Source organism: Thermomonospora cellulosilytica (genome assembly GCF_014138835.1).
Classification (GTDB): domain Bacteria; phylum Actinomycetota; class Actinomycetes; order Streptosporangiales; family Streptosporangiaceae; genus Thermomonospora; species Thermomonospora amylolytica.
The window spans coordinates 6,225,654-6,336,484 of record NZ_JACJII010000001.1 but is presented as its reverse complement, the minus strand read 5'-3'; the positions used below and the strand labels follow the sequence as shown (position 1 = coordinate 6,336,484).

General features: G+C 73.1%; 115 protein-coding genes (2 of these 115 cut by a window edge). 69 read left to right on the top strand and 46 right to left on the bottom strand.

Annotated features, from left to right (window positions below; all coding sequences use genetic code 11):
• Together HNR21_RS29865 and HNR21_RS29860 are read right to left on the bottom strand one after the other, a co-directional pair.
• Positions 1-118 carry the 5' portion of a YifB family Mg chelatase-like AAA ATPase gene (locus HNR21_RS29865; RefSeq protein WP_182707781.1) on the bottom strand. The gene continues 1,442 nt to the left of window position 1, outside the view, so the window shows 118 of its 1,560 coding nt (coding positions 1-118); the start codon lies at positions 116-118; its stop codon lies off the left edge, out of view.
• Between the two features lies 1 nt (position 119).
• Positions 120-506 carry a YraN family protein gene (locus tag HNR21_RS29860; RefSeq protein WP_182707780.1) on the bottom strand — a complete coding sequence of 129 codons (387 nt, stop codon included), beginning with the start codon at positions 504-506 and terminating at the stop codon, positions 120-122.
• A gap of 246 nt (positions 507-752) precedes the next feature.
• On the opposite strand from HNR21_RS29860, the gene HNR21_RS29855 reads away from it, so the two are divergent.
• Positions 753-1,469, top strand: coding sequence for a DUF429 domain-containing protein (locus HNR21_RS29855; protein ID WP_220500352.1), 717 nt, complete (start codon positions 753-755; stop codon positions 1,467-1,469).
• 172 nt (positions 1,470-1,641) lie between these two features.
• On the opposite strand, the gene HNR21_RS29850 is transcribed toward HNR21_RS29855, so the two are convergent.
• Complete coding sequence (locus HNR21_RS29850) at positions 1,642-2,166, bottom strand: murein hydrolase activator EnvC family protein (RefSeq protein ID WP_246442369.1); 525 nt, start codon at positions 2,164-2,166, stop codon at positions 1,642-1,644.
• A 304-nt stretch (positions 2,167-2,470) separates the two neighbouring features.
• Between HNR21_RS29850 and rpsB the strand changes: the two genes are divergently transcribed.
• From rpsB to HNR21_RS29825, 5 genes are all read left to right on the top strand, one after another.
• Positions 2,471-3,343 carry a 30S ribosomal protein S2 gene (gene rpsB, locus HNR21_RS29845; protein WP_182707778.1) on the top strand — a complete coding sequence of 291 codons (873 nt, stop codon included), beginning with the start codon at positions 2,471-2,473 and terminating at the stop codon, positions 3,341-3,343.
• An 85-nt stretch (positions 3,344-3,428) separates the two neighbouring features.
• A complete protein-coding gene (gene tsf / locus HNR21_RS29840) occupies positions 3,429-4,265 on the top strand; it encodes a translation elongation factor Ts (protein WP_119729297.1) in 837 nt (278 codons plus the stop codon).
• A 129-nt stretch (positions 4,266-4,394) separates the two neighbouring features.
• Positions 4,395-5,132, top strand: a complete 738-nt coding sequence (gene pyrH / locus HNR21_RS29835; RefSeq protein WP_119729298.1) for a UMP kinase — start codon at positions 4,395-4,397, stop codon at positions 5,130-5,132.
• A gap of 60 nt (positions 5,133-5,192) precedes the next feature.
• Positions 5,193-5,750: a ribosome recycling factor gene (frr, locus tag HNR21_RS29830; protein ID WP_119729299.1), complete on the top strand. Its 558-nt coding sequence runs from the start codon at positions 5,193-5,195 to the stop codon at positions 5,748-5,750.
• A complete protein-coding gene (locus HNR21_RS29825; protein WP_119729300.1) occupies positions 5,750-6,622 on the top strand; it encodes a phosphatidate cytidylyltransferase in 873 nt (290 codons plus the stop codon). The genes frr and HNR21_RS29825 overlap by 1 nt, the downstream gene beginning before the upstream one ends.
• Positions 6,623-6,649: 27 nt before the next feature.
• Here HNR21_RS29825 and HNR21_RS29820 read toward each other — a convergent pair whose 3' ends face one another.
• On the bottom strand, positions 6,650-7,822 hold the full coding sequence (locus HNR21_RS29820) for a suppressor of fused domain protein (RefSeq protein ID WP_182707777.1): 1,173 nt from the start codon (positions 7,820-7,822) through the stop codon (positions 6,650-6,652).
• Between the two features lie 76 nt (positions 7,823-7,898).
• Between HNR21_RS29820 and rlmN the strand changes: the two genes are divergently transcribed.
• The 3 genes from rlmN (at position 7,899) to HNR21_RS29805 (ending at position 10,733) form a co-directional block, all read left to right on the top strand.
• On the top strand, positions 7,899-9,032 hold the full coding sequence (rlmN, locus tag HNR21_RS29815; protein ID WP_182707776.1) for a dual-specificity RNA methyltransferase RlmN: 1,134 nt from the start codon (positions 7,899-7,901) through the stop codon (positions 9,030-9,032).
• Between the two features lie 2 nt (positions 9,033-9,034).
• A complete protein-coding gene (locus tag HNR21_RS29810) occupies positions 9,035-9,559 on the top strand; it encodes a DivIVA domain-containing protein (RefSeq protein WP_182707775.1) in 525 nt (174 codons plus the stop codon).
• Positions 9,560-9,923: 364 nt separating this feature from the next.
• A complete protein-coding gene (locus HNR21_RS29805; RefSeq protein WP_119729303.1) occupies positions 9,924-10,733 on the top strand; it encodes a DUF1963 domain-containing protein in 810 nt (269 codons plus the stop codon).
• Between the two features lie 183 nt (positions 10,734-10,916).
• On the opposite strand, the gene HNR21_RS29800 is transcribed toward HNR21_RS29805, so the two are convergent.
• Complete coding sequence (locus tag HNR21_RS29800) at positions 10,917-11,561, bottom strand: hypothetical protein (RefSeq protein WP_182707774.1); 645 nt, start codon at positions 11,559-11,561, stop codon at positions 10,917-10,919.
• Positions 11,562-11,827: 266 nt separating this feature from the next.
• On the bottom strand, positions 11,828-12,583 hold the full coding sequence (locus HNR21_RS29795) for an ABC transporter ATP-binding protein (protein ID WP_182707773.1): 756 nt from the start codon (positions 12,581-12,583) through the stop codon (positions 11,828-11,830).
• Positions 12,584-12,641: 58 nt separating this feature from the next.
• On the opposite strand from HNR21_RS29795, the gene HNR21_RS29790 reads away from it, so the two are divergent.
• Positions 12,642-13,076 (top strand): HIT family protein, encoded by a 435-nt coding sequence (locus tag HNR21_RS29790; RefSeq protein WP_182707772.1) that lies wholly within the window; start codon positions 12,642-12,644, stop codon positions 13,074-13,076.
• 234 nt (positions 13,077-13,310) lie between these two features.
• On the opposite strand, the gene HNR21_RS29785 is transcribed toward HNR21_RS29790, so the two are convergent.
• A complete protein-coding gene (locus HNR21_RS29785; protein ID WP_119729308.1) occupies positions 13,311-13,808 on the bottom strand; it encodes an Lrp/AsnC family transcriptional regulator in 498 nt (165 codons plus the stop codon).
• 248 nt (positions 13,809-14,056) lie between these two features.
• Between HNR21_RS29785 and HNR21_RS29780 the strand changes: the two genes are divergently transcribed.
• From HNR21_RS29780 to HNR21_RS29755, 6 genes are all read left to right on the top strand, one after another.
• Positions 14,057-15,502 (top strand): gamma-aminobutyraldehyde dehydrogenase, encoded by a 1,446-nt coding sequence (locus HNR21_RS29780; protein WP_182707771.1) that lies wholly within the window; start codon positions 14,057-14,059, stop codon positions 15,500-15,502.
• Positions 15,503-15,692: 190 nt separating this feature from the next.
• Positions 15,693-16,841, top strand: coding sequence for an ABC transporter ATP-binding protein (locus HNR21_RS29775; RefSeq protein ID WP_119729310.1), 1,149 nt, complete (start codon positions 15,693-15,695; stop codon positions 16,839-16,841).
• Positions 16,838-18,076 carry a polyamine ABC transporter substrate-binding protein gene (locus tag HNR21_RS29770; RefSeq protein WP_182707770.1) on the top strand — a complete coding sequence of 413 codons (1,239 nt, stop codon included), beginning with the start codon at positions 16,838-16,840 and terminating at the stop codon, positions 18,074-18,076. Before HNR21_RS29775 ends, HNR21_RS29770 begins: the two co-directional genes overlap by 4 nt.
• A 36-nt stretch (positions 18,077-18,112) precedes the next feature.
• Positions 18,113-18,940 carry an ABC transporter permease gene (locus tag HNR21_RS29765; protein WP_182708900.1) on the top strand — a complete coding sequence of 276 codons (828 nt, stop codon included), beginning with the start codon at positions 18,113-18,115 and terminating at the stop codon, positions 18,938-18,940.
• Positions 18,937-19,770 (top strand): ABC transporter permease, encoded by an 834-nt coding sequence (locus tag HNR21_RS29760; protein ID WP_182707769.1) that lies wholly within the window; start codon positions 18,937-18,939, stop codon positions 19,768-19,770. The genes HNR21_RS29765 and HNR21_RS29760 overlap by 4 nt, the downstream gene beginning before the upstream one ends.
• A 13-nt stretch (positions 19,771-19,783) precedes the next feature.
• A complete protein-coding gene (locus HNR21_RS29755; RefSeq protein ID WP_182707768.1) occupies positions 19,784-21,178 on the top strand; it encodes an NAD(P)/FAD-dependent oxidoreductase in 1,395 nt (464 codons plus the stop codon).
• A gap of 15 nt (positions 21,179-21,193) precedes the next feature.
• Here the strand turns inward: HNR21_RS29755 and HNR21_RS29750 are convergent, their stop codons facing one another.
• The 9 genes from HNR21_RS29750 to HNR21_RS29710 all read right to left on the bottom strand — a co-directional run bounded on the left by HNR21_RS29750 (position 21,194) and on the right by HNR21_RS29710 (position 29,608).
• Positions 21,194-21,568 (bottom strand): DUF6463 family protein, encoded by a 375-nt coding sequence (locus tag HNR21_RS29750; protein WP_182707767.1) that lies wholly within the window; start codon positions 21,566-21,568, stop codon positions 21,194-21,196.
• Positions 21,565-22,077 carry a DUF2867 domain-containing protein gene (locus HNR21_RS29745; protein ID WP_182707766.1) on the bottom strand — a complete coding sequence of 171 codons (513 nt, stop codon included), beginning with the start codon at positions 22,075-22,077 and terminating at the stop codon, positions 21,565-21,567. The genes HNR21_RS29750 and HNR21_RS29745 overlap by 4 nt, the downstream gene beginning before the upstream one ends.
• A complete protein-coding gene (locus HNR21_RS29740) occupies positions 22,061-22,627 on the bottom strand; it encodes a TetR/AcrR family transcriptional regulator (protein ID WP_182707765.1) in 567 nt (188 codons plus the stop codon). Before HNR21_RS29740 ends, HNR21_RS29745 begins: the two co-directional genes overlap by 17 nt.
• A 361-nt stretch (positions 22,628-22,988) precedes the next feature.
• Positions 22,989-23,774, bottom strand: coding sequence for a serine/threonine-protein kinase (locus HNR21_RS29735; RefSeq protein ID WP_119729317.1), 786 nt, complete (start codon positions 23,772-23,774; stop codon positions 22,989-22,991).
• The gene (locus tag HNR21_RS29730; RefSeq protein ID WP_220500351.1) at positions 23,774-25,456 is read right to left on the bottom strand and encodes a cation:proton antiporter; all 1,683 of its coding nucleotides are present in this window, start codon (positions 25,454-25,456) and stop codon (positions 23,774-23,776) included. Before HNR21_RS29730 ends, HNR21_RS29735 begins: the two co-directional genes overlap by 1 nt.
• The gene (locus tag HNR21_RS29725) at positions 25,456-26,802 is read right to left on the bottom strand and encodes an FHA domain-containing protein (protein ID WP_182707764.1); all 1,347 of its coding nucleotides are present in this window, start codon (positions 26,800-26,802) and stop codon (positions 25,456-25,458) included. Before HNR21_RS29725 ends, HNR21_RS29730 begins: the two co-directional genes overlap by 1 nt.
• A 59-nt stretch (positions 26,803-26,861) precedes the next feature.
• Positions 26,862-27,305 (bottom strand): hypothetical protein, encoded by a 444-nt coding sequence (locus HNR21_RS29720; RefSeq protein WP_182707763.1) that lies wholly within the window; start codon positions 27,303-27,305, stop codon positions 26,862-26,864.
• A gap of 101 nt (positions 27,306-27,406) precedes the next feature.
• Positions 27,407-28,840 carry a hypothetical protein gene (locus HNR21_RS29715; RefSeq protein WP_312881409.1) on the bottom strand — a complete coding sequence of 478 codons (1,434 nt, stop codon included), beginning with the start codon at positions 28,838-28,840 and terminating at the stop codon, positions 27,407-27,409.
• Between the two features lie 249 nt (positions 28,841-29,089).
• Positions 29,090-29,608 (bottom strand): PH domain-containing protein, encoded by a 519-nt coding sequence (locus HNR21_RS29710; RefSeq protein WP_119729321.1) that lies wholly within the window; start codon positions 29,606-29,608, stop codon positions 29,090-29,092.
• 110 nt (positions 29,609-29,718) lie between these two features.
• Between HNR21_RS29710 and HNR21_RS29705 the strand changes: the two genes are divergently transcribed.
• A complete protein-coding gene (locus tag HNR21_RS29705; RefSeq protein WP_182707761.1) occupies positions 29,719-30,315 on the top strand; it encodes a hypothetical protein in 597 nt (198 codons plus the stop codon).
• On the opposite strand, the gene HNR21_RS29700 is transcribed toward HNR21_RS29705, so the two are convergent.
• Positions 30,267-31,433, bottom strand: a complete 1,167-nt coding sequence (locus HNR21_RS29700) for a hypothetical protein (RefSeq protein WP_182707760.1) — start codon at positions 31,431-31,433, stop codon at positions 30,267-30,269. The two genes, HNR21_RS29705 and HNR21_RS29700, sit on opposite strands and share 49 nt — an antisense overlap.
• Before the next feature lie 162 nt (positions 31,434-31,595).
• Between HNR21_RS29700 and HNR21_RS29695 the strand changes: the two genes are divergently transcribed.
• Positions 31,596-32,090 (top strand): helix-turn-helix transcriptional regulator, encoded by a 495-nt coding sequence (locus tag HNR21_RS29695; RefSeq protein WP_182707759.1) that lies wholly within the window; start codon positions 31,596-31,598, stop codon positions 32,088-32,090.
• 266 nt (positions 32,091-32,356) lie between these two features.
• On the opposite strand, the gene HNR21_RS29690 is transcribed toward HNR21_RS29695, so the two are convergent.
• From HNR21_RS29690 to HNR21_RS29680, 3 genes are all read right to left on the bottom strand, one after another.
• Positions 32,357-33,103 (bottom strand): SDR family oxidoreductase, encoded by a 747-nt coding sequence (locus tag HNR21_RS29690; protein WP_119731927.1) that lies wholly within the window; start codon positions 33,101-33,103, stop codon positions 32,357-32,359.
• 160 nt (positions 33,104-33,263) lie between these two features.
• Entirely contained in the window at positions 33,264-34,379 is a 1,116-nt protein-coding gene (locus HNR21_RS29685; protein WP_182707758.1) for a carboxylate-amine ligase, read from the bottom strand.
• An 85-nt stretch (positions 34,380-34,464) separates the two neighbouring features.
• Positions 34,465-36,144 carry a PucR family transcriptional regulator gene (locus HNR21_RS29680; RefSeq protein ID WP_182707757.1) on the bottom strand — a complete coding sequence of 560 codons (1,680 nt, stop codon included), beginning with the start codon at positions 36,142-36,144 and terminating at the stop codon, positions 34,465-34,467.
• Between the two features lie 91 nt (positions 36,145-36,235).
• Here HNR21_RS29680 and HNR21_RS29675 point away from each other — a divergent pair, with 91 nt between their 5' ends.
• The 6 genes from HNR21_RS29675 (at position 36,236) to HNR21_RS29650 (ending at position 42,652) form a co-directional block, all read left to right on the top strand.
• Entirely contained in the window at positions 36,236-37,042 is an 807-nt protein-coding gene (locus HNR21_RS29675; RefSeq protein WP_182707756.1) for an SAM-dependent methyltransferase, read from the top strand.
• 55 nt (positions 37,043-37,097) lie between these two features.
• Positions 37,098-37,379: a 4a-hydroxytetrahydrobiopterin dehydratase gene (locus HNR21_RS29670; RefSeq protein ID WP_119729327.1), complete on the top strand. Its 282-nt coding sequence runs from the start codon at positions 37,098-37,100 to the stop codon at positions 37,377-37,379.
• A gap of 78 nt (positions 37,380-37,457) precedes the next feature.
• Positions 37,458-38,753 (top strand): aspartate aminotransferase family protein, encoded by a 1,296-nt coding sequence (locus HNR21_RS29665; protein ID WP_119729328.1) that lies wholly within the window; start codon positions 37,458-37,460, stop codon positions 38,751-38,753.
• Complete coding sequence (locus HNR21_RS29660; protein ID WP_182707755.1) at positions 38,750-40,258, top strand: CoA-acylating methylmalonate-semialdehyde dehydrogenase; 1,509 nt, start codon at positions 38,750-38,752, stop codon at positions 40,256-40,258. Before HNR21_RS29665 ends, HNR21_RS29660 begins: the two co-directional genes overlap by 4 nt.
• 384 nt (positions 40,259-40,642) lie before the next feature.
• The gene (locus HNR21_RS29655; protein WP_182707754.1) at positions 40,643-40,990 is read left to right on the top strand and encodes a hypothetical protein; all 348 of its coding nucleotides are present in this window, start codon (positions 40,643-40,645) and stop codon (positions 40,988-40,990) included.
• A gap of 402 nt (positions 40,991-41,392) precedes the next feature.
• Positions 41,393-42,652, top strand: a complete 1,260-nt coding sequence (locus tag HNR21_RS29650; RefSeq protein ID WP_182707753.1) for an ABC transporter substrate-binding protein — start codon at positions 41,393-41,395, stop codon at positions 42,650-42,652.
• 1,009 nt (positions 42,653-43,661) lie between these two features.
• On the opposite strand, the gene HNR21_RS29645 is transcribed toward HNR21_RS29650, so the two are convergent.
• Both HNR21_RS29645 and HNR21_RS29640 read right to left on the bottom strand, forming a co-directional pair.
• Positions 43,662-44,120 carry a GNAT family N-acetyltransferase gene (locus tag HNR21_RS29645; RefSeq protein ID WP_312881405.1) on the bottom strand — a complete coding sequence of 153 codons (459 nt, stop codon included), beginning with the start codon at positions 44,118-44,120 and terminating at the stop codon, positions 43,662-43,664.
• 147 nt (positions 44,121-44,267) lie between these two features.
• Positions 44,268-45,197, bottom strand: coding sequence for a trypsin-like serine peptidase (locus HNR21_RS29640; protein ID WP_182707752.1), 930 nt, complete (start codon positions 45,195-45,197; stop codon positions 44,268-44,270).
• A 251-nt stretch (positions 45,198-45,448) separates the two neighbouring features.
• Here HNR21_RS29640 and dxr point away from each other — a divergent pair, with 251 nt between their 5' ends.
• From dxr to HNR21_RS29610, 6 genes are all read left to right on the top strand, one after another.
• Positions 45,449-46,690, top strand: a complete 1,242-nt coding sequence (gene dxr, locus HNR21_RS29635) for a 1-deoxy-D-xylulose-5-phosphate reductoisomerase (RefSeq protein WP_198679131.1) — start codon at positions 45,449-45,451, stop codon at positions 46,688-46,690.
• A gap of 108 nt (positions 46,691-46,798) precedes the next feature.
• On the top strand, positions 46,799-47,989 hold the full coding sequence (locus HNR21_RS29630) for a M50 family metallopeptidase (protein WP_182707751.1): 1,191 nt from the start codon (positions 46,799-46,801) through the stop codon (positions 47,987-47,989).
• Positions 47,990-48,113: 124 nt separating this feature from the next.
• Positions 48,114-49,283 (top strand): flavodoxin-dependent (E)-4-hydroxy-3-methylbut-2-enyl-diphosphate synthase, encoded by a 1,170-nt coding sequence (ispG, locus tag HNR21_RS29625; RefSeq protein WP_182707750.1) that lies wholly within the window; start codon positions 48,114-48,116, stop codon positions 49,281-49,283.
• A gap of 202 nt (positions 49,284-49,485) precedes the next feature.
• Positions 49,486-51,057 carry an alpha/beta hydrolase gene (locus HNR21_RS29620; protein WP_312881404.1) on the top strand — a complete coding sequence of 524 codons (1,572 nt, stop codon included), beginning with the start codon at positions 49,486-49,488 and terminating at the stop codon, positions 51,055-51,057.
• 117 nt (positions 51,058-51,174) lie between these two features.
• A complete protein-coding gene (locus HNR21_RS29615; protein WP_312881403.1) occupies positions 51,175-52,788 on the top strand; it encodes an alpha/beta hydrolase in 1,614 nt (537 codons plus the stop codon).
• A 49-nt stretch (positions 52,789-52,837) separates the two neighbouring features.
• Entirely contained in the window at positions 52,838-53,680 is an 843-nt protein-coding gene (locus HNR21_RS29610) for a GNAT family N-acetyltransferase (RefSeq protein ID WP_182708896.1), read from the top strand.
• A gap of 27 nt (positions 53,681-53,707) precedes the next feature.
• On the opposite strand, the gene HNR21_RS29605 is transcribed toward HNR21_RS29610, so the two are convergent.
• Positions 53,708-54,088, bottom strand: coding sequence for a DUF3037 domain-containing protein (locus tag HNR21_RS29605; protein WP_119729336.1), 381 nt, complete (start codon positions 54,086-54,088; stop codon positions 53,708-53,710).
• A complete protein-coding gene (locus HNR21_RS29600; protein ID WP_182707749.1) occupies positions 54,085-54,915 on the bottom strand; it encodes a HipA family kinase in 831 nt (276 codons plus the stop codon). Before HNR21_RS29600 ends, HNR21_RS29605 begins: the two co-directional genes overlap by 4 nt.
• A gap of 20 nt (positions 54,916-54,935) precedes the next feature.
• Between HNR21_RS29600 and HNR21_RS29595 the strand changes: the two genes are divergently transcribed.
• Positions 54,936-55,583 carry a cyclase family protein gene (locus tag HNR21_RS29595; protein WP_182707748.1) on the top strand — a complete coding sequence of 216 codons (648 nt, stop codon included), beginning with the start codon at positions 54,936-54,938 and terminating at the stop codon, positions 55,581-55,583.
• Positions 55,584-55,589: 6 nt separating this feature from the next.
• On the opposite strand, the gene HNR21_RS29590 is transcribed toward HNR21_RS29595, so the two are convergent.
• A complete protein-coding gene (locus HNR21_RS29590) occupies positions 55,590-56,081 on the bottom strand; it encodes a DUF4870 domain-containing protein (protein ID WP_182707747.1) in 492 nt (163 codons plus the stop codon).
• 170 nt (positions 56,082-56,251) lie between these two features.
• Here HNR21_RS29590 and HNR21_RS29585 point away from each other — a divergent pair, with 170 nt between their 5' ends.
• Positions 56,252-56,962, top strand: coding sequence for a response regulator transcription factor (locus HNR21_RS29585; RefSeq protein WP_119729340.1), 711 nt, complete (start codon positions 56,252-56,254; stop codon positions 56,960-56,962).
• A complete protein-coding gene (locus HNR21_RS29580; protein WP_119729341.1) occupies positions 56,959-58,278 on the top strand; it encodes a sensor histidine kinase in 1,320 nt (439 codons plus the stop codon). Before HNR21_RS29585 ends, HNR21_RS29580 begins: the two co-directional genes overlap by 4 nt.
• A gap of 25 nt (positions 58,279-58,303) precedes the next feature.
• On the opposite strand, the gene HNR21_RS29575 is transcribed toward HNR21_RS29580, so the two are convergent.
• Entirely contained in the window at positions 58,304-58,783 is a 480-nt protein-coding gene (locus HNR21_RS29575) for an ATP-binding protein (RefSeq protein WP_182707746.1), read from the bottom strand.
• A gap of 195 nt (positions 58,784-58,978) precedes the next feature.
• Here HNR21_RS29575 and HNR21_RS29570 point away from each other — a divergent pair, with 195 nt between their 5' ends.
• Both HNR21_RS29570 and HNR21_RS29565 read left to right on the top strand, forming a co-directional pair.
• Positions 58,979-60,244 (top strand): helix-turn-helix domain-containing protein, encoded by a 1,266-nt coding sequence (locus HNR21_RS29570; protein WP_220500348.1) that lies wholly within the window; start codon positions 58,979-58,981, stop codon positions 60,242-60,244.
• A 10-nt stretch (positions 60,245-60,254) separates the two neighbouring features.
• Positions 60,255-60,731, top strand: coding sequence for a hypothetical protein (locus tag HNR21_RS29565; protein ID WP_182707745.1), 477 nt, complete (start codon positions 60,255-60,257; stop codon positions 60,729-60,731).
• Between the two features lie 331 nt (positions 60,732-61,062).
• Here HNR21_RS29565 and HNR21_RS29560 read toward each other — a convergent pair whose 3' ends face one another.
• Positions 61,063-61,641, bottom strand: a complete 579-nt coding sequence (locus HNR21_RS29560) for a TetR/AcrR family transcriptional regulator (protein WP_119729345.1) — start codon at positions 61,639-61,641, stop codon at positions 61,063-61,065.
• A gap of 91 nt (positions 61,642-61,732) precedes the next feature.
• Here HNR21_RS29560 and HNR21_RS29555 point away from each other — a divergent pair, with 91 nt between their 5' ends.
• Positions 61,733-63,142 carry an amidase gene (locus HNR21_RS29555; RefSeq protein WP_233358591.1) on the top strand — a complete coding sequence of 470 codons (1,410 nt, stop codon included), beginning with the start codon at positions 61,733-61,735 and terminating at the stop codon, positions 63,140-63,142.
• Positions 63,143-63,169: 27 nt separating this feature from the next.
• A complete protein-coding gene (locus HNR21_RS29550; protein WP_182707743.1) occupies positions 63,170-63,820 on the top strand; it encodes a LysE family translocator in 651 nt (216 codons plus the stop codon).
• Here HNR21_RS29550 and HNR21_RS29545 read toward each other — a convergent pair.
• From HNR21_RS29545 to HNR21_RS29535, 3 genes are all read right to left on the bottom strand, one after another.
• On the bottom strand, positions 63,817-64,578 hold the full coding sequence (locus HNR21_RS29545; RefSeq protein WP_119729348.1) for a glucose 1-dehydrogenase: 762 nt from the start codon (positions 64,576-64,578) through the stop codon (positions 63,817-63,819). The genes HNR21_RS29550 and HNR21_RS29545 overlap by 4 nt on opposite strands.
• 129 nt (positions 64,579-64,707) lie before the next feature.
• Positions 64,708-65,394, bottom strand: a complete 687-nt coding sequence (nfi, locus tag HNR21_RS29540) for a deoxyribonuclease V (RefSeq protein WP_119729349.1) — start codon at positions 65,392-65,394, stop codon at positions 64,708-64,710.
• A 26-nt stretch (positions 65,395-65,420) separates the two neighbouring features.
• Positions 65,421-66,611, bottom strand: a complete 1,191-nt coding sequence (locus HNR21_RS29535) for a serine hydrolase domain-containing protein (protein ID WP_182707742.1) — start codon at positions 66,609-66,611, stop codon at positions 65,421-65,423.
• A 161-nt stretch (positions 66,612-66,772) separates the two neighbouring features.
• Between HNR21_RS29535 and HNR21_RS29530 the strand changes: the two genes are divergently transcribed.
• Both HNR21_RS29530 and HNR21_RS29525 read left to right on the top strand, forming a co-directional pair.
• Positions 66,773-67,225 carry a flavodoxin family protein gene (locus tag HNR21_RS29530; RefSeq protein WP_119729351.1) on the top strand — a complete coding sequence of 151 codons (453 nt, stop codon included), beginning with the start codon at positions 66,773-66,775 and terminating at the stop codon, positions 67,223-67,225.
• A 38-nt stretch (positions 67,226-67,263) separates the two neighbouring features.
• Positions 67,264-67,563 (top strand): Dabb family protein, encoded by a 300-nt coding sequence (locus HNR21_RS29525; protein WP_119731933.1) that lies wholly within the window; start codon positions 67,264-67,266, stop codon positions 67,561-67,563.
• Between the two features lie 138 nt (positions 67,564-67,701).
• On the opposite strand, the gene HNR21_RS29520 is transcribed toward HNR21_RS29525, so the two are convergent.
• From HNR21_RS29520 to HNR21_RS29510, 3 genes are read right to left on the bottom strand one after another with little or no spacing between them, the layout of a single operon-like run.
• Positions 67,702-68,361, bottom strand: a complete 660-nt coding sequence (locus HNR21_RS29520; RefSeq protein WP_182707741.1) for a TetR/AcrR family transcriptional regulator — start codon at positions 68,359-68,361, stop codon at positions 67,702-67,704.
• Between the two features lie 41 nt (positions 68,362-68,402).
• Positions 68,403-68,705 (bottom strand): hypothetical protein, encoded by a 303-nt coding sequence (locus HNR21_RS29515; protein ID WP_182707740.1) that lies wholly within the window; start codon positions 68,703-68,705, stop codon positions 68,403-68,405.
• A 30-nt stretch (positions 68,706-68,735) separates the two neighbouring features.
• Positions 68,736-69,080 (bottom strand): hypothetical protein, encoded by a 345-nt coding sequence (locus tag HNR21_RS29510; RefSeq protein ID WP_182707739.1) that lies wholly within the window; start codon positions 69,078-69,080, stop codon positions 68,736-68,738.
• A gap of 150 nt (positions 69,081-69,230) precedes the next feature.
• Here HNR21_RS29510 and glyA point away from each other — a divergent pair, with 150 nt between their 5' ends.
• Together glyA and HNR21_RS29500 are read left to right on the top strand one after the other, a co-directional pair.
• Positions 69,231-70,568 (top strand): serine hydroxymethyltransferase, encoded by a 1,338-nt coding sequence (gene glyA, locus HNR21_RS29505; protein ID WP_182707738.1) that lies wholly within the window; start codon positions 69,231-69,233, stop codon positions 70,566-70,568.
• Between the two features lie 10 nt (positions 70,569-70,578).
• The gene (locus HNR21_RS29500; RefSeq protein WP_182707737.1) at positions 70,579-71,187 is read left to right on the top strand and encodes an HAD family hydrolase; all 609 of its coding nucleotides are present in this window, start codon (positions 70,579-70,581) and stop codon (positions 71,185-71,187) included.
• A gap of 21 nt (positions 71,188-71,208) precedes the next feature.
• Here HNR21_RS29500 and HNR21_RS29495 read toward each other — a convergent pair whose 3' ends face one another.
• Positions 71,209-72,285, bottom strand: a complete 1,077-nt coding sequence (locus HNR21_RS29495) for an Rv1352/Rv1906c domain-containing protein (RefSeq protein ID WP_182707736.1) — start codon at positions 72,283-72,285, stop codon at positions 71,209-71,211.
• A gap of 184 nt (positions 72,286-72,469) precedes the next feature.
• Here HNR21_RS29495 and HNR21_RS29490 point away from each other — a divergent pair, with 184 nt between their 5' ends.
• The 5 genes from HNR21_RS29490 to HNR21_RS29470 all read left to right on the top strand — a co-directional run bounded on the left by HNR21_RS29490 (position 72,470) and on the right by HNR21_RS29470 (position 76,227).
• Positions 72,470-73,144 (top strand): peptidyl-tRNA hydrolase, encoded by a 675-nt coding sequence (locus tag HNR21_RS29490; RefSeq protein ID WP_312881400.1) that lies wholly within the window; start codon positions 72,470-72,472, stop codon positions 73,142-73,144.
• Positions 73,145-73,250: 106 nt separating this feature from the next.
• Positions 73,251-74,279 carry an aromatic ring-hydroxylating dioxygenase subunit alpha gene (locus tag HNR21_RS29485; protein WP_182707735.1) on the top strand — a complete coding sequence of 343 codons (1,029 nt, stop codon included), beginning with the start codon at positions 73,251-73,253 and terminating at the stop codon, positions 74,277-74,279.
• A complete protein-coding gene (locus HNR21_RS29480; RefSeq protein ID WP_182707734.1) occupies positions 74,276-74,437 on the top strand; it encodes a hypothetical protein in 162 nt (53 codons plus the stop codon). The genes HNR21_RS29485 and HNR21_RS29480 overlap by 4 nt, the downstream gene beginning before the upstream one ends.
• Positions 74,427-75,374, top strand: coding sequence for a PDR/VanB family oxidoreductase (locus HNR21_RS29475; RefSeq protein WP_182707733.1), 948 nt, complete (start codon positions 74,427-74,429; stop codon positions 75,372-75,374). Before HNR21_RS29480 ends, HNR21_RS29475 begins: the two co-directional genes overlap by 11 nt.
• 28 nt (positions 75,375-75,402) lie before the next feature.
• Complete coding sequence (locus HNR21_RS29470) at positions 75,403-76,227, top strand: IclR family transcriptional regulator (RefSeq protein WP_119729358.1); 825 nt, start codon at positions 75,403-75,405, stop codon at positions 76,225-76,227.
• Between the two features lie 30 nt (positions 76,228-76,257).
• Here HNR21_RS29470 and pcaDC read toward each other — a convergent pair whose 3' ends face one another.
• The 3 genes from pcaDC to pcaH are packed head-to-tail and all read right to left on the bottom strand — an operon-like array spanning position 76,258 to position 78,636.
• Positions 76,258-77,412: a bifunctional 3-oxoadipate enol-lactonase/4-carboxymuconolactone decarboxylase PcaDC gene (gene pcaDC, locus HNR21_RS29465; RefSeq protein ID WP_182707732.1), complete on the bottom strand. Its 1,155-nt coding sequence runs from the start codon at positions 77,410-77,412 to the stop codon at positions 76,258-76,260.
• Positions 77,399-77,959, bottom strand: a complete 561-nt coding sequence (gene pcaG, locus HNR21_RS29460; protein ID WP_182707731.1) for a protocatechuate 3,4-dioxygenase subunit alpha — start codon at positions 77,957-77,959, stop codon at positions 77,399-77,401. Before pcaG ends, pcaDC begins: the two co-directional genes overlap by 14 nt.
• A complete protein-coding gene (pcaH, locus tag HNR21_RS29455; RefSeq protein WP_220501165.1) occupies positions 77,959-78,636 on the bottom strand; it encodes a protocatechuate 3,4-dioxygenase subunit beta in 678 nt (225 codons plus the stop codon). Before pcaH ends, pcaG begins: the two co-directional genes overlap by 1 nt.
• A gap of 263 nt (positions 78,637-78,899) precedes the next feature.
• Between pcaH and HNR21_RS36465 the strand changes: the two genes are divergently transcribed.
• Positions 78,900-80,546 carry an IclR family transcriptional regulator domain-containing protein gene (locus HNR21_RS36465; RefSeq protein ID WP_182707729.1) on the top strand — a complete coding sequence of 549 codons (1,647 nt, stop codon included), beginning with the start codon at positions 78,900-78,902 and terminating at the stop codon, positions 80,544-80,546.
• Here HNR21_RS36465 and HNR21_RS29445 read toward each other — a convergent pair.
• The gene (locus tag HNR21_RS29445; protein WP_119731936.1) at positions 80,472-81,428 is read right to left on the bottom strand and encodes a PaaX family transcriptional regulator; all 957 of its coding nucleotides are present in this window, start codon (positions 81,426-81,428) and stop codon (positions 80,472-80,474) included. The genes HNR21_RS36465 and HNR21_RS29445 overlap by 75 nt on opposite strands.
• A 212-nt stretch (positions 81,429-81,640) precedes the next feature.
• Between HNR21_RS29445 and HNR21_RS29440 the strand changes: the two genes are divergently transcribed.
• From HNR21_RS29440 to HNR21_RS29400, 9 genes are all read left to right on the top strand, one after another.
• On the top strand, positions 81,641-82,822 hold the full coding sequence (locus tag HNR21_RS29440; RefSeq protein ID WP_182707728.1) for an ABC transporter substrate-binding protein: 1,182 nt from the start codon (positions 81,641-81,643) through the stop codon (positions 82,820-82,822).
• A 5-nt stretch (positions 82,823-82,827) separates the two neighbouring features.
• Positions 82,828-83,598 carry an ABC transporter ATP-binding protein gene (locus HNR21_RS29435; RefSeq protein ID WP_119729364.1) on the top strand — a complete coding sequence of 257 codons (771 nt, stop codon included), beginning with the start codon at positions 82,828-82,830 and terminating at the stop codon, positions 83,596-83,598.
• Positions 83,595-84,332: an ABC transporter ATP-binding protein gene (locus HNR21_RS29430; protein WP_246442364.1), complete on the top strand. Its 738-nt coding sequence runs from the start codon at positions 83,595-83,597 to the stop codon at positions 84,330-84,332. Before HNR21_RS29435 ends, HNR21_RS29430 begins: the two co-directional genes overlap by 4 nt.
• A complete protein-coding gene (locus HNR21_RS29425; protein WP_119729366.1) occupies positions 84,329-85,192 on the top strand; it encodes a branched-chain amino acid ABC transporter permease in 864 nt (287 codons plus the stop codon). Before HNR21_RS29430 ends, HNR21_RS29425 begins: the two co-directional genes overlap by 4 nt.
• On the top strand, positions 85,189-86,223 hold the full coding sequence (locus HNR21_RS29420) for a branched-chain amino acid ABC transporter permease (RefSeq protein ID WP_182707727.1): 1,035 nt from the start codon (positions 85,189-85,191) through the stop codon (positions 86,221-86,223). The genes HNR21_RS29425 and HNR21_RS29420 overlap by 4 nt, the downstream gene beginning before the upstream one ends.
• A 233-nt stretch (positions 86,224-86,456) precedes the next feature.
• Complete coding sequence (locus tag HNR21_RS29415) at positions 86,457-87,380, top strand: SDR family NAD(P)-dependent oxidoreductase (protein ID WP_182707726.1); 924 nt, start codon at positions 86,457-86,459, stop codon at positions 87,378-87,380.
• Entirely contained in the window at positions 87,377-88,270 is an 894-nt protein-coding gene (locus HNR21_RS29410) for an amidohydrolase family protein (RefSeq protein ID WP_281402068.1), read from the top strand. Before HNR21_RS29415 ends, HNR21_RS29410 begins: the two co-directional genes overlap by 4 nt.
• A 19-nt stretch (positions 88,271-88,289) precedes the next feature.
• Positions 88,290-89,804, top strand: a complete 1,515-nt coding sequence (locus tag HNR21_RS29405; protein WP_182707725.1) for an acyl-CoA synthetase — start codon at positions 88,290-88,292, stop codon at positions 89,802-89,804.
• A gap of 20 nt (positions 89,805-89,824) precedes the next feature.
• Positions 89,825-90,280, top strand: coding sequence for a MaoC family dehydratase (locus tag HNR21_RS29400; protein ID WP_119729372.1), 456 nt, complete (start codon positions 89,825-89,827; stop codon positions 90,278-90,280).
• Here HNR21_RS29400 and HNR21_RS29395 read toward each other — a convergent pair.
• Entirely contained in the window at positions 90,271-91,440 is a 1,170-nt protein-coding gene (locus HNR21_RS29395; protein WP_182707724.1) for a hypothetical protein, read from the bottom strand. The genes HNR21_RS29400 and HNR21_RS29395 overlap by 10 nt on opposite strands.
• A 262-nt stretch (positions 91,441-91,702) precedes the next feature.
• Between HNR21_RS29395 and HNR21_RS29390 the strand changes: the two genes are divergently transcribed.
• The gene (locus HNR21_RS29390; protein ID WP_233358594.1) at positions 91,703-92,008 is read left to right on the top strand and encodes a hypothetical protein; all 306 of its coding nucleotides are present in this window, start codon (positions 91,703-91,705) and stop codon (positions 92,006-92,008) included.
• On the opposite strand, the gene HNR21_RS29385 is transcribed toward HNR21_RS29390, so the two are convergent.
• From HNR21_RS29385 to HNR21_RS29365, 5 genes are all read right to left on the bottom strand, one after another.
• Positions 92,005-93,192, bottom strand: coding sequence for an acyl-CoA dehydrogenase family protein (locus tag HNR21_RS29385; RefSeq protein ID WP_119729374.1), 1,188 nt, complete (start codon positions 93,190-93,192; stop codon positions 92,005-92,007). The two genes, HNR21_RS29390 and HNR21_RS29385, sit on opposite strands and share 4 nt — an antisense overlap.
• Positions 93,193-93,286: 94 nt before the next feature.
• Positions 93,287-93,868, bottom strand: coding sequence for a GTP-binding protein (locus HNR21_RS29380; protein WP_182707723.1), 582 nt, complete (start codon positions 93,866-93,868; stop codon positions 93,287-93,289).
• On the bottom strand, positions 93,849-94,232 hold the full coding sequence (locus HNR21_RS29375) for a DUF742 domain-containing protein (protein ID WP_119731938.1): 384 nt from the start codon (positions 94,230-94,232) through the stop codon (positions 93,849-93,851). Before HNR21_RS29375 ends, HNR21_RS29380 begins: the two co-directional genes overlap by 20 nt.
• A 5-nt stretch (positions 94,233-94,237) precedes the next feature.
• A complete protein-coding gene (locus HNR21_RS29370; RefSeq protein ID WP_119729376.1) occupies positions 94,238-94,636 on the bottom strand; it encodes a roadblock/LC7 domain-containing protein in 399 nt (132 codons plus the stop codon).
• Complete coding sequence (locus HNR21_RS29365) at positions 94,633-97,002, bottom strand: sensor histidine kinase (RefSeq protein ID WP_182707722.1); 2,370 nt, start codon at positions 97,000-97,002, stop codon at positions 94,633-94,635. Before HNR21_RS29365 ends, HNR21_RS29370 begins: the two co-directional genes overlap by 4 nt.
• 255 nt (positions 97,003-97,257) lie before the next feature.
• Here HNR21_RS29365 and HNR21_RS29360 point away from each other — a divergent pair, with 255 nt between their 5' ends.
• Positions 97,258-97,962 carry an HAD family hydrolase gene (locus tag HNR21_RS29360; protein ID WP_182707721.1) on the top strand — a complete coding sequence of 235 codons (705 nt, stop codon included), beginning with the start codon at positions 97,258-97,260 and terminating at the stop codon, positions 97,960-97,962.
• Between the two features lie 13 nt (positions 97,963-97,975).
• On the opposite strand, the gene HNR21_RS29355 is transcribed toward HNR21_RS29360, so the two are convergent.
• Positions 97,976-98,428 (bottom strand): ferritin-like domain-containing protein, encoded by a 453-nt coding sequence (locus HNR21_RS29355; protein ID WP_182707720.1) that lies wholly within the window; start codon positions 98,426-98,428, stop codon positions 97,976-97,978.
• A complete protein-coding gene (locus HNR21_RS29350; protein ID WP_157995959.1) occupies positions 98,425-98,925 on the bottom strand; it encodes a hypothetical protein in 501 nt (166 codons plus the stop codon). The genes HNR21_RS29355 and HNR21_RS29350 overlap by 4 nt, the downstream gene beginning before the upstream one ends.
• Before the next feature lie 183 nt (positions 98,926-99,108).
• Between HNR21_RS29350 and rimP the strand changes: the two genes are divergently transcribed.
• From rimP to HNR21_RS29295, 11 genes are all read left to right on the top strand, one after another.
• Positions 99,109-99,720 carry a ribosome maturation factor RimP gene (gene rimP, locus HNR21_RS29345; RefSeq protein ID WP_182707719.1) on the top strand — a complete coding sequence of 204 codons (612 nt, stop codon included), beginning with the start codon at positions 99,109-99,111 and terminating at the stop codon, positions 99,718-99,720.
• Positions 99,721-99,743: 23 nt separating this feature from the next.
• Complete coding sequence (gene nusA / locus HNR21_RS29340) at positions 99,744-100,784, top strand: transcription termination factor NusA (protein ID WP_119731940.1); 1,041 nt, start codon at positions 99,744-99,746, stop codon at positions 100,782-100,784.
• Positions 100,750-101,091, top strand: coding sequence for a YlxR family protein (locus HNR21_RS29335; protein WP_312881398.1), 342 nt, complete (start codon positions 100,750-100,752; stop codon positions 101,089-101,091). The genes nusA and HNR21_RS29335 overlap by 35 nt, the downstream gene beginning before the upstream one ends.
• A gap of 121 nt (positions 101,092-101,212) precedes the next feature.
• Positions 101,213-104,197, top strand: coding sequence for a translation initiation factor IF-2 (gene infB, locus HNR21_RS29330; protein ID WP_119729382.1), 2,985 nt, complete (start codon positions 101,213-101,215; stop codon positions 104,195-104,197).
• A 211-nt stretch (positions 104,198-104,408) separates the two neighbouring features.
• Positions 104,409-104,714, top strand: coding sequence for a DUF503 domain-containing protein (locus tag HNR21_RS29325; protein WP_182707718.1), 306 nt, complete (start codon positions 104,409-104,411; stop codon positions 104,712-104,714).
• Between the two features lie 64 nt (positions 104,715-104,778).
• Entirely contained in the window at positions 104,779-105,252 is a 474-nt protein-coding gene (gene rbfA, locus HNR21_RS29320; RefSeq protein WP_119729383.1) for a 30S ribosome-binding factor RbfA, read from the top strand.
• Positions 105,253-105,340: 88 nt separating this feature from the next.
• Entirely contained in the window at positions 105,341-106,375 is a 1,035-nt protein-coding gene (locus HNR21_RS29315; RefSeq protein ID WP_119729384.1) for a DHH family phosphoesterase, read from the top strand.
• On the top strand, positions 106,372-107,253 hold the full coding sequence (gene truB / locus HNR21_RS29310) for a tRNA pseudouridine(55) synthase TruB (RefSeq protein ID WP_182707717.1): 882 nt from the start codon (positions 106,372-106,374) through the stop codon (positions 107,251-107,253). The genes HNR21_RS29315 and truB overlap by 4 nt, the downstream gene beginning before the upstream one ends.
• A gap of 89 nt (positions 107,254-107,342) precedes the next feature.
• The gene (locus HNR21_RS29305; protein WP_119731942.1) at positions 107,343-108,293 is read left to right on the top strand and encodes a bifunctional riboflavin kinase/FAD synthetase; all 951 of its coding nucleotides are present in this window, start codon (positions 107,343-107,345) and stop codon (positions 108,291-108,293) included.
• Positions 108,294-108,513: 220 nt separating this feature from the next.
• The gene (gene rpsO / locus HNR21_RS29300; protein WP_119729386.1) at positions 108,514-108,783 is read left to right on the top strand and encodes a 30S ribosomal protein S15; all 270 of its coding nucleotides are present in this window, start codon (positions 108,514-108,516) and stop codon (positions 108,781-108,783) included.
• A gap of 264 nt (positions 108,784-109,047) precedes the next feature.
• Positions 109,048-110,831, top strand: the 5' portion of a protein-coding gene (locus HNR21_RS29295; protein WP_182708891.1) for a polyribonucleotide nucleotidyltransferase. Its footprint extends 535 nt past the window's final position; the window shows 1,784 of its 2,319 coding nt (coding positions 1-1,784); it begins with the start codon at positions 109,048-109,050; its stop codon lies off the right edge, out of view.

Here is a 110,831-nt window from a genome sequence, read left to right as displayed (position 1 = left end):
CGTCCGGCAGGCCCACCAGATGCAGCCCTGGAACACCGCTGGTGATCGCGGCCTCCACATCGACCACGAAGCCGTCCACCCCGACCAGCGCCACGGAGCGCACCTTCGCCAGCGCCATGTCAGCACACCCCCCGCAGGTGGTCGAGCTCGAACCCGGAGCGGTCGCCGCGCGGCGCCAGCACCAGGCCGATCACGTCGATCCGGACGGTGGCCGCGGGCACGCCGTGCTGGGCGGCCCAGCGCCCGGCCAGTCGCCTTAACCGCGCCGCCTTGGCTCGCGTGACCGCCTCCACCGGCGCGCCGAACACCGTGCCGGAACGCGTCTTGACCTCGCACACCACATGCCGGGTCCCGTCGTAGGCGACGATGTCGAGCTCCCCCTCGGGGCATCGCCAGTTGCGCTCCACGATCGTCCAGCCCAGCCGGTCGGCCAGGTACCGCGCCGCGCTCTCCTCTCCACGCCGGCCCAGTGACTGCTTCCTGTTCGTCTTCGTCTCGGCACCCATGCGGGCATCACCTCCGCCTCCGACCGTGCCGGTCGGCCACCTGCGGCGGAAGACGAACGCCGTTCTGTGGATAACCGTGAGTGGGGCGGGACGACTGTTCGCGGTCCCGGGCTCGGCTCGGATGGTCTCGGGCGTGTCCGGCACTTCTTGGGAGGCGCTCGGGGAGCGCCCCACAGGATCCACCGGGCACGGCTTGGGCGGCAGGCTTGGAGCGTTTGGGATTTGAGCGGAGGTCTTGTGCGGGCGGTGGGGATCGATCTGGCTGCTCGGCCGTCGGCCACGGCGGTGACGGTCATCGAGTGGGGCGAAGGCTCCGCGCGGGTGTCGGCGCCGCGGGGCGGGTGGACTGATGACGAGCTCGTCGGCCTTCTCATGGAACTCGGGCCGGATGACTGGGCCGGGGTGGACTGCCCGTTCGGATGGCCGGTGGAGTTCGTGCGGGCGGTGTCGGCGCACGCGGCGGGGGAGCCCTGGCCTGGGCGGGGGCAGGAGCAGGCCGGTTACCGGAACGGGCCGTTGCGGTTCCGGCGTACCGACGTGGTCGCCAGGGAACTGACCGGCGCCTGGCCGCAGCCGCCGGCGCTGGGCTGGCTGAGCGTGGTGGTGGCGCGGTGGGCGTTCATCGCCGACGAGATGAACGCCCGAGGCCGGCCGATCGACAGGACCGGAGCCGATCGGATCGCCGAGGTGTATCCGGCGGGCGCGCGCAGGCTGTGGGGGCTGCGCGGAGAACGGTCGACGGCGGCGCTGGTGCACGCCGCGCCCTGGCTGGAATTCGAACCCGGAGCACGGCGGAGGTTCGATGAGGACACCGACGCGTACGACGCCTTGATAGCGGCACTTGTCGCCCGTGCCGTCGCCCAGGGGTCGACGACCCGCCCGTCACACCCTGATCTCGAAGTGGCGCGCACCGAGGGCTGGCTCCACCTTCCGCACGCGGGCGGCCTCGCCGGACTTTTGTGAGCCCTCCGGAAGGGGCGCCCAGATCGGCTTGCGGCTGCAACAGCGGCGTGAGGACGCGCAGGGCGATCGTGCACGGCAACGACCGCATACGCGGGCGGTCTTGACGACCTGGCGAGGTGTATCGGCTGTGAGATGGCGGTTCGTCACGGCGCCGCCATGGCCGGTGAGGCGTTCAATGCAGGTACGGGGACGGACTTGATGGAGGCCAGATGGGGAGCAGGCGTACCTGGAAGCGGAGCAAGGACAGCGGGTCCAGGTAGAGCAGGCCGTGGCGCAGTCCCCAGTGGAGGCAGTGGCGGAGACCGCAGTGACCGGGGCGGTCCTGGACGGTGCCGATCCGGGTGCCGGCGGCGACCGGACGACCCACCCGGACCGAGGGCTCCACGGGAAGATAGGTCGTCCGGACCCGGCCGTGGGTGATGGCGACGACGCCGTACCCGGCGACATGACCGGCGAACGACACACGCCCCGTGCCCGCCGCGTACACCGGCCGCCCGGGAGCCGCCGCCAGATCGACCCCGCGATGACCGGCGCCCCAGGGCGTGGACGGCGGATCGAAGGTCCTGATCACCGCGGGAACCGGCGACAACGGCCAGCGCCACTGCCCGGACCGCGGCGGCGGAACCGGCGGGACCGAGGGGACTGACGGGACCGACGGGGCCAGCGTCACGGCGACCGCGAGGATGAGAGGGATCATGAGGCGGATCCTCATCGGCCCGGCCGATCCCGCGCCAGACGTGCCGGAGATTGTGGACAACCGTGCCGCCGGCCCCGAGCGCACCGATGCCACGAGGCGAGCGGACATCCCATAGACTTGACCCGACGGTCGCATGGGGGCACCCCCAGGCGACCGAATTCACGCGCCCGTCACCACCGTCCTCTGCGGTGGGGCACAAACTCTCGGTCCGCCGACGTCGTCGGCGGCGGGGCGTGTCCGGGCGCGGGCAGGCAACCGAGACGTGGCCCGGCCGTCCCGACCGGGCCGGACAGGAGTACACGGGATGGCACCCGTCGTCACCATGCGGCAGCTGCTGGAGAGCGGCGTCCACTTCGGCCACCAGACCCGGCGCTGGAACCCGAAGATGAAGCGCTTCATCTTCACCGAGCGCAACGGCATCTACATCATCGACCTGCAGCAGTCGCTGTCCTACATCGACCGCGCCTACGAGTTCATCAAGGAGACCGTCGCGCACGGCGGCACCATCCTGTTCGTGGGCACCAAGAAGCAGGCCCAGGAGGCCATCGCCGAGCAGGCCCAGCGGGTCGGGATGCCGTACGTCAACCAGCGCTGGCTGGGCGGCATGCTCACCAACTTCTCCACCGTGCACAAGCGGCTCACCCGGCTCAAGGAGCTGGAGGAGATCAACTACGACGACGTCGCGGGCTCCGGCATGACCAAGAAGGAGCTGCTGGGCCTCAAGCGCGAGAAGGACAAGCTCGAGCGCACCCTCGGCGGCATCCGCGACATGTCCAAGGTCCCCAGCGCGATCTGGATCGTGGACACCAAGAAGGAGCACATCGCGGTCAACGAGGCCCAGAAGCTGGGCATCCCCGTGGTGGCGATCCTGGACACCAACTGCGACCCCGACGAGGTCGACTACCCGATCCCGGGCAACGACGACGCCATCCGCAGCGTCAGCCTGCTGACCCGCGTGGTCGCCGACGCGGTCGCCGACGGCCTGATCGCCCGGGCCGGCGCCGCCACCGGCGAGTCGGACAAGCCGGCCGAGGCCGCCGCGAGCGCCGAGCCGCTGGCCGAGTGGGAGCGCGAGCTGCTGGAGGGCAAGGAGCAGCCCGCCGCCGAGGCCGCGACCGCCGAGGCCGCCCCGCAGGCCGCCCCGCAGGCCGACGAGCAGAACGACCAGCAGGCCTGATCGCAGCACCCCGGGCGGGCCGCCGCGGCGCGCCCGCCCGGAGCGCCGCCGGATCGTACGAACCGACGAGAGAGACCTTCACACGATGGCGAACTTCACCGCCGCCGACGTCAAGCGGCTCCGCGAGCTGACCGGCTCCGGCATGATGGACTGCAAGAACGCGCTGACCGAGGCCGAGGGCGACTTCGACAAGGCCGTCGAGATCCTGCGCCTGAAGGGCGCCAAGGACGTCGGCAAGCGCGCCGAGCGCACCGCCGCCAACGGTCTGGTCGCCGAGCACTTCAACGGCACCGGCGACGGCGCGATCCTCGAGCTCAACTGCGAGACCGACTTCGTGGCCAAGAACGCCGGCTTCATCGAGCTGGCCGACCGCATCGTCAAGTTCGCCGCCGAGTCCGGCGCGGCCGACGTCCCGGCGCTGCTGGGCCTGGAGATCGAGCCGGGCAAGACCGTGCAGGCGCTGATCGAGGAGAACAGCGCCAAGATCGGCGAGAAGCTGGAACTGCGCCGCTTCGCCCACTTCACCGGCGCGTACGTGACCAGCTACCTGCACAAGTCCGACCCGTCGCTGCCGCCGACCACCGGTGTGCTGGTCGAGCTGGACAGCGAGAACCCCGAGGTCGGCAAGGACATCGCGCAGCAGATCGCGGCGATGGCGCCCAAGTACCTGACCCGCGACGACGTGCCGGCCGAGGCGATCGAGAAGGAGCGGGCGCTGGCCGAGCAGATCACCCGCGAGGAGGGCAAGCCCGAGAAGGCCATCCCGAAGATCGTCGAGGGCCGGGTCAACGCCTACTTCCGGGACTTCGTGCTGGTCGAGCAGGCGTTCGTCAAGGACAACAAGAAGACGATCGGCAAGGTGCTCGAGGAGGCCGGGGTCACCGTCAAGCGGTTTGCCCGCTTCAAGGTGGGACAGGCTTAACAGTCCTGCTCGGAGGTATCCCTGAGCAAGGCACGCACGCACATCCGCTACGACGAGGAGGCCGCCGCCGTGAAGCACGAAACGACCGCTGACACGACGGCGGCCTCGTCGTCATCGCCGCGGACTCCGGTGCAGCCGGGACTGCCCCGGGGCGGCTGGAAGCGGGTGCTGTTGAAACTGTCCGGCGAGGCGTTCGCCGGCAACGAGCCGCTGGGCATCGACCCGCAGGTCGTCCACCACGTGGCCAAGGCGATCGCCGAGGCGGTGGGCGAGGGCGTGCAGGTCGCCGTGGTGTGCGGCGGCGGCAACATGTTCCGCGGCGCCCAGATGGCCGAACGCGGCATGGACCGCGGCCGGTCGGACTACATGGGCATGCTGGGCACCGTGATCAACTGCCTGGCGCTGCAGGACTTCTGCGAGAAGCTCGGTCTGGACACCCGGGTGCAGACCGCGATCACGATGGGCCAGGTCGCCGAGCCGTACATCCCGCGGCGCGCGATCCGGCACCTGGAGAAGGGCCGGGTCGTCATCTTCGGCGCGGGCCTCGGCCAGCCGTTCTTCTCCACCGACACCTGCGCGGCGCAGCGCGCGCTGGAGATCGGCGCCGAGGCGGTGCTCAAGGGCACCCAGGTCGACGGCGTGTACGACGCCGACCCGCGGAAGAATCCGGACGCGGTCAAGTTCGACCATTTGGACTACGGTGAAGTCCTACAGCGCGGGCTGAAGGTCATGGACGCCACGGCCATCAGCCTCTGCATGGACAACAACCTCCCCATCGTGGTCTTCGACCTGATGGGGCAGGGCAATATCATCCGGGCCGTCCGGGGCGAGAAGATCGGCACGCTGGTCAGCCCGGCGGACGGCTGACCGGCCGCGGGCCACGGCCGGGCGGCAGGCAGGCGCAGGACAAGGTGACGGGAGCCCGAAGTGATCGAGGAGATCCTCTTCGAAGCCGAAGAGAAGATGGAGAAGGCGGTGGCGGTCGCCAAGGACGACCTCGCGGGCATTCGCACCGGCCGGGTCACGCCCGCCATGTTCAGTAAGATCACCGCCGAGTACTACGGGACGCCGACGCCGATCAACCAGCTGGCCTCGTTCACGCTGCCCGAACCGCGCATGGTGATCGTGCAGGTCTTCGACAAGTCCTCGATGGCCGCGGTGGAGAAGGCGATCCGGGACAGTGACCTGGGCGTCAACCCCAGCAACGACGGCAACGTCATCCGGGTGGTCTTCCCCGAGCTGTCGGAGGAGCGCCGCCGCGAGTACATCAAGATCGCCGGCGGCAAGGCCGAGGACAGCAAGATCTCCATCCGCAACATCCGGCGGCGGGCCAAGGACGCCCTCGACAAGCTGGCCAAGGACGGCGAGGCCGGCGAGGACGAGGTCCGGCGTGCGGAGAAGGAACTCGACGACACGACGCACAAGTACGTCGCCCAGATCGACGAGCTCCTCGAGCACAAGAAGGCGGAGCTGCTCGAAGTCTGATGGAAGCCGCACACGGCCGGGAGGCGCCCCCGCCCCCGGCCGGTCCCCCCACGTCCACCGGCCGCGCCGGCCGCAACCTGCCCGTCGCCATCGGCGTGGGCCTGGCCCTCGGCGCGCTGGTCCTGGTCTCCCTCTACACCGTCAAGGAGATCTTCCTCGGTGTCATGACGGTGTTCCTGGCCCTGGCGGTGCGGGAACTGACCCAGGCGTTCGGCTCCCGGCAGATCCGGGTGCCGCAGGCGCCCGCCGTCGCGGGCATCGTCGCCGCCCTGCTGGCCGCCTACCTGGCCGGGCCGCTCGGCCTGGCGGCGGCGCTGGCGCTGACCGTGCTGGTGTTGCTGACGTGGCGGATGCGGGCGGGCGCCGAGGGGTACGTGCGGGACGCCACGGCGGCGCTGTTCATCGTCGGGTACGTGATGCTGATGGGCGGCGTCGTCGCGCTGATGCTGGCCCCGGACGACGGCGCCGACCGCATCACGATCTTCATCGCCGTCACCGTCTCCAGCGACATCGGCGGCTACTTCGCCGGGGCCTTCCTGGGCAGGCACAAGATGGCCCCGACCATCAGCCCCAAGAAGACCTGGGAGGGCTTCGCCGGGTCGGCGCTCACCTGCATGGTCGTCGGCGCCTGGCTGGTGCCCTGGCGGCTGGACGACGGGCATCTGTGGCAGGGCGCGCTGCTCGGCGCGGCCGTGGTGTGCACGGCGGTCGTCGGCGACCTGGTGGAGTCGCTGATCAAGCGGGACCTGGGCCTGAAGGACCTGGGCACGCTGCTGCCCGGGCACGGCGGCGTGATGGACCGCCTGGACTCCCTGATCATGACCGCGCCGGTGGTCTGGCTGCTGCTGGAGCTCTTCGTCCGCACCTCCTGACGGCCCCGGCCGCCGGGGCGCGGGCCGTCAGGAGACGACCCAGGTACGGCCCTCGTCGCGCAGGCGGCGCACCAGGGCGTTGGAGCCCTGCGCCTTGGCGTACCGGCGTTCCTCGTCGGTGATCGGGACCAGCCACAGCCAGCGCACGGGGTCGCCGCCGACCGTCAGCCCGGTCAGGTCGGGGGCCTGCGGGCCCGGCAGGCGGCCGGGGTCGTCGAGCAGCAGCACGCCCGACCAGCGCGGGTCCGCGGCGTCGGGGGCGTTCAGCGGGAACGTCCTCGGCTCGTGGTACCACTTCACCATGTCGCCGGGGGCGAACCAGGTCACCGAACGCCACGGGTACTGGGCCAGCCACGGGAAGATGCTGCCCGCCCGCCGGCTCGGCAGCGTGGTCGCCACCGCCAGCTCGATCCGCGCGTAGGCGGACACGTCGTCCTCGTACAGCTCCACCGTCGGCATCCGCTGCCGGCTCATGCCGAGGGTGCTCAGCACGGTGAAGTCCCGCCCGGGGCGGGCGGGCCGTTCCGACACGCTCACCACCGGGGCCGCGCCGGGGGCGGCGCCGGGGCCGCGGAACTGGCGGCCCACGTCATGCCAGTAGTGCCCGCCCGGGCCGAGCCGGTTGAGCAGGTGCCCGAGCGCGGACTGCTGGAACTGCGCCCACGCCCCCTCGGTGCGGCACCACTCCCAGAACGCCCGGGACCGTTCGATCCGCCCGGCGAACTCCTCGATCTCCTCCTCGAGCGGGAAGGCGAACGGGCTCTGGGCGGTCGCGTCGCGGGTGTAGCCGGGGATGCCGCGGTTCATGTCGGACCAGGCCGGGATCACGCACAGCGGTTCGCCGTCCTCCAGCACCGCCGCCCCGTCGCCCTCCTCGAACCAGACGGCCTCCAGCGCACCGGGGTCCAGCGCGGCCCGGCCCTCGGGATGCCGGGTGCGGCCCGCGGGCATCATCGGCGTCAGCCCGGCGTTCAGCCGCGCCAGGTCCATGCCCGCCTGGGCCGGCTGGTGGTTGGCGATCCACGTCGCCCCGATCACCGTGTCCCGGGCGTCCCGCAGGTACGCCGCGGTGGTGACGCCGTCGGTCTCCACGGTGAGACGGCGGCTGCCGTACGGGCTGGTGTCGGCGAGCAGGACCCGCGCCCCCGTGTCCGGGGCGGACGGTCGGGAGGAGCCCGAGGTTCTGCGCAAAACCGCCATGATCGGCACTGTAGTGGGCCGTCGTGGCCGCCGCACGGCGAAGGCATCACCCGGTGTTTGCCACACTGGAGGGACCATGTCTTCCACCACTCAGCCGGTCCCCGCGCCGCCGGAGCCCGGCAAGCTCACGTTCGTGGCCCCGCGCCGCGCCAGGCCGCCGCGCCACCTGGCCGACCTGACCTCCGCCGAACGCCGGCAGGCGGTGGCCGAGCTGGGGGAGAAGCCGTTCCGGGCCGACCAGCTGTCGCGGCACTACTTCGCCCGGCTGGTCGACGACCCGGCGCAGATGACCGACCTGCCCGCCGCGGTCCGCGACCGGCTGGCCGCCGAGCTGATGCCGCCGCTGCTGACCCAGGTGCGGGCGCTGGACTGCGACGGTGGCACGACCCGTAAGACGGTCTGGCGGCTGTTCGACGGCACGCTGGTCGAGTCGGTGCTCATGCGCTACCCGGACCGGATCACCATGTGCGTGTCCTCGCAGGCCGGCTGCGGCATGAACTGCCCGTTCTGCGCCACCGGGCAGGCGGGGCTGACCCGCAACCTGTCCACCGCGGAGATCGTCGAGCAGGTCGTGGCGGGCGCCCGGGCGCTGGCCCGCGGGCAGATCGCCGGAGGGCCCGGCCGGGTGTCCAACATCGTGTTCATGGGCATGGGCGAGCCGCTGGCCAACTACAAGGCGGTGCTCGGCGCGGTCCGCCGGATCACAGACCCGGCCCCGCACGGCCTGGGCATCTCCCAGCGTTCGGTGACCGTCTCCACGGTGGGCCTGGTCCCGGCGATCGAGAAGCTGGCCGCCGAGGACCTGTCGGTCCGGCTGGCGGTGTCGCTGCACGCGCCCGACGACGAGCTGCGCGACGAGCTGGTGCCGATCAACACCCGCTGGAAGGTCCGCGAGGTGCTGGACGCCGCCTGGGCGTACGCCGACCGCACCGGCCGCCGGGTGTCCGTCGAGTACGCGATGATCAAGGACGTCAACGACCAGGCGTGGCGGGCCGACCTGCTCGGCCGGCTGCTGAAGGGGCGGCTGGCGCACGTCAACCTGATCCCGCTGAACCCGACGCCGGGGTCGAGGTGGACCGCCTCGCGGCCGCGCGACGAGCGGGAGTTCGTGGCCCGGCTGGAGGCCCACGGCGTGCCGGTGACCGTGCGCGACACCCGGGGAAGGGAGATCGACGGCGCCTGCGGGCAGCTGGCCGCCGCCACGGAGTGAGGATGCACAAGCGGCGCTTCCCGGTGGTGCTGCGGGGTTACGACTGCGCGCAGGTCGACGCGCTCACCGAACGCATCGAACGGGCCCTGCGCACCGGCTCCTGGGAGATCACCCCCGAGGACGTGATGCGCAGCCGGTTCGCGGTGGTGCTGCGGGGTTACGACCAGCGGGCGGTGGACGAGTTCCTGTACGAGAGCATCGCCGAGCTGCGGGCCCGGATGGCGCCACCGCCGCCCCGGCGCCCGCCCGAACGTCCCCGGGTGGAGCCCGCCCGGGTGATCGGCTGGATCGAGGGCACCCGGTTCTCCTCGCGGTCCGGGGAGCACGCCGGATACGACGCCCGGGACGTGGACGCGTTCCTGGACCGGGTGATCGCGGGGCTGCGCGGTCAGGGCCCACGGGTCGACGCGGCCGAGGTGCGCGCGGCCTCGTTCCGGACCGTGCGCCTCGGCCTGGGGTACGACCGGCGCGAGGTGGACCATTTCCTCAGCCGGCTGGCCGATGCGCTGGAGTCGGCGGCGTACTGAGCCCTTTCCGGGACGGCGTTCCCGGGGTGAGCCGGGGTGCCGCCCGATCACGGCTCGTGATGGGCGGGCTCGGTGGAAACGGATCATCGATCCCGTGTCCCGCCATTTCGGGCTGGGCGGTTCGGGGGCGCTCTGTTTCCGAAAACGGGGACGGGCGGTCCGGGCGCGGGCACAGCGGGTGCCGGGCCGGTCGCCGCCGCGCGTCGTGGCTGGTCCGCCGGGGTGCGACGGAACACGCGGATGATCGCTCCGGCCGGGAGAACGCCGGAGATCGCGGAAGCCGGGAAAGGGATCGCCGTGAAAGGTTATCCACAATCGTAAAGAGCTCTGGCCAATCGGCTCCGCTCGGGGGACGCTACCTGGCATGGACTGGATCGTCACTGAACGTCAGCGGCTGCACTCACTGTTCGGTGTCTTCCTCGCCCCCGAGGTCAGCGCCGCGATCGTGCCGTTGGCCCGCCCCGCGCTCCGGCTCGGCGGCCAGGGCAGGGCCGTCCGGCTGGGCGGCACGCCCCTGCTCCCGCCCGGCGAGTCCTGGCCCCGCTGGGCCGGACGCCCTCTGGACTTCCTGGCCCTCGTCGACTTCGCCGAACTGGCCGCCGTCCTCCCGCAGCCCGACATCCCCGAGAGCGGCCGCGCCGCCTTCTACTACGCCGGCCGCACCCCGCGCCCCTGGGGCAGCCGTGCCGAGGAACGCGACGGCTGGCGGGTCTTCACCGGCGAGCTGGTCGAGGCGTCACCGCCCGAGGGCGTCCACCACACGCCGTCCCGCACCCTGGGCGCCGCCCCCTTCCTGTCCCTGCCGGCCCCGCAGGAGCCCGTCCTGCGGCAGGTCGAGTCCCGCTACAGCGGCATCCTGGCCATCTACGAGCAGTTGTACGCCGCCTGGCTCCAGCACATCTGGCCCGACGACCCGATCCACCAGATCGGCGGCTGGCCCGTCATCGTCCAGCGTCCCGTGACCGCCGAGGCCGGCCACGCCTCCTCCGGCCACGACCCCGACCTCCCCCTCCCACCCCACGACCGGACCGATGCCGACGACTGGTGCCACCTTCTCCAGCTCGACTCCGACGACCGGCTCGGCTGGCACTGGGGAGATCCCGGCCGCGTCTACTTCTGCACCCGCAAGTCCGCCCCCCTGGAGGACTCCTGGCTCATCCTCCAAGCCCGCTGACAGCCCGACCCAAGCCCTCCACCGGCCACCCCGTCACCACCTCTGGGCGAGCCACTCCACCAGCGACAACCCTTACCGCCATCAGCGATGGCAGGGCACCCGGTGGTCGGCGCCACCCCTGGAGCCGTCTCATGGCGGCCTGCGTGTGAGGTGTTCGAGCCGGGCCGGTGTCGGGTGGTGGGGCTATCTGGGGTGACGGGCCAGGAGGAGGTGGACGGCCGTCGCGGCGGCGCACCAGAGGATCAGGTGGACGGCCAGGCCGGGGAAGGCGGTGGTGAACGCCTCGGGGGAGGTGTGGGCGGCTCGGATCCACTCGATCATCGGGATCGAGAGGGGACTGAGGGGGCCGATGCTCAGAAGGAGCGCGGTGGTGGTGGCGGTGAGGAGGGCCAGGAGGGAGTGGGCGGGGGAGGGGATGAAGGCTCGCTGGGCGTAGGCGCCCAGAAGGGTGCCGGCCAGGGCCGTCAGGGCGTTGAGCGCGGTGCCGGCGAGCATGGCGGAGGCGCCCGTGCCGGCGGAGCCGCATTGGATCAGGGGGAGCGCCACGACCAGGACGGTGAGGGTCAGGTTGACGAGGTAGGCGGCGAGGAGGGCGGCCGTGGCGGGGAGGAAGGGGCCGCCCGCCGCGGTCGTCGTGAGGGCGCGCTGCTCGTCGGGCGGGGTGTCGAGCACGGAGCGGGCCGTCCAGGCGGCCAGCAGGAAGGTGAAGACGGCGACGTCGCCCAGCGTGCCACCGGCCAGGGTGGGCGCGTCGGGTCCGCTGGGCCATTGGGAGAGGACCAGCACCAGCGCCAGCAGCACGACGATCACCGGCGGCAGAGCGCGCAACGAGCGCGCGTAGCCGTGGACGTGGAAACGGACCAAGGCACTGAAGGCCCGGGTCCTCGAGGCGGGTCGGTCGGTGGTCAAGGGCTGCACTGCCGTTCCCGGGTCAGGGCTTTCGGCGAGCGGCGGACGGTGGGCGCTCCTCCTGGGCGGCACGTGTCAGGGCGGATGTGCGGGCGAGGCATTGATCTGCGTGCTCCTGCGTGGTGTCGGACTTTCGATGTGCCCTGGTCGCCGTGTCGAGGTGCCCTGTACGCGGGGGCGGGTGGTCATGTCGGTGGGGTGGCCGCCGGGGCGGAGGGAGGGCGGGCGGTGACGGTGTGGCCGCGGGATTCCAGTTCGGCGGCCAGGGCTTCGGCCTCGTCGGAGCGGACGGTCACCTCCAGGACGGTCCAGGTGGGCGGGGCGTTCGGTGGATCGTCGGAGGTGAGGGGGGTGACGGTGGAGTCGGCGACGCGGACGCGGCGGACGCCTGGGAGGTCTGCGATGCAGCGCTGGTGGTCGCTGATCACGAGGGTGGAGCCGCGGCGGGCGAGTTCGGCGGCCAGGGCGGGCAGGGCGTCGCGGGTGGTGGGGTCGAGCCCGGCGAACGGTTCGTCCAGGACGAGGAGGCCGGGATGGGCCAGGAGGGCCTGGGCGATACCGACCTTCTGGGCGCTGCCCTTGGAGAGTTCGGGGAGCCTGGTGTTCAGGAGGGGGCCCAGGGCGAGCCGTTCGATCCACGGGTCGGCGGCCGTGCCGGGCAGGCCGCGGACGGCGGCCATGTGCGTCAGGTAGGCGCGGACGGTGAAAGGCTGGGCGACGGGGAAGCGCTCGGGGGCGTAGCCGACGTTCCGGGGACGGCCGGTGACGGCGCCGCGGGACGGGCGGCGCAGGCCGGCGACGAGACGCAGGAGGGTGGACTTGCCGGCGCCGTTGCGGCCGGTGACCTCGGTGATCGTGCCCGGCTCGAGGGAGAGGACGACGTCCCGCAGGACCCAGGGGGCGGACCGCCGATAACGGAAGGCGACGCGTTCCAGACGCATAGGCTGTGCAAGGTAGCGATCATCGTGTAAGGCCGGTGTCAAGCGCGGGGAGGGCGGAATGCCGAGCGCAGCGGGAGGCTGTGTCTTCTGCGAGATCGTCAAGGGCGAGCACCAGGCCCACGTCGTGCTGGACACCGGGGACGCGATGGCGTTCCTGGACAACCGGCCGCTGTTCAAGGGGCACACGCTGCTGGTGCCGAAACAGCATCACGAGACCCTTCCCGACCTGCCCGCGGAGCTGCTGGCCCCGCTGTTCGGGTACGCCCAGCGGCTGGCCGCCGCCATGGAGGAGGCGCTGGAGGCCGCCGGGTCGTTCGTGGCGATGAACAACCGGATCAGCCAGAGCGTCCCCCACCTGCACATCCACGTGGTGCCCCGCAACCGCAAGGACGGCCTGCGCGGGTTCTTCTGGCCGCGCACCAAGTACGCCTCCGAGGACGAGGCGGCGGCCTACGCGACCCGCCTGCGCGAGGCGCTGAACGAGTTCCGATGAGCATTCCGCAGGAGCCGCCTGCGGATCGGCGTCGGATGCCGCGCAGGCGTCTTCCGCCACCGGCGCGCGCCCGGGGCGCGGGTCGCATGACCTCGACTTCGCGCACCTGGGGCGTGAGGCGCATGGCCTCGACTTCGCGACCCGGGGCGCGAGGCGCATGGCCCCGCTGGCGTCACGCGTTCCCGGGACGTCCGGCTCGATGATGTACGGGTGTGCGGTTGACCGCGCGGGTCGTCAGCGGGTGCCCCAGGTGTAGGTCTGCTTGCGGAGTTTGAGGTAGACGAAGCTCTCGGTGGTCAGGACGCCGGGGACGCCGCGGATGCGGCCGAGCAGCTCCAGGAGCTGCTCGTCGCTCTCGGCGACCAGCTCGACCAGGATGTCGAACGAGCCGGCGGTGATCACCACGTAGTCGATCTCCTCGATGGCGGCCAGCTCGTCGGCCACCTTCTCCAGGTCGCCCTCGCACTTGATCCCGATCATCATCTGCCGGGAGAAGCCCAGCATCAGCGGGTCGGTGACGCCGACGATCTGCATCACCCCGGTGTCCAGCAGCTTCTGCACCCGCTGCCGGACCGCCGCCTCCGACAGGCCCACCGCCTTGCCGATCGCGGCGTACGATCGGCGGCCGTCGGTCTGCAGCTGCTCGATGATCCGCTTGGAGAGCTCGTCCAGGTGCACGCCCCGGGCGGTGCCGGCCGGCGGCCGCGGCCGTTGCTGGGGGACGTCCGTCATCGGGGCACTCCTCGCGTCGGTGCCGGGGTCGCGCGCAATCAGCGTAGGGCGGCCCGTCCCGGGTCCGCCTCCCGTCTCATCATGCTGCGACATCCGGCCAGTTAGGGCGGAAGATCAAGCGAATCAGTCGTGAAACTCGATCGTAACAACGGAATCCCTTGTCAGGTGGGGTTATTGTCTGCGAAGGTGCGACCAGGGCGCGCTCCGGGATCCCAGGGGCGCGCCGCGATGGACTACGGAGGTCAAGGGTGACCGGCAAGCGACTGCGGAACTTCGTGGGCGGAGAATACGTCGACGCCAAGGACGGCCGGACCTCGGAGGTGATCGACCCGAGCACCGGACTGGCCTACGCCGAGGCACCGGTGTCGGGTGCCGAGGACGTGGACGCCGCGGTGCGCGCCGCCGCCGAGGCGTTCCCCGGCTGGCGGGACGCCACCCCCAAGGACCGCGCCCTGGCGCTGCTGAGGATCGCCGACGCGGTGGAGGCCCGGGCCGAGGAGCTGATCGAGGCCGAGTGCCGCAACACCGGCAAGCCGGTCGGCCTGACGGCGGAGGAGGAGATCCCGCCGATGGTCGACAACATCCGGTTCTTCGCCGGCGCCGCCCGGATCCTGGAGGGCCGCTCCTCCGGCGAGTACATGACCGACCACACCTCCACCATCCGGCGCGAGCCGATCGGGGTGTGCGCCCAGGTCACGCCGTGGAACTACCCGATGATGATGGCGGTGTGGAAGTTCGCCCCGGCGCTGGCGGCGGGCAACACCGTGGTGCTCAAGCCCTCCGACACCACCCCGGTGTCCACGCTGCTGCTGGCGGAGATCGCCGCCGAGTTCCTGCCGCCGGGCGTGTTCAACGTGGTGTGCGGCGACCGCGACACCGGCCGGACGCTGGTGGAGCACCCCGTTCCGCAGATGGTGTCGATCACCGGCAGCGTCCGGGCCGGCATGGAGGTGGCCGCCTCCGCCGCCCGGGACCTCAAGAAGGTGCACCTGGAACTGGGCGGCAAGGCCCCGGTGGTGGTGTTCGACGACGCCGACGTCGCCAAGGCCGCCGAGGGGATCGCCGGCGCCGGGTACTTCAACGCCGGGCAGGACTGCACCGCCGCCACCCGGGTCCTGGTGCACGAGCGGATCGCCGAGGAGTTCACCGCCGCCCTCACCGAGCAGGCCAAGGGCACCAAGGTCGGCCCGCCCAGCATGACGGACGCCTACTTCGGCCCGGTCAACAACGCCAATCAGCTGGAACGCGTCCAGGGCTTCCTGGACCGCGCCCCCGAGCACGCCGAGGTCACCACCGGCGGGCACCGGCTGACCGGCGAGGGCTACGACGGCGGCTACTTCTTCGCCCCCACGGTGGTCACCGGCCTGCGCCAGGACGACGAGATGACCCAGAACGAGATCTTCGGCCCCGTCATCACCGTGCAGACCTTCGGCACCGAGGACCAGGCGGTCGAACGGGCCAACGGCGTCAAGTACGGTCTGTCCGCCAGCGTGTGGACCAGGGACCACGCCCGCGCCATGCGGATGACCCGCCGCCTGGACTTCGGCGCCGTCTGGGTCAACACCCACATCCCGTTCGTGTCGGAGATGCCGCACGGCGGCTTCAAGCACTCCGGCTACGGCAAGGACCTGTCGATGTACGGCTTCGAGGACTACACGCGGATCAAGCACGTCATGCACTACATCGGCGACTGATCCCCCGACGCCCGTGAACCCCAGCCCCCCGCCCGGCCACCGGCAGCCGCACCGGCTTCCGCCGTACAGGCACGCCCGCACGTGCCGGTGGCCCGGCGGCCGTGGCGGCGGCCCGGCGGGCACCGGGCGCGGGGGACGGCCGGCGGGGGCGTCGTCGGGGGTTCGAGCAGATGAGAGGGAATGCCCGTAGATGACCGAGACACAGGACGCCCCCGTGCGCGACGGGCAGGGGACGCTGCCGGCGATCGAGCTGGCCGGGGTGGTGAAGGAGTACCGGTCGCACGGTGAGGTCGTGCGGGCGGTCAAGGGGATCGACCTGGCGATCGGGGAGGGGGAGTTCTTCTCCCTGCTGGGGCCGTCCGGGTGCGGCAAGACCACCACCATGCGGATGATCGCCGGGTTCGAGGAGCCCACCGAGGGCGAGGTGTTCCTGCACGGCGAGCGGGTCACCGGGGTGCCCGCGCACCGGCGCGACGTGAACATGGTGTTCCAGTCGTACGCGCTGTTCCCGCACATGAGCGTGTTCGAGAACGTGGCGTTCGGGCTGCGCCGCAAGGGCGTGGAGCGTTCCGAGATCGCCCGGCGGGTCGGCGAGATGCTGGAGATCGTCGACCTGGCCGGGCGGGAGAAGCGCCGTCCGGCCCGGCTGTCGGGCGGCCAGCAGCAGCGGGTCGCGCTGGCCCGCGCGCTGGTCAACCGGCCGCGGGCGCTGCTGCTGGACGAGCCGCTGGGCGCTCTGGACCTCAAGCTGCGCCAGCAGATGCAGGTGGAGCTCAAGCGGATCCAGCGCGAGGTCGGCGTGACGTTCGTGTACGTCACCCACGACCAGAGCGAGGCGCTGACCATGTCGGACCGCATCGCGGTCATGAACGACGGCCGGATCGAGCAGCTCGGCTCGCCCCGTGAGGTCTACGAGCATCCCGCCGGCCGGTTCGTGGCCGGGTTCATCGGCACCTCCAACCTGCTGTCCGGCGAGGTCACCGAGGTCGCCGCGGGCCGGGCGGTGATCGCCGCGGGGGAGGGCCAGCGGATCGTGGTGCCGCTGCGCGACGGCATCCCGGTGGCGGCCGGGCAGCGGATCGAGCTGACCGTGCGCCCGGAGAAGATCGAGATCGCCACCCGGCCCCCGGCCGACCGGGACTCCGCGCTGCGCGGGACGGTCACCGAGGTGGTCTACCTCGGCACCTCCACCAACTACAACGTGACCACCTCGACGGGCGCCGAGGTGGTCGTCTTCACCCAGAACGCGACCGGTGCCGAGGACATCGCCGTACGGGGCGACGGCGTGTGGCTGTCGTGGGACCCCCGGTACTCGTACCTGATTGGAGCAGCATCATGAGCCGGTACCCGCACGGCGGCGACCCCGCCTTCCGCCGCGGCCTCACCAGCCCCCGCCACGTCGGCAGGCGCGACGTCCTGCGGCTGTTCGGGGCGGCCGGCGCCGGGCTGGCACTGGCCGCCTGCGGGGTCGAGGGGCAGGGCGGCAAGGACAAGGTCACCGCCTCCGACGTGGAGAAGTTCTGGGCGGGCAAGGCCAGGAACGGCCGGCTCGACTGGGCCAACTGGCCCGGCTACATGGAGGAGGACCGCGCCACCCTCAAGGCGTTCACCAAGGCCACCGGCATCCAGGTGAACTACCAGGAGGTCATCCAGGAGAACGCCGAGTGGTTCGGCAAGATCGAGGCGCCGCTGCGGGCCGGGCAGTCCATCGACTTCGACCTGATGGTCATGTCGAACGGCATCCAGCTCGAGAAGTGCCGCCAGCTCGGCTTCCTGGCCCCGCTCGACCACTCCAGGCTCCAGGCGTTCGCCAAGAACGCCGGGCAGGGCTTCAAGAACCCCTCCTACGACCCGAACAACGCGTTCACGGTCCCGTTCATGTCGGGGATCACCGGGATCGCCTACAACACCAAGTACGTCGACGAGGAGATCACCAGCATCGCCTCCCTGTGGGACGCCAAGTACAAGGGCAAGATCGGCATGATGGCCGACTCCCAGGAGCTGGGGAACTTCGGGATGTTCGCGGTCGGCGTCGACCCGGAGAAGTCCACCCCCGCCGACTGGGAGAAGGCCGCCGCCAAGCTGCGCGAGCAGCGCGGGCTGGTGCGCAAGTACTACACCCAGGACTACGCCGACGCGCTGTCCAAGGGCGACGTGTGGATCACCCAGGCATGGTCGGGCGACGTCTACAGCCTCGGGCTGGAGGACGTGAAGTTCGTCGTCCCGCAGGAGGGCGGCACGCTGTGGACCGACAACATGTGCATCCCCAGGACCGCCGCCAACCCGGTCGACGCCATCACCCTGATGGACTGGCTGTACGACCCGCGCGCCAACGCCACGCTGACCGAGTACATCAACTACATCACCCCGGTCCCGGCCACCCAGGAGATCATCAGGCAGGACGCCGCCAAGGCCACCGGTGAGGACAGGACGGCGCTGGAGCAGCTGGCGACCAGCCCGCTGGTGTTCCCCACCGAGCAGGACATGGCCAGGCTGCGCCGCTACCGGACCCTCACCCAGGCGGAGGAGACCCAGTACCAGAAGATCTTCACCCCGATCCCGCAGGGGTCGTAGGTGCGGCGGTCCCGGGGCGCGCTGGCGCCGTACCTGATGATCCTGCCGGCCGGGCTGTGGCTGGCGATCTTCTTCGCGGTCCCGCTGATCACGATGCTCTCGCTGTCGTTGCAGGAGGGCAACCTGATCGACGGGTTCCGGCAGACGCTGCACTGGCAGAACTACACCGAGGGGCTGGCGACCTACGGCGACAAGTTCGTCCGGTCGCTGTGGTACGGGCTGCTGGCCACCGGATTGTGCATCGCCGTCGCCTACCCGGTGGCGTACTGGATCGCCTTCCACGCCGGCGACCGCAAGGGGCTGTACCTGTTCCTGCTGCTGGTGCCGTTCTTCGTGTCGTTCGTGCTGCGCACGGTGTCGTGGAAGTTCGTGCTGGCCGACAACGGGATCGTGCTGGGGACGCTGAAGGGCTGGGGGCTGCTGCCGGACGGCTTCCACGTGCTGCAGACCTGGTACGCGGTGGTCTTCGGGCTGGCCTACAACTTCCTGCCGTTCATGGTGCTGCCGATCTACGTGGCGCTGGAACGGGTCGACCACCGGCTGGTGGAGGCGGCCCAGGACCTGTACGCCGGGCGGGTGCAGGCGTTCTTCCGGGTGGTGCTGCCGCTGTCGCTGCCCGGGGTGTTCGCCGGGGTGATCATGACGTTCGTGCCGATCTCGGCCGACTACGTCAACGCCGCGATCCTCGGCGGGCCGGACAACACCATGATCGGCAACGTGATCCAGACCGAGTACTTCAACAACAGCAACTACCCGACCGCCTCGGCGCTGTCGTTCACGCTGATGGCGATCCTGCTGGTGGGGATCTTCCTGTACGCGCGGGTGCTCGGGACCAGGGACGTGCTGGAGGCGGCGGGCCGATGACCATCACCGCGACGAAGGACGCCCCGGCCGCCCGGCGGCGCCGCGGCCTCCCCAAGGGGCTCGGCCTGCGGATCTACACCTGGCTGGTGATCGGCTGGCTGGTGCTGCCGATCGCGGTGATGATCGCGTTCGGGTTCAACGACACCTCCAGCAAGTTCAACTTCACCTGGGAGGGCTTCACCCTCGAGTGGTACGCCCGGCTGTTCGAGCGGGAGGACCTCACCACGGCGCTGGTCAACTCGGTGGTGATCGCGCTGGCCAGCACGGTCATCACCACGGTGCTGGGGACGCTGGCCGGGCTGGCGCTGGGCCGGTACGCCTTCCGCGGCAAGGGCGTGTCGAACCTGGTGCTGTTCGCCGCGATCTCCAGCCCCGAACTGGTGATGGGCGCCTCGCTGCTGTCGATGTTCGTCACGCTGAACACCCCGCGCGGCTTCGGCACGATCCTGGTCTCGCACGTGATGTTCTCGATCGCGTTCGTGGCGATGACGGTGCGGGCCCGCGCGGTCGGGCTGGACCCCTCGATCGAGGAGGCGGCGCGTGATCTGGGGGCCGGGCCGTGGACCACGTTCCGGCTGGTCACCCTGCCGTTGATCATGCCCGGGGTGGTGTCGGGGGCGCTGCTGGCGTTCGCGCTGTCCATCGACGACTTCGTGATCACCAACTTCACCAGCGGCTCGACGGTGACGTTCCCGCTGTGGGTGTGGGGGTCCACCCGGACGGGCACCCCACCGCAGGTCAACGTGATGGGGACGCTGCTGTTCGCGGCCGGTGTGCTGCTGGCGGTGGTCAACGTGATCATGACCCGCCGGCGGGCCCGCCGGGTCTGAGGAGGCTCTCGTCGTGGACGTGCTGAAGTCGCTGGCCGAGGCCGAGCCGGTGCCCTACTGGCTGACCGACCCGGCCCGGCCGGAGCCCGAGCCCGCCCTGGTCGGCCCGGTCACCTGCGACCTGGCGGTGGTGGGCGGCGGCTACTCGGGGCTGTGGACCGCGCTGATGGCCAAGGAACGCGACCCGTCACTGGACGTGGTGGTGCTGGAGGCCGACCGGATCGGCGGCGCGGCCTCCGGGCGCAACGGGGGCTTCTGCTCGGCGAGCCTCACCCACGGGCTCGGCAACGGCCTGGAACGCTGGCCCGGCGAGATCGCCGCCCTGGAACGCCTCGGCCGCGACAACCTCGACGGCATCGAACGGACCCTCGCCCGGTACGGGATCGACGCCGAGTTCGAGCGCACCGGCGAGCTGGACGTGGCCACCGCGCCGTGGCAGCTGGACGATCTCGCCGAGCTGGCCGAGGCCGCCCGCGGGCTGGGCCAGGACATGACGCTGCTGGACGCCGAGCAGGTCCGCGCCGAGGTCGACTCGCCCACCTATGTCGGCGGGCTGTGGGACAAGGACGGCACCGCGATGCTGCACCCGGCCAAGCTGGCGTGGGGGCTGGCGGAGGCGTGCCGCTCACTGGGGGTGCGCATCCATGAGCGGACCCCCGTGCGTTCGCTCACCGACCGTTCGGGCAGGTTCGGGCTCGTCACCCCGTACGGGAGGGTGTCGGCGGCGAAGGTCGCGCTGGGGACGGGGGTCTTCCCGCCCTTGCTCAAGCGGCTGCGGCACTACCTGGTCCCGGTGTACGACTACGCCCTCATGACCGAGCCCCTCAGTGCGGAACAGCTCGCCTCCATAGGCTGGCGTCACCGCCAGGGGCTGGCCGACAGCGCCAACCAGTTCCACTACTACCGGCTGACCGCCGACAACCGGATCCTGTGGGGCGGGTACGACGCCGTCTACCACTACGGCAACGGGATCCGCGCCGAGCTGGAACGCCGCCCCGCCACCTTCGCCACCCTCGCCCGGCACTTCTTCCAGACGTTCCCCCAGCTCGAAGGGCTCCGCTTCACCCACGCGTGGGGCGGCGTCATCGACACGTGCAGCCGGTTCTGCGCGTTCTTCGGCACCGCCCACCGGGGACGCCTGGCCTATGCGGCCGGCTACACCGGCCTCGGGGTGGGCGCGACCCGCTTCGGCGCGGCCGTGATGCTCGACCTGCTGTCCGGCGAGGACACCGAGCGCACCCGCCTGCAGATGGTGCGCAACAAGCCGATCCCGTTCCCGCCGGAACCCCTCCGCTACGCCGGGATCCAGCTGACCCGCCGTTCCATCGCCCGGGCCGACCGCGACCGAGGCCGCCGCGACCTGTGGCTGCGCACCCTCGACCGCCTCGGCCTCGGCTTCGACTCCTGACCCCCGTCCGGACGTTCAGGCGACGCGCCCGGTCCGCCGCGCGGCGACCAGGGCCAGGACGCCGACGGCGATGAGCGCCCAGCCTCCGGAAACGGGCTCGATGATCGACATCGGGACGCCCAGCAGAAGCAGGTAGCCGCCGACCTGCCGGGGGACGCGGCCGGTCGTGCGCAGGGCCCACCGGGTCAGGGTGCCGACGGCGAAGAAGCCGATGCCCGCGAAGAAGAACCACAGCACGGCCTCCCGCTCGGCGTCGCCCTCGACACCGTTGAACACCCCGGCGCGGAGGATGTCGCCCCATGCTCCGGGCATCACCGCGAAGGCGTAGACGGTGTGGACGACCGCCAGGCCGATGATCAGGCGGGGCAGCCAGCGGACCCATGTGTTCACGAGCGACCTCCCCGGGCGGCCCGCGCCCCGGCGCGGGCCATGCCAGCCACCACCAGGTGATGGAACGGACGGATCAGGTTGAAGTAGAGGGACCCGAGCCTGCGGTGGTACTTCACCACCGTCACCACCTCGAACCGGTTGAGGTCCCCGTCGGGACGGGCCATGATCGCCAGGTACGCCGTCAGGTGGCTGTCGGCGGCCTCCAGCACCAGATACCGGTCCTCGGCGGCCTCGGTCACCGTGAAGAAATGCACCGGGGCGCCCGGGGTGAAGGGCACGTCCTCCGGTCGCAGCCGTCGCCCCATCCGGCCGGCGGTCGTTTCGAGCCCCGCGCCCCGCGCGAACACGTCGCGCACCCGGAACAGCGCGGTCAGCCACGCCGGCTGCCAGCTCAGCGTGGCGGCGGCGTACTCCCGCAGGGTCAGCGCCGCCTCGGCGACCTTGACGTCGACGTGGTCGGCGTCCTCGGTCAGCGAGCGCAGCTCGGGGATGTCAGGCGTGGTCCGCATCGTCCTCTCCTCGCCTCGTCGCGAGCCGGATGGTGAGCTCGTAGACCTCCCGCAGCTCGGCGGGGGCCAGCGTGGGGACGATCTGCTCGGCCCCGATGGTGATCAGGTAGAGCAGCCGGGCGATCCGGTCGGCCTCCCGCGCGTCGCCGCCGTACTGCCGCCACAGCGAACGCAGGTACGCCATCCGGGTCGCGTCGATCCGCTCCTGGACCCGCCGCACCTCCGGGTCCTGCAGCGCCCAGGCCCGCACGGCGATCTCCAGCTCCGGCCCCGTCTCGTCGCCGACCACCAGGTCCAGCAGCCGCCGCAGCCGCACCAGCGGCGGCGCCGCCGGATCGCGCTCGGCCTCCTCGATGAACCGCGTGGTGCCCTTGTCCTCGAAGTGCCGCAGCAGCGCCGTCCGGAAGCCGCCCATGCCCCCGAAGTGGTGGTAGAACGACCCCTTGCTGAGCCCGAGCCGCCCGGTCAGCCGCTCGATCGTCAGCGCCGGGGCGCCTTCGGCCGCCAGGATCTCCAGCCCCGCGTCCAGCCAGTCCGTCTTGCTCGCCATCCCTCACCATTCCATACCGTTTGGTATGGAGATGAGCATACCAAACCGTATGGTCTGCTCTCCGGGCGGGGGAGCGCCCGCCTCGGGCGGCCGGGGGACAGCCGGTCCGGCCGCCGACGAGTTCGCGCATATGCCCAGGTGACCGGCGTGCCGTGCGGTCTCCTCGATCCTGTGCGGCACGCTCCGGTGTGCGGTCGGACGGCCTTTCGGGGAGTCGTCGTGCCGATGTCCATCGGATCATGAGGCGTGCGTCAGCCCCGGTGAGAACGGATATGAAGACGGCGCCACCGGATTTCCGGTGGCGCCGTTCCGATGGATCGCGGCGGCTCGTCCTCGGACCGGGCAGCCGCCCGCCGGGGGCCTAGACCAGGGTCTCCAGGCGTTCGGCGAACTGGGCGGCGGTGGGGCGGGTGCTCGGGTCGCCGAGGCAGGAACGGACCAGGTCGGCGACCTTCGGGGGAAGGTCCTCGGAGACCGTGGGCGCGTTGCTGAGGACCTTGCGCAGCGTCAGCAGCGGGTCGTGCACCGGCAGGCCGCCGTAGATGCCCGTTCCGGCGGCGAACCAGTGCAGGACCGCGCCCAGTGACCACACGTCCACCGCGGTGGTGGCCGGCTCGCCGCGCAGCACCGCCGGGTCGGTGAACTCCACCGACGGCAGCGCCCCCATCCCGGTGATCGTGACGCCCGGGGCCAGCACCTGCGCCAGCCCCAGGTCGGCGAGCTTGCCGCCGTCCTCGGTGAGCAGCACGTTCGAGGGGTTGATGTCGCGGTGCACGATCCCCGCGTCGTGCAGGGCTTGGGCCGCGCGGGCGGCGCAGGCCAGCGCCCGGTGGTAGTCGGCGCGGTCGCGCGGCCCCGCCGGGGACGCCAGCGACCCGCCCGGCAGGTACTCCATCGAGTAGTAGAAGATCCCGGCCTGCTGCCCGGCGTCGTACAGCGTCACCAGGTGCGGGGAGCGGACGGCGGCGAACGCCTTCAGCTCCCGGGTGGCGCGGCGGAAGGCGTCCTCGCCCGTCCCGCCGACCACCTTGACGGCCACGTACTCGTCCTCGACCGGCAGCCGCTCGGGCCGGTACGCCAAGAAGAACTCGCCGTGGTTGCCCTTGCCGAGCGAGCGGATGAAGTCGTAGTCGGCGATGCCCTGCATCAGGTGTCCTTTCCAGCCGGCTGAACGGCGCGGCGCTCGGCCGGGTCGACCAGGGTGACCCGCCGCCCGGCGGCGCGCCGCACGGCGGCCTGCCCGGGGGCGGTCGGGGCGATGACGATCACGTGGGGTTCGGCGCCGGCGACCAGTCCGGGCAGCTCGGCGGCCACGTCGGCGGAGAACCGGCTGACCACCCGGACCGGCAGCTCCTCGGTGCGGATCGCGGCGGCCAGCCGTTCCAGCCCGGCCATGGTGCCGGCCATCTCGGCCAGCTCCGCCGACAGGCCCAGCCCGACCTCCAGCCGCTCGGCCGGGTAGGGCCGCAGATGGACCAGCACCACCTCACGGGAGCCGTCGCCGGCCGCCTGCTCGCGGGCGATCTCGGCCAGCCCCTCGACCTCGTCGGGATCCTCCACGACCACCAGCACCCGGCGGTCGACCCGCGGTCCCGCGGCCGCCCGCTGCGCCTCGGCCAGATCCCGCTCCACCTGCCGGGCCGGGTAGACCCGGCTCAGCAGCGGACCGGTCATCGCGGTGGTGACCAGCGCCATCACCACCATCAGCGAGTACAGCTCGGTGTCCAGGACGCCCTTCTCCAGGCCCACGCTCAAGATCACGATCTCGGTGAGCCCGCGGGTGTTGATCAGCGCGGCCAGCGCCGCGGCCTGCCGGCCCGGGACCCGCTGCAGCCGGGCGGCCACGTAGGCGCCGCCCAGCTTGCCGCCGATCGCCACGGCCAGGATCACCGCCAGCACGCCGACGCCGCCCAGGTCGAGGGTGGTCAGGTCCACCGACATGCCGGCCACCACGAAGAACATCGGCAGCAGCAACAGCACCGCGAGCTGCTCCAGCCGCTCCAGGATCTCGTGGTTGAGCTTCTCGGCGCCCTCGCGCGGCATCACCGCGCCGAACAGGAACGCCCCGAAGATGAAGTGGACGTGCATCCACTCGGTGGCCCACGCCGACGCGAACAGCCCGATCAGCACCAGCGCCAGCAGGTTGGGCGTCAGCCGCCCGGCCTTCTCGTAGGCCGGCACCATCCGCCGCAGCAGGGGCCGCACGCCCAGGAACATCACCAGCGCGAACGGCACCGCCAGCGCCACCTGCCACTGGCCGGACCCCCCGGTCCCGGCGATGGCGACCACCACCGCCAGCACCGTCCACGCCAGCACGTCGATGATCGCCGCGCAGGCCAGCGCCAGCCCGCCCAGCCGGGTGCGGTGCATCTGCCGGTCGGTCAGGATGCGGGCCAGCACCGGGAACGCCGTCGCCGACATGGCCGCGCCGAAGAACAGCACGAACGGCAGCGTCCGCCCCTGGTCGTGGTCGGCGGCCAGCCACAGCGCCACCAGGCAGCCCAGCCCGAACGGCAGCAGCGTCGAGCTCAGCGACACGCTCGCGGCGACCCGGCCCCTGCCGCGCACCAGCTTCTGGTCCAGCTCCATGCCGACCACGAACATGAACAGCACCAGGCCCACGTCGGCCAGGCCCTTGAGCACCGGCCGCAGGTCGGCGGGGAACAACTGCTGGCCGATCACGTCGCCCAGCAGCGTCGGCCCCAGCACGATCCCGGCCACGATCTCGCCGATCACCGGGGGCTGGCCGATCAGCCGGGCGCCCATGCCCAGCAGCCGGGCCAGCGCGAGGACGACGACGATGTCCAGCAGCAGAATGTCGACCCGCATCAGCGCTTCCTATGCGACTCGTAGCGGAAACTGCGCGACGCGCCGAGCCGCACCATGGTCCCCGGCCAGATCTGGAACGGGGTGCCGGCCGGGATCTGCTGGTACTCCGACTCGCCCGGCGGGATCACGTAGGTGCCGTTCACCGAGCCGAGGTCGACCAGCATCACGTCCCAGTCCTGCAGCATCACGTGCAGGTGCCGGCGCGACACCGAGCCGCCCTGGTCGTCGACCCGGGCCGGGCGCGCCTTGCCCGCGGTGACCAGGTCGGCCCGCTCCGGGTCGCGACCCATCACGTAGTCGGTGTCCAGCCGCAACGCCATCCCGTCGTCCAGCAGCAGCACGCCCAGCGGGGGGCGCGGGCCGCGGCGCGGGATCACCGTGAGCTGGCCCATGGCGATGCCGCACACCCCGCAGTAGTGGGCGCGGGGATCGTTGAAGTGGCCGTTCTTGCAGTCGCCGCCCCACACCTCGGGCCGGGAGTCCGGCTCGGGGTCGATCCGGGTGCGCGGCGGCGGCGCCGGCGCGGCGGGCGCGTCCGGCGGCTGGACCAGCAGCACCGACTCGAACGGCTGCGACCGGATGTCCTCGGGCGGGATGTCGCCGGGCGCCGCGGCCCGTGCCCCCGCGACGGGCTCGTCGGGCACCGGCGGCATGCCGCGCGAGGTCGGCGCGTCGGCCTGCTGCGGGGCGGGCGGCGCGGCGGGCGCGCCCGCACGGGCCGCTTCGCGGCGCGGATCGGTCGGGGCCTCCGGCAGCCGGAGCGCCTGCGCCTGCCACTGCTCGTGCGGCTGCGCCGGCTGTGCGGGTTGCACGGGCTGTGCGGGCTGCGCGGGCTGTGCCGGGTGCGCGGCCTGCGCGGGCCGGGCGGGCGGCGCGGCGGCCCCGGCCGGGTCGGCCAGCCACTGCAGGCCGCCGCCGGGCACGACCCCGGCATCGAGCCGCGCCCGCGGATGCGCCTGCCCGGCGGTCGGCAGCCGCAGCTCGATCCGGCCCACCGGTCCGCTCACGAACCGGTCGGTCCAGGTCAGCGCGGTCTGCCCGCCCAGCGTCAGCTCGCCCTCGGCACCGGACACGGTCGCCGTGGCGTTCCCGGAGACCAGCACCGCCGCCCCCCCGTCGGCGGGACCGGCCACCGCGCAGGCGGCCATGGACGTGGCCATCGCACCGGCCAGCACCTGTGCCACGTTCCGGATCAGGGCACGGCCGGCGTCGGGGTCGCGGCCGTCGCCGGCGGCCGCCCACAGCGCCTGCAGGAGCCGGTCGGCCACGTCGTCGGCGGCGTCACAGGCCAGCAGCAGCCCGCCGGCGTGGGCGACCAGCCCGCCGCCGGACAGCGGCCGCACCATCGGGCCGGACGGGAGGGCGGAGGGTTGCGCGACGGGTTGCGCGCCGTGGTCGAGGCGGTTCATACCAGCCGCCCCCCACGGAACCGCCAGCGGATGAACGGCACCCGCATCGGGCCGTTCGCCACCAGCCACACCACCAGCCACACCACCAGGAAGTGCGTCCAGAACGCCGCGGCGGGCGGGCTCACCGCGATCCCCGGGACCGCGTCCAGCTCCAGCAGCGCCCACAGCAGCAGGCCCTCGTTGATCAGGGTGAGCAGGCCGAACATCGTCGGCCAGTCCTTCTCCCAGCGGAACTGCATCAGGAAGTGGTAGACGAACTCCCAGACCACCCCGAGGACCGCGACGGACGCGAGCACCACCAGGCCGGTCTGGTACAGGTCGGCGAGCCCGGCGCCGCCGGTGCCGGGCAGCACCGGCACGATCAGCGCGGTGACCACCAGGCCGACCGTCGCGAGCAGGAAGAGCCGGGTCTGAATCCGGCCGAACAGCGTGGGTACCACGATGGACCTTTCGTCGTCGTGCGGTTCGGGCGATCCTCGCTACGCCGCGGTCGCCCGGCCCGCCTTCGGGGGTCTGGGGGCCGCCCCCCAGACGAGGCAGGTCAGATGGCCTTGTTGCGCGCCCACTTGAGCCACTGCGAGGTGGACCGCAGCGGGCCCAGCTTCTTGCAGAAGCCCCGGCGGGCCAGGTCGTCGGCGATCTCCTGGGCGGCGATCTGCAGTCCCAGGAAGGTGTCCACCCCGGGGAAGTAGCCGCCGAGGGTGGCCGTGCCCGAGGCGTACAGCGCGCCGTTGCCGCTGGCGGTGCCCTTCACCTCGAAGTGCCGCTCCACCTCCAGCCGGCCCAGCGGGTTGCGCCCCGCGCCGCTGTGCTGCAACAGGTCGGCCAGCACCCGGTGCTCGGTGATGTCGGCCTCCAGCCCGGTGCAGTCGATGATGAAGTCCGACACGTACTGCTGGACCCGGCCGTCGTTGCTGCGCACATGGCTGACCAGCCGGTTGTCGGGGCTGGGCTCGACCTTGTCCACCACGCCCTGGAACGCGTGGTACCAGTTCTCCCGGCGGCCCTTGGCCATCTGCTGCTGCCAGCGCCGCCGCTTGGGCGTGTTGGTGCCGCCCATGTCCTTGTAGAGCTTCTTGCGGTCCTCGCCGTCCAGCTTGCGCATCTGCGCCTTGAGCTGGCCGCCCCACACCGACTTGGGGTAGTTGAAGCCCTGGTACGCCCAGCCGTCGCCGCCGCGCCGCCGCATGAAGATGTTCGGCCCGTGCGAGCCGGCGATGAACGTGCGGAAGATGTGCACGATCTGCGTCTGCAGCCCGAACTTCTCCCGGTCGTCCATCAGCCGCTGCAGCACCCGGGAGGCGACGATGCCGCCGCCGCGCACCACCACGACGCCCGGCCGGTTCTTGAGGGTCTCGTAGACGTGCTCGTGCCGCTCGTAGGCGTTCACCACGCGGGTGTAGTCCTGGTAGCGCTCACGGAAGTCCTGCAGGTCGGGCAGGAACTTCAGGCCCGGGTAGCCGATCGCCAGGTGCACGTACTGGGAGCGGAACGCCACCCGCCGGGTCTCGCTGAGCCCCTCCGGCGGCGTCAGCACGGTGAAGTAGCCCCCGCCGACGCGCTTGCGCACCATCCGGACCTGGCCCTTGACCAGCATGTCCCAGTAGGAGATGCGCTTGGCCTCGCGTTCGAGGTTCCTGAAGACCGTGCCGGCGCGGGGGGTCCAGTAGTCGTTGACGATCGGCTCGGTGCCGACCTGCCACAGGTAGCTGAGCTTCTTCTCCCGCCACGCCTCCTCCAGCGCGTAGGACGGGAAGCCCCACAGGTTGTCCGGGCGGGAGGAGGAGTCGGACCGGATGCGCTCGGGACGGGGGATCTGGGACACCCGGGTCAGGTACTCGTAGGTCTCCCAGGGCGTGTCGATGTTGGACAGCACCCGCAGGCTGGTCGTCGGCACGCCGTACACCCGCAGGTAGTCCAGCGTGACGAAGGAGCCGATCCCGCCTCCCACGGTGACGAACGGAATGTCGTGCACCGGGATTCCTGCGGCGTGCAACTGTTCGTCGGTCCACTGGGAGGTATGCAGCAACTCAGGTGTCAGGTCGCCGCGGGTCGGTGGGCTGGAGCGCATGTCGATCCCCTGGTCCGAGATGTACTGTCTAACCGCGTTGGACGCACAAACCCTAGAGCCGGTTGGGATCATTGAGCGATAGGGCGAACGTCCCCGAACAGGCAGGACACTGTCCTGACCCGGCTAGGCGAAAAGCTCGGCGGGGAAAGGTTTTCAGTCCGGGGACTCGTCCTCGGCGCCGAAGATCATGGACGAGATCTCCAGATAGAGCTGCTCGGGATACGGCATGTAGGCGACGTTTCGCAGCGCCTGTTTGTCACCGGCGGACTCGATCTCGAACTCGCCGTATCCCAGCATCCGGCCCACCACCGACCGGTCCAGCTTGATGTCCTCCACCTTGGCCAGCGGCATCATCGCGACCTTGCGGTTGAGCACGCCGGTCACCATCATCACCCGGTGCTCGGTCACGATGAAGAACTCGATCGACCAGGTGATCACCTTCCACACCAGCCGTCCCACCAAAAACAGCCAGGGCAGCCACAGCAACGGGATCCCGGTGTAGGTGTGCACCAGCGCCGACACCAGCAGCCCGCCCAGCGTCTCGGCCGCCGACTGCAGCAGCACCGCCGGATGCCGCCGGACCGCGATGACATGGCGTTCGTAGGACATCAGGTACTTGTCGACCGTCCGCGAACCGGCGTCGCGGAACACCATCATGTCCTGCATGTTCATCGGCGGTGCCCTCGTCGGGGTCGGGATTCCCCACCGTAGCGGAGCGGCGGGCGCGCCGCAGTGATCCGGTGGGCCTTGTCACCGGACCGGCCGCACCGCAGGATGGCGGCATGGACGCCGCCGGGGATCCGCACGATCCGCACGAGGTGACGGCACGGCCGGTCTGGCGGCTGCTGGTCCGCGGGATCGGCCTGTTCCTGCCGGAGTGGGGCGCGCCGCCGCAGGCGCCCGTGCCGGTGGACCGGTCCGCCGTGGCCCCTCCGGTCTACCTGGACCCGCGCACCGGATTCGGCCTGCAGTTGCGGCTGCGCGGGCGGCTGCGCGGGCTGCAGCCGGACCGGGAGGTGTACGTGCGCGGCCGGCAGTCCCCGGGCTACGGCATCGTGATCGCCGGGCCCGCGGCGGCGGTCGGCAGCCGGGTGGTGGACGCCGCCGCGCTGGTCCGCTACGCCCGCCGGCTGGTCTTCGCCGAGCTGTACGACCCGGCCGACGCCGCCGGCATGCCCGCGGCGGTCCGGGCGGTGCGCTCGGTCGAGGCCGCCGTGCTGCTCGACCGGGCCGGCGGGGTGGGGCTGTGCGCCGAGGTGGACCGTGCCACCGGGGAGCTCCGCTGCCCGCTGGCGGTCCGGCTCGACGGGACCGGGGGAGGGGTGCGCGCCTACGCGGTGGGCGGCCGGCTCGCCCACTCGGTCAACTCCCACAGTTGATGGGCGGCCGCCCGGCGCAGCCGCAGCGCCACGGCGGCCGGGTCCCAGATCGTCTCGTCGGCGTCCGGCTCCATCGTCTGGGACGGCGTGAGCACCGCGCACAGCAGCTCCTCCCGGGTGCGGACGGCCAGCAGCGGGCCGATCTGCGCGACGGCGCCGTCGCTGTCGTGCAGCGCCCGCAGCAGCCCCTTGAACGCCGTCTCGTCCTCGGGGACCGGGCGTTCGGCCGGATGCGGGGCACCCGCCACCCGCACGTCGGTCGGCAGCAACCCGGCCCGGTCCAGGTCGGCGCCGGTGGAGATCAGCAGCCCGGTGAACGCGCCCGCCAGCTCGTCCATGGTCCGCCCGGCCAGGAAGTAGCGCAGCCGCCGCGGCCCGTCGGGATCGCCGTCCCCGGAACGGAACCGCACCCGCAGCCCGGCCGTCCGCGCGCACCGCTCGTACACCTCGGCCAGCACGTCGTGCAGCCGCGGGTCGCGCGCCCACAGCCGGCCGGGCAGCAGCGCCGCCCGGCCGGGCCGCTCGCCGAGCAGGGACTCGCGGACCGCCTCGTCCAGCTCCCCGCCGGCGTACCGCAGCAGGTCGCCGACGACGTCCTCGACGTCCTCCAGCGTGCGGGTCAGGTCGCGCTGCAGCTCCCAGATCTCGGTGCCGCTGCGTTCCAGCTCGGCCAGCCGGTCCAGCGCCGTCTCCAGCCCGGGCCCGCCCGGCCCGGCCCCGTTCCGCTCGGCGAGCGGCCGCAGCCGGGTCTCCAGGTCGGTCAGCTTGCGGCGCACCGCCGACAGGGTGATCCGCTGCTGCTCCAGCTCGTGCAGCCGGGCCTCCTGCGCCTTGAGGTAGTCGTCGGCGTGCCGGACCAGCTCGCCCAGCTCCTCGATCTGGAACGTGTTGCGGCGCAGCCGGTCGTCGAGGGCGGGCAGCACGTCGCGCTTGACCCGCGACAGCTCGGCGGTGAGCTGCTCGCCGACCGTGACCAGCACCCCGTTCTGCTTGCCGACCTGCTCGCGCAGCTCGTCGATGCGCCGTTCGAACGCTCTGGCCTGGTCCTTGCTCTGTTTGCCGGCCCACAGCTCCAGCGCCCCCACGACCATGCACAACACCAGCAGGACGACGGTCATCGGGCTCCTCGCAGGCGACCGGGTCGGGCGGGCAAACGGTAATGATCGCGACGATAACCTACGTAACCGTCGTCCGCAGAGCAGGTTGCTGACCTGATAGAAACCCCTAACGCCGCGCCGCGGGGCCTGCCGGATGTCGGTGTTCGAACATATAATCGAATCATGGACGACACGCGCACGCCGGCCCGGCCCGGCGATCTCCCGCCGGCCGAGATCGCCGCGCTGGCCCTCTCGCTCGCCCACCTCGGCAGCGGCCCCCAGGCCGTGGCCGCCCGCCGCGCCCTGCGGCACCTGACCGCCGACCTGTCCGACGACCCCGTCACCAGCAGCACCCTGAGCACCCTGACCACGCCGCTGGCCGAGGCCATCGCCGACCGCGCCCGGGTCATCGCCGAGGCGATCACCGAGCGCCGCGTCGTCCGCCTCTGCTACGGCGACGCCGGCGCCAACGTCACCATCCGCGAGGTCGAGCCCGTCACCTGCCTGGTCCACCGCGACCACTGGCACTTCGTCGGCTGGTGCCGCCTGCGCCGCGGCGTCCGCGCCTTCCGCTTCGACCGCATCCTCGCCGTCGAGCCCACCGGCACCCCCGCCCCCCAGCGCCCCGTCTCCGGCTTCCTGCCCTGGCACCGCGCCACCCCGGCCCCCACCCCCTGACCGGCGGGCGCGGCGGGAACCCCCTGCTCGCCGCGCCCGCCTTCCCTCTCGACCGACCGGGACATCGCCGCCCGACGCCTCGCGGACCACTGGCCGTGCCGCGGCGAGCGACGGCCCCGCCGCGCTCATCGGCGTTTCGCGTGGACGCTGGGTGAGCCGTCCGGTCCGCCACTGGAGGGGCGTTGAACGTCCGGGGCCCTGCGGGGCGGTGCGCAGGGCCCGGACGTGCGACGGCGGGATGCCGGGGTGGACGGGGTGCGGAACGGTCAGAGGAGGGCCAGGTAGGCGCCGCCGTCGACGGGGACGGCGGTGCCGGTGATGAAGCGGGCCTGCTCGGAGCACAGGAAGGCGGCGTAGGCGCCGAAGTCGTCGGGGTCGCCCACCCGGCCCATGGGGACGGCCTCGGCGGCCTTGGACAGGTCGCCGCCGTGGAGCCGGCGGAGGCGGTCGGTGGCGTGGGAGCCGGGGAGCAGGGAGTTGACGGTGACGCCGTCGCGGGCGACCTCCAGGGCCAGGGTCTTCAGGAACCCGGTGGCGCCGGCGCGGGCGGTGTTGGACAGGATGAGGCCGGAGATCGGCTGGCGCACGGAGATGGACGTGATCGCCAGGACGCGGCCCCAGCGCCGCTCGCGCATGGGCGGGACGGCGGCCTTGCACATGGCGACGACGGACATCAGGTTGAGGTCCAGGGCGGCCCGGTAGGCGTCCAGGTCGATGTCGTCGAAGCCGCCGGGCGGGGGACCGCCGGCGTTGGTCACCAGGATGTCGACCCCGCCCAGGAGGCGCTGCGCCTCGTGGACGAAGGCGGTGGCGCCCTCGGGCGTTCCGACGTCGGCGACGATCGGGTGGGCGTTCTCGCCGATGGCGGCGGCCGCCTTCTCGAGGCGTTCCCGGTCACGGCCGCAGATGGCCACCTGCACGCCCTCGGCGGCCAGCGCCCGGGCGGTGGCGAGTCCGAGTCCGCTGCTGGCCGCTGCGACGGCGGCGCGGCGGCCGGTCAGTCCAAGGTCCATGCCGAGCACGCTACTCCCGCCGCCGATCTCGGGACGGCCCCTGTACCCCAAGGGCCGCCGGTGGCCGTGTCGTTCCGCCACCGCTTTCGAGGCCGCACCTGCGTTCGTGCGATGAGCCGTCCCCATGGACGCTGCGGCGGTCGGGCCGAACGGGGGCGCGTCAGGGGAAGCAGAGGGTGCGGGTGATGGCGTCGCGGACGACCTCGGCGGGGCGGCCGCCGTCGGCGTAGGCGGTGCGTTGCAGATGGGCGCCGGTGCCGCGGGTGCGGAGCGACTGAAGGGACCGCTGCACCCGCTTCAGGTCGCCGGCGGTCTCCAGAGCGGTGCGCACGTGCTCGACCAGCGCCTCGATCACCGTCTCGGCCGGGGCCAGCCGCCAGGTCACCGGGTGGACCAGCGGGCCGCGCAGTCCGGAGCGGGCGGCCCGCCACATCGCCGGGCGCAGCACCTCGGTGCGCACCGGGTCGGGCGGCTCACCGGCGCGCCAGGCGCGGGCGGCGGTCTCCACCAGCCCCCGGATCAGCGCCGCCACCAGCACGGTGTCCTCGGCGACCAGGCACACGTCGGCCACCCGGATCTCCACCGTGGGGTAGTGGCGGGACAGCCGCGCGTCGAAGTAGACCATGCCCTCGTCCAGCAGCACGCCGGTCGCGATCATCGCCTGCACGGTGTCCCGGTAGGCCCGGACGCTGCCGAACAGGGCGGTCGGCCCGCTGGAGGGCCATCCCCACCACACCTGCTGCCGCCAGCTCTCGTACCCGGTGTCGCGGCCCTGCCAGAACGGCGAGTTGCCGCTGAGGGCCAGCAGCGGCGCCAGCCACGGCCGGATGCGGTCCAGCACGCCCACCCCCTCCTCCGGGGAGGAGATCTCGACGTGCACGTGGCAGCCGCAGATGAGCTGCTCGTCGGCCGTTCGGGCGTACTGCTCGGCCATCCGGTGGTAGCGCGCCTTCGGGGTCAGCGAGGGCCGCACCGCCACCGGGGAGGTCGCCAGCGCGGCGATCTCCACGCCCGCCCGGCGGGCCGCCCGCGCCGCCGCCAGCCGTCCCTGCCGGATCTGGTCGGCCAGGTCGTCGAGCGACGTGCACGGCCGGGTGCAGAACTCCACCTGCTCGCGCTGCAGCTCCTTGTCCAGCGACCAGGGCGCTCCGGCGTGCCGCAGCCCCTCGGGCCCCTGTCGTTCCGCGCACCGCAGCACGGCCCCGGACATGGCGCGGGGAACCCCGTCGTCCGGATCGACGATCAGCAGTTCCTCTTCGACGCCGAAGCTGCGCACCCTCTGGATATGCCCGAAAACCGGCAAATAAGGACAGAAGCCAATATTTTACACTCGTAAAGCTCGGGGCGGCCCGGCCGCGGGGTCAGGGGGAGGGACGGCGGACGGAGTCCAGGGCCATCAGGGCGACGTGGAGGGAGACGCAGGAGTCGACGTCGTCCAGATCGGCGTCCAGGATGCGGGAGATGCGGCGCAGGCGCTCGTAGAGGGCGGGCCGGGACAGGTGCGCCTGCTGGGCGGCCAGGGCCTTGTTGCGGCCGGCGGCCAGGTAGACCGACAGGACGCGGGTCAGGTCGGTGCCGCGCTGGGCGTCGTACTCCAGCAGGGGGCCGAGTTCCCGTTCGACGAACGTCTGCAGCCGGGCGTCGTCGCGGAGCAGATGCAGCAGCCCGCGCAGGCGCAGGTCGGGCAGGCGGTACAGGAAACGGTCGCCCGAGCCGCGGCAGGCCGCGTCGGCGACCTGGTCGGCCTCCAGGAACGAACGGCGCACGTCGCGGATGGACTCCACCACCGACCCGGCCGCCATCACCGCACCGGTGCCGCAGGTCTTGCGGACTTGGTCGGCGATCTGGCGCAGGGCCCGTTCGGCGTCGGCCCGGGCGGGCAGGGAGATCAGCACGCCGACCCGCACCCCCTGCGGGCCGGCCTCGTCCAGCAGGCCGACCAGGGCGGGCAGCCGGGCGTCGCGGCAGGCGGCGGTGGCGGCCTCGGCCAGCGCGGCCAGCGCCTCGTGCTCGGCCGGACCTCCGGCCGGTCCGCCGGCGGGACCGTCCGCGGGACCGTCGAGGGAGCCGCCGGCGGGCACGGCGCCGGTACGGGGCCGCAGCACGGCCGCCAGCAGCCGGCGTCCGGCCAGCGGAACGCCGAGGGCGCGGGCGCGGGCGGCGGCCTCGGCCGGATCGGCGTAGGCGCGGGCCAGGATCCCGGCGATGATCGTGCCGTGCGCCTGCCGTTCCAGGCTCTCGGCCTGCCGGTCCAGCAGCCGGGCCAGCGCCAGCGTGGTCGCCGCCCGTTCGATCAGCACCACGTCGCGGGGGGTGGGCGGCCCACCGCCGACGACGATCAGCCGGCCCCAGTCCTCGTCCCGCGCGCCGACCGTGGTGACCAGCCAGCCGGAGGCCGGGTCGTAGGCGGTGCGCCGGTCCGGCCGCACCGCCCGGGACCGGGTCTCCCACACCGCCAGCAGCTCCGCCGGGTCGGCCCCGGCGGTCTCGACGGCCAGCACCTGGTGGGCCAGGTTCTCCAGCACCACCGGCCGCCGCGCCAGCGCCGCCACCTGGCGGATCACCTCGGCGGGCGAGGCGCCCTCCACCGACAGCCGGGTGAAGATCTCGTGCAGCTGCTCGGAGGCGCGCAGCTCGTCCAGCTGGGCGTCCAGGATCCGGGCGTGCACCGCCTCGGTGATGTCGATGAACACCGTCTCCCGGGCCAGCGCGATCACCGGAAGGCCGTGCTCCTCGGCGGCGGCGCGCAGCGCGACCGGCAGCTCCCCGACGTAGCGGCGGCCCAGCTCCACCATCAGCCCGCTGGCGCCCGCCTCGGCCAGCTCCGCCACGTACCCGCGCAGCCGGTCCGGCTCGTCGGGCAGCGCGATCCCGGTGGTCAGCACCAGCTCGCCGCCGTGCAGCAGGTGGCCGATGTCGGCGACCTCGGCGACGTGCACCCAGCGCACCCGGGCGTCCAGCCGGTCCGCGCCCGCCACCACACGGGGCTGCCCGCGCCGGACGGCGTCCAGTTCCAGCACGTCGGCCAGGCTGGGATGCATTCCAGCGAGGATATCCCCCCGATCGCGGGACGGTTCATGACGGATCGGTCGACAGGGTGAAATCCGGCGCGTGGTGGGTTAGGTTCCGATCATGGCCGACCAGCCCGAGCCGGTGCGGATCGACACGAGCAGGCCGCACCCCGCGCGCATGTACGACTACTACCTCGGCGGCAAGGACAACTTCCAGGCCGATCGCGAAGCCGCCGAGCAGGCCATCCGGGGATGGCCCGCGCTGCGCACCGCCGCCCGGGCCAACCGGGCCTTCCTCGGCCGGGCGGTGCGCTTCCTGGCGGGCGAGGCGGGGATCCGGCAGTTCCTCGACATCGGCACCGGGCTGCCCAACAAGGACAACGTCCACGAGGTCGCCCAGCGGATCGACCCGGCCTGCCGGGTGGTGTACGTCGACAACGACCCGATCGTGCTGGCGCACGCCCGTTCGCTGCTCACCAGCACACCGGAGGGGAGGACCGCCTACGTCGACGCCGACCTGCGCGACCCCGAGAAGATCCTGGCCGAGGCGCGCGCCACGCTGGACTTCGACCGGCCGATCGCGTTGATGCTGGTGGCGGTCCTGCACTTCATGCCGGACGAGTACGGGCCCCGCCGCATCGTCCAGACCCTGGTGGACGAGCTGCCCTCCGGCAGCTACGTCGCGGCCACGCACGTCACCTCCGAGTTCAGTCCGGAGGTGGTGGCGAACGCGGGCGAGGCCTACCGCAGGGGCGGGATACCGGGCCAGGACCGCGGCCGCGCGGAGATCCATGATCTGGTCTTCGCCGGGCTGGAACTGGTCGAGCCGGGGCTGGTGGTCTGCTCCGAGTGGCGTCCCGACCCCGGCGGTGAGCGGCCCGCCCCCGCCGAGGTGGCCTGTTACGGCGGTGTCGCCCGCAAGCCCTGAACGGTGTCCCGGCCACGGCTCCGGGCATGATGGCGCGCAGGGAGGAGAGAGCACCATGAGCCTGCTGGACGAACGGTCGATCACCACCGAGCTGGAAACGACGCCCGGGTGGGAACGGGACGGGGACGCCATCGTCACCACGGTGCGCCTGGCCGACTTCAAGGAGGCCATGGCGTTCGTCAACCGGGTCGCCGACCTCGCCGAGGAGGCCGACCACCACCCGGACATCACGATCAGCTGGAACACGGTGACGCTCAGCCTGTCCACGCACTCGGCGGGCGGCCTGACCGGCAAGGACTTCGACCTGGCGCGGCGGATCAACGGGCTGCGGGACTAGACACACCGTCAAGGAACGCCCCGCAGATCCGACACAGTGTCCCTGGTGCGCCCCGGTGGGCGGCACCAGACTTGACCCATGTCGGACTTGCTCGCACGCCACCGCGCCGTCATGCCGGACTGGGTGGCCCTGTACTACGACCGGCCCATCGAGATCGTCAGCGGCCGGGGGAACCGGGTCACCGACGCCGACGGCCGCACCTACCTGGACTTCTTCGCCGGCATCCTGACCAACATGATCGGCTACGACGTGGCCGAGGTGCGCCAGGCGGTGGAGCGGCAGCTCGCCACGGGCGTGGTGCACACCTCGACCGCGTACCTGCTGCGCGGCCAGGTGGAGCTGGCCGAGAAGATCGTCCGGCTGTCCGGCATCGAGAACGCCAAGGTGTTCTTCACCAACTCCGGCACCGAGGCGAACGAGACGGCCCTGCTGCTGGCCACCTACGCCCGTAAGAGCGACCAGGTGCTGGCGATGCGGCAGAGCTACCACGGCCGCTCGTTCGGCGCGCTCGGCGTGACCGGCAACCGGTCCTGGAAGAACAACTCCTACTCGCCGCTGAACGTGCACTTCCTGCACGGCACCGACCGGCACCTGCCGCAGTTCGCCGGCCTGTCGGACGCCGACTACGTCAGGGTGTGCACCGAGGACCTGCGGCACGTGCTGGCCACCGCCACCGGCGGGGACGTGGCGGCGCTGATCGCCGAGCCGGTGCAGGGGGTGGGCGGCTTCACCATGGCCCCCGACGGCCTGTTCGCCGCCTACAAGGAGGTCCTGGACGAGTACGGCGCGCTGTTCATCTCCGACGAGGTGCAGACCGGCTGGGGACGGACCGGGGAGACGTTCTTCGGCATCCAGGCCCACGGGGTGACGCCGGACATGATGACGTTCGCCAAGGGCCTGGGCAACGGCTTCGCGGTCGGCGGCGTGGTGGCCCGCGGGGAGCTGATGGACGCGCTGCACGCCACGGGGCTGTCCACGTTCGGCGGCAACCCGATCGCGATGGCCGCCGCCAACGCCACCCTGGACTACGTGCTGGACCACGGCCTGCAGGCCAACGCCGCCAAGCTCGGCACGCTGATCATCGACGGGCTGCGGGAGGCCGCCGGGCGGCTGCCGGTGGCGGGCGAGGTGCGCGGCAAGGGCCTGATGTTCGCCGTCGAGCTGGTCGACCCGGCCACCCGCCGGCCGGCCCCCGCGCTGGCCGCCGCCATGATGGAGGAGACCAGGAAGCGCGGCCTGCTGGTCGGCAAGGGCGGCCTGTACGGCAACGTCATCCGGATGGCGCCGCCGCTCACCCTGACCGAGGCCGAGGCCCACGAGGGCCTGGGCATCCTGATCGACTCCCTGGAAGCGACGAACGAGGCCGCCAAGTGAACGCAGGCAAGCACGTCCGGCACTGGATCAACGGCAAGCCGTACGACGGCCCGGCCGAACGGCAGGGCGACATCCATGATCCGGCCACCGGCCGCACGACCGGGAAGGTCGACTTCGCCTCCGCCGAGGAGGTGAACGCCGCCGTGGCCGCCGCCAGGGCCGCGTTCCCCGGCTGGCGGGACGCCTCGCTGGCCCGGCGCACCGCCGTGCTGTTCCGCTTCCGGGAGCTGCTGGCCGCGCACCGCGACGAGTTGGCCGCGCTGATCAGCTCCGAGCACGGCAAGGTCGTCTCCGACGCCGCCGGGGAGGTGGCCCGCGGCCTGGAGGTGGTGGAGTTCGCCTGCGGGATCCCGCACCTGCTCAAGGGCGGGTTCTCCGAGAACGTCTCCGGCCGGGTGGACGCCTACTCGATCCTGCAGCCGCTGGGCGTGGTCGCGGGGATCACCCCGTTCAACTTCCCGGCGATGGTGCCGATGTGGATGTTCCCGGTGGCGATCGCCTGCGGCAACACGTTCGTGCTCAAGCCGTCGGAGAAGGACCCCTCGGCCTCGGTGCGGCTGGCCGAGCTGTGGGCCGACGCCGGGCTGCCCGACGGGGTGTTCAACGTGGTGCACGGCGACAAGGCCGCGGTGGACGGGCTGCTGGAGCACCCGGACGTCAAGGCGGTCAGCTTCGTCGGCTCCACCCCCATCGCCCGGTACGTGTACGAGACCGCGGCCCGGCACGGCAAGCGGGTGCAGGCGCTCGGCGGCGCCAAGAACCACATGGTGGTGCTGCCCGACGCCGACCTGGACCTGGCCGCCGACGCGGCGGTGTCGGCCGGGTTCGGCTCGGCCGGCGAACGGTGCATGGCGATCTCGGTGGTCGTCGCGGTCGACCCGGTGGGCGACCGGCTGCTGGACAGGATCAGGGAACGGGTCGCGGACCTGCGGGTCGGCCCGGGCGACGATCCGCGTTCGCAGATGGGGCCGCTGGTCACCCGGGAGCACCGCGACAAGGTCGCCTCCTACATCGACGGGGCCCGCGAGCAGGGCGCCACCGTGGCCGTCGACGGCCGCGAGGTCGAGGTGGAGGGGGCCGAGCACGCCGGCGGGTTCTGGCTCGGCCCGACCGTGCTGGACCACGTGACACCGCAGATGGACGCCTACCGGGACGAGATCTTCGGCCCGGTGCTGTCGGTGGTGCGGGTCGGCTCCTACGACGAGGCGATGGCGCTGATCGCGGCCAACCCATACGGGAACGGGACGGCGATCTTCACCAACGACGGCGGGGCGGCCCGGCGGTTCCAGAACGAGGTGGAGGTCGGCATGGTCGGCATCAACGTGCCGATCCCGGTGCCGATGGCCTACTACTCGTTCGGCGGCTGGAAGGACTCGCTGTTCGGCGACAGCCACGCCCACGGCATGGAGGGCGTGCACTTCTACACCCGGACCAAGGCGGTGACCGCCCGCTGGCTCGACCCCAGCCACGGGGGAGTGAACCTGGGCTTCCCCACCAACTGCTGAGCGGCCCCGGACACGCCCCGGACGCGCCGATCCCGCCGGACCTGACTCCGGCGGGATCTTCTTGTCACCCGAGAAGTCGGAGCGCCGGGAGCGAATCTCAACAAACCGCGCAAATCACCCGTGGGGGCTCGTCGCGGGGAAGTGTCCGCGGTGTCGCGCAGCGTCACCCCGCGCAGGTGCCGGGACCGGCGGTTTCTCCCGCCGGTAGGTTTCCGACGAAGGAATGTGACAGTGCGGTGCGGGCGAACAATAGCCGCCCCCATTGACCCGCTCTATGGCATGCGACACACTCGGACCGTCGCAATTAAATGAGCGGGTGAAAAAGCCGGGACCTGACACGGTCAAGGCCGCGTTCGGATTCCGGAATCCTTCAGGGAGCGTCCGGTGCAGACCGAAAACAGCGTACCCACGGACGACCACGCGGCCGAGGTCGAGGCGCTCAACCGCCGCTATCCGGGATGGTCCATCTGGTTCGGCCTGTTCACCCGGCACTGGTGGGCGCTGCCGCCCCGGGCCCAGGACATCGGCGATTTCATCGAGGCCGAGACCCCGCAACGCCTCATCGCCCGCATCGAGACCCATCCCGTCCCGCCGCCCGCCGTCCCGCGCCCCGCCGCCCCGTCCCGCCCGGCTCCGCCGAGCCCCTCGCACCTGCTGCGTCTGGAGGGCCCGCCCCCGTCCGCGGGCCACCGCCCCCCGATGACCGCCCGGCCCGGCCGTCCCTTCCGCTGATCCCGTGCCGATCGGCCTTTCCGTCAGATGGGTTGTGGAAGCCGGACGAGAGGACGATGAATTGTCGGCCCAGGGGTCGTTCCGGCAATTGATCCGGCGGAAGTGCCGGGCGCGGCCGCCGGGGCCTGCGGACGGGGCGCGTCGATGGCCGGTTCCGGAGGTCGGTACGCTGCGACGATGACAGGGGCCCGCGGTCGCGGCGCGACGATCTCCGCGCCGTCATGGACGCGCCGCGACTACGCTGCGCCGTGAACCTTTTTCGACAGGCTCACCGGGCCCGGCCCAGCGGCCGGTCTGCGTCCCGGCCCGCCGTCACGGCCCCGGCCGGGCGGGCGGCGACGTTGCGGAAGGTTCGGTGTCCAGCGGTGGCCGGGCTCGTCCGGCGGAGGTTGTGGGAGAGGTATGAGCCAGTCTGATCCCGTGGGCCGGGCGTCCCGCGCGGTGCGCGGGGCGGCGGAGGCGTTGCGCGGGTTGGGCGTCCGTCACCGGGCCGCGGCGATTCTGGCGGTGCTGCTGGTGGTGGCGGTGATCGTGGTGGCGGCCGGGCGCGACGGGGAGGACCCCCCGGTGAGCACGGTGCGGCCGCTGCAGACGCTCGGCCCCGGCGAGGGAGCCCTCAACCTGGTCACCATGCCCGGGCTGGTGGAGAACGGCGGCAGCGACGAGCGCGTCAACTGGGTCGCCCCGTTCGAGGAGCGCACCAGCTGCAAGGTCAACCTCCGGTCGGTCGCCTCCGCCAAGGAGATGGTCGACCTGATGTCCAACCCGGAGCGGCGCTACGACGGGGTGCTGGCGCCCCCCGAGGTCGCCGACCAGCTCATCGACACCGGCCACGCGGCGCCGGTGAACGCCGACCTCGTCGACGGCTACAAGCAGCTGGAGTCCCGGCTGCGCGACCTGTACGAGCGCGACGACACCGTTTACGGCGTCCCCTACGTGTGGGGCTCCAACCTGATCATGTACGACCGGCGGGCCGTGCGCCCCGTCCCGTCCGGATGGGCCGACCTGTTCGACCCCGACCGCGCCAGGCGGTACGGCGGCCGGCTCGTCATGCGCGACACCCCCCTCGTTCTCGCCGAGGCCGCCCTCTACCTGCGGTCCACCAAGAAGTCCCTGGACATCACCGACCCGTACGCGCTCAACCGCGAGCAGCTCGACGCCGCCGCCGAGGTCGTCCGCGAGCAGCGCCCCCACGTCAGGGAGTACTGGACGGAGCCCGCCGAGGCGGTCGGCGCGTTCGCCGGGGGAGAGGCCGTCATGGGCCAGGTCTCCTCGTACCAGCTCGACGTGCTCACCCGGGCGGGCCGCCAGGTCGCCGGCATCGTGCCCGAGGAGGGCGTGACCGGCTGGGTCAACACCTGGCTGATCGGCGCCCGCAGCGAGCACCCCAACTGCATGTACGAGTGGCTCAAGTGGACCTCGTCCCCCGACGTGCAGCAGCAGGTCGCCGAGTGGGCCGGGGTCGCCCCCGCCAACCCCGAGGCCTGTGAGGGCGACCGCCTCAAGAGTTCGTTCTGCGCCGCCTACCGGGTCGGCGACGACGCCTACATCAAGAAGGTCGTCTTCGCCCGCGCCCCCAGCAGGGACTGCGGGAACGGCCGGCACGAGTGCACCGACTACAACGACTGGATCCAGGCCTGGGAACGCGCCCGCACCGAATAGCCCGCCGAACGCCCCCCGCAAGCGCGCAACACACGGCCGAACGGGCAAAGAGAGAGAGGGCGCGTCCGGCCGCCCCCTGCCGAACACGCCCTCTCGTGGAGCCGGGTGTTCTGGGTAACCCCCCGAAAACCCAGAACACCCTCCTGGTGGAGCAATCAGCGGTAGGACACCGCCTCTCCCGGGGCCGGACCGTTGACCGGCCGGCCGGCCCCGCTCCCCGGTTCCGCCGGGCGGGGCCTCGGCAGGGCGGGTGCGCAATCCTCGCACGCGAACACCCCTGAGCCGCTCGGCAGGCATCCCACCCGCACGCGCGGACGCGGCCACCTCTTGTGGCAGGCGACGCACGCGTCGCCGTCGCGCTGCGCGGCGCTGAGTGCGCCGGGGTCGAACACGAGTTCGTCCGTACGGCCCATTGCTCACCCCCGCGATGCGGGACCGGTTAACGTGATTCCTTTATAGGTGACCGCCCGTGTACCCGCCGTTATACCGCCCTCAAGATGAGGCAAACTCTGGCTTATTGCGCTCGCTCCGCTCGCGTGGCGAGCGGGCCTGGGGGCGCGTGGTCGTTCGTCGTCGCGGTTCACGATCGCTCGTTCCTCGCGATCTTGAACCGCTCCTCCTCACGACCACGCGGGCCCGCTCGCGGTGGCCTCCAGCACCTCCGTGTGCAGGGCATCCCGCGAGCAGGGGCCAGGGGGCGTGGGCGGCGGCGTGACGGGTCGGGGAGATGTGATCGGTCGGCGGGCAGGTGAAGCGAAATGCCCGGCGCTTTACCGATATTGATCGGCTTTCCTCGTTCCTCGTTTTTGCCGACCGTCGGGCGCGGTATTGCCCTCGTTCGTTTCTCGGGGCCTTGCACGGGGCGGGGTTGAAGGCCACCGCGAGCGCGCCCGCGTGGCCGTGAGGGAGGAGGTTTCAAGATCGCGAGGAACGAGCGATCTTGAAACCGACGACCGAACGGCCGCGCGTCCCCAGGCGCGCGAGCCGCGCGAGCGAAGCGAGCGCAAAACTACACGTGCTTCTCGAAGCAGAGGCTGAGGATGTTGCCGATGTAGGGGCCGAAGGCGGGGATGCGGCGGTAGCCGCTGGACTGGTAGAGGCCGATGGACTCGGGCTGGAGGTCGCCGGTCTCCAGGCGGAGGGTGCGGACGCCCCGGGTCCGGGCGAGTTCCTCCAGGGACTGCAGGAGGCGGCGGGAGATGCCCTGGCCGCGGTGGGCGGGGCGGACGTACATGCGGGTGACCTCGGCGACGCGGGGTTCGAGGGGGCGCAGGCCGCCGCAGCCGACGGCCTCGTCGCCGATGCGGGCCACCAGGAAGTCGATCTGGGGGTCGATGCCCTTGGGGGCCTCGCCGGCGCCGGGGTAGCGGGCCTCGATCTCGGCCTGCTGTTCGGCGCACAGTTCGATGACGGCCCGGTCGTAGGGGGTGGCGGGGGCGATGTCGATGAGCACGCTGATTCGCTTCACGGTCTCGAACGTACGTCCGTCTTGTTAGGTCGGTGTTACAAGGGAGTGACCCCGGAGTCAGGGTGAACGTTCTCCCGACATGCAACGGTCCCTCCTGTGAGGGCCTCCAGGGCCGTCACAGGAGGGACCGTGCGGACGCCGTGCGGCTCAGGCGCGTTGTGCGCGGTAGTAGAGCGCGCGTTCGGAACCGCCGAAGTAGGTGCCGAACAGGTAGCCGGGCAGGGACTCGTACCGGAAGCTGGTGACCGAGTTGATGACGCCCGTGCCGGAGGACTCGCTGAAGTTGGTCAGCCAGGGACCGCCGCTGGCGCCGCCGATCATGTTGCAGCGCATGCCGATCGAGCGGGTGCGCAGGAAGTCGTCGAACGTGCCGCCGCTGCAGTGGATCAGCCGCCCGCCGGTGTAGGGATCCTGCGCCGGGTAGCCGAAGGCGTACATGTTCCGGCGGCGCGGCTGGTTGAACGCGATGCCCTGGCCGCCGACCACGTCGACCAGCCGGCGCCCGTTCAGCGGGTTGACCACGGCGGCGCCGACGTCGTGGTTGAGGTCCTCGGTGGCGGCCCACTCCCCGGTGGCCAGGGTCTGGCGCGCGGTCCAGGTCCCGTACGGGCGGTTGCCGTTGTTGTAGCCGGGGACGAAGACCCAGTTGGTGTGCCAGGCCCCGCCGAGCTTGACGCAGTGCCCGGCGGTGACGACGGTGCTGCGGTTGGCGCCGGCGACCGCGCTGGCCGAGCAGGACGCGTCACGGCCCTGGTAGGTGAAGAACACCCGCCCGGTGGTACGGGCGACCACCCCGCCTGCGGTCCACGGGCTGCCCGTGGTGGGGAACGCCCGCCGCTGGCGGGGGACGGCGCTCTTGGCCGGCTGCAGCATGTGGTCCATCGGCGTGGCCTGCTGCATCCGCTCGCGGGTCCAGTACTGCAGCACCTTCTGCTGCGCGTCGGCCGTGGTCGCCTGGGTCCTGATCGCCGGGTTCGGATCGGCGGGCGCCTGCGCCCATGCCGGAGCCGCCGCCGGTGCCGCCGTCAGGACCGCGCCCGCGACCACCCCCAGCGTCCGGGACGTTCTTCGCTTCATCTGGGTTGTCCACCTTCCCTGCCGGACCGTTTCGCCCGGTCGTGATGCCGGATCGGGTGCCGTCCGCATCGCCGCGGACGGCACCCGATCAACACGTTACGAGATCATTCGATTACTCCCCGCATCTGCCGGCCCCTCAATCCGAAGGAATGCGGGAAGTCACCTCCCGGACCGGTCGGCGTTCGGCGTGAACCTGACTGAATCCGGCATCCGGTGCCGGGGGACGGCCCGGCGGACGCGACAATGGCGGCATGATGGCTGCCTCAGTGACCCAGGCCTCCGGCGCGACCGGCCGCCGCGACGTCGTGCTGCTGGGCTCGACCGGATCGATCGGCACCCAGGCCCTGGACGTGATCCGCCGCAATCCGGACCGCTTCCGGGTGGTCGGACTGGCCGCCGGGGGAGGGCGGGTGGACCTGCTGGCCGCCCAGGCCCTGGAGTTCCGCCCCGAGGTGGTCGCGGTGGCGAAGGCGTCGGCCGCCCAGGACCTGCAACTGGCCTTCTACGCCGAGGCGAGCAAGCACGGCTACAGCTCCGGCGACTACCCGATCCCCAAGATCGTGGCCGGGCCGGACGCGGTGGCCGAGGTCGCGGCCTGGCCGTGCGACCTGGTGCTGAACGGGGTGACCGGCGCGCTCGGCCTGTCCTCCACGCTGGCCGCCCTGGACGCCGGCCGGACGCTGGCGCTGGCCAACAAGGAGTCCCTGATCGTCGGCGGCCCGCTGGTCAAGGAGCGCGCCGTCCCCGGGCAGATCGTCCCGGTCGACTCCGAGCACTCCGCCCTCGCCCAGTGCCTGCCCGGCTGGACGTACGGGGACCGCGCCGCCACCGGGCGGGTGCGCCGGCTGGTGCTGACCGCCAGCGGCGGGCCGTTCCGCGGCCGGACCCGCGCCGAGCTGGCCGACGTCACCCCCGAGCAGGCGCTGGCCCACCCCACCTGGGACATGGGCCCGGTCATCACCATCAACTCCGCCACCCTGGTCAACAAGGGGCTGGAGGTCATCGAGGCGCACCTGCTGTTCGACGTGCCGTTCGACCGGATCGAGGTGATGGTGCACCCGCAGTCGGTGATCCACTCGATGGTGGAGTTCACCGACGGCTCCACCATCGCCCAGGCCAGCCCGCCGGACATGCGGCTGCCGATCGCGCTGTCGCTGACCTGGCCGGACCGGCTGCCGGACGCCGCGCCCGCGGTCGACTGGACCAGGGCGCACACCTGGGAGCTGCTGCCGCTGGACGACGAGGCGTTCCCGGCGGTGTCGCTGGCCCGGCACGTCGGCGAGCTGGGCGGCACCGCCCCGGCGGTCTACAACGCCGCCAATGAGGAGTGCGTGGAGGCGTTCCGCGCGGGACGGCTGCCGTTCCTCGGGATAGTCGACACGGTCGCGCGGGTAGTAGGCGAGCACGACGTGGTGGCCGGTGCCGGCGTCACCCTCGACGACGTGCTCGCGGCCGACGCCTGGGCCCGGGCGCGCGCCCGAGAGCTGGCCTGACGCCTGCCGGTCCGGGGGCGCCCCCGGACCCTCGCCGGGCGGCCCTCGCCGCGGTGCGGCCGCCCGGCCCGGCGCCGGACCGGCCGGTGGAACGGCGAGAGGAGGCCGATGGGGTATCTCCTCGGCGTCGTCGCGTTCGTGGCCGGTCTGGTGCTGTCGGTGATGCTGCACGAGGCGGGCCACCTGCTCACCGCCAAGCGGTTCGGCATGAAGGCCACCCAGTTCTTCGTCGGGTTCGGCCCGACCCTGTGGTCGACGCGGCGCGGCGAGACCGAGTACGGCGTCAAGGCGGTCCTGCTCGGCGGCTTCGTCCGGATCATCGGCTACACCACCCTGGAGAAGGTGGACGAGGCGGACCGGCCGCGCGCCTTCTACCGGCAGCCCGCCGGGCGGCGCGCGGTGGTGATCGGCTCCGGGGTCGTGATCAACTTCGTGTTCGCGTTCCTGCTGCTGACGGTGCTGGCGATGGCGGTCGGGGTGCGCGACCCGGGCACCGCCACCACCACCGTGCAGGAGGTCAGCGCCTGCGTGCCGGAGGTCCTCGGCGAGGAGTGCGGCGAGGACGCCCGGCCGTCGCCCGCCCGGCGGGCCGGGATGCGGACCGGTGACCGGGTGGTGGCGTTCGCGGGCGCGCCGGTGGCCGACTGGGCGGCGCTGCGGGACCGGATCCGCGCGGCGCGGCCCGGCCAGGCGGTGCCGGTGGTGGTCGACCGCGACGGCCGCCGGCTCACCCTGCGGGTCACCCTCGCCGAGGTCGGCGGGGAGCCGTTCCTCGGCATGACGGCGCAGGTCGTCGGGGCCGGGTACGACCGGCTCGGCCCGCTGGACGCGGCCGGCTTCGCGGCGCAGGGGATCGGGCGGACCGTCGTGGAGATGGTCCGCGCCCTGGCCGCGCTGCCCGCCGCCGTGCCGGAACTGTTCTCGGCCGAACGCGCCCAGACCCCCGGCGGCCAGGTCGGCAGCGTGGTCGGCGCGGGCCAGGTCTCCGGCGAGATCTTCTCCGCCGAGGCCTCCTGGCGGGACAAGGTCGGCACCTATCTGGCCCTGGTCGCGTCGATCAACATCTTCCTCGGCGCGCTGAACGTGCTGCCGCTGCTGCCGCTGGACGGCGGGCACCTGGCGGTGGTCGGCTACGAGCGCCTGCGGGCGCGGGCGGCCCGGGCGCGCGGCCGTCCCGACCCCGGCCCGGTGGACATCACCCGCCTGCTCCCGATCACCTACCTCGTCGTCCTGCTGCTGGTGGGGCTGTCGGTGCTGTTGATCCTGGCGGACCTGATCAATCCACTCAGTGTGTCCTGACGGGCACGTTCCGTATGTCCGTCCGGCACAATCCACGCTCCCGACCCCGGACATTCACGGCAGGCGCATAGGCTTGGGGGCCGACGGAACCGATCCCGCGACCCTGCAGCTTGAGAAGAGAGCGATGAGCGTTCAACTCGGAATGCCCGCAGTCCGTGCCCAGACCCCCCCGGTGGCCACCCGCCGCAAGTCGCGGCGGTTGATGGTGGGGTCGGTGCCGGTGGGCGGGGACGCACCGGTGTCGGTGCAGTCGATGACGACCACGCCCACGGCCGATGTCAACGCCACTCTCCAGCAGATCGCGCAGTTGACGGCGGCGGGGTGTCAGATCGTGCGGGTGGCGGTGCCGTCCCAGGACGACGCCGACGCGTTGCCGCAGATCGCGCGCAAGTCGCAGATCCCGGTGATCGCCGACATCCATTTCCAGCCCAAGTACGTGTTCGCGGCGATCGATGCCGGGTGCGCGGCGGTGCGGGTCAACCCGGGCAACATCAAGAAGTTCGACGACAAGGTCGGCGAGATCGCCCGCGCCGCACGGGATGCGGGGGTGCCGATCCGGATCGGGGTCAACGCCGGGTCGCTGGACAAGCGGTTGCTGGCCAAGTACGGGCGGCCGACCGCCGAGGCGCTGGTGGAGTCGGCGTTGTGGGAGTGCTCGCTGTTCGAGGAGCACGACTTTCGGGACATCAAGATCTCGGTCAAGCACCACGATCCGGTGGTGATGATCCAGGCGTACCGGATGCTGGCCGAGCGGTGTGACTATCCGCTGCACCTGGGGGTGACGGAGGCGGGGCCGGCGTTTCAGGGGACGATCAAGTCGGCGGTGGCGTTCGGTGCGCTGTTGGCCGAGGGGATCGGGGACACCATCCGGGTGTCGTTGTCGGCGCCTCCGGTGGAGGAGGTCAAGGTCGGCATCGCCATCCTGGAGGCCCTCGGGCTGCGCGAACGCGGCCTGGAGATCGTCTCCTGCCCCTCCTGCGGGCGGGCCCAGGTGGACGTCTACACCCTGGCCGAGGAGGTCTCCGCCGGACTCAAGGGCTTCCCGGTGCCGCTGCGGGTCGCGGTGATGGGCTGTGTGGTCAACGGGCCCGGCGAGGCCCGCGAGGCCGACCTGGGGGTGGCGTCCGGCAACGGCAAGGGCCAGATCTTCGTCAAGGGCCAGGTCATCAAGACCGTCCCCGAGTCGCAGATCGTCGAGACCCTCATCGAGGAGGCCATGCGCATCGCCGAGGAGATGGGCGTCGAGATCGACCCCGACGCCGGCGACGGCGCCGCCCAGGTCGTCGTGTCCTGACACCGACCGGCGAACTCCGCCAGGCCCCGGCCCGACCGGCCGGGGCCTCGCCGTGTCCGGGATGTGAATGAATTCCCGGGGTCCATCACGATTTGACAACCGTCTATTGAGCCCCTTCTGCCCCTTCCGCCCCTGAGCGCACAATCTCCACCTGTTGCCCGAGTGAGGCCCATCCCGGGCCTTGCGCGACAGAGGGAGTCAAGTGAAAAGGCTCGGACTCGTCACGGCCGTGGCCTCCCTGGGAGCCGGTCTGCTGGCCGGCGTCCCCGCGAGCGCGGCGGTGACCGCGGCCCCCTCCATCAAGTGGGGCAAGTGCGAGGTCAGCGGCCCCGACGACCCCATGAACCAGGCCGAGTGCGCCCAGGTTCCGGTGCCGCTGGACCACGGCAAGCCGAACGGCCGCAAGATCTCCATCGCGATCTCCCGCATCAAGGCCACCGACAGGGCCAACTACCAGGGCGTCCTGCTGATCAACCCGGGCGGGCCGGGCGGCAGCGGGCTGGCCTACTCGGCCGGTCTGGCACGCTGGCTGGCAGGCGTGGGCCACGCCGGGACCGCCGCCCGCTACGACATCATCGGATTCGACCCGCGCGGCGTCGGCGCCAGCCGGCCCGCCATCTCCTGCGACCCCGGCTACTTCACCCCGGTGCGGCCCGACTACAACGTCACCACCGCCGCCCAGGAGAAGGTCTGGCTGGACAAGTCCAAGTCCTACGCCGACGCGTGCGCCAGGAAGTACGGCTGGATGCTGCCGCACATGCGCACCACCGACGCGGCCCGCGACATGGACGTCATCCGCAGGGCGCTCGGCAAGGACAAGATCAGCTTCTACGGCTTCTCGTACGGCACCTACCTCGGCGCCACCTACGGCACGCTGTTCCCCAAGCGCGTCAAGCGGATGGTGCTCGACGGGAACGTCAACCCCAAGGAGGTCTGGTACGAGGCACAGCTCTCCCAGGACGTGGCGTTCGAGCGCAACATGAAGCTGTGGTGGCGGTGGATCGCCAAGTACGACTCGCTCTACCACCTCGGCACCACGCAGGACGCGGTGGAGAAGAAGTACTACGCCATCCGCGCCGCCGCCAAGAAGAAGCCCATCGGCGGCCAGGTCGGCCCGTCCGAGCTGGACGACATCATGCTGACCGCCGGATACAGCACCGGCTGGTACGAACTGCTGGCCACCGCCCTGTCGAACTGGGCGACCGAGCAGGACCCCGAGCTGCTGCTGGCGCTGGTCAACCCCGGCGGTGAGGACAACGACTTCGCCGTCTACAACGCCGTGCAGGCCGCCGACGCCAAGTGGCCGGCCAAGTGGTCCACCTGGCACAACGACGCGGTGCGCACCTACCAGAAGGCCAGGTTCGTCACCTGGGGCAACGTCTGGTTCAACGCCCCCATCCACTTCTGGAAGGTCAAGGGCGGCCCCGCGCTCAAGCTGAACGGCAAGGGCATGCCCGGGGTGCTGCTGGTGCAGTCCGAGCTGGACGGCGCCACCCCGTACCAGGGCGGCCTGGAGATGCACAAGGTGCTGCCGTCGTCCCGGCTGGTGGTGGAACTGGGCGGCAAGACCCACTCCAACACCCTGAACGGCAACGCCTGCCTGGACGACAAGGTCGCCGCGTACCTGAACAACGGTGCGCTGCCCGCCTCCAAGAACGGCCCCGACGCCTACTGCAAGGCCGTTCCGGAGCTGAACGACCCCGACCCGACCGCCGCGCGCACCATGGCCGCCACCCCGGTGCCCGGCAAGGACCTGCCGGTCGGCATCCGGTAAGCCCGTTCCCTCGGAGGGCCTCCGGCATCGCCCGGGGGCCCTTCGCGGTGTTTTCGGGGTGAACCGCCCGTCCCCCGGTTCCCCCAGCGGCGCGGCCGGGGCGGTTACAACGGCGGGGTGCTGAGCAACACGCCATCGAGGAAGATCGCGGGCCTGGCCGCCGGGTTGGTATTGGGCGGCCCCCTGGTCGCGCAGCCCGGTCTCGCCCACGCCGCCGCCCCCGTCATCAAGTGGAAGCCCTGCCCCGCCGACGACCCCCTCGAGGGAAAGGTCCTCAAGGGCCTGGAGTGCGGGACGCTGTCGGTGCCGCTGGACCACACCCGTCCCGCCGGGCGGCGGATCACCCTGGCGCTCACACGGGCCAAGCACACCGGTAGGCGGTACCGGGGTGCGGTGCTGCTCAACCGGGGCGGCCCCGGCGCGCACGGGCGCGACCTCCCCGCCCTGTTCAGGAGGGCGATGCCGAAGAAGCTCGGCGCCTCCTACGACTGGATCGGGTTCGACCCTCGCGGCGTGGGGGCCAGCAAGCCCTCGCTGGTGTGCGACGAGTCGTACCTGAACCCCGGCGGGGCGCGGGCCGACACCCTGCCGCGCACTCCGGCGGAGGAGGACGCCTGGAAGGCCCGGGCCAAGAAGTACGCCGACGACTGCGCCAAGAAGTACCGGGACGTGCTCCCGTACCTGGGCACCCGGCACTGGGTCGGGGACATGGAGGCCATCCGCAGGGCCCTGCGCCGCGACCGGATCAACTTCTTCGGCTTCTCCTACGGCTCCTACCTGGGCGCCGCCTACGCGACGAGCCATCCGCACCGGGTGCGGCGCATGGTGCTGGACAGCGTGGTCCGCCCCAGCGGGACCTGGTACGCCAACAACCTCGACCAGAACGTGGCCTTCGAGAAGCGGATCCAGGCGTTCTTCCGCTGGATCGCCGAACACCACGACACCTACGGTCTCGGCACCACCGCGGCGCGGGTCGAACGGACCTACTACAAGGTCCGCGCCGAGCTGGCGCGCAAGCCCCTCGACGGCAAGGTCGGCCCGTCGGAACTGGACGACGTCTTCCTCACCGACGGCTACTCGAACCTGCAGTGGAGCACGCACGCCTGGGCCCTGTCGGACTACGTCGTCCGTGACGATCCCAAGGCGCTCGCCGGGTTGTGGCATCCGCCCGGCAGGCTGGGCCAGAACAACTACGCGATGTACCTGGCGACCGAATGCCGGGACGCCCCCTGGCCCCGCGACTGGTCCATCTGGAGCAGGGACGCCCGCCGCCTGTACTCCGCGGGCAACCGCTTCGAGACCTGGAGCAACACCTGGTACAACGCCCCGTGCGCGTACTGGCCGGTGGAGGGCGGCCCGCGGCCCGCGATCGGGTCCCCCCGGCCGCGGATACTGCTGGTGCAGGCCTCGGAGGACGCCGCCACCCCGTATCCGGGGGCGCTGGAGACGCACCGGCTGTTCCCCGCGTCCCGGCTCGTGGTCCAGCGGGGCGGCGGCAACCACGGCATCTCGCTGAGCGGCGACGTCTGCGTGGACAAGGCCGTGCTGGCGTACCTGCGCGACGGCACGCTCCCGGCCGACCGCGAGGGCCCCGACCGCACCTGCCGTGCCCCCGCGTCGCCGCGGCCCAAGCCGAAGCCGGCCCCCAAGAAGGACGCCAAGCCGTCCCGGGGTGTACCGGCGGCGTCCACGGGCATCCCCGCAGAGGCGGTGATCCCGCCGACGGCATAGGCTTGGGAACGTGGTGCCGAGGCAGGTTCGGGGCGTGTGAGCCATGCGGATGCTGGGAGCGACGCCGGTCCGGGTCCTGGACGATCGGCACAGGGACAAGGTCCTGGAGATCCTGGACGCCGACCCGGTGTCGAACGTGTTCGTGAGCTCCCGCGTGCACGCGGTGGGCCTGGACCCCGGCAGGCTCGGCGCCCAGATGTGGGGCTACGTCCGGGACGGCCGGCTGACCGCGCTGTGCTACTCGGGCGCCAACCTGATCCCGATCAACGCCGACGCCGAGGCGATCCGGGCGTTCGCCGAGCGGGCCCGCCGCCAGGGCCGGCGGTGTTCGTCGATCGTGGGGCAGATCGACGCGGTGAACCTGCTGTGGGAACTGCTCGGCCCGTACTGGGGGCGGCCCCGGGCGATCCGGGCGGTGCAGCCGGTGATGGCCACCTCCAGGCCCGCGCCGGTCCCGCCCGACCCCAAGGTGCGCCGGGTGCGCGTGGACGAGTTCGACATCGTCTACCCGGCCTGCGTGGACATGTTCACCGAGGAGGTCGGCGTCTCCCCGAACACCGGGGACGGCGGGGTGCTGTACCGGGCGCGGGTGGCCGAGCTGATCCGGGCGGGGCGCGCGTTCGCCCGGATCGAGGACGGCCGGGTGGTGTTCAAGGCCGAGATCGGCGCCGCCACCCCGTACGCCTGCCAGGTGCAGGGCGTGTGGGTGCATCCGGAGCTGCGCGGCCGGGGCCTGTCGGTGAGCGGCATGGCGGCGCTGGTGGACGAGGCGCTGCGGTCGATCGCCCCGACGGTCTCGCTGTACGTCAACGACTACAACGCGCCCGCCCGCGCCGCCTACCGCCGGGTCGGCTTCGAAGAGGTCGACACGTTCATGTCGATCCTGTTCTAGCGGCCCTTCCTTGCGGGGCGCCCCGGCTCAGCGCACCAGCAGGTGCAGCAGCCGTTCCAGTTCGGCGGCGGGGTCGTCGGTGAGGCCGGCGTGCACCGGGCCCGGCTGCACGACCGTGCTGCGCGGGGCGGTCAGCCAGCGGAACCGGCTGCCGGGCGGTTCGGCGGCGGCCTGCCCGGCCACCTCGCCGCCCCGGCACACGCACTCCACGGCGTGCAGGGCCGACCGCACCCCGGCCAGGTCCAGGCTCGGGTCCAGCGCCCGCAGGCGGTCCTCGTCCACATGGGTGCGGCAGCCGAGGAAGTCCTTGTTGCGGCAGTAGACGACCACGCCCACGTTCATCGCCTCGCCCCGTTCGGGCCGGGGGATCACCCGGATCACCGCGTACTCGAACACCGTGTGGCTCATCGGACCGGCCCTCCCAGCCAGCCGGGACGGTTCGCGCCGGGCTTGGGACCGGGGGAGGGGCGGCGGCCGCCCGCCGACAGGTCGGGCAGCCAGGCGCGGGGCTCCGCGGCACGGGCCAGCAGCAGGTCGCGGTAGGCGGCGCGGACCTCCCCGGGGTCCGCGAAGCCCGGCTCGTCCGCCAGCCAGGCGTCCGGCACCAGCGCGGTGACCTCGTCCAGCAGGTCCCCGGTGATCCGCGGCAGCAGCTCCTCCTCGGCGTCCTTGAGCCTGGTCGCGTACGGCACCATCACGTGGTCGTCCACGTCGTAGGGCCGCAGCACCAGCTTGGCGGCGTTGGCCCAGGCGTGGTGGAAGTACAGGCTGGCGCCGTGGTCGATCAGCCACACCCGGCCGTGCCAGACCAGCAGGTTCGGATTGCGCCAGCTGCGGTCCACGTTCCCGATGAACGCGTCCAGCCACAGCAGCCGGGACGCCAGGTCGGGGTCGGCGGTCCAGCCCAGCGGGTCGTAGCCGAGCGAGCCGGGCAGGAAGTCCACCCCCAGGTTCCAGCCGACGCTGGCCTTGAGCAGGTCCTGCACGTCCGGGTCGGGCTCGTGCCGGGCGATCACCGGGTCCAGGTCGATGACCACCAGGTCGGGCACCCGGAAGCCGAGCCGGCGGGCCAGCTCCCCGGCGATGATCTCGGCGACCAGCGCCTTGCGGCCCTGGCCCGCGCCGGTGAACTTCATGACGTAGGTGCCGAGGTCGTCGGCCTCCACGAGCCCGGGCAGCGACCCGCCCTCGCGCAGCGGCGCCACGTATCGGGTCGCGGTGACTAGAGGCAGCACGCGACTTACCCTATGGCCCCATGGCGTGGGTCGATCTCTCGGTTCCGGTGGTGACGGGGATGCCGGTGTATCCGGGCGATCCGCAGGTCGCGGTGACGCCCGCGCTGACCGTGGCGGAGGCGGGCGTGAACGTGGCGCGCGTGCACCTGGGCTCGCACGCCGGAACGCACGTGGACGCCCCGTTCCACGTGGACGACTCCTGGCCGCGGCTGGAGGACGTGCCGCTCGACCGGTTCGCGGGCGAGGCGGTGGTGATGGACGTGCGGGGCCTGCCGCCGCGCGCCCCGATCGGCCCGGACCTGCTGCCGCGCGGGCTGCGGCCGGGCCGGGTGCTGCTGGTCGTCACGGGCTGGTCGCGGCACTGGGGGACGCCGGACTACCTCGCGCACCCCTACCTGACCGCCGAGACCTGCGAACGGATCGTCGCGGCCGGGGTCCGCACGGTCGGCGTCGACGCGCTCAGCGTGGACCGCACCCCGGAGCCCGGGGACGACGGCTTCTCCCTGGCCGCCCACCGGGCGCTGCTGGGCGCGGGCGCGGTGATCGTGGAGAACCTGACCGGGCTGGACCGGCTGGCCGGGGCGGGCCGGGCCGAGGTGTTCGCGTTCCCGGTACGGCTCACCGGCGACGGCGCGCCGGCCCGCGCCGTGGCCCGGCTGCACCGCTGACCGGCCTCAGCGGATCATCGGGAAGCACAGCCACACGGGGATCCGCCAGTACTCGCCCTTCCCGGCCTTGACCGCGCCCATGATCAGCACGACCCACTGGGCGAACACGTGGAACACCACCATCGGGGCGAGCAGGATCAGCCACGCCGGGCTGTCCGTCAGGATCGCCAGCGGGATCGCGACCACCGCCGGCGCCAGCGTCTGGATGAGGGAGGTGATCAGGTAGTTCAGCGTCTGCGCCGCGTGGAACCGGGTGAACGCCGAGGTGTTCCGCTTGGCGAAGTAGACGATCAGCGGGGCGATGATCCCGACGGCCAGCGTCCCGACGTAGCACATCACGGCCCAGCTGGTGTCGTCACCGGCCGCCCCGCCCGGCGGCACCCCCGGAGGCCCGTAGGCGGGCTGCTTGTCGTACGGCCCGGGCCCGTACAGATGGTCGTACGGGCCGTGCCCGTACTGGTACTGGTAACCGGGCGGGGGCGTCGGAGGGTGGGTCATGGGCCTTCCCGCGAAGCTCGGCGGCACATCGTTCCTGAAATCTACTGCCGTATCACGGTCCGCGCCGGTCCATGACCGATGACGGCCGCCTTCCCCCGCGGGTCCCCTGTTCGTGTGATGAACCGGGAAGTGCGCCGCAGAAGGCCACATAGTGGTCTACGGTGCGGGGCATGGCGACTGTGCTGGTTGTGGAGGACGACCCGAACCTCCGCGCGGCCCTGATCCGGGAGCTCGGCGCCCGGTCACACACCGTGCGCAGTGCGGGCACCGCGATGGGCATGCTGCGGGACGTCGCGCAGAACCCGCCCGACCTGGTCATCCTGGACCTGGGGCTGCCCGACCTGGACGGGGCGGAGGCGCTGAAGATGCTGCGCGGGGTCTCCGACGTCCCGGTGATCATCGCCACCGCCCGGGACGGCGAGGCCGAGATCGTCCGGCTGCTGCACGCCGGCGCCGACGACTACCTGGTCAAGCCGTTCACCGCCGAGGTGCTCGGCGCCCGGATGGCGGCGCTGCTGCGGCGCACCGGCCGGGCCGGGCCGGTGGTGCGGCTGGCGGTGGGCGGCCTGCACATCGACGTGGACCGCCGGGAGGCCTCCCTGGACGGCAAGCCGCTGGAGCTGACCCGCCGCGAGTTCGACCTGCTGGCCTATCTGGCCGCCCGGCCCGGCCGGGTGGTGTCCCGCCGCGAGCTGCTGGCCGAGGTGTGGCACCAGGCGTACGGCGACGACCAGACCATCGACGTGCACCTGTCCTGGCTGCGCCGCAAGCTGGGGGAGACCGCGGCGTCCCCCCGCTATCTGCACACCGTCCGCGGGGTCGGGGTCCGGCTGGCCGCCCCGGCCGAGCACCGGCCGGAGAGCGCCGCGGACCCGTCATGAGACGGGCCCTGGGCCTGGTCGCCCTGGCGGTGACCTCCATGGTGGCGCTGGCCTTCCTGATCCCGCTGGCGTTCACGGTGCGGGAGGTCACCCGGGACCGGGCGCTGGACGGTGCCGAGCGCGAGGCCGCCGCGATGGGCCCGGCGCTGTCGCTGTCGCTGCGGCCCGCCGACGTGGAACGGGCGCTGGCCTCCACCGCCGCGGGCTCGTCCGGCCGGATGGCGGTGCACCTGCCGGACGGCACCGTCGTCGGCGAGCGCCGGGCCGCGTCCGGCGAGGTGGCCGAGGCCGCCCGGCGGGGCCGGCTGCGCACCGTGGAGGTGCCCGACGGGCTGGCGGTGCTGCAGCCGGTCGCGCTCGCCGAGGGCGTGGTGGCGGTGGTGGAGGTGTTCCTGCCCGGCGCCGACCTGGACCGCGGCGTGCTGCCGGCCTGGCTGGCGATGGTCGCGGTGGGCGCCGTGCTGGTGGCCGGGTCGGTGGTCGCCGCCGACCGGATGGGCGCCCGGGTGGTGCGCGCCACCCAGCGGCTGGCCGAGGCGGCGGCCGCGCTCGGCGAGGGGGACCTCAGCGTCCGCATCGAGCCCGAGGGCCCGCCGGAGCTGATCGAGGCCGGGCTGGCGTTCAACGCGATGGCCGACCGGGTCACCCAGCTGCTGGCCGCCGAGCGGGAGATGGCCGCCGACCTGTCGCACCGGCTGCGCACCCCGCTGGCCGCGCTGCGGCTGAACGTGGAGGCGCTCGATCCCGGGCCGGTGGCCGACCAGACCCGCTCGGCCGTCGACCAGCTGGAACGCGAGGTCGACATGATCATCCGGGCGGTCCGCCGGCCGGCCGGGCGGGGCAGCTGCGACGCCGCCCGGGTGCTGCGCGAACGGGTGGCGTTCTGGTCGGCGCTGGCCGAGGACGAGGGCCGCACCTGCGAGCTGATCGGCGCGGAGGGCAGCGCGCCGGTCCCGCTGCCGGCCGCCGAGCTGGAGGCGGCGGTGGACGCGCTGCTGGGCAACGTGTTCCGGCACACCGAGGAGGGCACCGACTTCGCGGTGACCCTGCACGTCGGCGAGGGCATCACCGGCATCCTGGTGGCCGACGCCGGCCCCGGCATCGCCGACCCCGAGGCCGCCCTGGAACGCGGCCGCAGCGGCCGGGGGTCCACCGGGCTGGGGTTGGACATCGCCCGCCGCGCCGCCGAGTCCACCGGCGGCTACCTGCGGATCCACCGTTCCGTGCTGGGCGGCGCGCAGGTGCAGATCTGGCTGCGCACCGGCGAGCGCCCCACCCCCCGCCGCGCCCGCCGGTCCCGGCGCCGGAGGGGCTAGGCGTTCCGGGGCTCCCGGCGGGCCGTCAGTCCTCCTCGGGCCAGGCGACCAGCTCGAACCAGACGGCCTTGCCGTGCGGGGTGATGTGGGCGCCGTGCTCGTCGGCGGTCGCGGCCAGCAGGAACAGCCCGCGTCCGGCCTCGTCCAGGGCGTCGGCGTCGCGGGGGCGGGGCATCCGGGGGTCGCCGTCGTGGACCTCGCAGCGCAGCCGGTCTCCGCGGCGGAGGACGACCAGTTCGAACGGGGCCTGTTCGGCCTGTTCGGCGGACGCCGCCGGGGCGGCGTGGCGGTGGGCGTTGGTGGCCAGTTCGGAGACGCACAGCTCGGCGGCCTCGGTGACATGGGCGGCCCGCCAGGCGGCGGCGACCAGCCGGACGAAGGCGCGGGCGTGGCCCGCGGCCTGCGGGGCGTCCGGGAGCACCAGCCTGCCCAGCACGCCGTCGGGGCGGGCGGGGGATGCGGGGGACGGGTTCGGTTGCTCGGTCTCGCGGAGATCGACCGGCACGGGGCACCTCCTTCGGATACGGGATCCCGGATGCCGTCAGGGAGGGGGCCACGCTGCGAACCGGGGCTCTAGTTCGGCTGTACGCATGAGCGTGCTGGTACGGACGGGCACGGGGGGCGGGAAATTCCTGAGGCGACTGAGGCGATTACTTGTCGAACTCGAGCGCGCACGCAAAGTGATCCCTACCCTAGGGTCATGGACCGGACCACATGCAGCCTCCCGCCGGAGTTCTGGTCCAGCCCCCCTGTGTCGGCCGCCCTGGCGTGCTGTGACATGCCGGCGTTACTGGACCGCGTCCGGCGGGCGCACGGCTGGACGCAGTCCGACCTGGCCGCCGCCGTCGGCTACTCCCAGAGCTGGGTGTCCAAGGTGCTGCGCGGCGTCCAGCCGCTCACCGTCGACCAGGTGCGGGAGCTGTCCCGCCGCCTGGGCATCCCGGCCGGGCTGCTGCGGCTCGGCGACGCAGGAGGTGACGATCCCACGAACCGCCGTGACTTCGGCAAGGCCGTGGCGCTGGCCCTGCTGCCCGTGCCGGGCCGCACGCCGGTGGACGAGACCACCGCCGCCACGCTGACCGCCATCACCGGCGGCCAGCGCCGGCTGGACGCCACCACGCCGGCCCGTGACCTGGTGCGCGGCGTGGTCGCCCACGTCGAGCTGGCCGGCCGGCTGTACGCCCTGGCCGGGGACGGGCCGCCGGCCGCGGGCATCGCGGCGGCGCTCAGCGAGGCCGCCGGGCTCGCCGCCTGGCTGCACGCCGACATGCTCGACATCGGCAGTGCCCGGACGTACTACCGGCTGGCGGTGGACCGGGCCCGCCGCGCCGGGCACGACCTGCTGGCCGCCTACATGCTGGGCAGCCTGGCCGCGTTCGAGATCGACGTCGACGACCCGGCGCTCGGGCTCGCGCACGCCGCCGAGGCGCGCCGCTGGCTCGGCCCGCACCCGCACCCGGCCCCGCAGGCGTGGCTGCGCGCGATCGAGGCGCTCGGCCACGCCACCGCCCGCCGCGACGAGCGGAGCGCGACCCGGGCGCTGCTGGCCGCCGAGCGGGCGGTGGAGGCCGCGCCGCCGGCCGCGCCGCCCTGGCCGTGGGTGTTCCCGTTCGGCGCGGCCAAGCTCGCCGGATACCGGGCACTGGTCGCGGTCCGGCTGGACCGGCCCGACCAGGCGCTGGCGGCGTTCGCCGAGTCGGCCGCCGGCGGGGCGGCGGCGCCCAAGCAGCGCGCCGCGGTCATGCTGGAGGTCGCCACCGCGGTGCGCCAGGACGGCGTCCGCCGCCGCGACCCCGACCGGGTCGACGAGGCGTTCCGGATGGCGGGGGAGGCCCTGACGGCCGGGCTGACCTATGCTTCGGAACGGATCGTCCAGCGGGCCCGCCGGTTCCGCCGCGAGCACGCCGGTCCGGTGACCGAATCGGTTCGCGAGTTCGACGACCGGCTGGGCGTGACCTTCGGATGAGGCGACAGTCATGCCCCGTATCGCGATTTCCGGACATCGCGGCCTTCCCCCTGCCACCGAACGGCTGATCGACCAGGCCCTGCGCGCCGTCCTGGCGGAGACCGGCCCCGGCATCACCGGGCTGTCCTGCCTGGCGGACGGCGCCGACCAGATCTTCGCCCGCGCCGTGCTGGACCACGGCGGCGCGCTGGAGGCGATCGTCCCCGCCGAGCGCTACCGGGAGGGTCTGCCGCCCGAGGCGCACGCCGAGTACGACCGGCTGCTGGCCGCCGCGGTGCGGGTGCACCGGCTGCCGCACGTCGACTCCGAGCCCCGGGCGCACATGGCCGCGAGCGAGCACATGCTCGGCCTGGCCGACGAGCTGTGGGCGGTCTGGGACGGCAAGCCCGCCCGCGGCTTCGGCGGGACCGCCGACGTGGTCGCCCGCGCCCGCGGGCTCGGCGTTCCGGTCCGGGTGTTCTGGCCGTCGGGCGCACGGCGCGGATGAGCGGCGGCGGGGACGCCGTAAGCGTCGCTCAGGGACCGCTTAACCGACGGTTAAGAGCCTTCTGCCGGCCGGGCGGGCGGCCTAGCGTCGTGGGTGTCGGAAAGGCGAGACCACGGAGGTACACCGGCTGGAGTAGTGCGAACGTCGACTGAGGTTCCCGACTCAGGTTCCTGACTGAGGCAAGGCGACCGGCTCGGACGGCCCGAATCCCGCTCTCGGACCGCACGAGCCGGTCGTCGCTTTTCGCCGTGGGATCGGCCGGAAGTCAGGCGACCGCGGCGGAGCGAGGATCCTTTTCGGGGATCTGGGGGCGTCCCCAGAGGCGGCGGGCTCAGTCGTCGTCGCGGGGCAGGGCTCCGTACAGCAGCAGCCGGAGGGCGTCGGCGGTGCCGGAGGCGCTGTCGTCCCCCGTGGCCAGGCGGCGGACCGCCAGCCCGTACAGCAGCGCCACGACGGTGGGGGCGTGCCGTTCGGCGTCCGGGATGCCCAGCGCGGTCAGCACGCCGGCGGCCAGCCGGTCGTAGGCGGCCACCGAGCGGGCCGAGGCGTCGCCCATGCCGGGATCGCGGGCCGAGTGCAGGTGCAGTTCCAGGTTGGCGATCTGCTCGGGGCCGTAGGCGAAGTCCACGATCGCCTTCTCGACCTCCTCGGCGGCCTCCTCGGGGCCGATCCCGGCGTCGCGGAGCCGGTCGAGGTGCCCGGTGATGCGGGCGATCTCGTTGTCGACGAACGTGCGCAGGCTCTCTCTCAGCAGGTCGGTCTGGCTGGGGAAGTGGTAGGTCAGCGAGCCCAGCGAGACGCCGGCGGCCCTGGCGACCGCCCGGTTGGTGACCGCGCCGATGCCCTGCTCTCCGATCAGCCGCAGGGTGGCGTGCAGGATCCGGTCACGCGCGGTAACGGGTGTGCTCATCACCGTCCAGTGTCCCCCACCCCGACGGCCCTTCCGGCCGCGGCGGTCGCTACCGTATCGTTCGTTCGAACGAACGATAGCGGGAGGCGATGTGGAACCAGACGCGCTCGGCCTGGCGGCCCAGGCCGAACTGCTGGCGCTGGGCGAGGTGTCCGCCAAGGAACTGGTCGAGCACTCGCTGGAGCGGATCGCCCGGCTGGAAGGGCTGGGCGCCTTCCGGACGGTGCGGGCCGAGGCGGCCCGGGCGGAGGCGGCCGAGGCCGACCGGCGGCTGGCCGCCGGGGAGCGGCTGCCGCTGCTGGGCGTGCCGATCGCGGTCAAGGACGACACCGACCTGGCGGGGGAGACCACGCCGTTCGGGGTCCCCGGCGACCACCGGCCCAAGGAGCACGACACCGAGCACGTCCGTCGGCTGCGCGCCGCCGGGGCGGTGATCGTCGGCAAGACCACCACCTGCGAGCTGGGGCTGTGGCCGTTCAGCGAGTCGCCCGGGTTCGGCTGCGCCCGCAACCCGTGGCACCCCGACCACACCCCGGGCGGATCCAGCGGCGGCTCGGCGGCGGCGGTGGCCGCGGGCATGGTCCCGGCGGCGGTCGGGTCCGACGGGGCGGGCTCGATCCGCATCCCGGCCGCCTGGACCGGCCTGGTCGGGATCAAGCCGCAGCGCGGCAGGGTGTCGGCCCATCCGCTGCGGGACCCGTTCCACGGGCTGACGGTGTGGGGGCCGCTGGCGCGGTCGGTGGGGGACGCGGCGCTGCTGCTGGACGTGCTGACCGGCAGCCATCCCGAGGACGTCCACCGGCTGGACCCGCCGGTCATCTCGTTCGCCCAGGCGGCCCGGCGCGACCCGGGCAGGCTGCGGATCGCGGTGTCGTTCCGCACCGCGTTCGGCGCCCCCGGCAAGGTGGACCCGGAGATCGTGCGCGCGGTGGAGCGGATCGCCCGGCGGCTGGCCGCGCTCGGGCACAAGGTGTTCCCCGCCGACCCCGACTACGGGCCGATCGGCCTCGGGCTGGTCTCGCGCGGGACGGCGGGGGTGGCCGACTGGCTGGACACCATCCCCGGGGCCAGGCCCGAGCCCCGCACCGAGACGGAGGCCATGATCGGCCGGGTGGCCGGACGGCGGCTGCTGCCCCTGGCCCGCCGTCTGGACCCGATGCTGCGCCGCCGGGTGGGCCGCATCTTCCAGATCGCCGACGTGGTGCTCACCCCGACCACCGCCCAGCTCCCGCCCCGGGTCAACGCCTACCAGGGGGCCGGCTGGCACCGCACCCAGTCCGCCGCCGCCGCGGCCTGCCCGTACGCCTGGCCGTGGAACGTGCTGGGCTGGCCCGGCGTCAACGTGCCCGCCGGGCTCAGCTCCTCCGGCCTGCCGATCGGCGCCCAGCTGCTCGGCCACGACTCCGACGAGGCCCTGCTGATCTCGCTGGCCGCCCAGCTGGAGGCGGTCGAGGGGTGGCACGAACGCCGCCCGCCCGCTTCAATGATCCAGGCGGCGTAAGGAGCCAACCGGCGGAAGAGGGATGTCGTGGTCAGTACCGCATCGGTGATCGGGATCGCCCTGGTCGCCCTCGGCATGGTGCTCACTCCAGGGCCGAACATGATCTACCTGGTCTCGCGGTCGATCACCCAGGGGGTGCGCGCCGGGCTGGTCTCGCTGCTGGGGGTGGCCACCGGGTTCGCGTGCTACCTGGCGGCCGCCGTGGTGGGGCTGACCGCGGTGTTCACGCTGGTGCCCGCGCTCTACACGGTGCTGAAGCTGGCCGGGGCGGCGTACCTGCTCTACCTGGCCTGGCAGGCGATCCGGCCGGGCGGGCGGTCGCCGTTCGAGCCCGAGCCGCTGCCCCCGGACGGGCCGTGGCGGCTCTACACGATGGGGCTGGTCACCAACCTGCTCAACCCGAAGATCGCGGTGCTGTACGTGTCGCTGCTGCCGCAGTTCGTGGACCCGGAACGGGGCCACATCGCGCTGCAGAACCTGATCCTCGGCGGCACCCAGATCACCGTCGCCATGATCGGCAACACCCTGATCACGCTGACCGCCGGGAGCCTGGCCGTCTTCCTGGCCCGGCGGCCGGCGTGGATGCGGGTGCAGCGGGCGTTCATGGCGACGGTGCTGGGCGGGCTCGCGGTCAAGATGGCCGCCGACCGCTCCCGCGCCGCCGCCGTGACCCCCTAGTAGCCGGCGCCGGTGAGCATCCCGCCGTCGACCAGCACCTCGCTGCCGGTGCAGTAGCCGGAGTCGTCGGAGGCCAGGAACACCACCAGCCCGGACACCTCGCGGGTGCGGCCCATCCGCCCGAGCGGCAGCGCCCTCATGAACGCCTCGGCGCTGTCGGCCGTCGCGGCGACCACGTCCGGGTCGGTGACCATCGGGGTGAGGATGCCGCCCGGGTGGATCGAGTTCACCCGGATGCCGTACTCGCCCAGCTCCCGCGCCGCCGCCTTGGTCAGCCCGCGCACCCCGAACTTGCTGGCGCTGTAGGCGGCCAGCCCGGCGGCCCCGATGAAGCCCTCGGTCGAGGAGACGTTGACGATCGAGCCGCCGCCGGCCGCCTTCATCGGCCCGATCACCGCCTTGACGCCCAGCCACTGGCCGACCAGGTTGACCTCGAGGACCTGCCGGAACTCCGCCGGCGTCATGTCCTCGATGCGCCGGTGCCGGATGATCCCGGCGTTGTTGACCAGCACGTCCAGCTTTCCGAACGCCTCGACCGCGGTCCGCACGGCGTTCTGCCAGTCCTCGGGCGAGGTGACGTCCATCCGCACGAAGCGGGCCGCGTCGCCGAGGTCGGCGGCGAGCTTGGCGCCCTCCTCCTCCAGGACGTCGCCGAACACCACCGAGGCGCCCTCGGCCACGAACCGCCGCACGTGCGACCTGCCCATGCCCCGGGCCCCGCCGGTGATGATCGCGACCTTGCCGTCAAGCTGCCCCATCAGGCGTTCCTCCCGCTCCGTGCGATTGCCGGTCAAGCTAGCCGCGCGCCGGCGGGGCGGACAACGGCCGGTCCCACTGAGTGAGGGAACCCGTTCCGGCGATCTGCACGGTCCGGCGGCCGACGGCGGCTATGCCGGAAGAGGCCCGGCGAGGGCCTGCCGGCTCAGCCGGTCGGCGCGGCGGGTGGTCTCCGGCAGCCGGTAGTCGGGGGCCAGGGCCAGCACGTGCCGGCAGGCGGTGTCCAGGTCGATCCGGTGCCCCGCCGACACGAACACCGGGCGCACCCCGTCCTGCGTGCGCAGCACCCGCCCGACGACCTCGCCCGCGTCGACCAGGTCGGACATCGAGCCGCGCGGCTCGCCCGGCGGGTCGTACGAGCCCACCAGGCGGGTCTTGCCGACCCCCAGCGACGGCAGCCCGGTCAGCACCCCGAGGTGGCAGGCCAGCCCGAACCGCCGCGGATGCGCCAGCCCGTGGCCGTCGCACACCAGCAGGTCCGGGACGGTGGTCAGCCGCTCCAGCGCCTCGACCAGCGTCGGCAGCTCGCGGAACGCGAACAGCCCCGGCACGTACGGGAACGCCGCCGTCCCGATCACCACCGACTCCTCGACCGGCCGCAGCGTCGCCGCGTCCAGCACCACCACGGCGGCGGCCAGCCGGTCCGTGCCCTCCTCGTACGACACGTCCAGCCCGGCCACCGTCCCGACCTCGGCCGGGCCGGACCCGGTCAGGTCCAGCAACGGGCGCAGCCGGTCCTGGACGGCCTCGGCCTCATCCGCCGTCGCGGGCCAGGAATGCAGCGTTCGCACCTTCACGGCCGCGTACGCTACCGGTCCGGCCGTCAGCCCAGCGACGAATAAACCGCCTCCACCAGCCGGTAGGCGCGCAGATCGACGGAGAGCTGGCCGGCCAGCAGGTTGGGGACGTAGGCCACCGCGATGCCCGCCTCGACGTCGCCCATCCCGATCGAGCCGCCCGCGCCGCTGTGCCCGAACGCCGTCTCCCGGCCCGCCTCCGGCATGAAGAACGCCATCGCCGGACGCATGTAGCCCAGCCCGAACGAGGTGTCGACGACCATGACCTTGTCGGGGCCGTTCACCCGGCGGCGCAGCGCGTCCCGCAGCGTGCCGGGCGCCAGGATCCGCCCGCCGACCAGGTCGCGGTAGAACGCGGCCAGCGCGGACGCGGTCGTCACCATCCCCGCGCCCGGCCAGCCGCCCGCCAGCACCACCGGGTTGTTGTAGCCGCCCTTGCCGGGCGGCGGGCTGTTGAGCGCGCGGGCCATCAGGCCGTCCGGGTCGGCGGCGGCCTCGGCGATGCGCACCGACGCGGCGCCGCGCCCGGCGGGCCGCGGAGCGGACGTCCCGGCCTGCGGGCCCGGCGGACGCCGGTCGGCCGACAGCCGCGCGGCCCGTTCGATCACCTCCGGCGGGGCGCCGATCCACAGGTCCAGGTCCCCGGCGAACTCACGGCGGACGAACTCCCCGACGGTGCAGCCCGCGTGCCGCCGCACGATCTCCCCGGCCAGCCAGCCGAACGTCACCGCGTGGTAGCCGTGCCCCTCGCCCGGCGTCCACAGCGGCGCCTGCGCGGCCAGCAGCGCCGCCATCGCGGCGGGGTCGGCGGCGTCCTCGGCGGTCACCGGCTCGGTGAACGCCGCAAGCCCGGCCTGGTGGGTCAGCAGGTGCTCGGCGGTCGTGCGCTCCTTGCCGTGCGTCCCGAACTCCGGCCACCAGTCCGTCACCGGCCCGGTCAGGTCGTAGGCCCCGCGTTCGGCCAGCAGCAGCGCCGCCGTCGCGGTCACCGCCTTGGTGCACGAGAACGCCACGCACGGGGTGTCGCGCAGCCAGGGCCGCCCGGTCCGGCGGTCGGCCACGCCGCCCCACAGCTCGGCGACCAGGCGGCCGTCCGCGTACACCGCCACGCCCGCGCCCAGCTCCCGGCCGCGCGCGAAGGACTCCTCGAACGTCTCCCGCACCGCCTTGAACGCCGGATCGCAGTGTCCCTGAACCGTGCTCTGCTCGCTCGTCACTCGGAGGTCCTTCCGGGGGAGTCCGGGGGTGTCTCACCGAATCATGCTCTAGTCGCCGTCCGGGGTCGATGTGCGCGGCGCCCCGACCTGCCCCCGCGGTTTCGGTCCCCGGTCACAACCCCCGGCCGCGGGCGGGGCGCGCGCCGCTAGGCTCGACGGTGATGAGGACCCTGCTGATCGTGCACCACACCGCCTCCCCGAACCTGCAGGCGATGTTCGAGGCGGTACGGGACGGGGCGAGCACCGACGAGATCGAGGGCGTCGAGGTGGTGGCGCGCCCGGCGCTGACCGCGAGCGCCGTGGACGTGCTGGAGGCCGACGGGCTGATCCTCGGCACGCCGGTCAACATCGGCTACATCTCCGGCGCGCTCAAGCACTTCTTCGACCAGATCTACTACCCGTGCCTGGAGGCCACCGTCCGCCGCCCGTACGCCGCGTACCTGCACGGCGCGAGCGACGCGAGCGGCGCGCTGCGGGCCATCGAGACGATCACCACCGGGCTGTCCTGGCGGCCCGTGCGCCCCCCGCTGGTGGTGACCGGCGAGCCCACCAGGGCGGATCTGGAGGCCTGCTGGGAGCTGGGCGCGATCACCGCCGCGGAACTGGCCGGGTGACGCCGCCCGGGGCGGGCGGGACCCACTACGGTGACGGGATGAGTGGATTCCGTCATGTGGTGCTGTTCCGCTGGGCGGAGGGCACGACCACCCTCCAGCAGGAGGAGGTCGCCGCCCGGCTCTCGGAGCTGCCCGCCAAGATCCCGCAGATCCGGTCCTACAGCCTGGGCGTCAACGCCAAGGTCAACCCCGGCGGCTACGACTTCGCCGTGGTCGCCGACTTCGACGACCGCGAGGGCTATCTGGCCTACCGCGACCATCCCGACCACCGGGCCGTCGTGGAGGAGGTCATCACCCCGCTCGTGGCCGACCGCGCGGCCGTCCAGTACGAGCTGTGAGCCGGCGGGACGCGGCGGACCGCCCGCGGAGGCGGGGCGCGAACCACCCCCGCGGGCGACGTCCGCCGGGCGGTCCGTGATCACGGACCGCGACCCGAACCTAACTCCGATCCGGCGGGGCAGGCAAGCGCTTGCTTGTCAGGAGTGCGTGACGATCCCGTCGAACATGACCTTGAGGTAGTGGTCGGCCAGCGCCTGTGGCCGCAGCGAGCCGCCCGGACGGTACCAGCGGACGGCGACCCAGATGGTGTCGCGGATCATCCGGTAGGTGAGCCTGGCGTCGATGTCGGCGCGGAAGACGCCGGACCGCTGGCCGCGCTCGAGGGTGTCCACCCACATCTTCTCGACGTCCTGCTCCACCCTGGTCAGGTAGGCGAAGCGGGGCATCCCCTTGAGGTAGGCCCAGTCGTTCTGCAGGACGGTGATGGCCGCGCGGTGCGGCTCGAGGGTGCCGAAGGCGATGCGCACCAGTTCGGCGATGGTCTCGCGCGGGTCGCCGCCCCTGTCCACGGCCGCCCGGTAGGCCGCCAGGACCTCGTCGAAGAAGCCGGACAGCACCTCGTCGACGATCGACTCCTTGGAGTCGAAGTGGTGGTACAGGCTCCCGGACAGGATCCCCGCCTCGCGGGCGATGTCGCGCACCGTGGTCGCCTGGAAGCCCTTCTCGGCGAACAGGTCGGCGGCCAGCCGGACCAGGTGCTCGCGCCGTTCGGACGGCAGCGCCGCGGACCTGCCGCCGCGCCGCCGTCCGCGCCCTTCGCCGTCGGCGCGGGCGGACTCGGTGCCTGTGGTCGTCACCTCCCCAGTATGCGCCACCGGCCGGCCGCCCGGCCGGGCCGTCAGCGGGGCACCGCGAGCGCCCAGGACTTCACCGAGCCGTGGCCCCGCCAGGGCAGGTGGTCGGCGATGTGCCCGAAGCTCTCCCCGGCGTCGCCGTTGAGCAGGGTGACCTCGGTCATGGGGCCGCTGGGCGTCCGCGCGCAGAACGTGTACAGCCAGATCGGCCGGTCGGGCAGCGCGTACCCGGTGAACAGCTCCTCGACCACCGCCATCGTCGGCGGCCGGTCGGCCACCGCCCGGTGGAACTCCTCGTCCAGGCCGCCGAAGTTCCGCACCGACAGCGGCCCGTAGTGGACGTCCATGACGCGGGTCCCGTCGGAGACCTGCGTCGTTCACGCGCGTTCGGCCAGGTCGCCGCCGGGCAGGGCCATCGCGGCGAACACCGGCAGCACGTTGTGCATCCACCCGTCCAGCGCGTCGGCGACCGGGTGGCGGTCCTGCCCGCCGATGCCCACCGCCTGGTCCCAGGCGAAGACCTCGCCCCAGCGGGGGTGCCCGACGCCGATGGGCACCTGGGCGACCAGCCCGTTCTCCTGGAGGTCGGGGGCGTCCACCGCGATCCGCAGGCCCGAGCCGCCCAGGTCGACCACCGTGCCGTCGCGGCGGGCGGGCAGGCCGTGCCCCTCGGCGCACAGCCGCGCCAGGAGGTCGGCGGCGGTCTCGGCGGTGATGTCCATGGCTGCCTTCCTTCGAAGAGCGCTCGGTGTGCCACCGTAACGACGCCCTCCGCGGCGGTCGACCGAAATACCGGACGCGGGGGCGGCGGCCCGGAATTGGCAACAATGTCCCTGGCGTCCGGTGCATGGCGTTCCCTACCGTTCGGCGGTATGGAACAGCAGGATGGAACGGTCCCACACATCGCCCCGTGGGCCTCGCCGGACGCCCGCGCCCGCATCACGGAGGTGGCCGCCGGCCTCGCCGGGCTCTGGCGCGACCCCTCGCCCGGCCGCGTCGCGCAGGCCGTCCGGGAGGCGCTGGACGAGCACGCCCGGCAGTTCGACGACCAGGGCATCGTCCTGTACGCCGGGACCAACGTGATGAGCGAGGCCGCCCGGCGGGCGGCCGGGGCCACGGTGAGCGGGCGGCCCAGCATGGGCTGGCCGGGGGACAAGTACCAGTCGGGGCTCGACCACCTCGACCGGCTGGAGGTGCTCACGCCCGCCCTGGTCGCCCGGCTGGTCGGGGCGCGTTTCGCCGAGGTCCGCAGCCACAGCGCCACCATGGCCAACCTGGCGGTCTACACGGCGCTGACCAGTCCCGGAGACACCATCGCGGTGCTCCCGGAACGCGCCGGCGGCCACACCAGCCACCACGCCGTGGGCGTGCCGGGCGTGCGCGGCCTGCGCGTGGTGGACCTGCCGTACGACGTGGACGCCTACGACGTGGATCTGGCGGCGCTGCCGGGGTTCCTGGAGCGCGAACGGCCCCGGCTGGTGGTGATCGGCGCGAGCCTGCTGCTGTTCCCGCACCGGGTCGCGGCGATCCGGGAGGCGACCTCGGCGGCGGGGGCGCATCTGCTGTACGACGCCTCGCACATGGCGGGGCTGGTCGCCGCCGGGAGGTTTCAGCGCCCGCTGGCCGAGGGCGCCGACCTGCTCACGTTCTCCACCTACAAGTCGTTCGGCGGGCCGCCCGGAGGGGTGATCGCCACCGACGATCCCGAGCTGGCGGAACGGACCTCGACGGCGGTGTTCCCCGGCCTGACCGCCAACTACGACGCCGGGCGGCTGGCCCCGCTCGCCGTCACCGCCGCCGAGATCATGGGCGACGGCGGCGCGTACGCCGACAGGTGCATCGCCGCCGCCCGGACGCTGGCCGCCGCGCTGCACGAGGAGGGCTTCGCCGTCGCGGGCGCGGACCGGGGCTTCACCGACTCGCACCATGTGGCGGTCGACGCGGCGGCCCTCGGCGGCGGTCGCGCGGCGATGGCCCGGCTCGCCGAGGCCGGCGTCTACCTCAGCGCCATCGGGCTGCCCTGGCAGGCCCCCGGCGAACCCGACCGCGGCCTGCGGATCGGCACCCAGGAGGTGGTCCGCCGCGGCCTGGGCGACGCCGAACTCCGCCAGGTCGCGGCGCTGATGGCGGACCTGCTGCTGCGCGACGCCGACCCGCGGACCGTGCGCAAGGCCGTCCGGCGGATCAGGGAGGAGGCCCGGTCCGCATAGGGTGAACGGCATGCCCGAGGCGATCGTTTTCGACCTGTACGGAGTGCTGGCCCGCGACCAGTCCGAGGAGTCCAAGCGCGCCATCGAACGGCTGGCGGGCGTCGCGGACGGGCGCGCCCGGGAGTTCTGGGAGGCCTACTGGGCGCTGCGCCCCGCCTACGACGCCGGCCAGCCGACCACCGAGTACTGGCAGGCCGTCTCCGCCAGGCTGGACACCGTCTTCGAGGACGTGGCCGCGCTCGCCGACGCCGACCTGGAGAGCTGGACCAGGGCCGACGACGAGATGGTCGCCCTGGTCGGCGAGCTGGCCGACCGGGGCCACCGCCTCGGCCTGCTGTCCAACATCATCAGCGACCTGGTCCCGCTGATGGAGAAGCGCCACGGCCGCTGGCTGGGCCGCTTCGACGCCCTCACCTACTCCTGCCGCATCGGCGTGGCCAAGCCCGACCCCCGCGCCTACGAGATCTGCGCCGCCCAGCTCGGCGTGCCCACCTCGCAGGTGCTGTTCTTCGACGACCGCGAGGAGAACGTCCTGGCCGCCCGCCGCACCGGCATGACCGCCGAGCTCTTCACCTCCCCGTCCCAGACCCGCCAGGCCATCGCCGCGCACTTCTCCTGACCCCGGCCCGCCCCACCGGGGTCAGCCGGGGTCGCGGTCGTCCGCGGGCGTGTCATCGTGGGGATCCGCCGCCTCGGACAGGTGGGCGCGGAGGCGGTGGAGGAGGGACTCGCTCTGGTCGGTGAGGCGTTCGATGGCGGGGAGGGCCAGGTCGTCGCGGACGGTGGCGGCGAGCAGGTCGTCGTACTCGTGCGCGGCCGAGGTCAGGGTGCGCAGCCGGCGGTGGGCGTGCAGGGCCCGGTCGGCGGCGCGGACGCGGTCGGCGTAGTGTTCCAGGGCCTCGATGCGGCGGGTCACGGCCCGCACCGAGGCGGCCAGCTTCCTGTGCTGGCCGCCGAGGACGGCGGCGACCTCGGGGACGGTGACGTCGGAGGACTCGGCGAACCGGCGTTCCCGGCGGCGCAGGCTCGACTGGCGGGCCAGCACCTGGGCGATCTCCCACTCCTGCTGGGGGAGGGTGAGGGCGTTGTCGGCGCTGTCGAGCAGGCCCTCGCGGTGGACCGCCGAGCCCAGCACCGCGCGGACCGCCTCCTGCGCCCGCACCAGCAGCGCCCGGGCCTCCTCGTCGAAGTCCTCCGGCAGCAGGTAGCGGTCGCGGCGGCGGCCCAGCGCACGGGCGCGCCGCAGGTCGTCGGACAGTTGCGCGCCGAACGCGGCGGTCAGCCCGACCGGGGCGGTGAACATCAGCCAGGCCGGGCCGAACGCCGGCACCCCCAGCACGCACACCAGCACCGCCAGCGCCGGGGTCAGCCGCACCGGGAGCCGGTGGCGGGCCACGATCCGGTCGAGCTCGGCGCGCAGCGTGGGGTCGGCGACCGGGCTGGGCTCGGCGCGCCGCCGCCCCGGCGCGGCGGCGGGCTCCACCATCCGCCAGCTCGTGCGGGTCCGGGTCTCGAACGCGAAGTCGGTGGGCTCGATCTCCACCTCGGTCGGCCCGTCGGGCAGCGGCCAGGACCCCACCGGCTCGCCGCCGCCGGGACCGGTGAACCGGACCCACCAGCCGCCCCTGCCGTCCTCGCAGCGGTAGCGGCCCGGCTCGATGTCGATGCCCACGAAGAACGTGCCGGCACTGGGGATGGTGTTGCCCGGACTGGTCACCGGCGACCTCCGACCAGTTCTCGCGCGGTGTCACCCCGGGCGCCATGGAGACCGCCGGCACCGCGTGTCCCGCTATGAACCCTCTTAGACCCCGACGTCCCAAGGGGGTCGATAGTTGCCGTACCCATTTCCAGGCCGGAGAAGTCGGGTCAGATCCACAGTGTGCGGTGGAATACTCGTGATCGTGGGGAGCGACACCGATCCGTTCGACGATCCGCCGTGGGCGATGCAGCTCGCCGTGCGGGTGGAGAAGGCGTCACCGCCCGCGCACGCCGCGGTCTGCGAGGCCGCCGCGACGGCGGTCGTCCGCCTGCTCACCGACCCCCGGACCACGGACCCGGAGGGGGAGTGGCACGCCCGGGTGCACCGCTGGGAGTCCGGGCGGATCCGGAAGGTGACCAGGCGGGGGCGCGGCGTCCGCTGGCGTGAGGCGGCCGGGCTGGCGGGCGTGACCGTCGACCACGCCGGCGCGCAGGTCCGCGCGTTCGTTCCCGGGCCGGTCGACCAGGTGCCGCCGCCGCTGGCGAAGATGCAGGTCGCCGGGCTGGACCTGGCGCGGGAGGAGCCCAAGCCGCCGCCCCCGGCCCCGTACGCGGCGCTGGTCCTCAACCCGGACGTGACGATGAGCACCGGCAAGTCGGCGGCGCAGGCCGGGCACGCCGCCCAGTTGCTGCTGCGCAACGGCCGCGCCCCGGACGTCGCCGCGTGGGTGGCGGCGGGGGCGCCCGCCCACCTGGTCGCGGACACGCCGTGGAAGGAGTGCCTGCGGTACGCCACGGCGGTGGTCCGCGACGGCGGCTTCACCGAGGTCCCGCCGGGGACGATGACGGCGCTGGCCTGGCTGGTCAACGCCCGGTAGACCGGCGGTCCTTCCGTCAGACGGAACCGCTGTGGCGGGCGTCACGGCCGGTGGGCGACAGTCGGCTCACATCCCCCGTTCCCCTGCGAGGCAGGAGCTGTGAGCCATGCCCTTCGTGCGCAACCAGTGGTACGTCGCCGCCCACTCCGAGGAGGTCGGTGACGAGCTGCTCGCCCGGACGATCTGCGGGGAGCCGATCGTCTTCTACCGGACCTCCGCCGGACGGCCCGTCGCGCTGGCCGACCGCTGCGTGCACCGGCGCTTCCCGCTGTCGGCCAGCAACCGGGACGGCGACCGGATCGTCTGCGGCTACCACGGCTTCACCTACGACCCTGACGGGACGTGCGTCGCCGTTCCCGGCCAGAGGCGCATCCCCCGGACCGCCCGCGTCCCCGCCTACCCGGTGGTGGAGCAGGACACGCTGGTGTGGGTGTGGATCGGGGACGCCGGCAAGGCCGACCCGGCGAGGATCCCGCGTGCCCCGTGGCTGGGGTCGCCGGACTACGTGACGGTGCGCGGGATGGAACCGCTGGCCGCCCGGTACGAGCTGCTGGTCGACAACCTGCTCGACCTGTCCCACGAGACCTACCTGCACGCCGGCTACATCGGCACGCCCGAGGTCGCCGAGACGCCCATCACCACCGAGGTCGACGAGGACGCCGGGATCGTCTACGTCAGCCGGCGGATGAAGGACGCCGAGTGCCCGCCGTTCTACGCCCGCTCCACCGGCATCACCGGCCGCATCGACCGCTGGCAGGACATCGAGTACCACCCGCCGTGCCTGTACCTGCTGCACTCCCGGATCGCCCCGGCCGGGGTGGAGCCGGGGCCGGACGGCGACGACTCCGCGGCCTGCCACGCCGAGATCGTGTACGCGATCACCCCGGAGACCGAGACGACCACCCACGACTTCTGGATGGTCTCCCGGGACTTCGCGCTGGAGGACGAGGAGGTCTCCCGGTTCCTGGCCGAGAGCAACCGGACCGTGATCCTGCAGGACGTGGCGGCGCTCAACCTGCTGGAGCAGGTGATCGCCGGTGAGCCGGAGGGCTACCAGGAGCTGAGCATCAACATCGACACCGGCGGACTGGCGGCCCGCCGCCTGCTCGCGCGGATGGCCGAGGCGTCGTCGTGAGCAGGCGGTTCCAGGTGGTGTGGGAGCCGGGCTCGGACCTGCTGGTCGGCGTCTGCCACTGCGGCGCCGAGGGGCGGGCCACCGATCCCGCCGAGATCTGGCGCTGGCTGCTGTCCCACCCCGACCATCCCGGGCACCGGGCGGGCCATGAGCACTGAACCGCCGATCGAGGTCGTGGTCGACCATCGGGAGCGGGTCGCCGAGGGCGTCGTCGCGCTGACGCTGCGCGCCGCCGACGGCGGGCCGCTCCCGGCCTGGTCGCCCGGCGCGCACATCGACCTGCTGCTCGGCGAGGACCTGGTGCGCCAGTACTCGCTGTGCGGCGATCCGGCCGACACGTCCGCCTGGCGGGTGGCGGTGCTGCGCGAGCCGGACGGGCGGGGCGGCTCCGCCCACGTCCACGACCACCTCGTGCCCGGCACCAAGCTGGAAGTCCGCGGCCCGCGCAACAACTTCCCGCTGGTGCCGTCCCCGCGCTACCTGTTCGTCGCGGGCGGCATCGGCATCACCCCGATCCTGCCGATGGTGCGGGCCGCGCAGGCCGCCGGGGCGGACTGGCGGCTGGTCTACGGCGGACGCCGCCGGGCGACCATGGCGTTCCTGGACGAACTGGCCGCGCTGGCCGCGCCGGCCGGCGAGCGGGTCGACGTCCGGCCCCAGGACGAGACCGGGCTGCTCGACCTGGACGGTCTGCTGCGCGACCTGCCGGACGGCACGCCGGTCTACTGCTGCGGCCCCGAGCCCCTGCTGGCCGCGGTGGAGGAACGCTGCGCCCCGGACGTGCTGCACGTCGAACGGTTCGTCCCCCGCGCCGTCGAGGGGCCGGACGAGGAGTTCGAGGTGGAGCTGGCCGTCACCGGCACGACCCTCACCGTGCCCGCCGGGAGGTCGATCCTGGAGACCGTCGAGGCCGCCGGGGTACAGGTCCTGTCGTCCTGCCGGGAGGGCACCTGCGGCACCTGCGAGACCGGGGTGCTGGACGGCGTTCCCGACCACCGGGACTCGATCCTGTCCGAGGAGGAACGCCGGACCTGCGAGTTCATGATGATCTGCGTGTCGCGCGCCCGGTCGCCCCGGTTGGTGCTGGACCTGTGAACCGGGGTTGGATGGAACGGTGGCCGCGATGACACAGCCGGGCCGGCGGACGGGGACCCGGCCTCCGGTGACCCGCCGGGTGCTGGGCATCCTCGAGGCGTTCACGCCCGAGCGCCCGGCGCTCACCCTGACCGAGATCTGCCGCCGGACCGGGCTGCCCCTGGCGACCGCGCACCGGCTGGTGGGCGAGCTGGTCGCCTGGGGCGCGCTGGAACGCGGGGACGGCGGCGCGTACCGGATCGGGCTGCGGCTGTGGGAGGTCGCCTCGCTGGCCCCGCGCGGGCCGGGCCTGCGGGAGGCGGCGCTGCCGTTCATGGAGGACCTCTACGAGGCCACCCACCAGAACGTGCAGCTCGCCGTGCTGGACGGGCTGGAGGTCATCTATCTGGAACGGCTGTCGGGCCGGGACGCGGTGCACGTGTTCACCCGGGTCGGCGGCCGGTTCCCCGCGCACGCCACCGGGGTCGGCCTGGCGCTGCTCGCGCACGCCGACCCCGAGCTGCAGGAACGCGCCATCGCCGGGCCGCTGCGCCGGTTCACGCCCAAGACGATCTGCTCGGGGCACCAGTTGCGCCGGATCCTGGCCGAGGTGCGCCGCACCGGGGTGGCGATCAGCGACGGGCAGGTGGAGCTGTTCGCGCTGTCGGTGGCCGCGCCGGTGCACGGGCCGGACGACTCGGTGGTGGCGGCGCTGTCCATCGTCGTGCCCGCCGACGCCTACGACCCGCGCACCCTCGTGCCGGTCGTGCGCGCCGGGGCCCGGGGCATCTCCCGTGCCCTGGGCGCTCCGAGCGCGCGGCGGCCCCCGGCGTCGGCGGCCCGGGAGAGCAGCCCCGCTCCCACGGGCCGCTGACCCGTCCCGAGGAGACGGCCGGGGAACAGGTCAGTCTCCGAGTTCCTCCCGCAGGACCCGGTCGGCGACGGCGAACGCGGAGTTGGCCGCCGGGACGCCGCAGTAGATCGCGGACTGCAGCAGCACCTCGCCGATCTCCTCGGGGGACAGGCCGTTGCGCAGCGCCGCCCGCACGTGCATGGCCAGCTCCTCCAGGTGCCCGCGGGCGACGAGCGCGGTGAGCGTGACGCAGCTCCGGGTCCTGCGGTCCAGGCCGGGCCGGGTCCAGATCTCGCCCCACGCGTACCGGGTGATCAGGTCCTGGAACGGCGCGGTGAACTCGCTGGTCCTGGCGACGGCGCGGTCCACGTGCGCGTCGCCGAGCACCGCCCGCCGCACCGCCATGCCGGCGGCGTGCCGCGACCCGTCGTCGGTCCCCGCCGACAGGTGGTCGACCAGCGCGGCGGTGACCGGCCCCGGCTTCTCCACCCCGGCCAGGTGCGCGGCCCCGGCGACCTCCACCAGGCCCGCGCCGGGGATCGCGTCGGCCATCGCCCGCGCCAGCGCGGGCGGGGTGGCCGGGTCGTCGCGCCCGGCGATCACCAGGGTCGGGGCGGTGATCCGCGGCAGCGCGTCCCGCAGGTCGTAGCCCGCCAGCGCCTCGCAGCAGGCCGCGTAGCCCTCCGGGGCGGCGTTCCGCAGATCCTCCAGCAGCCCGGCGGCCGCGGGGGAGGCGGCGAAGCCGGGGGTGAACCAGCGGCCCGCCGCACCCTCGACCAGCGGTTCGGTGCCCTTGGCGCGCACCAGCGCGGCCCGCTCGTGCCAGCCCTCCGGCTCGCCGAACCTCGCCGCCGAGCACACGATCGCCAGCGAGGCGATCCGGTCCGGGTGGTGCACCGCCAGCCAGGCCCCGACGGCCCCGCCGATGGAGATCCCGGCGTAGGCGAACCGGTCGGCGCCCAGCGCGTCGGCCAGTTCCAGCACCAGCCGCCCCAGGTCCGCGATCGTGGGCTCGTCCGGCAGCAGCGAGGCCGGGGAGCCGCCGTGCCCGGGCAGGTCCCAGCGGATCACCCGGTGGGTGCGGGCCAGGGCGGGCACCTGCGGCGCCCACACCTGGAGCGACGTGCCCAGCGAGGGCCCGAGCAGCAGGGGCGCGCCCGCCCCGTCGACGCGGTGGTGGAGCACGCCGGTGTCAGTCGAAGGCAAGGAAGACCGTCTCCTCGTTGTTCTCGTCGCCCTGCAGGCGGATGTCGAACCGGTACACGCCGTCCCGTTCGGGGATGGCGATCAGGGTGTCGCGGTCGCGCGGCTCCAGGGAGTCCAGCAGCGGATCGGCGTCCGGCTCGGCCAGGTACGCCCGGGTGAACAGGTGGTGCAGCAGGCCGCGGGCGAACACGCACACCGAGATGTACGGCGAGCCGCCCGGCGGCAGGGTCCGCAGCGCGTAGTGCCCGTCCGCGTCGGTCGGCACCCGCCCGAACCCGGTGAAGGCGACCCCGTCCCGGCCGATGACCGCGCCGGTCGTGGGGTCGCGGCGCAGCGAGCCGGGCGCGCCGGTCCGCGAGCCGTCCGGGGCGGCCTGCCAGAACTCCAGCAGCGCGTCGGGGATCGGCTGCCCGGCCCCGTCGAGCACGTATCCGTGCAGCGTGATGGTGCGCGGGTCGCCGGGCGGGGCGAGCTCGCCGCCCTTGGCGAACGGCAGCGCGTACCCGTAGAACGGCCCGACGGTCTGCGACGGCGTGGGCGCGAGCATCAGCGGCCCTCCTCGAACCAGGTGGCGGCGGGCCCGTCCAGCACGATGTCCCACCGGTAGCCCAGTGCCCACTCCGGCGTGGACAGGTCGTGGTCGTAGGCGGCGACCATCCGCTGCCGGGCGGCGTCGTCGGTCACCGACTGCATGATCGGGTCGTAGCGGAACAGCGGGTCGCCCGGGAAGTACATCTGGGTGACCAGCCGCTGGGTGAAGGCGGTCCCGAACAGCGAGAAGTGGATGTGCGCGGGCCGCCAGGCGTTGTCGTGGTTGCGCCACGGGTAGGGGCCCGGCTTGATCGTGGTGAACGTGTAGCGGCCGTCGTCGTCGGTCAGGCAGCGGCCCACCCCGGTGAAGTTGGGGTCCAGCGGGGCGGGGTGCTGGTCGCGCTGGTGGACGTACCGGCCGGCGGCGTTGGCCTGCCAGATCTCCACCAGCTGCCCGCGCACCGGGCGGCCGTCGCGGTCCAGCACCCGGCCGGTGACCACGATCCGCTCGCCCAGCGGCTCCCCGGTGTGCTGGCGGGTCAGGTCGCGGTCCAGCTCGGTCACGTCGGTGACGCCGAACACCGGCCCGGTCAGCTCCACCGCCTCCGGGTCGTGCACCGTCACCAGCGGCCGCTTGGGATGGCGCAGCACGCTGCTGCGGTACGGCGGGTAGTCGCGGTGGGGGTGGTCCATGCGCGGGGCGCCGTCCGCGACCGCCTTGGCGTAGGCGTCCCGGAGCTCGGCGATCTCCGCGCTGATCTCCTTCTGGGTGGGCGGGGTCAACGGGGGGCTCCCTTCATGCGGCCCGGAGCGCTCGGCTGCGTCACCCGGTCCCGTGATTTCGGCCTACTATGTTCGCCTGGTGAACTAGAGTTCATTATCGTGGTCACGAGTGTCATCACCCGTCCGCCCGCTGTCAATGCGGGCTTGCACGCAATGGAAGACCTGGAGCGGACATGCCGGTGAGCGATCCCGCGGCGGAGGCGGTGGGCCCGCTGGTGCGCGGGCTGGCGGTGCTGCGCGCGGTGACCGCGGCCGGCGGCCGGCGCAGCGCGGGCGACCTGGTGCGCGACACCGGTCTGGCCCGCTCCACCGTCGACCGGGTGCTCAGCACCCTGGAACGGCTGGAGTACGTGCGGATCGACGGCCGGGACGCGGTGCTCGCGCCGCCGGTGATGGAGCTCGGCAACGCCTACCTGGCCGCGTCCCGGCTGCCCGCGCTGCTCGGCCCGGCGGCCGACCGGCTGGCCGACGCGCTGGACGAGTCGGTGTCGATCGCGGTGCCCGACGGCGACGGCGCCCGCTTCGTCCACCAGGCCCCCCGGCGGCGGGCGATGTCGGTGGCCTTCGGCGTCGGCGACCTGCTGCCCGCCGAGTGCGGGGCGATGGGCGCGCTGCTGGCCGTCGACTGGACCGAGGCCGACTGGGCCCGCTGGCGGGAGCGCCGGGCCGCCGACCCGGACCTGCGCGGCTTCCCGGTGGCGCCGCCGGGTGCGGCCGGCGCCGCCGCGTCGTTCACCGAACGGGTCGCCGCCGCCCGCCGGACCGGGTGGGCGCTGGACGACCAGCTGATCGAGCCGGGGCTGGTGGCGCTCGCGCTGCCGGTCCGCGGCCCGGCCGGGCGGGCGTGCGCGGTCAGCGTGGTCAGCCACACCAGCCGGCACACCGCCGGGTCGCTGCGGGACGCCATGCTGCCCAGGCTGCGCGAGACGGTCGCCGAGATGGAACGGATCTGGGCCGAGGACGAGGCCCGGTCCGGCGGCGCGGAACGGGAGCCGACCGGGACCGCCGAGCGGGCGCGGGAGTCCAAGCTGGCGCTGGGGCCGGAGTTCCTGCAGTCCCTGGCCCGGGGGCTCGGCGTGCTGGCCGCGTTCGACGGGCACCGGCCCGAGCCGACGCTGGCCGTCCTGGCACAGGCCACCGGGCTGCCCCGGGCCACCGTGCGGCGCTGTCTGCTCACCCTGGCGCACCTGGGCTACGTGACCGTGCGGGACGGCCGGTTCCGGCCCGCCCCGCGGGTGCTGGACCTGGGGTTCGCCCCGCTGAACGGGCTCACCCTGCCCCGGATCGCCCGGCCGCACCTGGCCCGGCTGGTCGACCGGGTGCGCGACTCGGCGTCGATGGCGGTGCTGGACGGCGACGACATCCGGTACGTCGCCCGCGTGCCCACCGTGCGGATCATGAGCGTGGAGATCACGGTGGGCACCCGGTTCCCCGCGTACGCGACCTCGATGGGACGGGCGCTGCTGGCCGGGCTGCCGGAGCCCGAACGCGCCGGGCGCCTGGCGCGGGCCGAGCTGCGGCCGCTGACCCGGCGCACCGTCACCTCGCCGGAACGCCTCGCCGCCCTGCTGGACCGGATCGCCCATGACGGTTACGCCCTGGTGGAGGAGGAGCTGGAGGAGGGCCTGCGGTCCATCGCGGTGCCGGTGCGGGACCGGGACGGGCGGGTCGTCGCCGCCGTCAACGTCTCCTCCCACGCCGGCCGCCGCTCCGCCGAGGAGGCCCTGGCGGCGGTGCTGCCGCCGCTACGGGAGGCCGCGGTCGCCATTGAGCGCGACCTCCATGTCGCGGGCCGGTTCGTCCGCGTCCCCGTCGGCTGAGATCCGCACCGGGGGCACCGGGATGCACTCGATCGCCTCGTCGGCCAGCCGCCGCGCCGGCTCCTCGTAGCGTTCCCGCAGCTCGTGCACCCGCTGCTGGGCGCGCACCCCCGGCCAGTCCGCGGGCAGGTGCTCCACCGGCAGCCCGGGGTCCACCCGGACCAGTTGCAGCCACTCGGTGGTCATCCACAGGTAGCGGGCCAGGTCGTCGGGGGCGTCGGGGATCGGGTCGGGCCGGTCCCAGCGCTCCAGGAACGCCCGGTATCCGGAGGCCAGCGCGTCCAGGTCGAACGCGTCGCGGATCATCGCCGCCACGTCGGTCGGCTCCTCGGCCCGCCCGGTGAACACCTTGACGTGGTCGCGCAGCCCCAGTCCCTCGATCACCGGGCCGACCGCCACCCGGCGCGGGGCGATCCACAGCCCGTTCCCGATCGACCCGAACCCGGCCCAGGTCAGCGCGGACCGCAGGTCGTGCCGGCGGCTCTGCCAGGACTCCGGCATGGAGAACGCCAGCACCGTCCAGCGGCCGTCCCAGCCGGCGTTGATCACGCTGCGCCGCCACACCCGCCGTTCGCCGTCGGTGAGGATGCGCGCCGACCGGGCGGTCAGCCCGAAGTGCATCCGGCGGCCCTGCCGGTGCCGGGACAGCAGGTCGCGGGCCACCATCCGGCTGAGCGTGGAGCGGATGGCGTGCTCGCCCACCCCGAGCCGGGCGAAGATCTCGATGAAGCTGCCCGAGGAGACCGCGATGTCCCGGCGCAGCACGTAGTTGCCCAGGAACGTGAGCATCAGTGATTGTGGCCGTAGCCGCGGCGACGGGCCGTCGGCTGCGGCGGCGCCCTCGGGCGCGGGCGGCCGGCTGTCGGTGGCGAAAGCGTCCATCACCCGTTCGGCTCCCATCTGTCGGCTCGGCGGACGGCGGGTCCCTCGAGAGTCCCGGAGTGGTCACGGTCAATATTCGGCAGACTATTGACCGTCGTGATGTATCTGCCTAAGTTCAGCTTACCCCCCAACCGGCCCCGGGGCGGTGCACCACCCCACGCCCGGGCCCGGTCGGCCCGGGCAGGAGCACGCACACCCCCAGGAGGTCTCCTGTGCGCAGACTCGTCCCGTTCCTCACCGCCGCCGTGCTGGCGCTGGCCGGCTGCGGCGGCTCCGGCGGATCCGCAGGCGACACCATCAAGATCGGTTTCATCGAGTCGCTGACCGGCAACTACGCCCCGCTCGGCGGCGAGGCCAAGAAGACCGTCGACCTGGCCGTCGAGCAGATCAACGCCAAGGGCGGCATCAAGGGCCGCAAGATCGAGCTGATCACCCTCGACGACAGGACCGCCCCCGACCAGGGGGTGCTGCACTTCAACAAGCTCAAGGCCGAGAAGGTCACCGCGATCATCGGCTCCACGTTCTCCAACGTGGGCCTGGCCGTGGAGCCGCTGGCCGAGCGCGAGCGCATCCCCTACATCTCGCTGGCCCCCGCCGACGCGCAGGTGAACCCGATCCGCAAGTACACCTTCGTCGTCCCGGCGCTGTCGTCCACCTACGCCGAGGCGATGCTGCAGTACTGGCAGGCCAACAAGATCACCAAGGTGGCCGTCGCCTACGACACCAAGAGCGCCTACTCGGTGGCCGGGTTCAACGGCATGAAGAAGCTGGCCCCCAAATACGGCGTGCAGATCGTCCGCGAGGAGCCGTACGAGACCACCGCCTCGGACTTCAGCCCGATCTTCACCCACGTCCGCAACAGCGACGCGCAGGCCCTCATGGCCTGGGCCAGCGGCGCCCCCGGCGTCACCCTGGCCAAGCAGTACCCCACCTCCGGACTGAAGCTGCCGCTCTACATGACCGGCTCGCAGGCCAGCAAGCTGTGGCTGGACCCGGTCGGCCCGGCCGCCGAGGGCGTCTACGTGCAGAGCGCGATCGGCGTGGTCGGCGAGTACCTGCCGGACGGCGCGCTCAAGAACGCCATCAAGGAGATGGCCGACCCGTTCCGGCAAAAGTACGGCTACGAGCCGCCGCAGTTCGCCCAGGACGGCTACTCCGGCGTCAAGCTGCTGGCCGCCGCGATCGAGAAGGCCGGCACCGACCGGGAGAAGATCCGCGACGCGCTGGAGAACATGACGCTGGTCACCCCGGCCGGCAAGTACGCCTACAGCCCCACCGACCACTCCGGCCTGCGCCCCACCGACATCTCCATGAACCGGGTGCGCAGCGGCAAGCTGGTGCCCACCGACTGGTCCAGGCAGCGGCTCGCCGAGACCGCCCGGGCGGCCGGGTGAGCCCGATGCTCCAGATCGACTCGGTCAGCCGGGCGTTCGGCGGCGTGTACGCCGTCCGCGACGTCAGCCTGACCGTCGCCGAGGGCGAGACCCGCGCCGTGATCGGCCCCAACGGCGCGGGCAAGTCCACCCTGTTCAACCTGATCAGCGGGCATCTGCTCCCCGACTCGGGCACGGTGTCCTACGGCCCGGCCGGGGAGCGGCGGCGCATCGACCGGCTCACCCCGCACGCCCGGGCCCGCCTGGGCATCGCGATCGTCTTCCAGGGCGCCCGGCTGTTCGGCGGGATGACCGCGCTGGAGAACGTGATGGTCGGCGCGCACGCCCGCACCCGGCACGGCTTCCTGTCCGCCGCCCTGAGGCTGCCCCGCCACCGCGGCGAGGAGGCCCGGATCAGGGCCGACGCGCTGGCCGCCCTCGACCGGGTCGGGCTGCGCGACTGGGCGCACCGGGCCGCCGACGTGCTCCCGCTCGGCCAGCAGCGCTCCCTGCAGGTGGCCCGCGCGCTGTGCGCCAGGCCCCGGCTGCTGCTGCTGGACGAGCCCGCCTCCGGGCTGCGCGCCGCCGAACGCGAGGCGCTCGCCCAGCTCGTCGAGAGCCTCCGCGAGGAGGGCCTGACCACCATGCTCATCGAGCACGACGTGGCGTTCGTCGCCCGGCTCGCCGACCGGGTCAGCGTGCTGGACCTCGGCCGGCACATCGCCGAGGGCACCCCCGACGAGATCCGCCGCGACGACGCAGTGCTGACCGCCTACCTCGGGGGGACGGTGTCATGAGCGAGCCGGAGGCGCGTGTCATGAGCGGCCCCGTCATCGAGGTGAGCGACCTCGTCGTCCGGTACGGCACCGCCACCGCCCTGGACCACGTCGACCTCACCGTCGGCGCCGGGGAGCTGGTCGCCCTCATCGGCCCCAACGGCGCGGGCAAGTCCTCGCTGGTCAACGCGGTGATGGGGATCGTCCGCCCGGCGTCGGGGCGGGTGCGGGTGTCCGGGCGGGCGGCGCTGGTGCCCGAGGGCCGGCAGATGTTCGCGGACCTGACCGTCGACGACAACCTCAGGCTGGGCGCGTGGCGGCGGCGCCGCGTCCCCGGCGCCCGCGACACCTCCCGGGTGTACGAGGTGCTGCCCGAGCTGACCCGCGTCCGCGACCAGCGGGCCGGCACCCTGTCCGGCGGCCAGCAGCAGATGGTGGCGTTCGGCCGCGCCCTGATGGCCGACCCCGACGTGATCGTCGTGGACGAGCTGTCGCTGGGCCTGGCCCCCAGGATCACCGCCGGGCTGGCCGAGCACCTGCGCGCCCTCAACGCCGAACGCGGCCTGGCGGTGCTGCTCATCGAGCAGAACGCCCGGCTCGCCCTGGACCTGTGCGGCCGCGGCTACGTCCTGGAGGCGGGACGGATCCGCGCCCACGGCACCGCCGCCGAACTGGCCGCCAGCGAGGAGGTCGCCGCCGCCTACCTCGGCGGACCCGCCGGCGGCGCCACGGCGACGAAGGAGGCACGCCCATGAGCGACTTCCTGCAGTACCTGATCTCCGGGCTGGCCGTCGGCTGCGGCTTCGCGCTGCTGGCCAGCGGGCTGGTCACCATCCACCGGGTGACCCACGTGGTCAACTTCGCCCAGGGCATGTTCGCCGTGGTCGCCGGGCTGACCGCGGGCTCGTTGCTGTCCGCCGGGCTGCCGCACGGGGCGGCCGAGGTCGCCGCCGTGGCGGTGGCCGGGGCGACCGGGCTGCTGGTCGGGCTGATCGCCACCGGCAAGCCCGGCACCAGCGCCCAGTCCGCGCTGATCGCCACCCTCGGCCTGGGCTTCGTGGCCTACGCGGTGGAGATCATGATCTGGGGCGACAACCCCCGCTCCCACCCGGGGCTGCGCGGCAACGTGGAGATCGCCGGGGCGTTCGTGCAGAAGCAGTCGTTCCTGGTGATCGGCGTGACCGCGGCGGTGTTCGCCGCGCTGCTGGCCTTCTTCACCCGCACCTACCTGGGCAAGGCGCTGTCGGCGTGCGCCGCCAACCCGTACGCGGCCCGCGCGGTCGGCATCGACGTCACCCGGATGGGTCTGGTCGCCTTCGCGCTCGGCGGGATGCTGGGCGGCGCGGCCGGCGTGCTGCTCACCCCGATGATGCCGATCTCCTACAACAGCGACGTGCTGCTGATCACCAACGGGTTCGCCGCGGCGGTGCTCGGCTCCCTCAACCGGCCCGGCCTGGCGCTGATCGGCGCGCTCACCCTGGGCGTCGCCGAGACCATGGTGGCCGGCTACCACGAGGCGAGCTACCAGACCGTGGTGGCGCTGGCGCTGATGCTGGTGATCATGATCTGGCAGTCCTCGCGCCGCACCGCACTGCAGGAGGAGACCGCCCGATGAAGTCGTTGTCCCGGCCGGCGGTCGCCGTCGCGGTGTGCGCGGCGGCGCTGCTGGCCCCGCTGCTGCTGTCGCAGACCCAGCTGCCGGTCTACATCGTGCTGGTGCTGGCGGCCTGCGTGGTGACCGGGCTGTCGATGCTGATGGGCTACGCCGGGCAGGTGTCGCTCGGCCAGGCCGCGTTCTTCATGATCGGCGGTTACACCGCCGCGCTGATCTCCCTGGAGGAGCTGCCGACCTGGCTGGGGCTGGCGGCCTCGCCGCTGGTCGCCGCCGCGGTCGCCGCGGTGATCGGCGTGCCGCTGCTGCGGCTGCGCGGCCACCAGCTCGCCTTCGCCACCCTGGCGATCCAGCTCATCCTGCTCAACCTGGTCGGCCAGCAGGAGTGGACCGGCGGCGACATCGGCCTGCAGGGCGTGCCGCGGCTGCGGATCGCCGGGTACGAGTTCGCCGACGACAGGGCGTACGCCTATCTGGCGCTGGCGGCGCTGGGCCTGATCGTGCTGATCACCCGCAACATCGTGGCGTCCCGGCCCGGACGGGGCCTGCGCGCCCTGGCCACCAGCGAGGTCGCCGCCGAGTCCTCGGGCGTGCCGGTCGCCGCCTACAAGCTGGCGGTGTTCAGCCTGTCGGCCGGGTTCGCCGGGCTGGCGGGCGGCGTCTACGCCTTCTACTTCGGCTATGTCGCGCCCAGCTCGTTCCCGGTGCTGCTGTCGTTCGAGTACATCGTGATGGTCGTGGTCGGCGGCGCGGGCACCATCTACGGCGCGCTGGCCGGAGCCACCGTGATCACGCTGCTGCTCCAGTTGCTCAACAACATCGGGACCATGGAGGGCATGCCGGCCGCCGCCCCGACCGTGCTGTCGTACGCGGTGTACGGGCTGCTGCTGGTGCTCGTCGTGCTGTTCATGCCGCGCGGCCTGGTCCCCACCGTCACCGGCTGGTGGGAACGGCGCGGACCCGCCCGTCCCTCCGGTGACGGCCCCGTATCCGACGGAGCCAAGAAACCCGACCTGACACCCACCTCGGCCTGATCCGCCCCGGCCGCTGCACGTTCAACGCCGCCGAGACCGTCACCGCGCTGCGCACTCTCGAGCACCGCATCACCACCGGACGCCGGGGCAGTACCACCTCCCGGCGGCGATGAATCCCCGGGCCGCCGGGACCGGTCTCGGCGACGGCCGCTTCGTGACCTACCGGCCGGGTCCCTTCTCCGCGACCGGCCCGGCCCGGCGCAACCGACCCCGCACGAAAGGGAACAGCATCCATGACCTCCACTGCCGTCGACCTCACCGGCAAGGTCGCCGTCGTGACCGGTGCCGGGCGAGGGCTCGGCCTGGCCTACGCCGCCGCCCTCGCCCGCTGCGGAGCCCGTGTCGTCGTCAACGACGTGGACGCCGACGCCGCCGACGCGGCCGTCAAGACGATCACCGAGGCGGGCGGAACGGCCGTCGCCGAGGTCGCGCCGGTCGGGTCCGCCGAGGTCGCCGACCGGCTGGTGGACCGGGCGGTCGCCGAGTACGGGCGACTGGACGCCATGGTCACCAACGCCGGCATCCTGCGCGACCGGGTGCTGTGGAAGATGACCGACGAGGACTTCGACGCGGTCGTCGGCGTCCACCTGCGCGGCACGTTCACCTGCGCCCGCGCCGCCGCCCGCCGGATGCGCGAGCAGGGCGACGGCGGCTCGCTGGTCATGGTCGGCTCGCCGGCCGGGCAGCGCGGCAACTTCGGCCAGACCAACTACGCCGCCGCCAAGGCCGGCATCGCCGCCATGGTCCGCACCTGGTCGATGGAGCTGGCCAAGGCGGGCGTCACCGTCAACGCGGTCATCCCGGTCGCCGCCACCGCGATGACCGAGACCATCCCCGCGTTCGCCCCGTTCGTGGAGGCCGCCCGGCGCGGCGAGCCGTTCCCGGACTTCCTGCGCAAGGGGGAGGGGTTCGGCACGCCCGAGGACTGCGCGGCGCTGGTGCCGTTCCTGGTGTCGGACGCCGCCCGCGACGTCACCGGCCAGTGCATCGGGATCGGCGGCGACCGGCTCTCCCTGTGGTCGCACCCCGAGGAGGTGGCGGTCGCCTACGCCGACGGCGGCTGGACCCCCGAGTCCATCGCGGCCGTGTGGGCCACGTCGGTGGGCCGGACCCCGCAGACCGTCGGCATCCCCGCACCCGTCATCCCGGAGGCATGACCGCGATGAGCACCGCCATGAACGTGGACGAGCTGACCGCGATCGACGTGCACACCCACGCCGAGATCAGCAAGGACGGGCACGGGTCGCTGAGCCCGGAGCTGTTCGGCGCGTCGGAGGAGTACTTCAAGGCGCACGGGCACCGGCAGCCCACCATCGCCGAGATGGCCGCCTACTACCGCGAGCGGAAGATGGCGGCGGTGGTGTTCACCGTGGACGCCGAGCACGCCACCGGATGGCCGCGGATCTCCAACGAGGAGGTCGCCGAGAGCTGCGCCGAGCACGCCGACGTGCTGATCCCGTTCGCCAGCGTCGACCCCTGGAAGGGCAAGGCGGGCGTGCGGGAGGCCCGGCGGCTGGTCGAGCGGTACGGGGTGAAGGGGTTCAAGTTCCACCCCAGCATCCAGGGCTTCGCGCCCGACGACCCGATGGCCTACCCGCTGTACGAGGCGATCGAGGAGCTGGGCGCGATCGCGCTGTTCCACACCGGGCAGACCGGCATCGGCGCGGGCGTGCCCGGCGGCGGGGGCATCCGGCTGAAGTACTCCAACCCGATGCTGGTCGACGACGTGGCCGTCGACTTCCCCGAGCTGCGGATCATCCTGGCGCACCCGTCGTTCCCCTGGCAGGACGAGGCGCTGGCCGTCGCCACCCACAAGCCGTACGTCCACATCGACCTGTCGGGCTGGTCGCCCAAGTACTTCCCGCCGCAGCTCGTCCGGTACGCCAACAGCCTGCTCAAGGACAAGGTGCTGTTCGGCTCGGACTACCCGGTCATCACCCCGGACCGCTGGCTGGCCGACTTCGAACGGCTCGAGATCAGGCCGGAGGTCCGGCCCAAGATCCTCAAGGACAACGCCGCCCGGCTGCTCGGCCTGACCAAGGACTGACACCGCGAAGGAGCGTTCCGTGCGCAACCAGGGACTGGGGTCGTGGCCCGCACGCCGGGCGCGCAAGACCCCGCGCCGCACCGCCCTCGTCCACGACGACCGCCGGTTGACCTACGCCGGGCTGCACGAACGCGTCACCCGGCTCGCGCACGCGCTGCGCGGGCTGGGGGTGCGCCGCGGGGACCGGGTCGCCTACCTGGGCCCCAACCATCCGTCCTTCCTGGAGACCCTGTTCGCCGCCGGGGCGCTGGGAGCGGTGTTCGTGCCGCTGAACGTCCGGCTGGCCGGACCGGAGATCTCCTTCCAGCTCGCCGACTCGGGAACGTCCGTGCTGGTGTACGCGCCGTCGCACGCCGGGCTGGTGGACGGGCTGGGGGAGACCCCGTCGGTGCGGGAGCGGATCGCGCTGGCCGGGGAGCGGCCCGGCGCGCACGGCTACGAGGACCTGCTGGCGCGGGCGGCGGCCGACCCGATCGACGAGCCGGTCTCGCCGGACGAGAACTGCATGATCATGTACACCTCGGGCACCACCGGCCGGCCCAAGGGCGCGGTGCTCACCCACGGCAACATCACCTGGAACGCGGTCAACGTGCTGGTCGACCACGACCTGATCGCCGACGAGGTGGCGCTGGTGTCCGCCCCGCTGTTCCACACCGCCGGGCTGAACATGCTCACCCTGCCGGTGCTGCTCAAGGGCGGCTGCTGCGTGCTGGTCACCGCGTTCGACCCGGACGCCACCTTCGACCTGATCGAACGGCACCGGATCACCTTCATGTTCGGGGTGCCGACGATGTTCCAGCAGGTGGCCCGCTCGCCCCGGTGGGCGGACGCCGACCTGTCCTCGGTGCGGCTGCTGACCTGCGGCGGTTCCCCCGTCCCGCCGTCGCTGATCGAGACCTACGCCGCGCGGGGCCTGACGTTCCTGCAGGGCTACGGGATGACCGAGGCCTCGCCGGGGGCGCTGTTCCTGGACGCCGAGCACGCCACGGCCAAGGCCGGGTCGGCGGGCGTGCCGCACTTCTTCAGCGACGTGCGGGTGGTCGGCCCCGACATGGCCGACGTGGCGCCGGGGCAGACCGGCGAGGTCGTGGTCAGCGGCCCGCACGTGATGTCCGGCTACTGGGGCCTGCCGGAGGAGACCGCGCGGGCGTTCACCGACGGCTGGTTCCACACCGGCGACGCCGCCCGGATCGACGAGGACGGCTACGCCTACATCGTCGACCGGATCAAGGACATGATCATCTCGGGCGGGGAGAACATCTACCCGGCCGAGGTGGAGAAGGCGATCCTGGCCGACCCCGACGTGCTGGACTGCGCCGTGATCGGCGTGCCCGACCCGACCTGGGGCGAGGTCGGCCGGGCCGTGGTGGTGCCCCGGCCCGGCTCCGGCCTGACCGCGGAGCGGGTGCTGGACGCCCTGACCGGACGGCTGGCCAAGTACAAGATCCCCAAGTCCGTGGTGTTCGCGGACGAACTGCCGCGCAACGCCGCCGGAAAGATCCTCAAGTCCGTGGTGCGCGGCACCTACGGCTGAACCCCCCGCGGAGGAACCCCGTGACCACCCGTGTGCACATCGACGACCTCGCCGGCCTGGCCGGGAAGGACCTGGGCGCGAGCTCCTGGCTGGAGGTCCCGCAGAGCCGCATCGACACCTTCGCCGACGCCACCGACGACCACCAGTGGATCCATGTGGACCCCGAACGGGCCAAGGAGGGGCCGTTCGGCGGCGCCATCGCCCACGGCTTCCTGACGCTGTCGCTGTTCATCCCGATGTTCACCGAGCTGCTGGACGTGGACGGCGTCACCACCAAGGTCAACTACGGGCTGAACAAGGTCCGCTTCCCGGCCCCGGTGCCCGCCGGCTCCCGCATCCGCCTAGCCGCCCGGGTCGCCGACGCCCGTGAGGTCGCCGGGAACGGCGTGCAGATCACCGTCGACGGCACCGTGGAGATCGAGGGCGGGAGCAAGCCCGCCTGCGTGCTGCAGAGCGTGTCCCGCTTCTACCGCTGACCGGGCGGGGCCTGCTGGTACGCGCCGTGCGGCTGCGGCGGCCCGGGCTGCGGCGGAACCGGCCCGGGCTGCTGGAACTGCCGCTGCCACCGCTCGAGCGCGGCCAGCGCGATCTCCTGGGTGCGGCTGAGCTGCCCGGGGCCGCCGTCGCCCGGCCCGTCGGCGTCCTCGCCGGAGGCCGCCCGCCGCGCGGCCACCCGCGCCTTGACGCCCAGCGCGTACGACAGGCACAGCAGGAACGCGAAGGCCACCAGGTAGGCGCCGTGCTCGACGAGATCGGCCATCCTGCCCTTGACCCCGTCCAGCACGCAGAACACCGCGAACCCGGCCGCCCACCCGCACAGCGCGGGCAGGAACCACACGTCCCGGCGGCGCAGCAGGCCCGCCAGCGTCACCAGCACCAGCAGCACCTGCACGACCTTGACCGCGATCAGCGCGGGCGCGGCGACGCCCTCGCCGAGGTAGTCCGACATCTCCCGCAGGTGCGCGTCCCAGCCCAGGAAGGAGAAGACCAGGGCGGTGACGCCGTAGGCCACCAGGAAGATCCCGATCGGGAAGTGGAAGCGGTGGAACCCGGCCGGCCGCCGCGCCCCGGGCGCCCCCGGGAACGGGAACGGCACGGCCGCCGGAGCGTGCTGCGCGGGCTGGCCGGACTGCGCGGGCTGGCCGGACTGCGCGGACTGGCCGGACTGCACGGGTTGGCCGGACTGCACGGGTTGGCCCGACTGCGCGGACTGGCCGGACTGCACGGGTTGGCCGGACTGCATGGGCTGGTCGGACTGCATGGGCTGGTCGGACGGCGGCCGGGGGGCGGGCGGCTCGGGCGGCACCGCCTGCGGCGCGGTGACCTTGGCCGGTCCCGGCGGCGGGGACTGCCGCGCCTCCTGCGGTCGTTCGGGGATCCGCTGCGGCGCGGTGGCCTTGGCGGATTCCGGCGACGACGGTCCGGAGTCCGGGGCAGAGTCCGATCCGGAGTCCGACCCGGAGGGAAGCGGCTGCTGCGCGGTCGCCTTGGCGGACTCCGGCGGGGGCGGCCCGGAGTCCGGTCCGGAGGGGAGCGGCTGCGGCGCGGTGGCCGCCTCCGCGGGGCGTTCCCCGCCGGAGCGTTCCGGGAGCGCCATCTCCCGGGTCCTGTCGTCGTCGTGTGGTCCGTCCGTCACTACCGCCGTCCTCCCTGGGAGCCCCCGTTCGCTATGCGCAAGATATCCGGTTTCGGGGCAGGTGGGGGGCGGTGCGGGCGGCCCGCGCGCAGCTATTCGCGCATCTTGCACCGCTAAGTGCAGATATTGCGTCGGCACCGGCCATTCTATATTCCGCTTGTTTGTCGGGTAAATTTCGCAATGCGGCTTGCGGAGCGCCTGGGGCGGCGGCAATGCTTTCCGCTATATCGGGCCACAGATCATCGAACGGGGAGGGTCCGAAGTGACATCCGAAGGCAGCGCCGCGCCCGTCGCGGCCACCGACGCCGACCTGCGGCTGGCCCATCTGGAACGGCTCGCCGACGCGCTGGCCGGCCGGGGCCTGCAGGTGCGGCTCAGCGCGCCCACCGAACGCCCGGCCAGCCTGCACGTGATCAATCCGCGGGCCACCGCGCTCACCGAGAACATCCTGGCCGAGAACGGCACCGACGGCTGGTGGTTCTGGTGGTCGTGGGCCGAGCGGATCGCCGCGGTCGACGACCTGCAGGACGCCGCCGACCGCATCGCCCGGGTGCTGGCCGCCGGCTAGCCGCGCGGCTCGCGGGGCAGCCCCAGCGTCCGCTCGCCGATGATGGTGCGCTGGATCTCGCTCGACCCGGCGTAGATCGTGTCGGCACGGCTGAACAGGAACAACCGCTGCGCGTCGGTCGGCTCGTAGCGGTCCGGCGGGGCGGGCTCGGTCAGCAGCCCCGCCGCGCCCTGCACGTCCACCGCCAGCTCGCCCAGCCTGCGGTGCCACTCCGACCAGTACAGCTTGGCGATGGAGACCTCCGGCCCCGGCTCCCCGTCCGCCAGTGAACGCATCGTGCGCAGCGCGTTGAACCGCATGATCTCCAGTTCGATCCACGCCCGCGCCAGCCGGTCCCGCAGCAGCGGGTCACGGGCCGCCCCGGTCCGGCGGGCGGTGGCGACGACCGCCTCCAGCTCACGGCGGAACAGCAACTGCTGACCCAGCGTCGAGGCGCCCCGCTCGTACCCGAGCGTCGCCATCGCCACCCGCCAGCCGTCGCCCGGCGCCCCCAGGACGTCGCCCGCGGCGGTCCGCGCCCCGTCGAAGAACACCTCGTTGAACTCGCCGGTCCCGGTCGCCTGCACGATCGGCCGGACCTCGATCCCCGGCTGCCGCATCGGCACCAGCAGGTACGACAGCCCGCGGTGCCGGGTGCTGCCCGGCTCGGTGCGGCACAGCACGAAGCACCAGTCGGCCACGTGCGCCAGCGACGTCCACACCTTCTGCCCGTGGATCACCCACTCGCCGCCGACCAGTTCGGCCCGGGTCTGCACGTTCGCCAGGTCCGACCCGGCGCCGGGCTCGGAGTAGCCCTGGCACCACAGCTCCTCGCCGCGCCGGATCGGCGGCAGGAACCGCCGCTTGTGCTCCTCGGTGCCGAAGTCGATGATCGTCGGCCCGATCAGCCCCTCGCCGATGTGCCCCACCCGGTGCGGCGCGCCCGCCCGCGCGTACTCCTCGAAGAAGACGACCTGCTCCTCCAGCGTGGCGTTCCGCCCGCCGTACTCGGCCGGCCAGCCCAGGCACGTCCAGCCGGCCCGGCCCAGATGCCGCTCCCAGGCGTGCCGGATCTCGTGGCCCTCGTGCTCGCGTCCCGGCCCGCCCAGCCCCCGCGCGGCGGCGAACTCCCCGGACAGGCTGGCCTCCAGCCAGGACCGCACCTCGTGCCGGAACCGCTCCAGCCCCTCGTCGCCGTCGGCCATCGCACCCTCCCGCGCCCGCGTCCCTGCCGTGGCGTCCCATTACAGGACTTCGGGCCGGGCCGCGTTCCGCGCGGTCCCACTGGGCGGGCGCGGCTCAGGACGAGGCGGCGGCGGACAGGCTCGCCGCGTGCTCGATGAGGGTGATCAGGACCTCCTTGGCCGACTCCCGCCGCCGGGCGTCGCAGGTCAGCACCGGAACGTGCGGGTCCACGTCCAGCGCGTCGCGGATCTCGGCCAGGCTGTACTGGTAGGCGCCGTCGAAGCAGTTGACCGCCACGATGAACGGGATCCGGCGCTGCTCGAAGTAGTCGATCGCCCCGAAGCTGGCGGTCAGCCTGCGGGTGTCGGCCAGCACCACCGCCCCGATCGCGCCGCGCGACAGCTCGTTCCACATGAACCAGAACCGGTCCTGGCCCGGCGTGCCGAACAGGTAGATGACCACGCCGTCGCGCAGCGTGATCCGGCCGAAGTCCATCGCCACGGTGGTGGTGGTCTTGGCCTCCACCCCGGAGGTGTCGTCCACGCCGACGCCCGCGTCGGTCAGGTACTCCTCGGTGCGCAGCGGCCGGATCTCGCTGACACTGGCGACCAGGGTGGTCTTGCCGACCCCGAAGCCCCCGGCCACCAGGATCTTCAGCGCCAGCCGGGGGCCGCCGTCAGAGCGTCCGGAGCTCATCGATCACCCTCCTCAGCAGGCCGGGATCGGGCCGGGCCGCCGCCATCGGACGGGTCACCTCGATCAGCCGGTGCTCCAGCAACTCCTCGACCAGCACCCCGACCACCCCCAGCGGCAGGTTCAGCTCCGAGGCCAGGTCGGCGACGGTGTAGGGCCGCCGGCACAGCGACAGCAGCCGCTGCTGCTCGCGGGTCAGCCGGACCCGGGCGGGCACCGGCAGACCGGTGGCGATCAGGATCGTCACGATGTCCAGCGGCTCGCCGCGCGGCCGGGCCCGCCCACCGGTCAGCGCGTACGGGCGCACCAGCGGCCCCGCCGCCTCGTCGAGCCAGCGCTCGGGCGGGTGATCCGACGGTGGCTGCATCGCGGTCACCCGGTGGTCGGCCGGGGCGCCGTGGACAGCTGCTTGCGCACCCGCTTGACCAGCATCGTCATCTCGTAGGCCACCAGTCCGGCATTGGCGTCGGAGTCGCTGAGCAGCGCCAGGCAGCTCCCGCTGCCCGCCGGCACCACGAAGAACAGCCCGCCCTCCATCTCCACGATGGTCTGCCGCACCTCGCCGCAGGCCAGATGCGGTCCGGCGCCCACCGCCAGGCTGTGGAACCCGGCGGCCAGCGCCGCCAGGTACTCGCCCTCCTCCCGGGAGACCCCCCGGGAGGAGCCCATCACCAGCCCGTCCCGCGACAGCACGATCGCCTTGCGGATCTGGCCGACCCGGTCCACCAGATCGTCCAGCAGCCAGCCCAGCTCTGCGGTGACTCCGGTCAAGACGCACCTCCATCAGCGGCCCCCTCGGGGCCGTCCTCGTCGTCGGCGCGACCGCGCAGCCAGCCGTTCTGCAGCGAGGCCAGCAGGTCGCGGCTCTGCTCCGCGGACCGGTCCGGGACCGGGTCCGCCGGGTCTGCCTGGTCGGCGGGCTCGGCGGGGCCGGCGCCGCGCAGCTCGGGCACCAGGTTGGCCTGCCGGATCCGGCGGGGGAGCGGGGCGGGCCCGGCTCCGGCCGGAGGGGGCCGGTCCGCGCCGCCGGTCCCGTTCGCCGCGTTCGGGTCGGCGAGCTGCGGCGGCCTGTCGAACCACGACCGGGGCGCGGGGACCTCGATCGAGCCGGGCGCGGGGGGCAGGTCCAGCGGGTCGGACGGCTGCGGCACGTGCGGCACGTGCGGCATGGCCGGGCCGGTGAGCTCCCCGGCCGGCTCGACGTCGTCGGCCCCGGGCAGCCCCTCGGTGACCAGGTCCGGCGGCAGCAGCACCACCGCGCAGGTCCCGCCGTACACCGACTCCTGCAGCGCCACCTTCACCCCGTGCCGGGCGGCCAGCCGCGCCACCACGAACAGCCCCAGCCGGTCGGTGTCGGCCAGGTCGAACTCCGGGGGATCGGCCAGCCGCTGGTTCAGCGCCGCCCGCTCGTGCGGGTCGATGCCGATGCCCCGGTCGATCACCTCGATCGCGTAGCCGTTGGCGACCATCGCGCCGCGCACCAGCACCTCGGTGGCCGGCGGCGAGAACACCGTGGCGTTCTCCACCAGCTCGGCCAGCAGGTGCACGATGTCGGCGACCGCCGCGCCGGTCAGCGACGCCGACGTGCCGGCGACCACCTCCACCCGGGTGAAGTCCTCCACCTCGGCGGCGGCCGAGCGCAGCACGTCCTCCAGCGGCACCGGCCGGCTCCAGCCGCGGCCCGGGGCGGCGCCGGACAGGATGATCAGGCCCTCGGCGTGCCGCCGCATCCGGGTGGTCAGGTGGTCGATGCGGAACAGGTCCTCCAGCACGTCCGGGTCGGTGACCCGGCGTTCCATCTCGTCCAGCATCCGCAGCTGCCGGTGCAGCAGCGACTGGCTGCGCCAGGCCAGGTTGAGGAACACCCGGGCGACACCCTTGCGCAGGTGCGCCTCGCTGACCGCGGTCTCCACGGCGGTGCGCTGCACCTTGGCGAACGCCGCCGCCACCCGGGCCACCTCGGTGGTCCGGCCGGTCTCCAGCGGGGTCGTCTCGGCCGGGTCCACGTCCTCGCCGCGGCGCAGCCGGCCGACCACGTCCGGCAGCCGCTCGTCGGCCAGCTCGTCGGCGGCCTCCCGCAGCTCCCGCAGCTCCTGCACGTGCCGCCGGGCGAACAGCAGGGACATCACGATGGAGCCGACGACCACCAGCAGCCCCACGCCGCCGGCCGCCGCCAGTTGCAGCACGATCCGGTCGCCGTGCTCGGAGGTCCGGCGCTCCAGGTCCAGACCGGCCTTGGTGAACGTGTCGTTCAGGGTGGCCATGACCGCGGGCACCGTCTGCGCCCAGGCGTCCGCCTCGTGCGGCAGCTGCAGGCCGCGTCCCTGGACCAGCGCCGTCTCCATCTCCAGGTACCGGCGGTAGTCCGGCGACTGCAGGTAGGCGCGCATGGCCTCCAGCGGCGGGCCGGTCAGGTCGGCCATGCCCCGTTCCAGGTGCTGCTGCCGTGCCGTGGCCCAGCGCACCAGGGCGGTGCGCTCGGCGGCGGTGAGCCGTCCGCCGCTGGCCTGCACCGCGGTGATCAGCGCGTCCTGCCGCACCATGTACTCGCGCGACCAGGCGATGGTGATCAGGCCGCGGCCCTGCTGGAAGATCTCCACGTCGTCGACCCGCTGGCCGTGGTACATCCGGAACGCGCCCTCGATGAGCTCCCCGTAGCCCTCGATGAGCTGGATGTTGTCCAGCCGGCGGGCGTCGGCCTGGGCGCGCAGCACGCCGAGCTCGTTCAGGCTGTTCAGCAGCGCGTCGAGCTGCTCCTGCGCGCGCGGGCCCACCGCCTCGTCGATGCCGCCCCGGGCCGCCGCGCGCAGGGCGGCCACCGCGGCGTCGGTCCGGTTCCGCTGGGCGTCCAGGTCGGCCCGTCCGCGGATCCCCTGGGTGCTGAGGAAGACCGAGGTCAGCGCGCGTTCCCGCTGCAGGTGCGCGCTCATCGCCGTGGCGGGCGCGCTGATCTGGTCGTAGACGTTGGCGATGGCGTACCGGTTGAGCGCCGCGTCCACGGCGCCGACGGCCGCGTACGCCCACAGGGCGATCAGCGAGACCAGCGGTACGGCCAGCAGCGTGGTGATGCGGCGGCGGATCGAGCGGCGCCGTGGGGGACGCCTCGGCCCCGCGGGTTCGGTTTCGGCGACAGCCATCCTGGTCGCCCCTCCTCATGCGGAACAGGCGCGCGTGAGCCTCACGACCGTTCCTGGCGACGATCGGAAGGCGCGACGCGCCCGAAATCCAGTGCTTCGTTCTGGTCCCCCGGGCGACTTATGGTTCCCGCCGATCCCCCGGGGCGCAAGAGTCGGCAGGTGGTCTTATGGGCGACCAGCACTGGTATGTATCACAAAACCCGACACCCGGTGATAAACACGGCGTTTTCCCAGGTCGTGGGCTACCATCCGGGCATGGCGGTGGACGCGGTGATCTTCGACTGGGGCGGCACGCTCACCCCCTGGCACGACATCGAGCTCGGCGAGATCTGGCGGCGGATCTGCGCCGCCCACCTCGACCCGCACGAGGTCGAGGAGACCGCCGGCCGGCTGCTGGCCGCCGAGGAGGAGCTGTGGCGCCGCTCCCGCGAGGAGCACCGCAGCGCCACCCTCGACGAGCTGTTCGAGATCGCCGGCGTCCGGCCGACCGAGGCGATGCTGGCCGCCAAGTTCCAGGCCTGGGAGCCGCACACCTTCATCGACCCCGACGCCCCGGCCCTGCTGGAGCACCTGCGGTCGCGCGGCATCAGGGTCGGGGTGCTGTCCAACACCGTCTGGTCCCGCGAGTGGCACGAACGGATCTTCGACCGCGACGGCGTGCTCCCGCTCATCGACGGCGCCGTATACAGCAGCGAGATCCCCTGGACCAAGCCGCACGCCGAGGCGTTCCGCGCCGCCATGGACGCGGTCGGCGCGGACGACCCCGCCCGCTGCGTGTTCGTCGGCGACCGCCCCTTCGAGGACGTCCACGGCGCCAAGACCGCGGGCATGCGCGCGGTCCAGGTCTGGCACGGCACCGCCGACCGCCTCCCCGGCACCCGCCCCGACCTGACCCCGCCCGACGTGGTCGTTCACCGCCTGGCCGACCTCAAGACCCACATCGACGCCTGGCACGGCTGACGCCGCCCGCCGGCTACCGGCGGGGGTACAGGGCGTCCGGCGGGAGACCGGGGAAGGCGCCGACCGTGGAGGAACCGCCGGCGGCCCGCCGCCAGGCGACCGCGCGACCGGCGGCCTCCTGCATCGCCAGGGCCGCGTAACGCCGCAGCTCCGGCTCGTCGACGCCGGCCAGGCCCAGGTAGGCGCCCAGGACGCGGTCCTCCAGAACGGCCGCGAGCTGGGCGGCCGTCTGCGGTGAGGCGACCCGCACCGGGAGCCGGTACGCCGCGGCCGCCGCGACCGGACGGGCGCCGCGCGCGGATATATAGGCGGCGAGCTCGTCGCGGCGGGCTCGGTGGGCGTTCATGACGATCCGGGCGGTCTCCCGGTCGCCGCCGTCCAGCCGCGCGCCCACCGTGCCGTAGCCGTAGACGGCGGCGTGCTCGGCGGCCAGCGCGCCCTGCAGCGCGTCGACCGTGCGGCTCATCGCCCGTCCTCGGCCAGCAGGGCGGCGTGCCCGGCCTCGCAGGCGCCGATGCTGGCCAGCAACTGGGCCATCGCGGGGGCCACCCGCCGCACGTCCTCGGCGCGGGCCGCCGCGGCCTCCCGTTCCGTCCGCGCCAGCAGCTCCAGCGCCTCCTCGGCCGACGGCGGAACGGCGGGCGGCGTCACCACCGGAGGGGTCGCGGCGGCGGACGAGGCGACGGTGCCGGGAACGCGGTGCCGCCGCAGCACCGTCAGATGCTCGCGATGCCGGGCCAGCACCGGGGCCAGCCGCCCGGCCAGGTCCGCATGGGCCCGCAGCGCCGCCTCGTACAGCCCGACCAGGCCCTCCTCCCCGGCGATGGCCGAGGCGAGGACGGCGACGTCCGGCGACGGGGAGGGCGCGGCCCGGGGCTCGTCCCGCGTGCACCCGCCGAGCGCGACGCCCCCGAGACCTCCCAGCACGGCCCGCCGGGAAACGGCCGACCTGGCTGCCGACAAGCCGATCTCCTCCCCCGTGCGCCGATCTCCTTCGTGGATCGGCCTGACGCGGTCAGGAAGTATCCCACAGGACGGCCCGCCCGCCCCGGCGGCGGGCGCGCGCGCCGAAAGAACGCTGGCCGGTCCGCGTGTCGATAGGCTGGAACACGCAACCTGCGGCGCCCGTATCAGGAGGAGGTCCCCATGAGCGTCGAATCCGGCCGTGGCCGCGCTCGGCGGGCCTCGTCCCGCCCGGAGCGGCGGGCCCCCGGCGGCGGCGCCTCGCGCGCCGAACTGGTGGCCGAGCTGACCCGGCTGGTGGCGCCGCTGGCCGCCGCGGAGGGCATGGACCTGGAGGAGGTCGACGTCCGTCCGGCCGGACGGCGCCGGCTGGTGCGGATCGTGGTGGACGCCGACGGCGGGGTCAGCCTGGACGACGTGGCGACCCTGAACCAGGCGGTGTCGGCCAGGCTGGACGAGACCGACCTGATGGGCACCGCCCCGTACGTGCTGGAGGTCACCTCGCCCGGGGTGGACCGTCCGCTGACCGAGCCGCGGCACTGGCGCCGCGCGGTCGGCCGGCTGGTGCGCACCGCGCTGGCCGACGGCGGCCAGGTCGAGGGGCGGGTGGTCGCCGCCGACGACGACGCGGTGGTGCTGGAGGTCGCCGGGCGGCGGCGCCGCTTCGGCCATGGCGAGCTGGGCCGGGGCAGGGTGCAGGTGGAGTTCCGCCGCGCGGAGGGGACCGCCCCGGCGGACGGCGAGGCGTCCGACGATGAGCTCGCCGACCTGGGAGCCGACGAGGCCGGGAACTGAGGGGGGCTTACGTGGACATCGACATGGCCGCACTGCGCAGCCTGGAGAGCGAGAAGGACATCTCGCTCGATCTGGTCGTCAAGGCCATCGAGGACGCCATGCTCATCGCCTACCACCGCACGGAGGGGGCGGCGCCCAAGGCGCGGGTGGAGCTGGACCGCAAGACCGGGCACGTCACGGTGTGGGCGGCCGAGACCGACGACGAGGGCAACGTCCTGCGGGAATACGACGACACCCCGGAGGGTTTCTCCCGTATCGCGGCGACCACGGCCAAGCAGGTCATCCTGCAGAAGCTGCGGGACGCCGAGGACGAGGTGACGTTCGGCGAGTACTCGGGCCGGGAGGGGGACATCGTCTCCGGAGTGATCCAGCAGGGCAAGGACCCGCGCAACGTGCTGGTCGACCTGGGCCGCATCGAGGCGATCCTGCCGCCCGCCGAGCAGGTGCCCGGCGAGTCCTACGAGCACGGCGACCGGCTGCGGGCGTACGTGGTGCAGGTCCGCAAGGGCCACCGGGGTCCGTCGGTGCAGCTGTCGCGCACCCACCCCAACCTGGTCCGCAAGCTGTTCGCGCTGGAGGTGCCCGAGATCGCCGACGGCACCGTGGAGATCGCGGCGATCGCCCGGGAGGCCGGGCACCGCACCAAGATCGCGGTGCGCTCCCGCAAGCCCGGGGTGAACGCCAAGGGCGCCTGCATCGGCCCGATGGGCAGCCGGGTGCGCAACGTGATGCACGAGCTGCGCGGCGAGAAGATCGACATCGTCGACTGGTCGGAGGACCCGGCCGAGTTCGTCGGCAACGCGCTGTCGCCCGCCCGGGTGACCAGCGTGCAGGTGGTCGACGAGGCGGCCCGGGTGGCCCGGGTGATCGTGCCCGACTACCAGCTGTCGCTGGCGATCGGCAAGGAGGGCCAGAACGCCCGGCTGGCCGCCCGGCTGACCGGCTGGCGGATCGACATCCGGCCGGACACCGAGCAGCCGGCGGCCACCGATCGGAGCGGGTCCGATACGTCCGGATCAAGTACGGAGCATGCGACAGGTCCCGCCGACGCGTCGGCGCGGTAGACTCATGACACGTGGCCCGGCCGCTCAGGGTGCTGTTCCATGCCGTACCTGCGTGGGCTGCCGGGTTCGCACGGCCAAGTCCGACCTGCTGCGCCTGGTGGTGGTCGAGGGCGAGATCGTCCCCGACCCCCGCGGACGGCTGCCGGGACGGGGTGCGTCCATACACCCCGATCCGGGATGCCTCGAGCTCGCAGAGCGTCGTCGGGCGTTCCCCAGGGCCTTCCGGGTCCCGGGGCCGCTCGACGTCCGCCCGCTGCGGGAATACCTTGAGGCACGGGCCGGGCGGCATGCGGATGGCCAACGGTAAGCGACGTCTAGTCGGAAGCAGGTCGAGATTGCTATGAGCGCTCGATGAGCACGCCGCGATGAGTACGGCAAGTTAGCGACGGCCCGGAGGCCGCTACCTCCCGGGCCGAGTAGGGAGTGCAGTGGCGAAGGTCCGGGTTTACGAACTCGCCAAGGAGTTCGGAGTCGAGAGCAAGGTCGTCATGGCCAAGCTCCAGGAAATGGGCGAGTTCGTACGGTCGGCGTCCTCCACGATCGAGGCGCCGGTCGTTCGAAGGCTCACCGAAGCTTTCTCGAATTCTTCTACGGGCGCGGACAAGAAGGTCGGCGGGCGCAAGCCGCAGCAGGCCCCCGGCCGCCGGCCGGAGACGGCCCCCAGGCCGCCCGCGGGCGCCGAGCCGGGCGCCCGTCCCGCGGCGCCCAGGCCGGGCCCCGCGCCCAAGCCGGGTCCCCGGCCCGGCCCCCAGCAGGGCCCCCGGCCCGGCGGCGGCCGCCCCGCGGCCCCCAAGCCGGGTCCCGTTCCGCAGGCCCCGGTGCAGCAGGTGCCGGGCGCCGGCGCCCCGCCCGCCGCGGGCGGCGCGCGTCCCCGGCCGCAGGCCCCCGCCGCACAGGCGGGCCAGGCCGGTCCCAAGGCCCCGTCCGCTCCGTCCGCCCCGGGCGGCCAGAGCGGTCCCGCGGCGCCCAAGCCGGGTCCCCGCGCGCCCAAGCCGGGCCCGCGTCCCGGCCCGCGGCCGGGCGCCCGTCCGGGCGCTCCGCGTCCCGGCAACAACCCGTTCAGCTCGACCAACACCGGCATGGGCACCACGCCCAAGCCCGGCCCGCGTCCCGGCCCGCCGCCGGGTGAGCGGTCGGGCGGCGCGCGCGGCGGCGACCGGCCCGGCGGGCCGCGTCCGGCCGCTCCGCGTCCCGGTCCCGGCGGTCCGCGTCCCGGCGGGGGCGGCGGCATGCCGCCGCGTCCGGGCGGTCCGCGGCCGAGCCCGATGAACATGCCCTCGCGGCCCAGCACCATGGGTCCGGGCGCCGGGCGCGGTCCCGGCGGCCGTCCCGGCGGCGGCCCGCGTCCGGCCGGCGGCCGGCCGGGCGGCGGCGGTGCGCGCACCGGCGGCGGTTTCGGCGGCCCGCGTCCCGGCGGCGGTGGCGGTGGCGGCGGTCGTCCGGGCGGCGGTTTCGGTGGTCCCCGTCCCGGTGGCGGCGGTCGTGGCCGCGGCGGCACGGCGGGCGCGTTCGGGCGTCCCGGCGGTCCGCCCCGGCGTGGCCGCAAGTCCAAGAAGCAGCGGCGCCAAGAGTTCGACAACATGCAGGCGCCGGCCGTCGGCGGCGTCCAGGCCCCGCGCGGCAACGGCCAGGCCATCCGGCTGCCCCAGGGCGCCTCGCTGACCGACTTCGCCGAGAAGATCGGCGCCAACCCGGCGTCGCTGGTGCAGATCATGCTGCACCTCGGCAAGATGGTCACCGCGACCCAGTCGGTCGCCGAGGACGACTTGGTGCTGCTCGGCGCCGAGCTGGACTTCGACGTCCAGGTGGTCTCGCCCGAGGACGAGGACCGCGAGCTGCTGGAGTCGTTCGACATCGAGTTCGGCGAGGACACCGGAGGCGAGGAGCAGCTGGTCGTCCGGCCGCCGGTGGTGACCGTCATGGGTCACGTCGACCACGGTAAGACCAAGCTGCTGGACGCGATCCGCAACGCCAACGTGGTGGCCGGCGAGGCCGGCGGGATCACCCAGCACATCGGCGCCTACCAGGTGCAGACCGAGGTCGACGGCGAGGACCGCAAGATCACCTTCATCGACACCCCGGGTCACGAGGCGTTCACCGCCATGCGTGCCCGCGGTGCCGACACCACCGACCTGGTGGTGCTGGTGGTCGCCGCCGACGACGGGGTCAAGCCGCAGACCACCGAGGCGATCGACCACGCCACGGCGGCCGGGGTGCCGATCGTGGTGGCGGTCAACAAGATCGACAAGGAGGGGGCGGACCCGCAGCGGGTGCGCGCCCAGCTCACCGAGTACGGCCTGATCGCCGAGGAGTACGGCGGGCAGACCCTGTTCGTGGACGTGTCCGCCAAGCAGGGCACCAACATCGACGGGCTGCTCGAGGCGATCATCCTGACCGCCGACGCCGAGCTGGACCTCAAGGCCAACCCGGACATGCCCGCCCAGGGCGTCGCCATCGAGGCGCACCTGGACCGGGGCCGGGGCGCGGTGGCGACCGTGCTGGTGCAGCGCGGCACCCTGAAGGTCGGCGACTCGATCGTCTGCGGCGTGGCGCACGGCCGCGTCCGGGCGATGCTGGACGAGAACGGCAACAACGTCACCGAGGCGGAGCCGTCGCGTCCGGTGCTGGTGCTCGGCCTGACCGCGGTGCCCAGCGCGGGCGACAACTTCCTGGTCGTCGAGGACGACCGGGTGGCCCGCCAGATCGCCGACAAGCGCACCGCCCGCAAGCGCAACGCCGAACTGCTGCGCACCCGTCGCAGCCTCTCGCTGGAGGAGTGGATGCAGCGGGGCGAGCGGCAGGAGCTGCTGCTCATCCTCAAGGGCGACGTGTCCGGTTCGGTGGAGGCGCTCGAGGAGTCGCTGCTCAAGATCGACGTCGGCGACGAGGTCGCCCTGCGGGTGATCCGCCGCGGCGTCGGCGCGATCACGCAGGACGACGTCAACCTGGCGGTGGCCTCCGACGGCGCGGTGATCATCGGCTTCAACGTCCGGCCGGAGCGCAACGCGCAGGAGGCGGCCGACCGCGAGGGCGTGGACATCCGCTACTACTCGGTCATCTACCAGGCGATCGAGGAGGTCGAGGCGGCCCTCAAGGGCATGCTGAAGCCGGAGTACGAGGAGGTCCAGCTCGGCACCGCGGAGATCCGCGCGATCTTCAAGGTGCCGCGGATCGGCAACGTGGCCGGTTGCATGGTGCAGAGCGGCACCATCAACCGGGGCGCCAAGGCCCGCCTGATCCGGCAGGGGACCGTGGTGGCCGACAACCTGTCCGTCACGTCGCTGCGCCGCGAGAAGGACGACGTCAACGAGGTCCGCGAGGGCTTCGAGTGCGGTATCGGTCTCGGGTACCAGGACATCAAGATCGACGATGTCATCGAGTGCTTCGAGATGCGGGAGAAGCCGCGCGTGTAGCGGAGCGGGGCGGGGTCACCGTGCTCGTCGGCCTGGCGGCCGACTTCGCCGGTGCCCCGCCCGCTGTGCTGGCCCGGGGGGCGACCCCCGGAACCCCCCGTGTGGGGGAGCTCCGCCCCCCACGCCCCCTGGCGTCGATCTCCGGCTCGTGGCTCGTGGGGGCCTTGAGGCCTTGAACCCGCCGTTCGGTGGGGACTCGACATCCGAGGTGATGGATCAGGTGTACGTGGGTGCGTTGACGCTCGACCTGCTGCTCGGCGACGTGCGGTCGCTCAAGCAGAAGCGGTCGGTGGTGCGGCCGATCGTGGCCGAGGTCCGCAAGCGGTTCCCGGCCGTGGCGGTCGCCGAGACCGGGGCGGGCGATCTGCACCGGCGCGCCGAGATCGGCGTCGCGGTGGTGTCCGGCACCGCCGGCAACTGCATGGAGGTGCTGGACGCCTGTGAACGGCTGGTGGCCGGCCGTCCCGAGATCGAGATGATCTCGGCGCGGCGCAGGCTGTACGGCGAGGACGACTGACCGCAGCTCAGGCGGGAAGTCCGGGGTGGTCCCCCACCAACGGCGAAGACGAGGACTGACGAAGATGGTTGACGCGGCTCGGGCGCGCAGGCTCGCCGACCGGATCCAGCAGATCGTGGCCGAGATGCTGGAGCGCCGTATCAAGGACCCCCGGCTCGGGTTCGTCACGGTGACCGACGCCAAGGTCACCGGCGACCTGCGGGACGCCACCGTGTACTACACGGTGTACGGCTCCGACGCCGAGCGCGCCGACACCGCGGCGGCGCTGGAGAGCGCCAAGGGCATCATCCGCGCGGAGGTCGGCCGGCGCACCGGGGTCCGGCACACCCCCACGCTCACCTTCGAGTTCGACGCGGTGATGGACAACGCCCGGCAGATCGACGACCTGCTGGCGCGGGCCCGCGCGCACGACGAGCAGGTGGCCCGGGCCGCCGAGAAGGCCAGGCCCGCCGGGGACGCCAACCCCTATCGCCTGGGTGAGGAGGACGCCGAAAGCGGCTCCGGCGCCGAGGGCGACGAGGGACACTCGACAGCGTGAACGACCCGATGGCGCGCTCGGCGCCGTCGGCCGCACCGGGCGGTGCACGCGGCCGGGCGCCGGGCCGGTCGCAGGGAGCGTGAGAGACATGGTGATGCCCGCCGTGAACGAGCGGACCCGTGCCGCGGCGCCCGACGAGGCCCTGTGGAAGCGCGCGGTGCAGCTGGTCGGGGAGGCCGAGGAGATCTGGCTGGCCTGCCACGTGTCGCCAGACGGGGACGCCCTCGGCTCCATGCTCGCGTTCGGGCAGGCGCTGCGGGCGCTGGGCAAGCGCTGCGGCGCCTCGTTCGGCGAGCCGTTCACCGTCCCCTACACGCTGCGCTTCCTGCCCGGCCAGGAGCTGCTGGCCGAGCCCGGCCGGGTGCCGGACGCCCCGGAGCTGATGATCACGTTCGACGCCGCGTCGCTGGACCGGCTGGGCTCGCTGGCCGGGCCGGCCGGGCGGGCGGCGGAGCTGATCGTGGTGGACCACCATGCCTCCAACGCGGGGTTCGGCACGGTCCCGCTGGTCGACCCGTCCGCCGCCGCCACCGCGGTGCTGGCCGAGGAGCTGATCGACCGGCTCGGCGTCCCGCTGACCCGGGACATCGCGCTCGGCCTGTACGCCGGGCTGGCCAGCGACACCGGCTCGTTCAAGTACGGCTCCACCACCCCGGAGGTGCACGACATGGCCGGCCGGCTGCTGGCGGCCGGGGTGCGGCCGGACGCGGTGGGCCGCGAGCTGTGGGACCGGGCGCCGTTCGGCTATCTGCGGGTGCTGGGCGGGGCGTTGGACCGCGCCAGGTTCGAGCCGGACGCGGTCGGTGGGCTGGGCATGGTGTGGACCACCATCAGCCGGGCCGACCGGGCCGCCGAGGACGTCCGCTTCGACCAGCTCGAGGGCGTGATCGACCAGCTGCGCCGCACCGACGAGGCGGAGGTCGCGGTGGTCTGCAAGGAGACCGACGACGGCCGCTGGTACGTGTCGACCCGTTCCAAGGGCCGGGTGGACGTGGGCCGGGCCTGCGTCGAGCTCGGCGGCGGCGGGCACCGTCTGGCCGCCGCCTACACCTGCGACTGCGCGCCGGCCACCGCGATCGAGCGGCTGCGCGCCCTGCTCACCGCCAGAAGGGACGCCAAGTGACCTCGGGCCTGGTCATCGTGGACAAGCCGGCCGAGTGGACCTCGCACGACGTGGTCGCCCGGATGCGCCGGCTGGCCGGCACCCGCAAGGTCGGGCACGCCGGCACGCTGGACCCGATGGCCACCGGGGTGCTGGTGGTCGGGGTCGGCAAGGCCACCCGGCTGCTGGGGCATCTGGCGCTGACCGAGAAGACCTACCGCGCCACGATCCGGCTGGGGCAGTCCACCAACACCGACGACGCCGAGGGCGAGATCACCGCCACCGCGTCGGCGGCGGCGGTGACCGACGACGCCCTGGACGCCGCGGTCAAGGCGCTGACCGGCGAGATCATGCAGGTTCCGCCGCAGGTCAGCGCGATCAAGGTGAACGGACGGCGGGCCTACAAGATGGCCCGCAAGGGCGAGGACGTGGAGCTGGCGGCCCGCCCGGTCACCGTCTCGGAGTTCACGGTCACCGACGTCCGCCGCGACGGCGAGCTGGGCGAGCTGGTCGACGTCGACGCCGTGATCACCTGCTCGTCGGGCACCTACATCCGGGCGCTGGCCCGCGACCTGGGCGCCGCGCTCGGCACCGGCGGCCACCTGACGGCGCTGCGGCGCACCCGGGTCGGCCCGTACGGGCTGGAGCTGGCCCGCACCCTGGACCAGCTCGCCGAGCACTGCGAGATCCTGCCGATCGGCGACGCCGTCGCCGCCGCGTTCCCGCGCCGGGAGGTGACCGCCGAGCAGGCCCGGCTGGTCGCCCACGGCGGGCGGCTGCCGGCGGCCGGGCTGGGGCCGGGGCCGGTCGGCGTGTTCGCCCCCGACGGCACGCTGCTGGCCCTGGTGGAGGAGCGCGGCGGCGCGGCCCGTCCACTGGCGGTCTTCACCGGCGAGTGAACTTGAACACGCCCCCGCGGTCGGAGCCGACCGCGCGGGCGTGGCAGTCTTGTGACGACGGCTCACGGGTCCTACTCAGGGAGAGCATGGTGCGTCGCTGGCACGGCCTCGACGAGGTTCCCGCCGACTGGGGCAGGTCGGTGGTCACCATCGGCGTCTTCGACGGTGTGCATCGCGGGCACCAGCGGATCGTCGGCACGGCCGCCGAACTGGCCCGCGAGCGCGGGCTGCGGTCGGTGGTGATCACCTTCGACCCGCATCCCGACGAGGTGGTGCGGCCGGGCACCCATCCGCCGCTGCTGACCTCCACCGCCCGGCGCGCCGAGCTGCTCGGCGAGCTGGGCACCGACGTGGTGATCCTGCTGCCGTTCACGGTGGAGCTGTCGCGGATGACCCCCGACGAGTTCGTGCAGTCGGTGCTGGTGGACCGGCTGCACGCGGCGCACGTGATCGTCGGCGAGGACTTCCGGTTCGGGCACAGGGCCAAGGGCGACGTGGCGCTGCTGCGGGAGCTGGGCGACAAGTACGACTTCACCGCCCAGGGCATGCCGCTGGTGGCCAACGGCGACACCATCTCCTCCACCTACATCCGCGGCAAGCTGGCGGCCGGCGACGTGGCCGCCGCCGCCGAGGCGCTGGGCCGCCCGCACCGGGTGGAGGGCGTCGTGGTGCGCGGTCACCAGCGGGGCCGCGCGCTGGGCTTCCCCACCGCCAACCTGGAGACCCGGCCGCAGGTGGCGATTCCCGCCGACGGGGTGTACGCCGGGTACCTGGTGTGCGACTCCGACCGTTACCCGGCCTGCCGCTGGCCCGCGGCCATCTCCATCGGCACCAACCCCACCTTCGAGGAGGGGACGGGGCAGCGCACCGTCGAGGCGTACGCGCTGGACCGCGACGACCTGGACCTGTACGGCGAGCACGTCGCGGTGGACTTCACCGAACGCATCCGCGACACGTTGAAGTTCGACTCGGTCGACGCGCTGATCGAGGAGATGCACCGCGACGTGGCCCGCGCCCGCGAGCTGACCCGCGAGGACTGAGCCCGGACGACCCCGGGCCGCGGGGTTCCGGAACGATCCGCCGCCACGGAGCGTTGATCACGGTGACGGTACGAGCGCCTCGGCGTGGTACCGTGAAGGGCGCCGGTTCACCCGGCATGCCCCGCTGCACCCTCAAGCGGCGGGCCGCCTTTCCGAACGCGCCATGCGGACCCGTGTCCTGCCCGGGATCTGCGGGTGACGACCACCATGAAGGAGCCTCGTGTCGCTCGACACCGCAACCAAGAACAAGATCATCGCCGAGTACGCGACCAGTGAGGGTGACACCGGATCGCCGGAGGTCCAGGTCGCGCTGCTGACCCGCCGGATCAACGACCTCACCGAGCACCTGAAGGTGCACAAGCACGACCACCACAGCCGGCGCGGCCTGCTGCTGCTGGTCGGCCGTCGGCGCCGGCTGCTGAAGTACCTCGCCGACAAGGACATCAACCGTTACCGGCAGCTGATCGAGCGTCTCGGTCTGCGCCGCTAGGACGGTGAGGGAGTGGCCCGCCCGAGGGCCACTCCCTCTCACATATGGCGCGTACATCGGGTACATATCGCCATAGGACAACTGGACAACGGACGACCCGCGACCAGAACGCAGCCGGCATGTGGCGCGGCCGGTCCTCGGTAGTGGCCCCCGGATGACACCCGATCCGTGGGCTTCGATCGAAGACCGGCACCAGCGAAACCACAGGGCTCGTTCGCGGGACGAACACTGCAACGAAGGAGCACACCTGTGGAACCCGTGCGTATCGACGGAGCGCAGACCGCCGAGGCCGTCATCGACAACGGCTCGTTCGGCACCCGCACCGTCCGCTTCGAGACCGGCCGGCTGGCCCGGCAGGCCACCGGCTCGGCCGTGGTCTACCTCGACGACGAGACCATGGTGCTGTCGGCCACCACGGCGTCCAAGAAGCCCAAGGAGGGCCTGGACTTCTTCCCGCTGACGGTGGACGTGGAGGAGCGGATGTACGCGGCCGGGCGCATCCCCGGCTCGTTCTTCCGCCGCGAGGGGCGTCCCAGCGAGGACGCCATCCTGACCTGCCGGCTCATCGACCGGCCGCTGCGCCCGTCCTTCGCCAAGGGCCTGCGCAACGAGATCCAGATCGTCGAGACGGTGCTGGCGCTGCACCCCGACCACCTGTACGACGTGGTCGCCATCAACGCCGCCTCGATGTCCACCCAGCTGTCCGGGGTGCCGTTCTCCGGTCCGATCGGCGGGGTGCGGGTGGCCCTGATCGACGGGCAGTGGGTGGGCTTCCCGACGCACAGCGAGCTGGAGCGGGCCACCTTCGACATGGTGGTGGCCGGCCGGACGCTGGAGGACGGCGACGTCGCGATCATGATGGTGGAGGCCGAGTCCACCCGCGACACCCTGCGGCTGGTGGCCGAGGGCGCGCCCGCGCCGACCGAGGAGCGGGTGGCCGAGGGCCTGGAGGCGGCCAAGCCGTTCATCCGGGCGCTGTGCGACGCCCAGCGGGAGCTGGCCGCGGTGGCCGCCAAGCCCACCATGGAGTTCCCGATCTTCCTGGACTACACCGACGACGTGCTGCAGGCCGTCTCCGACGCCGTCTCCGAGGAGCTGGCGCAGGCGCTGACCATCGTCGGCAAGCAGGAGCGCGAGGCCAAGCTCGAGGAGCTGCGCGCGATCACGATCGAGAAGCTGCTGCCGGAGTTCGAGGGCCGCGACAAGGAGCTGTCGGCGGCGTTCCGGGCGGTCACCAAGAAGCTGATCCGCGAGCGGATCATCCGCGACGGGGTGCGCATCGACGGCCGGGGCGTCAAGGACATCCGGCAGCTGACCGCCGAGGCGCACGTGGTGCCGCGGGTGCACGGGTCGGCGCTGTTCGAGCGGGGCGAGACCCAGATCCTGGGCGTGACCACGCTGAACATGCTCCGGATGGAGCAGATGATCGACACCCTCAACCCCGAGCGCACCAAGCGCTACATGCACAACTACAACTTCCCGCCGTACTCCACCGGGGAGACCGGCCGGGTCGGCTCGCCCAAGCGCCGCGAGATCGGGCACGGCGCGCTGGCCGAGCGGGCGCTGATCCCGGTGCTGCCCTCGCGCGAGGAGTTCCCGTACGCGATCCGGCAGGTGTCGGAGGCGATCGGCTCCAACGGCTCCACCTCGATGGGCTCGGTGTGCGCCTCCACCATGTCGCTGCTGGACGCGGGCGTGCCGCTGAAGGCGCCGGTGGCCGGCATCGCGATGGGCCTGATCCACGAGGGCGGCCGGTACGTCACGCTGACCGACATCCTGGGCGCCGAGGACGCGTTCGGCGACATGGACTTCAAGGTCGCCGGCACCCGTGACCTGATCACCGCGCTGCAGCTGGACACCAAGCTGGACGGCATCCCCGCCGAGGTGCTGGCCGCCGCGCTCAAGCAGGCCAAGGCGGCCCGGCTGGCGATCCTGGACGTGATGGCCGAGGCGATCTCCGAGCCGGCCGAGATGAGCCCGTACGCGCCGCGGATCATCACCATCAAGGTCCCGGTGGACAAGATCGGCGAGGTGATCGGCCCCAAGGG

What these genes read in the sequence shown, in the direction of transcription:
- HNR21_RS29860 (WP_182707780.1), bottom strand. Translation starts at nt 506, where the DNA reads ATGGGTGCCGAGACGAAGACGAACAGGAAGCAGTCACTGGGCCGGCGT.
- HNR21_RS29850 (WP_246442369.1), bottom strand. Translation starts at nt 2,166, where the DNA reads ATGATCCCTCTCATCCTCGCGGTCGCCGTGACGCTGGCCCCGTCGGTC.
- rpsB (WP_182707778.1), top strand. Translation starts at nt 2,471, where the DNA reads ATGGCACCCGTCGTCACCATGCGGCAGCTGCTGGAGAGCGGCGTCCAC.
- tsf (WP_119729297.1), top strand. Translation starts at nt 3,429, where the DNA reads ATGGCGAACTTCACCGCCGCCGACGTCAAGCGGCTCCGCGAGCTGACC.
- HNR21_RS29825 (WP_119729300.1), top strand. Translation starts at nt 5,750, where the DNA reads ATGGAAGCCGCACACGGCCGGGAGGCGCCCCCGCCCCCGGCCGGTCCC.
- HNR21_RS29820 (WP_182707777.1), bottom strand. Translation starts at nt 7,822, where the DNA reads ATGGCGGTTTTGCGCAGAACCTCGGGCTCCTCCCGACCGTCCGCCCCG.
- rlmN (WP_182707776.1), top strand. Translation starts at nt 7,899, where the DNA reads ATGTCTTCCACCACTCAGCCGGTCCCCGCGCCGCCGGAGCCCGGCAAG.
- HNR21_RS29810 (WP_182707775.1), top strand. Translation starts at nt 9,035, where the DNA reads ATGCACAAGCGGCGCTTCCCGGTGGTGCTGCGGGGTTACGACTGCGCG.
- HNR21_RS29805 (WP_119729303.1), top strand. Translation starts at nt 9,924, where the DNA reads ATGGACTGGATCGTCACTGAACGTCAGCGGCTGCACTCACTGTTCGGT.
- HNR21_RS29795 (WP_182707773.1), bottom strand. Translation starts at nt 12,583, where the DNA reads ATGCGTCTGGAACGCGTCGCCTTCCGTTATCGGCGGTCCGCCCCCTGG.
- HNR21_RS29790 (WP_182707772.1), top strand. Translation starts at nt 12,642, where the DNA reads ATGCCGAGCGCAGCGGGAGGCTGTGTCTTCTGCGAGATCGTCAAGGGC.
- HNR21_RS29785 (WP_119729308.1), bottom strand. Translation starts at nt 13,808, where the DNA reads ATGACGGACGTCCCCCAGCAACGGCCGCGGCCGCCGGCCGGCACCGCC.
- HNR21_RS29775 (WP_119729310.1), top strand. Translation starts at nt 15,693, where the DNA reads ATGACCGAGACACAGGACGCCCCCGTGCGCGACGGGCAGGGGACGCTG.
- HNR21_RS29770 (WP_182707770.1), top strand. Translation starts at nt 16,838, where the DNA reads ATGAGCCGGTACCCGCACGGCGGCGACCCCGCCTTCCGCCGCGGCCTC.
- HNR21_RS29765 (WP_182708900.1), top strand. Translation starts at nt 18,113, where the DNA reads ATGATCCTGCCGGCCGGGCTGTGGCTGGCGATCTTCTTCGCGGTCCCG.
- HNR21_RS29760 (WP_182707769.1), top strand. Translation starts at nt 18,937, where the DNA reads ATGACCATCACCGCGACGAAGGACGCCCCGGCCGCCCGGCGGCGCCGC.
- HNR21_RS29745 (WP_182707766.1), bottom strand. Translation starts at nt 22,077, where the DNA reads ATGCGGACCACGCCTGACATCCCCGAGCTGCGCTCGCTGACCGAGGAC.
- HNR21_RS29740 (WP_182707765.1), bottom strand. Translation starts at nt 22,627, where the DNA reads ATGGCGAGCAAGACGGACTGGCTGGACGCGGGGCTGGAGATCCTGGCG.
- HNR21_RS29735 (WP_119729317.1), bottom strand. Translation starts at nt 23,774, where the DNA reads ATGCAGGGCATCGCCGACTACGACTTCATCCGCTCGCTCGGCAAGGGC.
- HNR21_RS29730 (WP_220500351.1), bottom strand. Translation starts at nt 25,456, where the DNA reads ATGCGGGTCGACATTCTGCTGCTGGACATCGTCGTCGTCCTCGCGCTG.
- HNR21_RS29725 (WP_182707764.1), bottom strand. Translation starts at nt 26,802, where the DNA reads ATGGTGCGGCCGCTGTCCGGCGGCGGGCTGGTCGCCCACGCCGGCGGG.
- HNR21_RS29710 (WP_119729321.1), bottom strand. Translation starts at nt 29,608, where the DNA reads ATGAACATGCAGGACATGATGGTGTTCCGCGACGCCGGTTCGCGGACG.
- HNR21_RS29705 (WP_182707761.1), top strand. Translation starts at nt 29,719, where the DNA reads ATGGACGCCGCCGGGGATCCGCACGATCCGCACGAGGTGACGGCACGG.
- HNR21_RS29700 (WP_182707760.1), bottom strand. Translation starts at nt 31,433, where the DNA reads ATGACCGTCGTCCTGCTGGTGTTGTGCATGGTCGTGGGGGCGCTGGAG.
- HNR21_RS29695 (WP_182707759.1), top strand. Translation starts at nt 31,596, where the DNA reads ATGGACGACACGCGCACGCCGGCCCGGCCCGGCGATCTCCCGCCGGCC.
- HNR21_RS29690 (WP_119731927.1), bottom strand. Translation starts at nt 33,103, where the DNA reads ATGGACCTTGGACTGACCGGCCGCCGCGCCGCCGTCGCAGCGGCCAGC.
- HNR21_RS29680 (WP_182707757.1), bottom strand. Translation starts at nt 36,144, where the DNA reads ATGCATCCCAGCCTGGCCGACGTGCTGGAACTGGACGCCGTCCGGCGC.
- HNR21_RS29675 (WP_182707756.1), top strand. Translation starts at nt 36,236, where the DNA reads ATGGCCGACCAGCCCGAGCCGGTGCGGATCGACACGAGCAGGCCGCAC.
- HNR21_RS29670 (WP_119729327.1), top strand. Translation starts at nt 37,098, where the DNA reads ATGAGCCTGCTGGACGAACGGTCGATCACCACCGAGCTGGAAACGACG.
- HNR21_RS29665 (WP_119729328.1), top strand. Translation starts at nt 37,458, where the DNA reads ATGTCGGACTTGCTCGCACGCCACCGCGCCGTCATGCCGGACTGGGTG.
- HNR21_RS29650 (WP_182707753.1), top strand. Translation starts at nt 41,393, where the DNA reads ATGAGCCAGTCTGATCCCGTGGGCCGGGCGTCCCGCGCGGTGCGCGGG.
- HNR21_RS29640 (WP_182707752.1), bottom strand. Translation starts at nt 45,197, where the DNA reads ATGAAGCGAAGAACGTCCCGGACGCTGGGGGTGGTCGCGGGCGCGGTC.
- dxr (WP_198679131.1), top strand. Translation starts at nt 45,449, where the DNA reads ATGATGGCTGCCTCAGTGACCCAGGCCTCCGGCGCGACCGGCCGCCGC.
- HNR21_RS29630 (WP_182707751.1), top strand. Translation starts at nt 46,799, where the DNA reads ATGGGGTATCTCCTCGGCGTCGTCGCGTTCGTGGCCGGTCTGGTGCTG.
- ispG (WP_182707750.1), top strand. Translation starts at nt 48,114, where the DNA reads ATGAGCGTTCAACTCGGAATGCCCGCAGTCCGTGCCCAGACCCCCCCG.
- HNR21_RS29610 (WP_182708896.1), top strand. Translation starts at nt 52,838, where the DNA reads ATGCTGGGAGCGACGCCGGTCCGGGTCCTGGACGATCGGCACAGGGAC.
- HNR21_RS29605 (WP_119729336.1), bottom strand. Translation starts at nt 54,088, where the DNA reads ATGAGCCACACGGTGTTCGAGTACGCGGTGATCCGGGTGATCCCCCGG.
- HNR21_RS29595 (WP_182707748.1), top strand. Translation starts at nt 54,936, where the DNA reads ATGGCGTGGGTCGATCTCTCGGTTCCGGTGGTGACGGGGATGCCGGTG.
- HNR21_RS29590 (WP_182707747.1), bottom strand. Translation starts at nt 56,081, where the DNA reads ATGACCCACCCTCCGACGCCCCCGCCCGGTTACCAGTACCAGTACGGG.
- HNR21_RS29585 (WP_119729340.1), top strand. Translation starts at nt 56,252, where the DNA reads ATGGCGACTGTGCTGGTTGTGGAGGACGACCCGAACCTCCGCGCGGCC.
- HNR21_RS29580 (WP_119729341.1), top strand. Translation starts at nt 56,959, where the DNA reads ATGAGACGGGCCCTGGGCCTGGTCGCCCTGGCGGTGACCTCCATGGTG.
- HNR21_RS29570 (WP_220500348.1), top strand. Translation starts at nt 58,979, where the DNA reads ATGGACCGGACCACATGCAGCCTCCCGCCGGAGTTCTGGTCCAGCCCC.
- HNR21_RS29565 (WP_182707745.1), top strand. Translation starts at nt 60,255, where the DNA reads ATGCCCCGTATCGCGATTTCCGGACATCGCGGCCTTCCCCCTGCCACC.
- HNR21_RS29560 (WP_119729345.1), bottom strand. Translation starts at nt 61,641, where the DNA reads ATGAGCACACCCGTTACCGCGCGTGACCGGATCCTGCACGCCACCCTG.
- HNR21_RS29545 (WP_119729348.1), bottom strand. Translation starts at nt 64,578, where the DNA reads ATGGGGCAGCTTGACGGCAAGGTCGCGATCATCACCGGCGGGGCCCGG.
- HNR21_RS29530 (WP_119729351.1), top strand. Translation starts at nt 66,773, where the DNA reads ATGAGGACCCTGCTGATCGTGCACCACACCGCCTCCCCGAACCTGCAG.
- HNR21_RS29525 (WP_119731933.1), top strand. Translation starts at nt 67,264, where the DNA reads ATGAGTGGATTCCGTCATGTGGTGCTGTTCCGCTGGGCGGAGGGCACG.
- HNR21_RS29515 (WP_182707740.1), bottom strand. Translation starts at nt 68,705, where the DNA reads ATGGACGTCCACTACGGGCCGCTGTCGGTGCGGAACTTCGGCGGCCTG.
- HNR21_RS29510 (WP_182707739.1), bottom strand. Translation starts at nt 69,080, where the DNA reads ATGGACATCACCGCCGAGACCGCCGCCGACCTCCTGGCGCGGCTGTGC.
- glyA (WP_182707738.1), top strand. Translation starts at nt 69,231, where the DNA reads ATGGAACAGCAGGATGGAACGGTCCCACACATCGCCCCGTGGGCCTCG.
- HNR21_RS29500 (WP_182707737.1), top strand. Translation starts at nt 70,579, where the DNA reads ATGCCCGAGGCGATCGTTTTCGACCTGTACGGAGTGCTGGCCCGCGAC.
- HNR21_RS29485 (WP_182707735.1), top strand. Translation starts at nt 73,251, where the DNA reads ATGCCCTTCGTGCGCAACCAGTGGTACGTCGCCGCCCACTCCGAGGAG.
- HNR21_RS29475 (WP_182707733.1), top strand. Translation starts at nt 74,427, where the DNA reads ATGAGCACTGAACCGCCGATCGAGGTCGTGGTCGACCATCGGGAGCGG.
- HNR21_RS29470 (WP_119729358.1), top strand. Translation starts at nt 75,403, where the DNA reads ATGACACAGCCGGGCCGGCGGACGGGGACCCGGCCTCCGGTGACCCGC.
- pcaG (WP_182707731.1), bottom strand. Translation starts at nt 77,959, where the DNA reads ATGCTCGCGCCCACGCCGTCGCAGACCGTCGGGCCGTTCTACGGGTAC.
- pcaH (WP_220501165.1), bottom strand. Translation starts at nt 78,636, where the DNA reads ATGGACCACCCCCACCGCGACTACCCGCCGTACCGCAGCAGCGTGCTG.
- HNR21_RS36465 (WP_182707729.1), top strand. Translation starts at nt 78,900, where the DNA reads ATGCCGGTGAGCGATCCCGCGGCGGAGGCGGTGGGCCCGCTGGTGCGC.
- HNR21_RS29445 (WP_119731936.1), bottom strand. Translation starts at nt 81,428, where the DNA reads ATGGACGCTTTCGCCACCGACAGCCGGCCGCCCGCGCCCGAGGGCGCC.
- HNR21_RS29435 (WP_119729364.1), top strand. Translation starts at nt 82,828, where the DNA reads ATGCTCCAGATCGACTCGGTCAGCCGGGCGTTCGGCGGCGTGTACGCC.
- HNR21_RS29430 (WP_246442364.1), top strand. Translation starts at nt 83,595, where the DNA reads ATGAGCGAGCCGGAGGCGCGTGTCATGAGCGGCCCCGTCATCGAGGTG.
- HNR21_RS29425 (WP_119729366.1), top strand. Translation starts at nt 84,329, where the DNA reads ATGAGCGACTTCCTGCAGTACCTGATCTCCGGGCTGGCCGTCGGCTGC.
- HNR21_RS29420 (WP_182707727.1), top strand. Translation starts at nt 85,189, where the DNA reads ATGAAGTCGTTGTCCCGGCCGGCGGTCGCCGTCGCGGTGTGCGCGGCG.
- HNR21_RS29415 (WP_182707726.1), top strand. Translation starts at nt 86,457, where the DNA reads ATGACCTCCACTGCCGTCGACCTCACCGGCAAGGTCGCCGTCGTGACC.
- HNR21_RS29410 (WP_281402068.1), top strand. Translation starts at nt 87,377, where the DNA reads ATGACCGCGATGAGCACCGCCATGAACGTGGACGAGCTGACCGCGATC.
- HNR21_RS29385 (WP_119729374.1), bottom strand. Translation starts at nt 93,192, where the DNA reads ATGGCCGACGGCGACGAGGGGCTGGAGCGGTTCCGGCACGAGGTGCGG.
- HNR21_RS29380 (WP_182707723.1), bottom strand. Translation starts at nt 93,868, where the DNA reads ATGAGCTCCGGACGCTCTGACGGCGGCCCCCGGCTGGCGCTGAAGATC.
- HNR21_RS29375 (WP_119731938.1), bottom strand. Translation starts at nt 94,232, where the DNA reads ATGCAGCCACCGTCGGATCACCCGCCCGAGCGCTGGCTCGACGAGGCG.
- HNR21_RS29365 (WP_182707722.1), bottom strand. Translation starts at nt 97,002, where the DNA reads ATGGCTGTCGCCGAAACCGAACCCGCGGGGCCGAGGCGTCCCCCACGG.
- HNR21_RS29360 (WP_182707721.1), top strand. Translation starts at nt 97,258, where the DNA reads ATGGCGGTGGACGCGGTGATCTTCGACTGGGGCGGCACGCTCACCCCC.
- HNR21_RS29355 (WP_182707720.1), bottom strand. Translation starts at nt 98,428, where the DNA reads ATGAGCCGCACGGTCGACGCGCTGCAGGGCGCGCTGGCCGCCGAGCAC.
- rimP (WP_182707719.1), top strand. Translation starts at nt 99,109, where the DNA reads ATGAGCGTCGAATCCGGCCGTGGCCGCGCTCGGCGGGCCTCGTCCCGC.
- nusA (WP_119731940.1), top strand. Translation starts at nt 99,744, where the DNA reads ATGGCCGCACTGCGCAGCCTGGAGAGCGAGAAGGACATCTCGCTCGAT.
- HNR21_RS29335 (WP_312881398.1), top strand. Translation starts at nt 100,750, where the DNA reads ATGCGACAGGTCCCGCCGACGCGTCGGCGCGGTAGACTCATGACACGT.
- HNR21_RS29325 (WP_182707718.1), top strand. Translation starts at nt 104,409, where the DNA reads ATGGATCAGGTGTACGTGGGTGCGTTGACGCTCGACCTGCTGCTCGGC.
- rbfA (WP_119729383.1), top strand. Translation starts at nt 104,779, where the DNA reads ATGGTTGACGCGGCTCGGGCGCGCAGGCTCGCCGACCGGATCCAGCAG.
- HNR21_RS29315 (WP_119729384.1), top strand. Translation starts at nt 105,341, where the DNA reads ATGGTGATGCCCGCCGTGAACGAGCGGACCCGTGCCGCGGCGCCCGAC.